This is a genomic window from Leptospira chreensis, assembly GCF_016919165.1.
Classification (GTDB): Bacteria; Spirochaetota; Leptospiria; order Leptospirales; family Leptospiraceae; genus Leptospira_A; species Leptospira_A chreensis.
Map to the genome: position 1 here is coordinate 1 of NZ_JAFFPS010000007.1, position 115,343 is coordinate 115,343.

Here is a 115,343-nt window from a genome sequence, read left to right on the forward strand (position 1 = left end):
ATTTTGCCAAAAGAGAGTTTTCTTTTAACATTCCGTTATCGATTACCCATTGAGGAAAAAAATCTCTCAAAATTAAGAAGGATTTTGCCCCAGATATTTTTTTTATTTTTTTGATTAGATAGGACCAAAAGATAGATGGGGAATAATAAATGACTAAATCGCAACTAGCACTTTTAAACATTTTATTCCCATAAACCCAAGCCCTGTAGGGAAGGAGAATCTCATTAACCAAACGAATTGGTTTACTTACGTTTTTGAGTCTCCCTGACGGGAATCGATATACACCGACTCCTTGATATTGATACAAATGATTAGATTCCGAATCGTAAGCCTGATAACTATCTGGAGTGATTACGAGGACTTGATGACCTTTTCGAATGCATTCGAGAGCTAACTCGTGCATCATTTTTGCAGCGATTTTCCCGCTTTCCGGCAAATAATCATCAACAATTAAGATTAAGTTCATATCCTATCAGTATTTTTTCCAAACAACGCGATTTACATAGTCGGTGTAACTTAAAATAATTTTAACGATTTTTTTGGATACATCGGTTGCACTATAATCAGAAACGATTCGATCTGATTGTATTGTATTTTCAGATAGAAGAACATCGATTGCTTGCAGAATTCTAGTTTTGCTGGTTCCCACCATTGTAACAACAGCTTCCTCCATTGCCTCTGGTCTCTCATGTGCTTCCCGAATATTGAGCGCAGCAAATCCCAAAATAGATGATTCCTCTGAAATAGTCCCGCTATCGGAGATAACAACCTTTGCCTCTAACTGCAGTTTGTTGTAGTCTGTAAATCCTAACGGTTTTAAAAAACGGATTCCCTCATTGATCTTCAAACCGGAAGCGTCAATTTTCTTTTGCGTTCGAGGATGAGTAGAAACAATAATCGGAAGTTTAAACTTTCTATATATTTCTTCAAAACTATCGATTAAATTTTTAAAATTAATATCATTATCTATATTCTCTTCTCGATGAAAACTCACGAGAAAGAATTCCTTAGATTTAATGCTTAATTGATTTAAGACATCAGATTTTTCGATTTTCGGGCGGTAATATTCTAAAACTTCAAACATTGGACTACCGGTTTTGATGACCATATCTGGAGACAAACCTTCCCGAAGCAAATACTCTCTCGCAATAGAACTGTAAGTTAAATTGATATCTGCAGTATGATCTACAATTCGCCTGTTGATCTCTTCTGGAACTCTTAAATCAAAACAACGATTTCCAGCTTCCATATGAAATGTCGGAATTTTTCTTCTTTTGGCAGGGATTACCGCCATACAGCTATTAGTATCTCCTAGAACTAGTAGAGCATCTGGCCTATTTGATTCTAAAAGTTCATCCATCTTTATAATCACATTGCCAATGGTTTCAGAGCCTGACTTTCCAGCTGCATTGAGAAAAAAATCCGGTTTACGAATACTTAAATCTTCGAAAAAAATTTCGTTTAATTCGTAATCATAATTTTGTCCGGTGTGAACAACAATATGGTCACAGTGTTTGTCCAAAGCAGACAATACTCTGGACAACCTGATAATTTCGGGTCGTGTACCTACGACAGTGATTACTTTTAGTTTATTCATGTTGATATTTCAGCGCTAAATGTGTCTGGATTTTTTTGATCGAAAATTTCGTTTGCCCATAACATTACAATTAATTCGTCCGAACCAATATTACTAATATCATGTGTCCAACCAGGAATCGTATCTACAATCGTTGGTTGATTTCCGGAAACAACAAGTTCGTGATATTCATTTGTTATCGTATGTTGAAAACGAAATTTTGCCGTTCCCTGAATGATCAAAAACTTTTCCGTTTTAGTATGATGGTAATGTCGACCTCGAGTAGCACCCGGTGGAGCTGTAAAATAGGAAAATTGGCCACTGGTCGGTGTTTTTAGCATTTCCACAAACCTTCCCCGAGGATCTGCGTTTTGAGTAATGGGATAATGACAATCTTTAATGTCGAGAAAACTAATATAGGTTGAATACAAAGCACGACCAAGCCCATCTCCAACACTCCCCACTCTTAAAAGTTTTCTTGTATCGTTGAACTCGGTTAATATTTTTTGCAACTCACCAACTGTAATTGTATATACAGGCCTTACTTCTTGAAAAATAATTCCGGGTTGATTTACAATTTTATCAAAAAATGAACTAACTACATCATCAATGTAATTTAGATGTAAAACTCGCGTTGGGTCATGTATTTCGAGAGGAATCCCATGGATTAAATTATAAGCAAATGTTGCCACAACCGAATTATAATTAGGTTTCGAAAACTTTCCGAATAAATTAGGCAACTGATAAATGTAAACGGAAGCTCCAGTTTCTGCATTGTATTGCAACAAACTCTTCTCTGCAGATTTTTTTGAAATCCCATAGGGGTTCTGTAAATTCGCTTGGATGGAAGAAGAAAATAGTATCGGAGTTTTTTTATCCAACTTCCTTAAAATAGATATGATTTGATTGGTTAGGTTTTCATTTCCTTCTACGAATTCCTGATCGTTTTTAGGTCGGTTGACACCTGCTAAATGAACAATAAAATCAGAATGTTCTAAAAAAGACTCCAATTCAGTCAAAGATGTAGACTTAGTGAAACGAAATATCTCAACTTCACTTTTTTTGGATAAAAACAAACAAAGGTTTTTTCCAACAAATCCATCAGCACCAGTAACAAGAACTTTCATTTTTTAATCCAAAGGTTCAACATTTTTTCCTGCTAGTTGATCTCTGATAAAATCAATCTTCAAAAGTAATCCCTTCATCCCTTCCACATCTAACCGAGTTGTATTATGCGAATTATAATCTTCAGAAATAGAAATATTTTTTTCACCGGAATCTATATACTTCTCATAATTCAAATCTCTTAAATCTGGAGGTATACGGAAGTAATCTCCTTCATCAACGGCGGAAGCTCTTTCTTCACGGCTAAGCAGGGTTTCGTATAATTTTTCTCCATGCCGAGTCCCGATAATATTCACTTTATGATCCTTTTTATTAAAAAGATCTAAAATACTTTTGGCTAAAGTATCAATTGTGGCAGCTGGCGATTTTTGTACGAAGATATCTCCATTACGACCTTCATTAAAAGCATATAAGACGAGTTCAACAGCATCTTCCAAGGTCATCATAAACCGGGTCATTTCTGGATCCGTAATTGTAAATGGATGTCCAACTTTCAACTGTTCTAAAAATAAAGGAATCACAGACCCTCGAGAAGCCATTACGTTTCCATATCTCGTACCACAAACAATCAATCCTTTCTCATCTAGATTTCTAGATTTAGCAACCATTACCTTTTCCATCATGGCTTTGGAAATCCCCATAGCATTAATGGGATAAACGGCTTTGTCAGTGCTCAGGCAAATTACTTTTTTCACCCCATTACTTTCGGCGGCTTGAATTACATTTTCCGTACCCACAACATTGGTTTTAAATGCTTCCATCGGGAAGAATTCACAAGATGGAACTTGTTTTAAAGCTGCTGCATGAAAAACAAAATCAACACCAACAAATGCACTATTTAACGAATGAATGTCTCGAACATCTCCCAAAAAAAACTTAATTTTGGGATCATTATATTTCTTTCTTAAATCATCCTGTTTCTTTTCATCGCGACTAAAAATTCTGATTTCTTTTATATCCGATTTCAAAAAACGATTTAGAACTGCTTTCCCGAAAGATCCAGTTCCGCCTGTGATCAATAATGTTTTATGATTAAACAACTTTAAGCCTCTTACAAAAACTATATTTACAAACTTTTCCGAGAATCTACCAGAGAATCTTTAAATTCAACTGAAGGATAATTGATTAATACTGCTTTTAATTTTCCCTTAAAAACAAAGAGACTCCCAGCTGCTACGCCAATAATGCCAAACTTATCGACAACAGCCTTTATATCGTCCAATGAACCTGCACCACCCAAAACGGTAAGCGGAACATTTACTGAATTATAAATCTCATTTACTAAATCTAGGTTAAATCCCTTCATCATCCCATCATTTTCAATGGAATTGATTACAATTTCGCCAACACCAAACTCTTCCAATTGTTTACTAAACTCTAATGGAGATATCTTTGTATTTTTTTTTCCATTATAAGTCCATACTTCATAGGAAGATGAAAATGATTTCTTTTTTACATCGAGGACAACGACTACGCTTTGATTTCCAATAGCATTTGCTATATCTGATACTAATCTAGGATTTTCAATGGCAGCAGAACTAATCGCAATCTTTTCAATGCCCAAGGAAATGATATCCTTCGCCTGCTCCACTGTTTTGATACCACCGCCATAACACATCGGCATTCTACACTCAAGAGCTAATTGCTCTAATAGTTTCATGTCCGGTCGCCTGTTTTTAGAAGAACAATCGATATCAAGGATTACAATTTCGTCAGCTTCTTTCTCATTGAATATTTTTACAGCATTTAGCGGATCACCTACATAAACAGGATCACTGAATTTTGTAGTTTTAACTAATCCTTTATCATGGATTAGGAGACAGGGTATGATTCTAGGTCTTAACATTTATAACTTAGCGAAATTTTCCAAAAGTTGCAATCCATAGTGATGACTTTTTTCAGGGTGAAACTGTGCGCCGTAAATATTCTGAGAATTAACAGCGCTGCTAAAATTTACACCATATTCAGTATTTGCTATAGAGTGTGCTATGTCCTTACATTCAAAATAATAAGAATGAAGAAAATAAAAACGACAATCACCTTTGAAATTTCGAAACAAAGGATTTTCATCTTCTTTTGGAATTACGTCGTTCCAACCCATATGTGGCAAGATCAGTTTTTTACCATGATCCAAAATGGCAAATTTTTTAACGAAACCGGGTATCCATCCAAGTCCAGGCAAACTCCCCTCTTCGCTCCCATTGGAGAGAAACTGCATCCCGACACAAATTCCAAGGATCGGAATTTTCTTCTGAAATACTAGATTTTCGATTTCGGGACGCATACCAGATTCATTTAGGAGCTCCATAGCGTGATCAAAAGAACCAACCCCTGGCAAAATTAATTTTGTAGCACCTTCTAAATCCGATGATGTACGTGCGACATTTAGTTTTATGTTTATCTTTTTATATAAATTATAAAAAGATAAAATATTTCCTAGTCCATAATCGATAATTGTAATCATCGGATAATTGCTTTTTGAACTCCTAAAAACCGAAGAACGTTAGTTCCTAAATCCATAATGCCTTTTTGATTATTATAGTCATGATAGGTTTTGTTAGAGCCGTTGAATAATTCTTTTAAATAATCTATAGAAATATCCAATTTATTAGCGATGTATTCAAAGTCTTGTTTTACAGTTTCTTCGTCATAAGCTTTTTTAGAAATTTTTTCCAAAGCATCTGTTCGACTTAACTGACCGGTTAAAATTAAACTGGAGAAATGTGCTCTCCTCTTATCGTAACCAAATTTTTCCGGCAACCAATAACCCTCATAAAATCTGGTAAATCTTGACTCGTAATGTTTATGAGCGTATTTTTGCCATCCAAATAGGTTTACAAGTTCATTCATTGCATCTTCTTTGATAAAGCGAAAGTGATTTAATGGTTTTACTACTTTAATTCCCTTAACAAAACGGTAATATAACTTATACGTTAAAATATTTGCCATTGGAAACGTCTTAAGCGGAATTGTTCCAAATTTCTTATGAATATCTTTTAGTTGAACTAAATCAGAAGCATGGTAATGCCACTCTAGTGGTTCTCGTACACATTCAGTTGAATAATTGGCACCCGTAAGAATATACTTAAACTTATGTTTGGCGGCAAAATTATATAGGGCAGCAAAAAATGCATGGTCTTGCGGTGTATCAATATGTGGAACTTGGGCTTTAAAAAAGGCCAATTGTAAATCTCTCATCTCCAACCAATTAATTACTTCGGTATATAGATCTAACTTCAATCCATCTACAAGTTTCTCAATATTATTTACGGCTTGTTGAGAGTTCCATCCGGCATCGACGTGAAATAACAATGGACGTAGGCCCAGTTTTTCTTTTGCCAAATAAGCAACATAGGAACTGTCGACACCCCCACTAAGACCAATCAAACAATCATGATCTTTTCCTTTTCCTTCTTTTCTGATCACGTCAGCCGCTTTCAGTATTGGCTCACTATCTTCTATACCAGGTTTCCAATAAGGAGATATATTCGAATGGTAATTATTACAATAATCACACCAACCTTTGGAATCGAAAACGATATTCGAATCTGAGGTGTCCATAATACAATTGGTACATATTTGATATTTTGAAGTCATAAATATTTCAGCTTTCTCCGTTCACCATGTTTTTCTTTAAATCTGTTACCAATTCATATTGTTTAAGGTAGGCATTTATCATTCTTTGAACGCTAAAGTTCTCTTTTGCATACTTTAAAATTGATTCCTTTTCCTTAAAATCGATTTTCTTATGAATCAAATCTAAAATTAGGTCTCTAAGAGAATTCAATTCACCATATGGAACAAATTTACCATACCCATTTGGAGCAATTTCAGATGGTGCTCCACATTCGAATCCAACAATAGGCACTCCACAGGCTAAACTTTCTGCTGTAACAAGGGAAAATGTTTCTTCTTCGCTTGTGATCAAAAAACAATCGCCTAAAGAATAGAATTCCGCCAATCGGTTCTGGTCTTTTATTTTTGGAAATAAAATCACCTTATCTTTTACAACCGGTGAATCAATTTCATTCACTCCGACAATCACGAATGTGATGTCTTCTGATTTTAACAATTCGGATAACTTTAGAACCCATTCTCCACCTTTAGAAGGTGACATGATGTCTGCACCAATAGATACAATTACATATTTTGAAGAAATCCCGAGTTCTTCCCTTAATACACTTTTGTCTCTGGAATAAAAAACGTTGTCGGTTTCAACACCGTTGTAGACTACTGATACCGTTTTATTTGATAAAAATGATTCTTTAACCCGATGCAAAAGCCAAGAAGAAGGTGTAACAATATGAAGTAAATGAAAGTCGGAAAAAACTTTTTTCTTTTGATGATACATCCACTTTGTAAAATCTAGAAAAAAACTTTTGGGATAAACCTTCAATTTAGGACATTGATTACATTCCGTTTTCCACTTATTACATTCCGTTGGACTCCCACATTTTCCTGTATACATATAACTACAGTGAAATGTCCAGACTACGGGAATTTGTTTTCGTTTTAGATATTCTAAAACCGCAACCCAATTTACATAATATCCATGTAACTCATGTAAGTGCACCACATCGGGCTTAAAATCTTCTAAATATCTTATCAACTTATGCGTTGAGAAAAAAGAGAAGTATCCGTTTAATCCGGAAATTCTAGCAAGTAAGACGTGAAACAGAAACTCAACTCGTGATTCGATTTTGTATACTTCGGGAATTTGTTTTGCATTCCCTCTACCATAAAAACTTTTTACCTGGTGACCGAGTGATGTCAGTCCCGTATGGAGCTCCTCCATAATTTTACCAGAACTAGAGTGTGAAAAGTTAACATCAACTAAAGCTATTTTCAAAAACAGAACTCACTTAAAAAAGAAAACCAATTAAGATCACAATTGACGATAATAACGAATCAAACGGATTAGATGTAAAAGAATTTGCAGAAACTTTGATTTTTCAGTTTTGATTTGAACTGAAAAAAACTGGGTCAGAAAATCGATAAGGTTAGAGGAACTATATCCTTCGTTGCCCATCCGACCAACAATGGTATTTCCTCGGTAAACACTAGCTCCACCATAAATCGCTTGTTTAATAAAGAATTGGTCGGCTACAATTGAATATTTATTGGAATAATATCCAAACTGATTGTGGAGAGACTTCCGAATCATACTTCCAACAGAATGACTGGAGGCAATTCCATTCATCCCTCTAAGCCAGCCCAAACCTTTCGCTGGATAAACAATCTCTGATCCAAAATCTAATGCTTGGAGCACAAAATCTGCTTTAGACTCTAAATAAGAATTCCAAAATGAATCCAAAGCATTTGGATAAAAGATATCATCGGATCCTACAACAATGTAGTATTCAAACTTGGAATGTTGGATTGCAAAATTGAGTGCATCATAAATTCCAAAGTCATCTCTTACCAGTAAATTTACCTTTAAATCATCTATCGATTTGAGATATTCGATGGTTCCATCAGTTGAATTTCCATCAGCAACCACCCATTCGAAATTACGGAAACTTTGATTTCTCAAACTATTCGCAAGATTTTCAATTAATTTCTTTGAGTTCTTAGTAGCAGTGATGATTGAAATCATAATTAAATTTTCTTAAAAACTATCGTCTAGAGTTAAGCTATTCTCGCCTTTAAATTCAAACTAACAGGGAAGTGCATCAAACCGATACTGATCTCATTTGATGACCAATCGTTTACTTTTTTCCCAAAATCAACTTCAGGAGTCCAATCTTCGATATTTATAAAACCTGCAGATGATAACATCTCCGATAATAGTTTTTTATTAAAAACAATTTTGTGGTAGTTGTATTCGTAATCTTGCCCACCGAGCAATGAAGCAGTAATTAAATCTAGGTTTTGATTCGACTTTTGGTATGCATCAAGGATTAGATCAAACGAAGGGACGGCAATCCGAATGATTCCACCTTTTTTCAATTTTTTAGAGTAAACTTTAAGTAAGTCTAACCCCTCTTCCTTTTTGAAATGTTCCAATACATGGCACATATAGATCTCGCCGACAGATCCATCAGCAAATTCGTCCAAAGAAACCTTGGTAGAAACTATATGGACATGATCAAAACCACGGGCATCCACATTGATCCAACCAGCCAGATTTACTGGACCACAGCCCACATGAACGCGCGGAGTGATCTCAGATGGTAAAACTGTATGGTTAAAATTATCTCTTGTGATTCGATAATAAATTCGTTTATAGATGTTTGTTAAAAAATTCATTATTTACCTTCTATTTTTTTATTCAATTTGGGTTAGCCAAAAAGATTAATCCCAAATACTTTTTGGAATACAAAGATACCATAACCAAACCACTTTCCCTTATTCGTAGTTTTGATAACTTCTCCGTGACGAACAATAAAACCATTTTCTTCCATCTCTTTTAAACGATCAGAAATAATCTGATCAGTAGAATACAGTTCTTGTAACTTGGAGTGTTTTACAAATCCTTCGGTAGTTTTCGACAACTCTCGCAGAATTCGGAAAGAGATAGAATTTTGCAAATTGATTAGGAAAATCAAATATGCATTTGTGATTCCTATAAAAAAGATCTGGATACAAATTATAGAAGTAACCGAATGCGAGCTATATCGAAAAAACAAAACGACAGAAAGAACCAGAAGTAAAACCAAACTTTTGGCCATAAAGAACTTTGGGCCCGTCGTTCGGAGCAAAACCCAATGGACAGATAAATAGATTAGAAACAGAACAATGGATTGGAAAAACAATTGAATCATTTATTTGACCCCAATTTGTTTCAGTCCCCAAAGCTTCAGAATAAAATTCACAAAGTTTAGGACCAAAACTCCCTTTGAAGAAATTTTTACATTTTCTTTTTCAGAAACAACCCATCCCAAATTCTGCAAATCTGATAGACGACTATTCTGGATATGAACAAAACCTTTTCCGGATGCATAGATTTTGTCCAAATCATTGATTGATAGATTTTGGTTTTGATATAATAATTTCAAAATTGCCGATGAAATACTTCTTTGGGCTAATGCAAAGAAATTCAAAAAAATAGAATAATGTACCAAAAAAAAGGTTATATAACCAATTAAAATTTTTATCAGAAGAATCTCGTCAAAATGACCTTTGTAAAAGGACACAATCACACTGAGAATTAGATAAACGATAGAAAACTTTAAATGTAGAGAGTTGAAACTTGCCATCGGAGACTGAGATCTTCCAACTCTTACCAATACGGATACAGAAATAAAGAGAATGTAGGTTAAGACAGCTAGATAAAAATAAAGAAATTCTATTTCCAATTGATTCTCTCACTTTCTACTACTAATGGGCGATTGAGTATTTGTGTGTGTATGGATCCGATATATTCACCTAGTATGCCGATAAAAAACAACTGAACCGAAGCAAAGAAAAACAAACCCACAACCAATGTTGAGATTCCAATGGAATACGTATCCCAAAAGAAAAATTTCAATAGAATTTGAATGAGCGCTACCGAAAAACTCAAAGCCGAAAGGATAAACCCGCCGAATGCAGCCAAACGCAAAGGAATTTTTGAATGATTGGTAATCCCTAACATTGCGATATCATAAAGGGTATAAAAATTGTTTTTGGTAAACCCACGTTTTCTAATTGGTTGGACATACGGAATCTCTTTTACCTTAAACCCTATATCACAAATCAAACCTCTCAAGTAGGGATACGGATCGTTAATCCCTTTAAGAGTATTGATTACTTGCCGATCATAAAGACCAAACCCAGTAAAATTCTTAATCAAAGGAATATCTGACAATCTTCCAATTATACTATAATAAAGTTTTCTAATCGCGAAAAATAGTGGCGATTCTAAACTTTCATTTTTGACTCCAACAACAATCTTATAACCTTTTTTCCATTCTTCTAAAAAATCAAAAATCATCGTTATTGGATCCTGTAAATCAGAAACGATTAAAATGACTGCCTCACCGTTTGCTTGTAACAAACCATAATAAGGAGAACGAATATGTCCAAAATTTCGAGCATTGATAATTATTTTTACGTTTTTATCTTTAGAAGCAATTTTTCTTAAAATTGTCTGGGTGTTATCGATGGATGCGTTATCAATAAATATATGTTCATACCGGAATTCTTTTTTCAACTTTGAAAAAACTTCTTTAACCTGACTATAAACTTCAAATACGTTTTCTTCCTCGTTATAACACGGGGTCACAATAGATATAAACTTCATCTGTTTTCCTTATAATAACTTAAAGTCTTTTGAATCGATTCTCGTAATGAATATTTGATGTCTAAAGTTAACATAGATTTAATCTTCGCTGTCGATGGCACATACCAATTAATTCTTTGGTTTGGTAAAGGATTACTGTCGACTTGGATCGAAGTTTTTTCTCCGCTTAACTCTAAAACTAACTCTGCCAAATCCCGAATCGAAATTGGCAAATCGGAACCAATATTGAAAATATCTGTTTTTTTAGTCTTTAACAAAGAATGAAGTAACCAGACAACTAAATCAGTAGGATACATATAAGACCTTACTGGTGTGCCGTCACCTTTGATATGAATGGATTCTCCATCCAAAACATTTTTGATAAAGTTTCCAATCGCGTAATTAGAATCCAAAGGTAAACCCGGCCCAACAAATGCAAAACATCTAACGATAGATACATGTATGAAACTGTTTTCACCATAAATTTGACAAAGTAATTCTGCTGCCCTCTTCGATTCTCCGTATGTATTTTTTGATTCTATACGAGGTGCACCATTAAACTCTTCATCAATATTATCCGTTGCAGAATTTCCGTAAACAGCGCCAGAGGATAAAAAAAGAAAGTTTTTTGTGCCAATTTCTGCCGCATATTCCAATACATTTTTTGTTCCAAGCACGATAGTATCAAATGTCTTTTTTGCAATGGATTCACGGTTTCTAGAATCAGATTCTGTTGCCGCATGAATTATATAGGTGTATTTTTTGGTTTTATCGAGTTCAGACTGGATATCTCCAACCAAAAGTGAAAAGTGCTGAAGATCATAAGAATTTTTATATTTAGGATAAGTATTTAAAAACCGGTTTTCATCCCGAGTTAAAATAGAAATGGAGAGATCTAAACCGTGGTTGAGTTTCGCATAGAGAAAGGTTTCTAAAAGCCAGCGACCAATGAATCCTGTGCCACCAGTAATGAGAAGACTCTCTCCAAAAAATGGCGTAAAATCCATGCGAGAATAGATATCCTCCAAATCCTCAATGGGAAAATAGAATGTAGTTTGATTCAGAGACACTTCAGTTCGAGTAACTTCTTATGAATGGTATCATAATCCAGGCCATGTTCCCGGATGGCATAGTCATAACTCCCACAATACTTGGTAAACCTGTTGGATATACCGAACCGTAAAACTCTTATCTTTTTTGTATCAGCTGATTCAGAAACAATTTCAGAAAGGATCGATCCAAGTCCGCCATGAATCGAATGTTCTTCTAAAGATATGATTGTGTTGAATCTTTGGATTTGTTTTAATACAGCGTCTTTATTTAGCGGATGGATAAATGGTGCAGAATACAAACTAAGCCCACAGTTGAGAGAAAGTTGATTCCCTAATTCAAGCAGAGAACCTGTCGCAACAATACAAACATCACTCGAAACCCTTCTTACTTCTAACAATTCAGGTTTTAGTTTTAATTCGGCGAAATCATGTCTAAAACCTTTGTCTGCTTTTCCAATGCGAATGTAAGCAGGTAAATTTTGTTCGTAAGCATACTCCAAACAAGCCAACATTTCAATTTCATCCGCAGGAGAGAAAATTGAAATATTGGGTAACGTCCTTAACACGGCAATATCTTCTGCACACTGATGACTAGGACCAAGAGTAGCATAAACTAAACCTGCACCATCACCGAGTAAAATCACAGGCAGCGCCTCGTAACATATGTCCATCTTTATGAATTCCAGAACACGAACGGGAATGAAAGCAGAAAGGCCATATACAAAAGGTTTCATTCCTTCCTTTGCCATACCTGCAGCATAACCAATCATTGCTTGTTCCGAAACCCCAGCATTGATAAACTGAGTTGGATTCGTTTTTCTCAATTCATCGAATAATGCATAGCCATGGTCTCCTGAAAACACATACATGTTTTCATTTTCCTGAGCCTTTCTTTTCAGAAATTTTGAAAGTATTTCTCTCATTTAATTTCCTTTAATTCAGCAAGGGATTTTTGGTAGGTATCTTCATTCAACCTGGTGTAATGCCAAATGTTGTCGTCTTCCATAAAAGACACACCCTTCCCCTTTACGGTTCTGGCTACAATCGCCTTCGGTTTGGGTACAGTGCTTTCGGTAGCAAAAGTTAAAGTTTTCTCAATCTCTTTACGTGAATGACCATCACATTCCCAAGTTTCGAAGTTAAAGGCTGTTAATTTTTCTTTTAATGATTCACAATTTAAAACTTCGGACGACCTACCCATAGCCTGAAAATCATTGGCATCAACAATCAGAATAAAGTTCTTTAGTTTCCAATGGGCAGCAAACAATAAAGACTCCCAAATACTACCTTCATTCATTTCCCCATCACCCACAAAACAATATACTCTTCTGTTCTCTTGTTTTAAATGTATCGCAAGGGAATATCCCGTTGCTACTGTAATGCCATGACCAAGACTTCCACCACTGACTTCGACTCCAGGAATATGAGAATCAGAAAGTCCTTTGAGTAGGCTACCATCTGCAAAATAATTATGTAGGTGTTCCTCTGCAAGAACTCCCAATTCATAAAGACAAGAGTAAATTGCCATCACCCCATGCCCTTTACTCAAACAAACCAAATCCCTTTGGGGATTTGACAGATCGTTTAAGTCCATTGCGACAAATTTCTCATATAGAACTGCAAAAAGTTCAATCATAGAAAAAGCACAACCGATATGTACCGAGTTCCCTCGTTTGGCCATATCGAGAACATTTTTTCTTAAGTTGATCGATGACAAAAATTGATTGGTAATTGACGGCACCAACTATCTACCTACAAACGCTCGAATTTTAGTAATCATATAGTCCAACATTTCTTCAGACATGCCCGGATACACTCCTAACCAGAATGTATCGTTCATAACTTTATCTGTATTTTCTAAATTACCGATCACACGATAAGAAGTATTATCCTTTCGCATTTCATTAAAGGCAGGGTGTCTTAAAAAATTTCCAGCGAACAACATTCTAGTTTGGATTCCGGCTGTTTCTAAATAATCCACAATTTCCCTACGACTAAAAGTCACTCCATCTTTAATGGTTAATAAAAATCCAAACCAAGACGGAATCGAATTTTCCGTTGGCTCAGGTAAAATAAAAACATCAGAAAGATCATCCAAACCTTTTCTTAAGACTTGCCAATGTTTAGATCTTTTGGCGATGAATTCTGGCACCTTCTTTAGTTGAGCACAACCAATAGCAGCTTGCATATCAGTGACTTTCAAATTATAACCAAAATGCGAATAAATATATTTATGATCATAGCCTGCCGGAAGTTCACCGAGTTCCCATTGAAAACGTTTCCCACAAGTATTGTCTTTTCCTGAAGGACACCAACAATCTCGCCCCCAATCACGGATCGATTCAGCAATTTTTTTCAATCGATTGCTTTGCATATACACGGCCCCACCTTCCCCCATCGTCATATGATGAGGTGGATAAAAACTTGAGGTTCCTATATCGCCAATCGTTCCCGTATAAAGCCATTCATCGTTATACTTGTATTTACTGCCCAATGCATCGCAGTTATCTTCGATTAACCATAAGTTATGTTTCAGACAAAAGTCCTTCACTGCCTGAAGATCAAATGGATTTCCAAGAGTATGTGCAACCATTACGGCTTTTGTTTTGGGACTCAGTGCCTCTTCTAACCTGGAGACATCAATATTATAAGTGGGGAATGTTATGTCTAAAAAAACAGGAATAGCTCCATATTGGATAGCCGGAACCACTGTCGTTGGGAAACCACATGCTACAGTGATCAACTCATCCCCTTTTTTAAACTGCCTTTCCTTTAATAAGGGAGATGTAATTGTATTAAAAGCGACTAAGTTGGCTGAAGAACCTGAATTCACAAGAATTGAATTTTTGACATTCAATAACTTAGCAAACGATCTTTCAAACTCATCCGCATATCGACCGGTGGTTAACCAAAATTCCAAAGAAGAATCAATTAAATTGGAAATTTCCTCTTCATCAAAAACTCTACCGGCGTAGGTTACTTTAGATTTGCCCGGCTCAAACTTTGCATTTTTTTTGGGTAGATGGGCAACAGTATAATGTTTCTTCGAATAATTGATTGTGATCGTCCTAAATACAGAAATTAAAAATTCATTTTTTACTCTACCAATTTCAGAGAAACTAGAGTTGGCTTCTATATAATAAGTTTTATTAATATTTAGAAACAGGCCTTCAGGAAGCGTACCTAACTCTAAATCAATTTCACCAATCGAAATAGAATCTTTATTTTTTTGATGACCAAGAGAATATACCTCAACCTCATTTTCCTCATTCGGATCCGCTACCACTAAAAAGTAAGAATCATTACCCATCAATTGTTGTGGGGCAGAATATATATTATACTTTATTAACATTTAAATTTCCTAACAGATTTAAATATACACTTCTACTATTAAGAAGTGTATTCTTTGATTTGATTCAAACAAACGGTTTCTATGGACTCTCCGCTCAAATACGAATTTGTCCATTCAACAATTTTGATAAGTGCTGTTTCCAGTGACCAACGCGGATTCCAACCTAAAGACGACTTCGCCTTAGATATATCTAACTTTAGGAAGTTTGCCTCATGAGGATGATCTCCTGTATCCAATACAAATTCCGGAACCGTAAGTTTGGACAAGGTTTCAGCTTTATATTGTCTGGAGATAATCAAACGAAGCATCTCTACAATCTCTAGAACAGACTTTGCATCGCTCTCATTGGGACCAAAATTCCAGGAACCATTGTAAGATGCCGATGAGAGGAACATCCTTTCCACCAAACGCAAATATCCTCCAATCGGTTCCAACACATGTTGCCATGGGCGAATTGCATTTGGATTTCGAATCCTTACGGTTTCTTTTTCGGAAATCGAACGAATGATATCAGGAATGAGACGATCGGTGGCAAAATCCCCACCTCCAATCACATTCCCAGCACGAACTGTCGCAATATTCAAATTATGTTTGCCATATTGTTCTGGATGAAAGAAAGAATTCACATATGCTGATGTAACCAACTCAGAACAACTTTTACTATTGGAATAAGGATCATACCCACCCAATCTTTCGTTCTCCCGATAAGCCCAAACCCATTCTTTATTTTCATACACTTTGTCAGTGGTGATATTTAACAAAACTCGAACCGACTGACCCACCAAACGTACCGCTTCCAAAACATTCACTGTTCCCATAACATTCGTTGAATATGTATCCACTGGATTCTTATAGGAATCACGAACGAGAGGTTGGGCTGCCATATGAATTAAAATCTCAGGCTGTATCTTTCCAATTTGTTTTGTCAGGTTATCTAGATCACGAACATCACCCAAAACTGATCCATGTAACTTTTCTTCTAAATTAAGAATTTTAAAGAGGGATGGATTGGTTGGAGGTTCCAACGAATATCCAAAAACTTTGGCACCCAAGGAAGAGAGCCATAAACTCATCCATGAACCCTTAAAACCAGTATGACCTGTTATAAAAACAGTTTTGCCATTCCAAAACTTTGGATCTAAGACCATAGTTTCCAAGGAGCCTTTCCTGTTTGCCAAAGGTTTTCTAAATACATTTTATCTCTTAATGTATCCATAGGTTGCCAAAAATCATCATGTTTATAAGTGTATAAATTCCCAGATAACGCTAGTTTTTCGAGAGGTTCTTTTTCTAAAACAGTCGAATCACCTTCGATCAAATCAAAAATACCAGGTTCCATTACCATAAAACCACCATTCACCCACCCTGTTTCCCCTTTAGGTTTTTCTTTAAAACCAACAACAGAATGATCCTCTCGAATTTCGAGAGCTCCAAACCTTCCGCTGGGTTGAATCGCCGTTAGAGTCGCAAGTTTCCCATGACTTTTATGAAACTCGATAAGGTTTGGCAAATTGACATTGGAGATTCCATCTCCATAGGTTAACAAAAAAGTTTCATCTTTTACGTAATCCTGAATCCTACGAACTCGCCCACCAGTCATTGTATCCAATCCCGTATTCACCAAAGTAACCTTCCAGGGTTCCGCCTTATGAATGTGAGTTGTCATCAAATTTTGATTTCGGAAGTCAAAAGTTACATCAGACTCATGAAGAAAATAATTTGCAAAATATTCTTTAATCACATAGGCCTTATAACCTAAACAAATTATAAAATCGTTAAAACCATAATGAGAATAAATTTTCATTATATGCCAAAGAATTGGTTTTTCACCTATTTCAATCATAGGTTTTGGCTTCAAATGAGACTCTTCGCTAATTCTCGTACCGTAACCACCCGCAAGGATCACTACTTTCATATATTTTCCATTAATTAGAATTTCGAATGAAACAAATCATATTTAGTTATTTTACCAAGAGAACATAGCTTGAGATTCTCAAAGTTGCGAATTTAGGCAGCATCACTCTTTCGTTTTATATACCCAAGTTGAAATCCCAAAACAATCAATGCTGAGATTTGAGTTATTAAGGTTACGACTTGCGGAGCAGTGAAGACACAATACCTATGGTGGTAGGTGTAAAGTAATAGAATCAAAGCGAAGATCACTTTAGAAAAAGTGTTCGGTACCAAATTTACAAAATTGCTATTTTTAATAACAAATACTAAAAAACCTAACAAGGCAAGAGATGTGTACCGACTTTGATTTCCCATTTGGATGACAGGCCCCGGTAAAAATGCATACGCCACTGGCCCCAAAAACATCAATAGGTAGCCGACGTTTTCTAAAGTTAACAATTGCCGGAATTCAAATTTTTTATGCAAAAAGAAGTAGAAGAGCAAAAACGGAAGAGCGGGCAAAAAAATCCGGAACAAATGTTCCAAAAAAAGTCTCAGCTCAAACTTCTCCAAAAACCAAGGAACAATAGCAAATAAAACTTTAGGAGTGATACTATTGATGAGAGCAAATTCTCTCGATTCATAGTTCAAAAAAGAATACAAAACAAGTGTTACTACGAGAAACAGAACATTGATTAGAATGGTTCTCCACATTCCATATTTACCGATAAATACGGAATAAGATACTAAAACCAATCCAGGTAGAACTAGCAGAACCATCTGTTTACTAATCGTCGCCAATATCAATCCGATGAAAATGAAAGGAACTCCTTTGGAAACTAAACCATAAATGATTAAAACAATTCCCAGAGTGTGGATGGTATCGGCAATCAATCCAGGCATAAACATGTTCATTCTAAAGACAAATGGAGATAATGCAAATAACCCAAATAGATAAATTGTAAGATTGGTGTCTTTTGTTAGATCCCAAATTACCTTTGCCGCAAAACACAAACCAATCGCTGAAAATATATGGTTTAAAAGATAATATACCCACGTAATGGAAAACCCACTAAAATGCGAAACCCATCCAACTAAGTAATGGGGAATGAATCTATAAGCAAAATGGTAAGCAATTTTTTCTTTAGGAAATTCAGGTGCTGCATTTGCAATTTTCAGATACGAATACACATCAGTCGCAGTAACCCATTCAATAGACTCATAAAAATCCATTGGCAAATTTGTGAGAAACAAAATGAGGAATGCAAACAACCCAAAACAGATTACATAGATATTATTTTTCATTTTTCTTTTTTTTTATCTTTTCTGGATCCGATAAGCTTTGCTGGAATCCCACCAATAATAGAATATTCAGGAAAACTTTTTGTCACAACAGCGTTAGCACCTACCACAACACCTTCTCCGAGTTTGACGCCTGGTAATATGACCGCATTGGATCCAAGCCAACAATCATCTCCAATCTCAACCGGTAGATCAGGAACTTTTCCCAATTCACTAACAATTGCCCTATCGTTTTCACGAATTCGACCCTTTCCATAAATTTGGTGTGTACTCGTGAGTATGGATATATTCTTTGCAAATAAACAATCTTCCCCTACTTTGATTGTCCCTGACAACAGACAATCTGAGAAAAAGGTAGTTCCATTTCCAATCTCCAATTTTCCATCGTTAATATACAAGATGGATCTCGGTCCAATGGAAACCTGGTTACCGATAATTAAGTTACCTTGGTTTGTGCTACCCACTTGAGAAGAAGAATCTAAGGCAAAGCCATCACCAATGTTTAATGTGCTTTTCAAGATTTTCAGTTTCCCTAAGACATCGTGACCTTTTCCTAATTTAAAAGAAGATAAGGATTCGATATCACCAGCGATAGAAGCTCGATATAAGGAAAATTTGATCTTATATAAGATTGAAATGTAAATAGAAATTAACTTATTAAAAATTCGATTCATAACTTTAACCGGTGGTTTATTAAAATGATTTGATGAGCGCAATCACCTGAGTTTCGAAATTTTCGCGATTGGTTTGTTTTGCAGCGATACTAATACCAGGATTCAATATTGATCCCGAAAAATGGTCAATTAAATATTTCCTAATTTTAGGAACGGACTGGCCTTGTTTTTTGATTCGTAACTTTAACGAATGTACATCTATTGATTTTGGGATTTCCGATATATGAATACAACCAGGAAGTGTATTACCATAAAATGGAAATCCATACAATATCGTTTGAAAAGAAAGAAGGCTATTTTCAATCGCAACCCGTCCCGTTTTTGTTGCAAACAAACAGCCTTTTTCTCGAATCTTAAGAATATGTTCGGATGGTGGAATGAATCCGATCCCATTCAACTCCAAAAACTGATAAAAACTTTTATTCTTATACAATCCTTGGAGATGGATATGGCCAAATTCGCTATAGATATTAATCGCAGGATGTTCCCTATAAAATACTTTCGATTTGGGAAATCTAAATTTTAAGTCTAGGAGAACGTCGATTTCATCCGGATAATAAACCGATTCAGGAAAACTAGTCGCTTCCGGAACCATGTGACCTACATAAACAATATCTTCCGACGAAATCCTATCGGACACATCCTTTTCAGTATTAGCTAATAATTTGCGATAGTAAGATTGTTTTTTCAACATCGCATATAGTTCTCTTAAACCAATTTTAGGCCATTGCAGGGAAACCGGTTGCAGTGTAGGCTTCTGAGTTGCAAATCCGCGAATTTTGATTAAAAAACTTTTTAGTAATTCTATTGAGTGTAAAATCAAAGGATAAAATAAACTTCGATGGCGGTAAGGTGCTAGAGAATTGATGCTATCTTTGGGAATGAAATTCTTATTTTTTAAAACCTTATCTATGTATTCATCTACCGCCGGCGTAGAATCATAATCGGTAATTTTATGCAGTTTGGTTTTATTTTTTTCCTCAAAAACCAAACATCTCTCATCTAAGGAATTTCCATATAGGTAAATGGTTTTGACTTTGGTATATTCTAAAGCAACATCCAAACAATATGTGAAAAGATGGTGTGGTGCACCTGTCTCTAAAAGTGCCAGTTTTGGTTTTTCTTTTAAAAATAACCAAATCAATTTGCAAGTATAGTCGAGCATGGAACCAATTGTGGTGGAAAAGGATTGGTCATGACTAATCCACCTGTCAATCAACGGATAGGCAGTAAGTAGAGCTGCCCTTACCTTCGGAATGTCAATCGCGGGTTCCTCTGAACCAAACAACTGCATTCCTTGGACAACTTCCACTTGGCTGCAAAGATAAAGATTATCTTCATTAACACAAATTACTTTGCTTGTCTGATTTTTCAACAGACTCTGGACTAAAGAAGAATTTGGTTTTGATAATACGACTAAATTCAAATTTTATCCTTTTAACTCTTTGAATAATAAATTAGCATCTTCACCGATATTGGTATATTTTGGGAAAAAAGCGATGCTAAACATATCACGATGATTACCAAACTTGGGAATCCCTGCTCGATGAGGGATAGAACCAGTGGCAAAAAGGAGAGCATCACCCCTATTTCCTGTTAACTTCTCAACCTCTCCGGAATATTCAACATCCCTTTGGCGATTTTCCACCCCGGCATATTGTGATTTTTCATCGGAATATTTAAAAAATTCGAAGGGACCATGTTCCTCTGTTGTATCTGATAAGATGATAAACAACTGTGCATTTTTATAATCAAATACATGATCGTAATGCCAAACTTGACTATAGATATCAAGAGAGGAAAACTCAGTTGGGATTCCAATATTTCGCCAAATGTTGCCAATATGGATCAGAAAATCACCACCGAAGTATAACCTCAAAACACTTTCGAATTTGAAGATTTCTTTTTGAACTGATAGAGGTAAAGCGCTCCATGTGATCTCATGAGTAAAACTATAATGATTTCCATCAGGAGCCTGCCTACCCCTTGGGATCGCAATCTTTTCATCAAAAGCAAAACTATCGGGAATCGAAACAGAAGTTTTAATAATCAAACGAGGAAATTTAATTTTATAAACATTAAAAGCATGTAAAATGCGATATCGCTCATCAAAGAACCAACTTCTAATTTTTCTAATGAGTTGTAACATATTCAGTCATGACCCTTTCCAATAAGAATGTATTCATTACCGCAATCAGCAGATACTCGTGTTTTTCGAAAGTTCAGTTTCTTTTCCACTATATCGGAATCTAAAAGAAGGTCTTCAACCAATTTCAGTTCACCTAAAATGGGATGATTGAATTCCCAGTCCCAATTCTCATTTCGATGCCAGTATTTTTTGTTGCGATGTTGATCTAAAATAAAATGAAGACCACTCTCAGTCATTCCAATCCATTCTAAAAATTTCTTTAGATGAACAGGTGCTTTTTGAAAGTATTTTTTTACAAGAACAAGGCCTTCTTCACGGCTCAATCGTCCATACCGAATCTCGCGACAAACATGATCCGTAACTTTACCAAATCCATGTTTTAAAAATTTTGTATAATCATGAATATCTGAATAATTAAAACAATCAACGTCACTGTATGTATCAAATGTACGATTTTGTTCTACTGTTCCGTATTGGTAGGTCTCCAACATCTCTTCATGTTGGGCCTTTAGATCCCAGCGAATGAAATTCCCCAAGTAGATTCCTCTCACTCCGATCCTTTCAATTTCTTTATCATCTGGGTATCGATAAGGAAAAATATCAGATTCATCGATTCCATCAAATGAATCAATCAAATCCTCTGCTTCAAATCCCATAAGGTCATGTTCTTTTCTATACTTTCTAGTCATCTCTACATTATTTAAATGTGAGAACATACCCACTTGTTCGAGACCTTGATGAGCTCCCCAAACAATCAAAGGGATTTTAAATTTTACTGCAATTTGAACTGGGTAAACAGTTTGACCCGCCAAACAATGCCAATAGAGACTACCGAATCTTCTTAATGTAGCTCTTGTAATTTTTTTAACAACTTCCGGGTTGACCGTTAGAGTCATGATATCGCAGTTTAACTCGATACGTAGTTTTGCTAAGTTACGAATCCCAATTTCCGTATTGTATTGTTTATTATAGGTAACCAACAAAGGATTCATTCCATACTTTTTTTTCAGAGTATGGACGATAAAAAAAGATTCCTTGGCTCCACTGACAGGTACGATACAATCGTAATTGTTTCCAGACTGGTTCTTATACTCCGAAAGTATTTCTTTCAGTTGTAACTCCCGTTTTTTCCAATCAAGAGTTTCTTTTTCTTCGTGAACTTTACATCCACTACAAAGTCCATCATTACCGATAGTTAACAAAAGAGGATGTTCTTCGGAATAAAGGCAACGTTTACAAAATTTCATATAACTTCTTTTTGAATTCGTTCATAAAGCATACTTTCTAATACAAGATCATCCTTCTTTTTCAGTCGGCTGTACTCATCGAAACGAGAATCTTCGTAAGTTGCAAAGGTTTCTAATCGAATCTGGGTGTGTTCTTTTAAAAGTGCTTTAGTGGTAATGACACTATGTTCAGAAAAATGGAAAAAATTTCCTGCAGCGGCTGCGGAAACACTGGTTTTATCGAATACTTCGATAAAATCTTTTGCACTGCCTGCGCCACCCGAACAAATGACAGGGATGGGAACTGTCTTACAAACCTGATCCACAAGGGAAATATCGAAACCAAGATAAGAACCATCTCGATTGACGGAACCGATTAAAATTTCACCGGCTCCATGATCACTTGCCATCTTTACAAAATCTGTCACAAGAAGATCGGTTGGTTTCTTTTTTAGATGGTCAAAAACAAAATAACCTTCTCCGACTTTCATAGAGTCGACGGAAGCCACCAAACACTGGTCACCATACTTTTTTGCACCCGATTCTAATAATTCAAATCCGTTCAAAAGGATGGAATTGAGACTGACCTTATCTGCACCAGAATGGATTAACCGATCAATGTCTTCAATTCTCTGGATTCCTCCACCAACATTTAAGGGAACATGACAAAACTTTGAAACCTGTCGAACTACAGACGGATCAATTAACTTTCCGTGACTACTAGCAGAAAGATCCAGGAGTGTTATTTCATCAATCCCCCATTGATTTAAAAATTCAATGGCAATATGAGGTTTGCCGATAGGAAGAAACCGTTCAAATTGAAAACTTTGAACAACGATTCCATCTTTCACCAGAACAAGTGCAATGATTCTTTTCTTTAACATTAAACCACCGAATTAAAGAAACTTCTAAATAACTTCAAACCAACGTTCTGGCTTTTTTCTGGATGAAACTGAACACCAAATATATTATCTTTTTGAACCGAAGCCGTTACTTCTATTCCATAATTACAATAAGCAGATACATATTGTTTTTCGCATTCATAATGAAAGCTATGATCAAAGTAGAAATTACTTCCGGAATCTAATTTATCGTATAACGGAGTTTTCTGATTAATTTCGATACTATTCCAACCAACATGGGGGACAAGATATCCTTCTGGTAGATTCAACTTTTTAACTTTTCCAGGGATCCAATTGAACCCGGAATGGAGTCCATTTTCTTCTGAACTGGTTGCGAGTAGTTGCATCCCCAAACAAATTCCTAAAATAGGTTTTTTCTTAACCAAAACAAATTCATTTAAGATCTCAAATAGGTTCCTTGCATCTAAGTTCTTTTTAGCCTCACCAAAGGCTCCGACACCAGGGAGTATCAACACATCTGCCTTTTCTATCTCGGAAGGTTTGTCACTCAAAACAAGTTTCTTGTATCCTAAATACTGAAGGGCGTTGGATACAGACTCAGTATTACCAACTCCGTAGTCGATGATACAAATTCGGGGTCCTTGGTTCACAATCCGATCCCTACTTCAAACTTAGGTTTATAATTTCCTAACGCATTCTTTTCAAACAATTTTAGATTAACTGATTTATCTACTTGTACCCAAAATTCCGAAACTGAAATTTCTATATAATCACAAAAACTTTGAATGTATTTCTCAGAACACTTTCCATCATACTTTTGAACTAAAGAAATTCCATCTTCTCTTGTCATTCTACCATTCCGGATGTCTTCATTCACGTAGTCTGAAATCCGACCAAATCCAAATTTTAAATATTTAATCATTTGGTTTAAAGTCACCCAATCTTCATCGAGAGAGGTAATACCGACTGGATCACCAATTTCCCAAGGTTTCTCTTCGCGAATATCGAGACCCCTCAGTGTGGAAAATATACCATTATCAATCAGAGACCAATCCTTCCAAAAATATCCAAGAAAGGTAATCCGTAAATTTGCATCCTCCATTTCTTTTTCAGAAGGATAACAATATTGTAAGATGTCTTTTTTCTCAACACCTTCACCGAGTAACCACGAATAGTCGCCACCACCCAAAGTATTCATTTTGCGGAGATTATTGCCATCACTCCCGGCTTTACCCATAACATTTAAATCACCTAATTGTAAGGCAGCATTCTCCCCCCACCAAATCAGAGGGATTTGGTAAGCAATCGCCAAACGAGGAACGCTACTAAAAAGAGCAAGTTCTGTAGACTTACACCAATTGGTGTATTGCATAAAACCTTTTTTCATTAGCGATCTCCATGTAGCTGGAGCAGGATTTACGACAATACAATCAAAACCATGTTTGATCATATTTGAAACGTTAGCGGCACCCCGGTCGGTTACTTGTTCCGGAGGATAACTCAAACAAACAAGCAGTGGGTTCATTTTCAGAACATCTTTAACAAAAAAAGCCTGACGAGTGCTATCCTTTCCTCCACTAACACCAATAATACAATCGTAACCGGAATGGTTATTTACTTTTCCAAAGGACACAATATCCTTTAGCTCTTCCCTTCTCTCTTCCCAATCAACTGACTGAAGGCTTTCATGATAATTGCAGGCAGGGCAAACACCCCTGGAATCAAATTTGATTCCAGGTCTCGTGTCCGTTTGTAAACATATTTTACAATATTTCATTAGGATTGATCATTCCATATTCAAAGATGTCAAAATATTTCCCCATTTTAAAAATGGCTTCTTTTCTGATACCTTCCTCTTTCATTCCCAATTTTAATGCAAGTTTCTGCATTCCTTGATTTTCCGAAGAAGTACCGCAATGGATTCTATGTAAGTTCAAAGTCTTAAAGCCATGCTCAATCAGCAACTGACCCGCCTCTTCCATAATTCCCTTTCCCCAATAGTTTTTTTCACCTAATAAAAATGCAATCTCCGCATTGCGGTCGATCCAATTGATAGCATTCAAACTAATATTTCCAACATGCGTGTCCGAATCTTTAGCGACTACAGCAAGAACAAGTGTTGTGTTAGAAATGATCGATGATGTAATATAGGACTTCAGTTGGTCCAAAGAATAAGTAAAACGACCATGCGAGTTGTATCTTACAATTTCTTCGTCATTTAACCAAAATTGATAATTACCACCAAGGTCACTCTCCGCAAGCGCTCGTAGGTAAATAGAATTTCCTTGTAAAAAAATATTCTTTCGCAATTCGTTCATACAAACTCCGACAATATTTGTTCTAAGGAATCCGAGCCCACTACTTTTCCAATGTTTAAATGGGATAATGGATCTTGTTTTGCTACAAGAGGATGGAAACGCAAAACTCTTTTCCCCATAATTTCTGCTTCAATCAACATATTAGAAAAAAAACCGATGACCATTTCAGAATGATAAAGTAAATCATTTGGGTTTGTGGTTTGATCTATTAGAACTAAGTTTTTTGGAAAAAAATCTTTTAGAACTTCAAGATTTTGATTTGGATGCGGCTTATAACCAAACTGAAACGTAAAATTGAATCCATTTAGAATCGTTTTTAGCTCTTTCATTGCAAATATTTCATCAAAACCAAACGTTTCGTTTCCGTTCACATTGGAAAGAGGTTCTGGTGCAAATAAAATCAACTTACGATTGGGATCTAAACCAAGGGATTTAAAAAAAGACTCTTTCTCTCGAGTGGGAACCCAAGTTTTTAAATACTGATAATATGGATTTCCAAATATTTGAATTTTATTTTCAGGAATCCCTTCGCCGATAGCTTTCTCTTTAGCGACAGAATCAATCACAAGAATATGATCCGGAAAAATGAGTTCACCTCCAACAGAAAATCGTTTCAAAAACGAAGTCCAATGATCCACAAAAGAATAACTAGGAATTTGGAATCGTTTTGCTAATTGAATGTATTTTAATTCAATTTGGGAGGTATAGGAGGTTCCTGTAAAAAGAAATGTCGGTTTTGATTCATTAAATTTAACTATTGGATCGGATGGAGGAACGGAAACGGTAATCAAAAAATCTTTTACAAAATCATATTGTCTATCAGAAACAACTGCAAAGGATTCTAAACTACTTCTCGAATCATAGGCCTGTGAAAGTACAGCCTTGGCCCCGCCTGGATCGGAATAAACAAAGAGACCTCGACCCAAATAAAGATCTGCTAGTTTATTGTAATTCGTTTCTATTCTCGAAAACCTTATGGAATGCAGAGACAACATCATCCAAATCCTTTTTCGAAAGGCCTGGACGCATGTATTCGTGAGTAAACAGTTCAGTAAAATGTAACCTTTCCGCTGTAGGGCAGATACCTTTTTCATAACTGACTTCGCCTTTATATTTTTCACAATTAAAGGAACAATGAGTGGCGCGTTTTTGATACAGAGGCTGAAGATACAATGGTTTCACATACCCTGCGCCAATTAATGGAGTGTCTTCCCGAAGAAGGGATGAAGGAATTTCTGCTTTTACTGCATTGATAAAAACATCACGATGAAATCCAAAACTCTCTGCCAAAAACCGAATCGGATGAAGGTAATAAACATGCCGACTCCCTTCTGCAACAGTCGGTAGAACCAAACCTGGAATCTTGCCTAACTCTTGTGAAATGTATTTTACATTAGTTAATCTTTCTTCAATTAACTTTGGCAATTTCTTTAGCTGCTCCATACCAATGGCAGCTTCCATTTCTGTCATACGGAAGTTGAATCCATGAGTATTCCAAACATTCTCTACAGCCTTCGGGCCAACTATGTTTTCACCATGATTTCGGATTAAATAAATTCTTTCTGCTAGATCTTCGCGGTTGGTTGTAAGAACACCACCTTCTCCGGTATGAATATGTTTATGATAGTTCAAACTAAAAACACCAATATCACCGATGGTACCAACATATTTATCTTTGTATGTAGCAAGTGGGCTTTGTGCACAATCCTCGATAACATATAAATTATGTTTTCGAGCAATTCGCATGATTTCATCCATCTTGGCAGGATTCCCAAAGATATGAACTACGATGATGGCTTTCGTTCTAGGTGTAATTTTCTCTTCGATACTCTCCGGATTCAAACCATAGTTTTCTATGTCGATGTCTGCGAACACAGGCACTGCCCCGTAGATGATCGGGGCCAGAGCACTTGCGCTCATCGTATAAGGAGAAACAATGACCTCATCCCCAGCTTGAATCCCACATGCCCCAATCGCAGCAAATAATCCAGATGTATTCGAGTTTACAGAAATTGCATACTTAGACCCAAAAACCTCCGCCCAATTTTTTTCAAAAGACTGAACCGTGGGACCACCGTAAAAATCCTTATGCCAAGCACCCAAAAACTGGGATAAATTTCCGCTATCGAGAACTCGCATGACAGCTTCTTTTTCCTCAGTACCAATGGTATTGTACGCTGGGAATAATTCAGTTCGAACCGGCGAACCTCCCTTAATTGCAAGTTTAGCCATTCAGATATCCTAACATCTTAAGATTTAATAAAGAAGAATTCACGAAATTATCAGCATCCGTTTCCTTTAACAGAAATTGTTTTGCTTTATGAAACACAGGAAGCATATAATTTTCCAAACAATGAGTGATTGTAATGGAATTTTTGCCTGAAAAGATTTCCAATCGTTCGTTCAGAAGGAGAGAAGATAAAACTTCTATATCATTACCAGAATTTTGGATGCGAATTCGGTGGTTACCAAAGTAAAAATCGATTTCAAAAACTGGGTAGTGGATATTTGTTTTTCCACTGACAGAAACGGTGTATCCGTTCCATTTTGCCAAAAGTGAAATGGTTGGGTCTTCGGAGAAAGAATCATAATTTTTCTCGCTAATTTTTATATCATCCAAAGACAATTCAGAGCCAAAAATAAATTCAATCAGATCCAAAGCATGGCTACAATTATTAAGAAAACCGCGGCAGTATCTGATATCAATTCCTACAAGAGTATCCACTTTTAAAATTTCGGCAAGAATCTCTTTTAGTTTCAAAAACCCATGTTGGAATCTTCGAATATAGTTTACGATTACCCGCGAATCACCTTTTGCATATAAACCCAGAATAAAGTTTATCTTTTCTTTATCATATGAAATTGGTTTTTCACAGAGAATGAGTTTTACTTTTTCTTGAAAACAAAGTTCAAGTAGGTTTACATGAGTCTCTGTCGGAGAACAAATACTCACCATATCATAGTCAGAAAATCGGATGTTTTTAAAGTCCGAAATCAAACCGAAACCATACTTTCTTCCGACTTCATCTAAATAATTTGGATTTGTATCATAAGCATCTACAAGAAAATCCGAATCTAAGGAGTATGCTTTCGCATGAGACAAAACAGAATCTAGATTTAGATCGTATCTTGCCCCAATGTTTCCACAACCAAAAAGGAGAGCTTTAAACATCAACCAACAAGATCCCAGCGAAGAGCTGTCCCTTTCGTTAAATTTTGTTTTGCTTTTTTCCCGATTACAATCTCTAAAAATTTAGGAGGAAGCCCATACCCTGGTCGAATACTACGGACATTCTGTTCGGTAAAAAAATCACCTTCTTTTACATCTTGCACCACATACAAAGATCGTCTAAACACCAAAGATTTTTTCTCTGCTTCGATAGGGCCATAGTTAATTTTTCCGAGCGCCAACCAAGCTCGTTCGGATTCAACAACCAAAGACTTCATTTCTTCTGGTTCCATCGAAAATGATGAATCCACTCCCCCGTCGGCTCGCCTAAGGGTGAAATGTTTTTCAATGACGGTAGCACCGAGAGCTACACTAGCTACCGAAACTCCCACCCCCATCGTATGATCGGAAAGCCCTACCTCGCACCTGAATAAATCTCTTAAATGTGGAATAGTGATTATATTAGTATTCTCTGGTGTTGCAGGATAAGTGCTTGTGCACTTCAGTAAAATAATTTGTTCGTTTCCTGTAGAGCGAATGGTATCGACTGCTTCAGCAATTTCCTGAACGGATGCCATTCCGGTAGAAACAATGATTGGTTTCCCCGTTTGCGCGACCCTCTTAATTAAGGGTAAATCAATATTTTCAAAGGACGCGATTTTATAAGAAGGAACATTCAAATCTTCTAAAAAGTCTACCGCAGTAAAATCAAAAGGACTACTGAAACACAACATTCCTTTTTCCTTACAACGATCCATAATGGGTTTATGCCATTCCCAAGGAGTATAAGCTTGTTTATATAAATTGTAAAGAGACTCACCCTTCCATAAACTACTTGGATCCGAAATAAAGAATTCACCATCTTGTTTGTCAATGGTTATGGTATCGGCAGTGTAAGTTTGTAGTTTGAGAGCGTGAGCTCCCGTCTCTGCTGCCACATCCACAATCTCTAGAGCCCTTTCTAATGATTGATTGTGATTCCCTGACATTTCAGCGATGATGAAAGGTTTGTGGTTTTTTGAAATGTTGATATTTCCTATTTTTATCATGGCATCTAAACAATGTCCTTAAAAAATTCCAGTAAAATGATTAATGACATTATACAATCTCCGTTTCTATGAAACTTAAAAAACCATCTTTCGTTTTAGCAATATAATCATTTTCAACTTTGAATAAGTTGCCAATCGATAAATCAGGTGCATCATAATGGTCAATACTGATAGCTTTGTGAACTATTAACTTCCTTCCATCGGAAAGAAAGCAATAGGCTCCGGGATACGGTTTTGCCTGTGCACGTATAAAATTAATCAAAGATTCTTTATCTTTTGTAAAATCTATATAACCCATATCGGGTGTTCTTTTTCCAAAGTAAGTGGCAGAGATATGGTTTTGAGGAATCGGTTCGAGGGATTGACTGATCTTTTGCAAAGTAGTCTTAAGGCAGATCGGATATAGTTCTTCATATTTCTGCAATAAGGTGTATCCAGTATCCTCTTCGGAAATATTAACTTCAATTTGATGGTAAATATCACCAGTATCAACTGACTCTTCCATTTTATGACAAGTAATTCCAGACATAGACTCACCATTGATGATAGCCCAAACATGAGGAGTTCGGCCCCTATACTTCGGCAATAATGAGCCGTGTAGATTTAATGGGTATTTAGAAACTTTAAGTAGGTCCCCAGGAATAATATAACGGTAATTAACGCTTATTAAATATTCAGGTTTATAGGAGCAAAGCTCTTCACGTAATTTTTTATCCTTCCGTAAATCCAAATAAGAATATTCAATCTGATTCTTTACGCATAACGCATCTACAGATTCCAGAGAATGATCCTTATGAGTTAATACAAATTCAATCTTTAGTCCAGACTGAATCAATTGTAACAATGAGAGATACCCTAACCTACCAAATCCTGCAAAAATAGTTTGTTTCAATTTAGATTACCGATTAACAAAAAGAAAATCCGTTTCCAGATTCTTAAATTGAGTCAAGAGTTTACAAACCTCCAAACGTTTTTGAAAATCTGCCAATGTAGTTAAATACTCACGGAGTAAGGTTTCCAATTTTGATAAAGCATCCAATCTTATGATGGAATTAATTCCAAATTCTAAAAAACCAGATACATTGCCTTCTTGGTTTCCAATCGTTTCAATAATCACCATCGGTGTCCCAGATCTAGCTAGTTCATAAGTGGTCTGCCCTCCGGCGGTAATCGCAAGGTCTACACTTTGCATTAAATTTCTCATAGAGATTGCATCCAAACCTTGGTGCAGTTTTGTTTGGTTGTCTGCTGACTTTTGAATCAACTGTATATTATCAAATGCAGGTCCAATCACAATTTCCTTACGGACATTCGGAAAATCTTTGGTAAGGACTTCTAAAATCTGAGGAACTAAATTCAAAGAATCTGTTCCGCCCATAGTCACTAAGATGGATTGAATCTCTTCGTTGACCTTAGGAAATTCAAACTCTTCCCGAAATGGTTTTCTAAGGAGTACATACTCGATACCCGTATAAACAGGATTTCGATCTAAATCGTAATCTAAGAATTTACCACCGAATCCAGGATTTAAAATAATGGATCCCTTCGGGTAAAGAATCCGTTTGTTATCATCAATACATATGAAACGCGGAACCGAGGTGGCAATCATTTCATAAACGGAAGGATCGGCTAAATAAGAATCAACGTAGGCAACATCCATCTTGTGGGATAATAAAAGTGAATTCAATGCATCTGGATCTTTCCAATTGCAAGTAAGGACTTTGGGAATCGCAGATCCCGGGTTTGGAATCGAATCATCTTTATGTAGAACGATAGTTGCCTCTACATCTTGTTCGATTAAAATTTCAGCTAATGCTGTACACCTTCCCAGATGCCCGAGCCCAGTGGTAGATAAGGCCTCGGTAAAGATAAATGCTTTCATTAACTATTGGTTTGAATGACTTTGTAGAGAACCTCTGCCCGAGCCCAGTCTTCGGCAGTATCAATATCCTGAACTCTCCATCTTGGCAATTCCACAATCGTAGACCATGTATCAAAAATTCTTTTCCCTTCTAACCAAGCACCCGGTTTTCCAAAGTAAAATTGTCCTGCATCATGGTAAGCTTCTGGGAGGTCTTGTGACCGTGTCTTAAAGTGTTCTGGGTAAAACATCTCCACACTACTATCGGGATTTTTTTTAATAGAACGAAAGATGGGAAAACCAAAGGATGTAGCGGAAAAAACATACTCCCAACGATTGGTTTGAATCAAAGCATATCCTTTTTTTATATCCTCTGATTGAACAAAGGGAGCCGTTGCATACAAACAACAAACAGCATCAAAACTTTCACCTTGGTCCAAATAAAACTGAATGGAATGTGCGATCACCTCAGTCGTTGCTGCATAATCATTCGACAAGTGTTCTGGTCGAAAAAAAGGCACCTCAACATCATATTCCTTTGCTAACAAAGCAATTTCAGGGTCATCCGTAGAAACAATGATTCGATCAAAAACTCCTGCATCTTTTGCCGCCTGAATCGAATACAGAATCATTGCTTTCCCATTAAAAGCTTTTATGTTCTTTCGCGGAATTCGTTTACTTCCGCCTCTTGCAGGGATCACACAAAGTGTTTTCATTAAAAAATTGTTTGGTGACCAATCGGTTTCACCAAAGACTCCCTTACATATTCCAGCTGCGAATCCGTCAAATCCGGATACATCGGTAAACTAATCGCTTCCGAGTAATAAGCCTCGGCTTCGGGATATTGATTCGAATCATATCCAAATTTTGTATAGTATGGTTGTGAATAAATAGGAATGTAATGTACGTTTACGATTACATTATGCAAACGTAGTCTTTCAAATAATTCCTTACGATTGGCCTTTAAGGCACCTCCGTTTGGCACACGGATCACATACAAGTGTAATGCTGAATGAGCATAGTCTACCAGCGTCGGTAGCTTAAGATCAAGATCACCTAACAAACGCTTGTAGGATTGAAAAATTTCATGGCGTCTTTTCACAAATTCATCTAATCTTGTCATTTGACTAAAACCGAGTGCAGCCTGAATATCAGTCATTCGATAATTATAACCCAATTCAATCTGTTGGTAATACCAAGGACCATCCGCAGGTTTTGTCATCTCTTGTGGATTTCGAGTGATTCCATGACTTCGCATACGGTAGATATGTTCAGAAATATGATCATCATTGGTTGTCACCATTCCGCCCTCACCCGACGTAATGATTTTTACAGGATGAAAACTAAAAACAGTAATGTCGGAATAAAGACATGAACCTACTTTTGTTGCTTTATAACTTCCACCGATGGCATGAGATGCATCTTCAATGATACGAAATCCGAATCGTTTGCCTAACAAGCTGATTCTTTCCATATCACAACTTTGGCCAGCAAGGTGAACCGGAATCACAACCTTTGGTAAAAGCCCATTTTTTTCCGCTGCAATCAATTTCTCTTCCAATCGGTCTACGGAGAGATTGTATGTTATCGGATCTATATCTACAAAATCAACACTGGCACCACAGTAAAGAGCACAGTTGGCACTTGCGACAAAAGAGATAGGACTTGTCCAAACGCGATCTCCCGGACCAACTCCTAAAGCAATACATGCCAGGTGAAGGCCCGATGTTGCGCTATTTACAGCATATGCATACTTACTTCCAACATAATCAGAAACTGATTTTTCAAAACTAGGAACTGCGGGCCCTTGCGTTAAAAAATCAGATTTTAAAACTGAAATTACAGACTCGATGTCTTCTTGTGAGATGTTTTGTCTTCCGTATGGTATCACTTCCAATCACTCCTTCTGGCTATGCTATTCGCATATGTTCGAAAAGTTCAGACAGATTCTTCGGGTAAAAAATAAGATTATCAGGATCTACCGAATTAAAATGTTTTTTGAGGAGATTTCGATTCTCCTCCGTTATGTTTTGAAGCATATCAAGAATGCTAATGGCATTGTTTCCAAAATTCAAAAGGCTCGTAGATGAAGTGCCGATCACCCAACGATACGAATTAGGTAACAATTCAGATGCGAGTAAAGGATCGATTTCCACTGAACGATCATTTGTAAAATCCAGTCGAAAGTATGGATTGGGATGATTTTTTATATGGCATTCCAAACCGGAAGAAAAGAATTTTAAAATCAATTCGTTGAGGATTTTGATTTGCGATGAATCATCAACTTTGGACTTTCCGATGATAAACAAAACTTTAGTGGAAACGGAAGACAGATCCTGAGAAGTCTGGCGAATCAAATCCCTCGAATGACCAACTGGATACACCTTTACAGAATTAGGATATTTTAATATCGACAAATTGAATTCACCAGGATTCTCACCGACTGGTGCCGAATAATAAACCTGGAACAATGTCTGAAGCCCTAAAACCTGAATCAGAAATCTAAATTTTTTATTAGGAAGTGCATTAAAATCTAATAACTGCGACCCACTCATTGAGACTTGAGGGTAATATTCAGCAACCGGTCTTAGATAGTGGATAAGTATGTCTAAAATGGGCATACAACATTCGTGAAAAAAAACAATTCGTTTCTTTAGTAACTTGGCCTTTAATAATAATGTTAAAAATAGAAACGTAGTTCCTAAATTTGTTTTGGGAAGTAATTCAATTTTTAAATTAGGATATTGATTCTTTAGATAACTATATGATTGAAATAAACTTTCCGATACCACATAGATTTTTTTTATCGCTAAAACATCTGCTTGGCTTTTGATAAAAGCTACGGGCAAAGTGGAGGCGACAATACACCAAGATTCTTTTACTTTCATGAGGATCAAAAAACCGAATCTGGTTTTTTAGAATTTTGTTCGCAAAGAAATTCAGCATACTGCCAGTCTTCCATCGTATCGATATCTAATGTTTCCTTTTGAGAATCTATAACTATCGGTAAATTCCTTTCAGAAAGAATTGCCCTCTTCTCATACAATGTCTTAACAGGAATCAAATAAATGGCTCCATTGATCGAATACATCTCAGGCAAATCTTGGGAACGTAACAAAAAACCCTCTCCATTAAAAAGCGGTTTTAAAAAAATTCCATTCTTTTCAAAACACCACATGGGATGAGGATCCGCCTTGGAAACTCCGACGACGGTGTGAAGGCCATCATTTTCAAGAAACAAATCAATTGCCCTTAAGATAGATTCTTTTGTACGAAAAGGACTTGTTGGTTGGAGGAGTAAAACAGCATCAATAGTTTCCCCAATCGATTGATAATAATCAAGTGCATGGATTAGAACATTCAGAGTTGTAGATTCATCAGTGGATAATTCTTGTGGCCTTAACCAAGGTGCAACAAATCCATTTTGTATCACCAATTCTTGAATTGTTGGATCGTCGGTGGATACAAGTGCTGTTTTTGTAGGAAGTCCTTTGCACTGATCAAGAGTCCAAACAATCAGTGGTTTCCCACCTAGAACTTTCATGTTCTTATTCGGAATTCGTTTGGAACCCTTCCTTGCAGGAACAATCGGAAGGATTTGCAATCCTTTAGTCTCTTCTTTCAAATTTAGAAGCCTTTTCGAAATCTTCAGGTCGACCAACATCTAACCATTTTTCGTGCATTGGAAAAACTATTACCTTTTTACCTGTTTCCAACATTTGAAAGAAGAAGGTAGGCATGTCCGTTACATCAACTTTAGAAATATTCTGTAAATATTCGTGATTAACAACATAAATCCCAGCATTCACATAAGATCTGTAAAACGGTTTCTCCTCGAATCCCACTAATTTCAAACCATCCATTTGAACCACTCCAAAAGGATGTTGCCATTCATGTAACCTAACTGCCATTGTAGCATCCGAATGTTGGAGTTTATGAAACCCTAATAAATCAGAATATGATATATCAGTTAACACATCGCCATTGGTAACAACAATCGATGAGTATCTATCTTTTGTTGGGAGAAGAGACAATGCTCCTGCTGTTCCTAGAGGTAATTCCTCTTTTAGATATTCAATTTCGACACCAAATTTTGATCCGTCTTCAAAATACTCTTCAATCATATGACCTAAATATTGAATCGCAATTCTGAACTTATAAAAGCCCTCTTTTTTAGCCTTTATGATGATATGCTCAAGCATAGGTTTGCCATTTACAGGAAGGAGCGGCTTAGGGCAGTTTTCTGTATGGGGCCTTAATCGAATCCCCTTCCCACCAGCCATAATTAAAAATATATTTTCTTTTTTATCGCTACCATTATCAATTAAATCATCCCAAACATGCAGACCGATGATTTTACGATTTACATCCACCACAGGAAGTTGATGGATACGATTAGCCTTCATCAAATCTTTAACTGATTCTTTTCCAAGTTCCGGTGGGACAACAATCGCAGAAGTTTTTATTACACTTTCAATCGAACTTTCAAAGTTTAGTCCCTGTAATAACCCTCTACGTATATCACCATCAGTAATGGTTCCAAAAAATTCTTCTCCCCGAACCACGAGGACAATTTGTAATGCAGAACTTTCTAAAGAAAGGATGGCATCTTTAATTGTAGAATTTAAAGGAAGGATTGCTTTTTCCCAAAGTTTCACTGGTTTTCCACTTTTATATCAAAGAATTCTTTTTTAATTTCCATACCGGTAAAATCGAACGATGAAATTGTTTTGAATATGAATTCAGACGCGCCACCGTTCCCATAAGGATTCTTTACATTCTCAAGGGACCTGGAAAACTCTTCGGAGTATGCCCTATTGATTGCTTCCCCAACCGATTTTGATGTTGGTTCTGCTTGAATCACACTCGCAGCTTGCAATCGACCCTTTTGCCGATCTCCGACATTGATAGAAGTTTTTCCGAAGGTTGGCACTTCCAAAAGACCGCTAGACGAGTTTCCTAAAACAAGATCTACAAATTGTAATGCTGAAAAATAATTCAGCTGTCCCATAGAAGTGAAAGAAACTGAACGAGAATTTTTTGAGACAAACTCATCAATCATTCGATTGATGACCCTACCATTCGTATCTGAATTTGCTTTTGTAAAAATAACACCAGCATCATTGTTTTCTAAAAATTGAGACACTGCTAAAAGTATCTCTTTAAATTGTAACTCAGATGAATTGAGCTCCAAAGTCACAGGATGAAATGTTACTAGAATATTTTTCGAATGAAACTTATATTGAATTCTATTTTCTAGTTCTTCTTTTCCAAAAAGAGTCAGTGACTTGATTAAATCCACACCCAACCCACCAGAAACAAAAACTCGTCCCGGATTTTCACCCAGTTGAATCACCCGATTTTTATATTCTTCCGTAGCAACAAAATGATAAAGAGACATTTTAGTAATAGAATGTCGAATTGCCTCATCGATCACTCCTTCCGTTTTTTCTCCACCGTGAATATGTACAATGGGAATTTGAAAGGGTAACGCCGCTGATACAGCCGCTAGGATTTCATATCTGTCCCCAAGAACGATGAGTAAATCTGGTTTCAAATCAACCAGAGCATCGGCAAACCCAATGGTGGCAAGCCCCATGGATTTAGCAATAGCGGAAGGAGTATCAGAACTCAGTAACATCTCCACTTTCTTATCAATGGTAAGCCCATCAGCCTCGATTTCTTTGTAAGTTAATCCAAATTCAGGAGATAAATGCATCCCTGTGGCAATGATTTGTAAATGAAACCTTTCTGAATCTTTAAAAAGAAAAAATAAATTCTTTAAAAGACCATACTCAGCCCTTGTTCCAGTGACAATACAAATCTTCTCTCTATTAGGATTCATAGTTTATTAAAAATTTTACAGTCAACGAATCAAATCGTCAGGTTGAAAGGTTTCAGTTGCAACTTTGCCAATTACCGATTCCCATTTCATCGGAGAAATTCCAATGGCAGGTCGTTTGGTTGTACAATTCTCATCAGTAAAAACTTCGCCTTTTTGAATGAGTTTACTTGCAACAATTGATTTCCGAGCAACTTCTATGTTTTTCATTTCTGAAAGTGAAGGTTTTTTGATTCCATCACCTAATGCCTGCTCTATATTTCTAATGGACTTTATTAAATTCTTTAGTTCGCCGGGCTCAAGACTCGCCTTATGATCAGGGCCTTCCATATTTTTATCCAAAGTAAAATGTTTTTCAATGACCGACGCTCCAAGGGCAACTGCAGCCACAGCCACTTCGATTCCTGCTGTATGGTCTGAGTATCCGACAGAAACATTAAAGGCCTTCTGAATCGAATTCATTGCCAATAAATTTACATCAGACATTGGAGTTGGATATTCTGTATTACAATGAAGGACAGTGATTCCGTTTCTTTTAATACCATACTGTTCTAATACACGAATCGCATCTTCAATTTCGCCCAAACTAGACATACCAGTAGATAGAATGATTGGTTTTTTCCATTGAGCCACTTTTCTCAAATAAGGAAAATTTGTAATTTCCCCTGAAGGTATTTTAAATAAATCGATATTTAAACTTTGCAAAAAATCCAAACTTTCTAAATCAAATGCGGTAGAGAGGAATTTTATATTTTTAGAATTTGCATATTTGATTAGTTCATAATGAACTTCATGGCTTAATTCTAGCTTCTTAAGCATAGCCAATTGGCTCTCATCTGAGTTTGTGGTTTTGGTTTGATAATCTGCTTTTTTTGCAGAACGACTTGCTAAATTCTCGGAAATGAATGTTTGGAACTTAACATAATCGGCCCCTGCCTCACTTGCAACATCAATCATTTGTTTCGCAATTTCAATACTGCCGTTGTGATTTACACCGGCCTCTGCAATGATCAAAGTATTATGTTTTTTTAGTTCCATTTCTTTTTACAACTGTCTCATCTTCAATATCAGAAGTAACTGCATTTGACATTCCAATAAAAACATCAGAACCAATATGAATTCCCTCTCGAATCACCGTTCCACTACCGATAAAAGTTCCATTCCCTACGCGCACTCCACCATTCAAAATGGTCCCTGTAGAAATATGGTTATGGTTTCCAATGACTACATCATGTTCAATGATACTTCCGGTATTAATAATACAATTCTCACCAACAACCGACCGACTATTTAAAATTGCAGAATGACAAATGATAGTACCTTTTCCGATTTTTGCAGACCTAGAAACAATCGCAGTCGGAGATATCACGGTTACCAGCTCGAATCCCAATTGATTCAATTCATTAAATGCAGATAACCTTGCTTTATAAGATTCTATTTGCCCAATACAAACGAAACTATGTTTACATTTCTTATTTAAAGAGTTTAAGTCCTTGTCAGAGCCAATCACTGGGTATCCAAGAACTTCCTTACCGACTTCTGCCGGCATTCCAATGAAACCAAGGATTCGGTATCGATTCTCAGCTTCGATCACTTCAACGCAGGAAGCAGCATGTCCACCGGCACCGACCAAAATTAAATCTTTTTTTTCATTCATCTTTTGGTAACAGATGAGCACTGCTCGGGATATTGATCAGGGAAGCTTCTAATTTTTTGGCTACAACCATTGGCATACTTGGACATAACTCAAATGGCTTTAGGCTATGAAGTAACCGCCAAACCGGTCTTGTCATAACTCCACTATCGTTTGTTAGTTCTAAAACTCGATTCCGAACATCTAACAAATTTTTTTGTTCCCAGCTTAACTTTATCGTTTGTAACCAATAATTACTCTTACAATGGCGGGGTTCAGAAATCAATTCTACGTTTTTCAAATTTTCAAAACCGCGTCGGTAAGATTCATAAAGATCTCTTTTCGATTTAAGAAAACTTGGTAAACTTTCCAATTGTGCGCACCCTAATGCTGCATTAATGTTTGGCATTCGGTAGTTATAACCAATTTGATCATGAACATACTCCCAACGGTGAGGAAGTTTTGCCGTTGTAGTAATATGTTTTGCTAATTTAGCAAGATTCTCATCCTGAGTGAGGAGAGCCCCACCTCCACCAGTGGTAATGGTTTTGTTTCCATTAAAACTTAAAGTTCCAAATTTCCCAAAAGTACCAGTATGTTTGCCATAATAATAACTACCGAGAGACTCCGCGGCATCTTCAATCAATTCTAAATTAAAATCTTTAGCTAAAGCAAGTAATTCATCCAACTTGCTAGGATGACCAAAGGTATGCATGGGAACGATTGCTCTAATGACTCGTCCAGTTTGTGTATTAATACATTTTCCATCACGAAACTCAGTCATTGACTTTAGATATTCTCTTAACGCAATCGGATCTATACCTAAATGAGATTCTTCTGAATCTACAAAATGAGGAATGGCACCGCAATAACTGACGGCATTCGCTGTGGCAATGAAGGTTAACGAAGGAATGATTACTTCGTCATCATTTTCCACACCAGAAAGTTTTAAGGCGATATGTAAAGCGGCTGTTCCATTAACAACGGCAATTGCATATTTCGAACCAGTGTATTCTGCTAATTGTTTTTCGAATTGGTCTACAAATTTTCCAACAGAAGATACAAAGCGAGTATCTAAACATTCTTTTAAATACAACCACTCGTTTCCAACAAAATAGGGTTCATGTAATAACAAAGGGGATTCTCCGAGGATTCCCCTGATTGTTTTAACAATATCCTGTTCTATAGAAATTTCATTCACCATCTAAATATTGTATATGTTAGCTTTATATTTTTGTAGATTTTCTTTCTTGGAAAACCAATCGATAGTTTCCTTGAGCCCGCGCTCAAACCCGTCCAAACCACCATACTTAGGTTCCCAACCCAGTAGTTCCTTTGCCTTGGAATTAGAGGCCCAAAGTCGTTCGACTTCGCTTTTCTCTGGTCGCAACCTTTCATCATCTGAAAAAATTTCCATGTTTGCCTTCATTAGTTTGGCAATCGTTTTGGCAGTATCCCCTACTGAAATTTCATAATTACTTCCCAAGTTGATCACTTGACCGACTGCCAAATCAGATTTTAAAGCCGCAATAAAACCAGATACTGTATCAGAAACATAATTAAAATCTCTAGTGGGATGAACGGCTCCTAATTTAATTTTATTAATTCCGTTGGCAATTTGAGTGATGATTGTTGGAATCACTGCTCTTGCTGATTGCCTAGGCCCATAGGTGTTAAATGGTCTAATTACAGAAACAGGTGTTTCAAATGATGTATAAAAGGATAATGCGATTTGGTCGGCCCCAATTTTACTTGCTGAATATGGAGACTGGCCTTGCAAAGGGTGTTCTTCTGTGATAGGAACAAATCGGGCCGTTCCATAAACTTCTGAAGTAGAAGTATGAATGACTTTTCCTATCCCTAAATCTCTTGCTGCTTGGACAATATTCAAAGTTCCTTTTACATTGGTATCAACATAAGTATCTGGAGAATGATAGGAAAAAGGGATCGCAATTAGAGCAGCTAAATGTAATACAGAATCACAACCTTTCATTGCAGATCGAACTCCATTCGGATCTCTCACATCTCCAGAAAAAACTTCAAACTTTCCGCGCACATCCTCAGAACAGGAATCTAACCAACCCCAAGTATTAAATGAGTTGTACAATACAAATGCTTTAACATCATATCCCTGCCTAACTAAAGTCTCAGTTAAGTGTGATCCAATAAAACCATCGGCTCCGGTGACTAAGATCTTTTTCATAATTATCTCTTTATTTTACCCGATTCTAATTCAATGATTTGTTCACACTTTTCGACAGTTGATAGACGATGGGCAATCATAAGGATAGTCAATTCTCTGCCTAAACCTTCAATCGCACCCATCACTGCTTTTTCAGTTTCCACATCAAGTGCACTTGTCGCTTCATCAAAAACAATAACAGAAGCTTCTTTATACAAAGCTCGCGCAATTCCGATTCTTTGACGTTGGCCTCCAGAAAGCCGAACACCCCTTTCACCAACTTGTTCATCATACTTTAGTGGCAACGATTCGATATAATTAGCAATCTGAGCTTTCTCAGCTGCCCTTCTGACTCTAGCTAAATCAATATTTTCTTTTGTTACACCTAAGGCGATGTTTTCAGCGATGGAGTTATCTGATAAATAGATAAACTGAGGAACATGGGCAATATTTCTCTGCCATGATCTCAAATTATCTGCATTCAATTCGATTCCATCAATGAACAATTTACCTTCAGTGGGATCAATGAGTCCCATGATTAAATCCAATAATGTACTTTTACCACTTCCAGTTTTTCCAACAATTCCAACCCGCCCACCTTTCGGAATTGTAATAGAAAGATGGTCCAAAACAATTTTCGAATTTGAATTATAGTGATAACTCACCGATTCCAAACGTATCTCTTTTTGAAACGGCATAGCAGGTGGATCCGGTTCCGTTGCAAATCTTGGCAAAGGTTGGTCGAGCAAATCTAAAACATCACCGAGAGTAGAAGTTCCGATTTTTAGATTGGACCAAGCCGTATAAGCTTGTTGTAAAACGGGCAACATTCTTTGGGCACCCATGGCAAGAGCACCGAGTAACGGAATAATTGAAATCAATGAACCCGTTGTTTCACTCAATCGATAGGCAAAAACCGCCATGATTGCCATTCCTAAAGATTCCATCGTATAACGAGGACTAGTGCTAATATAGATATTGTCCCCTAAGGACTTTCGATAAGGGATGTCGGCTCGTTGATAGATATTTACATAAAAACGTTGGCTACCATCAATCAATACATCGCGAATCCCACCCAAACCTTCCTGTAAAGCTCGTTGTAAAAGTGCAATGTTATCATTGGCCACTTTACCATTTCTCTGAAGTCTAGTTTTAGAACGAAGGGCAACAAAAAGATAAAAACTACCAAATATACAAAACACCACTAAACTGATCATCGGGTTAAACATAATTAACGTGGCCATAATGACCGTTAGAATGATCAGTGAAGTAGCAAGAGTCATCAAAGGTGAAATTGTATAATAGACAACTCCATTCGACTTACCCATGATGCTTGAAATTACATCTGCACTATTTCTTGCTATATGCACAGAATATGGTTGGTATAATGTCCTTCTGTAGATTTCTAAACTAATATCGGCACTCATAGCAAATGTAAGCCGTGTACTTACGTAAAGTAACAACAATCGCATACCACCAGCAACTAAAGCCCCGACAGCAAAAAGAACAGTAATTGGGAGTAACAATTGATTCGGTGAGGTTAGATCGAACAAAACCCAAATATCTTTCAAAAAGGATATTTCGAAGATTTTTTCAGGAGCAATCAATACCCCCAGAAAAGGCAAAAGAGCACCCAAACTAATCACCTCAGATAAAGATGTTAGAACGATTAGAATGAGTAGTAGATAAAATTGAATTTTCCTTCTATGACTTAAAAAGTTCCAAAGACGTAAATAGTTATGAAAATTTCGTTCTTTTTCCAATGGTTTAAACCAACATTGCCTTATATAATAATTCTAAACTATTTTGCACTATCGAATATCACCTGTACAACTAAAGTCTTCTGTCCAACCAAAGAGTTTCATAATATCCGTATTCTTCATTACCTGAATACTGAAAGTCAGAAACCAAACCCAGTTTCTGAATACTAGATAACATCTCCTCAGGTTCCACCCCTGCTTTTTTCATACCATAAGGCCAAAACTCACAGCATAACTTAATATTCGAACTAACTTGAATTGTCTTTTCCATACCGCGAAAGGCAATGGCATCAAAACCTTGGAGATCCATCTTAACAAAGGAAACATCCTTGATTCCATTCTTTTCACAATAGTCATCCAAAGAAAAACAACTAATCTTGATTTTTTCCCTGGACTCTCCACTATCATATGTTTGATGATCCACATTTAAATCTTCAGAAATATATAAATCCAATGTTCCCGATTTGTCGGATAAAGCAGCATTTACGATTACAACATTACTTAATTTTTTAGTTCGTCTGCTTAAAATTTCAAAATTTTTAAGGTTAGGCTCAAAAGCGATCACCAAACCAGACTCCCCCACAAACTGGGAAAACAATCTAGTATAAAACCCAACGTTCGCACCAGCATCGATCACCACAGCCCCTTTTGTAATATTTCTCTTTAATCTCTTAATGTCTATAAAATCAGATACATATTTATACTTATCATAAAAAAACAAATAGGTTCGAATGAGACCTAGCGAATAGAGTTTATTAAATAAACGAAAAACAATTAGAATGATTCTGGTAAACATAGAATATCAATTCCGCCGTATTTTGGAACATTTCTTTCGATATTATCAAGTGTAAGCAAAACTTTTGTTTTTGAATCAAAAAGTTTATACTTTTTCTTTTCGAATAATTCAAAATACTTTTTGAATTCACTTTTGGTTGAATCGCCAGTATGACCCATAAACTCAAAAACAATCGTTGGGCGAAACCGATCAATGACATGATTTGCCCCACGAAGGATATCCAACTCAAAGCCATCTACATCAATTTTCATAAGATCAACTGTTTGTATATTTTCTTCTTTTACATAAGAATCTAAAGTGATTTGTTTATTGGTTGCTTTCTGTAAGATTCCACCGTGAATCGGATGATCTTGTTTTGAGCCATCAACCTTCCAGGAAGAGTAAACAGCATTGTCATTTATCTCTTTGTTTTCATCAGAAAGAAATACTTGAACAGGTACGATTCTTTTTTTCAAATCAGGATTCAAATTCAAATTTTCATTCAACTTCTCAAACGCGTAATATGTTGGCTCAAATGCATGAACAATACTATTAGTAAATTGTTTTGCAAATGGCAAAGCAATAGAGCCTATATTTGCGCCAATATCAAAAATAACCTTGGGTTCTCTTTCTAATTTGGACAATTTCCAAACATGACTTTGAAAACTACCAAACAAAAAAATAGAAAGATCGATACCCTCTGAAAGGTCTACCTTATAGAAAATACCATTTCTATTAATCAGCCTATGTTTAGAAAATCCCAAAAGAGAGATGATTCCATACAAAACTCTTGCAATAAATAATTTAATTTTTGTACTCATAACGTTTATATAAACTTTGTTTTCCGTGCAGCAAAGAGCAGCATAGTCAATAGAATAACACCATGTTTCCATCTAGAAATATTGGTTTCCCCGTAAGTACGTTCTTTATAAGAAATAGGAACTTCTATAATCTTTAGCCCCATCCGTGATGCACCAAAAATCAAATCAAAATCACCAAACGGATCAAACTCTCCAAAATATCCTCTATTTTTAGCTAACATTGCGTAATTAGATTTGGAAATGACTTTTGTTCCGCATAACGTATCTTTAAATCTCTGCCCAAGAACAAAAGAAAACGAAACGGCAAAAAATTTATTTCCAACTCGATTGAAAAAACGCATTGCTTTCTTTTCCATTGGATAAACCAAACGAGATCCGTTTATGAACTCACCCTTACCCGAAGCAATCGAAGTATAAAACTTTGGTAAGTCTTCTGGTGGGACTGTTAAATCCGCATCAAGAATCATGAGGATTTCATTTTTTGCCATTGCGAATCCTTTTCTAACAGCATCACCCTTACCTTTTCCATCTTGCTGGGCTGTTTGAATTTTTAAATGTCCTTTATATACTTTCTTGAGCTCTAAAATTGTAGCCCAAGTATTATCAGTGGAATTTCCTTCTACCAAAATTAGTTCGTCATTCGGGCCCATTTTCGGGATTCTTCTAGGAATATCAAAAATATTTCCTTCTTCATTTCTCGCAGCAACAACAATAGAAACGGAAGGTTGTTTTTGTTTTTTCTCTTTGATTCCGATAGGCCTTGCTATAGCAATATTTAATACAGTAAAATTACGAATAATTGGAAGTGGAGCAAGATATCGATTCACAAAATTACTAACTAAAGGAATATATAAAGGAAGAAGAATTCTCTGCTCAACACGTATAAGTTCAAAATCTTCTAATATTAAAAAATTAGCAATGTCTTCATGGGAAATCCAATTTTGTTCTGGAGTTGTAGATCGCACCCCCAAGATATCAGCCAATTTAAAAATGGGCCACCATAAAGAACTGTAATACACAATGGCAACTCGAGTATGATCACTTAGTTTAGAGTGAATGGTATGGAAAAGATTTTGTATATCTCCCTCATAATGTAAATTCCCATTAATGAGTATAAAATCAGAATCAATCCTTTCGATTTCTTTTATATCAGAAACTTTACGATATTTACCTTTAAATAAAGATTCGATAGAATCATTTTTTGGAGCATACTCCAAAAGTGAATTCTCGGAGGTACAATAGTGCGAAATGTACCGAAATAATTTTTCGTAAAAATATTTTTTAAGCATTTTGGCCTTTAATAGTTTAATTTGAATTTAATTTATAAAATAGAGACAATTAGAAACAATTATTCCTAACAAACAAGTTCGACCTGTTTTCCTAAGAAAAAGTTAGTTACGTTTTCCGCTGCTTCCCTTTCCATCTCTTCCCTGCAGTCGTTAGAACAAGATCCCATATGTTGGGTTAAAATCATATTTTCTAATTCGCATAGTGGTCCTGAGTAGGGTTCTTCATCAAATACATCCAGAGCGGCGCAAGCCTTGGATGTATTTTTTAAATAATGAAATAAATCCTCTTCATTGATGATCCCACCCCTAGCAGTATTTACAAGAACTGCATTTGGCTTTAACATAGATAATTTAGAATGATCTAACAAGTTTTTTGTATCCTCAGTAAGAGGCACATGAATTGTGATTGCGTCTGAATTTTTTAGAAGTGTATCCAAACTGACCTGTTTGATGGTTGTTGGATTCCAGTTCTTTCCCAAAGATTCGTTTACTTTTTGTATATGATGGGCTACTTCCTGTAGCAAGGAAATGGATTCTGTTTGATCGATTAAATCACAAACTAGAATTTCTTTGGGTAAATAACCGAGTAAATGCGAGGCCACTCGTTTTCCAATACGTCCAAAACCAAGAATCCCAATGCTGGCCCCACCAATTCTTTCCCCGTATGGTCTTGTCCACTTCTTCGCACGAATTTCCCTATCAGAATAACTGACTTTCCTCATCCCATCAACAATCAGACAAACGGCAAACTCAGAAACTGCTGGAGAAACAGCATCGGGAGTGTATGCGACAGCGATCCCCTTTTCTTTGCAAAGATCCAATGGCACACTATCAAGACCCACTCCCACTCGGGAAATGAGTTTCAATTGGCTATTATTCACTACAAGTTCGGTTAAATCTTCCGTTCCAGCGATGAGGACATCGAAATCTTTTGCGTATTTAGCAACCTCAGTCGGTTTCATCTTTCGTCCCAGTGGATTGATCGTCACCTGATGTCCGCTAGATTCGAGTAAACTCAATGCATAGGGACTGGTTCTGCAAAACGGAAATGTGGAGACAAAAACATTTGCCAAACTTAACCTCTTCGATTCTCCACAAAATCTTTGTAAGCTGCTTCTACACCGTTTTTTAATTCCACTTCATGTTTCCAACCCATTCGGTGGAGCTTCGATACATCCAGAAGTTTTCTCGGAGTTCCATCTGGTTTGGTCAAATCGAAAGTAAGATTACCAGTATAACCCACTACAGCCTTAACTGTTTCGGCCAATTCTTTAATACTCACTTCAATTCCAGAGCCAACATTGACATGATCGCCACCTTTTGGATCTTCTGACACATCATAATTTTGCATTAAAAATAAACAGGCCCTTGCCATATCTTCGGAGTATAAAAACTCCCGTAACGGTTTTCCTGTTCCCCAAATTACCACTTCGGGAAGATTCTGGTGTTTTGCTTCATGGAACCGACGAATGAGTGCTGGTAAAACATGTGAGTTTTCAGGGTGGTAATTATCGCCAGGTCCATATAAATTCGTAGGCATGACGGAAATATAATTAGTACCGTATTGGCGATTGTATGATTGGCACATCACAATTCCCGCAATTTTTGCAACAGCATAAGGCTCGTTTGTTGGTTCCAGTTTTCCATCCAGAAGTTGCCCTTCATCCATAGGTTGCTTGGCAAATTTCGGATAAATGCAAGAGGATCCCAAAAAACAAAGTTTTTTCACTCCATAACGGTAAGATGCATCAATGATATTATTTTGAATTTGTAAGTTGGAAAAGATGAACTCTGCAGGGTAAGTATTGTTTGCATGAATTCCGCCAACTCTTGCTGCTGCAAGGAAAACATATTCTGGTTTCTCCGTTTCAAAAAAATGAAATACATCCTTTTGATTCGCTAAATCCATTTCCGCATGACTACGCCCTATCACATTTTCAAAGCCAGCTTGGTTTAAAATTTTAACCAATGCCGATCCAACAAGTCCTTTGTGCCCAGCTACATAAATTTTAGAGTTTTTATTCATACTGTTTGAAATCCAATTTAAATTTACTAATACTTAAAAAAAATCAACATATAAAAGCTATCATAAGCTTTGTAAACTATCACCTAACTTTTCAACTTCGGTTCGCAATGCTTCATATTCTCTTTTTTTAATTTCATAAAAATGAAGAGTCATCCTAGCTTTCTCTTCAATACCCGTAGGTGTGAGTAAATATGTATAAGAAAGTTTATTTTTATTATTGCGAAAGTTATTCATTTTGATTAGTCCCTTATCCAGAAAGGCTTTCAAAATATAATTCACCTTACCGAGACTCAAACCCAAAACATCCGATGCATCCCGTTGGGATAAATGTGGGTTCTCTTCTAAGAGTTGTAGAAGCTTCAGATGGTGGTCATTGTATTGGTAGCTTTCTTTCATGAGGAAAAGTTTCTGAAGGGAGACGGACAAAAGGACCGGGCATAGCTTCGCCCCCTGAGTCCCATTCTTTTTACAAAATGTGTTCAGTCTTTGAACGAAGTAAAGATATTTTTGTTCAACTTTTGAACAAAAATATACCCTAGCCCAATGGCTTGGATCTGCGAAATTTTCCGATCCAATGACCTAACAACGAAAAAGACAAAACAAAAGTCCACACCATAGGAAAAGCAAAAATTACCATATGAATCAATCCCAATTCTGATTCGATAAAATCTGTTTCCAATTGACTTGGAACCTGCAAAAAGGGATACCATTCGCAATGAAACCAAAAAAACGTACGGTTCCCTATGACTTCCTCATCAAATTAGTGAGTTTGGCCAAGGGACTGGTTTTCCATTCCATCGAAGAGAATTTTACCGATACAGACGAACATTTAGAAACACCTTACCCTTCCGCCCTACTTTGTAACCATGTTTCCGAAGCTGACATTGTTTCCCTTTCCATGGTTTATCCCAGACTGAAACCAAAAATCAAAATGATCATTCCTGCGAGGGAAGACATACTACAATCAGGATTCCTACAAAAAGAATTCCGAGCCAAAGGAATCATCAAATGGATCTTCCGATTCATCGATGCCACAAAAATCATCCCTGTTTTATTGCGTTATATTGGAGCCGTCCCCATCAAACGACCGTTTCGTGATAATGCAAGGGAACTGATCAAAAAAGGAGAACTTAGAGACAAGGTAGATAGTGAATGGACTGAACTTGTGGCAAGTATCAAAAAGGGTCGCAACTTATTTATGTTTCCCGAAGGAACCTATAACCACGATGGTTTTTTAAACCAAATCAAACGGGGTGCTTATTATATCAAATCTAAGATAGGTAGCCTTCATTTTAATAGTTTTACTTTAACCTACGACCATCTTTCCTACCAAAAAACAAAACTATATATCAAATACGGAAAACCATTTCAATTTGATTCCGATCTCACCGCAGATCAAGTAGTTCGCCTTGTCGGAGAAAAATTAGGACAAAACTATACGGTAACATTAGGAAACCTGACTTCCTATGTATTATTAAAATTCGGGAAAGAAACAAAAATTAAAAAACACCAAGTAGCCGATCTTGTTTTGAAATTCAAAAAACAAATCGAATTGGTATTCCCTGAAATCACCATTGCTTCTGAACTACGAAAAGAAAATATCCATACCCAACTAGAATCCATTTTTTCCAAACTAAAAACTTGCAAACTAATCGATTGGGAAGATCAAACCATTCAAACCAAAGAAATCCTCTACCACATTCCGAAGTCTCTACACAACCTAAAAAAATCAAATATAGTTCTATATCACAGAAACCAACTCACAGCCCACTTGAACCATTTAGAAGAAATTTGGAATGGAATATTGACTAACCAAGGAGTCGTAAATGAAACCAATTAAACCCATCCGTATTGTTTTGTTCTTTAGTTTATTTTTTGTAGGTTGCGGAACCATCTCGCGAGGGTGTGCGAAATATTTTGGATATGATGAAGTTTGTGTAGACGGGGTAAGATACATCCAATTTACATCAGGAGCCAGTGTAAAATACAATCCAGATGGAACGATAGCCACCTGTCGTTAAACAAAGGTTTAGTGGGACTCTGTTGTGAGATTTTTTGCCACTTCCCAAAGCAAAATAGAACCAGCACAGGAAACATTTAAAGAATTCACAACGCCGAACATAGGAATGTTGACAATGGAATCACAAAGGGATTGTAAGTGAACACTCATCCCTTTGGCCTCATTACCCAAGATAATCAAAATCGGAGCATGAAGGCTTTGATCATTTAAGGAATGAGGGCCATGGGAATCGGTTCCCACTACCTTTAACCCACACCGGTCTTTTTCCGATTTTAAAAAAGCTTCTAAATGAGAAAGGGATTCCACAAAAATTAATTTTGTATGGAATACACTCCCGAGACTTGCCCGGATCACTTTCGGATCATAAACATCAATGGAATGTCCTAAAACAAAAACAGCATCCACTTGAAAAGCATCTGCCGAACGTAACAAGGATCCGAAATTTCCCAAATCACTCGGCCGATCAAAAAGTAGATAAAATGGTTTTTTTAGTGATGGGATTTTTTTTAAATCCTCAAAACTTGTGGTGAGTATTTTTGCTGTTACGATTAACTCAGAGGGGTTTTCTTTTTCCGAAAGTTCTGCATACAAATCGGGAGAGACTTCGATTTGTTTTGCAGAAGGATACTTTTTTAGAACCGATTCTCCCCAATGAGATAAGGCAACACCATCCCGGTATAGAATGCGTGTTACCTCCCAACGAGCCTCTATCAGTTGTTTGATCCCTTCCGTTCCTTCCACAAACACTTCTTTTTCCTGACTGCGTTTGGAACGGTTGGTTCGTAAAGCGAAGAGAACTTGAAATTCTGCATTCTTTACACTGATTTTAAGAGGTCGTTTGGATCCCATAACAAAGGCTAAATGGTTACAGCAAGCCTTGTTCCTTGATCAATCGCTCTTTTGGCATCGAGTTCCGATGCTAAGTCTGCTCCCCCAATCAAATGTACAGGAATCTTTGCTTCTTGTAAAGGTTCGAGGAGAGAACGATTGGGATCTTGGCCAGCACAAACCACGACCGTATCACAAGGAATTTTTCTCGTTTCCCCTTTCACTTCGATGAGAATCCCATCAGCTTCAATGGCTTTGTATGTCACACCAGAGATTTGAGTGACCTTCCTGTCTTCTAACGAGGTTTTATGAATCCAACCCGTTGTTTTTCCCAGTGTGTTACCAAATTTACTATTGGAACGTTTGAGCATGGTCACTTCCCTGTCTGAGCGCGGAGTGTCTTTGGTTCCGAGTCCCCCATCCTTGGAAATTGTTTGGTTGATTCCCCATTCTTTGAGATAGTTTTCTTTCGTGAAAGAATGTCCTGCATCGGTGAGGAGTAAACTCACATCATATCCGATTCCACCAGCACCCATGACAACGGCACGTTTTCCCACAGGTTTTCCTTTGAGAACTACATCCACATAACTCAAAACATTTTCACCGTGAATCCCAGGAATCTCGGGAGTTCTTGGTGTGACACCAGTGGCAAGCACTACTTCATCAAACCCTTGTTTGATGAGATCCTCTGCGGAAACAAAGGTATTGAGTTTCAAATCCACCCCATGTTTTTTCACCATTTCGCCAAAGTAACGAATGGTTTCTTTGAATTCTTCTTTTCCTGGGATCCGACGGGCAATATTGAGTTGTCCCCCAAGTTCTGCCCCCGCATCAAACAAAGTTACAGAATGTCCGCGTTCCGCAAGGGTTGTGGAACAAGCCATCCCACCGGGACCCGCACCGACAACGGCTACCTTTTTGGGCTTATTTGTTTTTTCGATAATCAAATCGGTTTCATGGCAAGCTCTTGGGTTGACCAAACAACTACAGATTTTGCCTTGAAAGATATGATCCAAACAAGCTTGGTTGCAAGCGATACAAGTATTGATCTCTTGTGATTTACCCGCAGCTGCTTTATTGACAAAAGCGGAATCTGCAAGGAAGGGCCTTGCCATAGAAACCAAATCCGCATCACCAGCGGCGAGAACAGATTCCGCAATTTCGGGAGTGTTGATTCGATTGGAAGTGACAAGAGGAATGTTTACATGCCCTTTGACTTTAGCCGTGACCCAAGTAAAGGCTGCTCTCGGAACCATCATGGCAATGGTCGGGATCCGTGCTTCATGCCAACCAATTCCTGTATTAATAATTGTGGCCCCTGCTTTTTCTATTTCTTTCGCAAGGATAAGCACCTCGTCTATGTTTCCGCCGTCTTCCACAAGATCTAACATGGACAGGCGATAGATGATAATAAAATCAGTTCCTACTCGTTTCCGAACGGCTTTGATGATTTCGATGGGAAACTTAATCCGATTTTCAAAACTTCCACCCCAATCATCCGTTCGGTTATTGGTTCGTTTGGCAATGAATTGGTTGATGAGATAACCTTCACTCCCCATAATTTCTACACCGTCATAACCTGCTAACTTCGCGAGTTCCGAACAGCGCGCAAAATCTTCGATGGTTTTTAAAATCTCCTCTTCTGTTAAGGGATGAGGTTTGAACATATTGATAGGAGCTCGAAGGTTGGATGCCCCCACAATTTTATCATGATATCCATACCTTCCTGTATGGAGGATCTGCAAGGCAATTTTTCCACCCTCTTTGTGTACAGCATCGGTCACCACACGGTGGTGGTGGGCTTCCTCTTCGGTGTCCATAACACCCCCGCCTCTCGATACCCGGCCGGCTTCATTCGGAGCAATGCCTCCCGTGACAATCAGAGCCACTCCCCCTTTGGCTCTTTCTCCGTAAAAGGCAGCCATTCGTTCATATCCATTGGGTGCTTCTTCCAGGCCTGTGTGCATGGATCCCATAATGGTTCTATTTCTGAGTGTAGTGAATCCTAAAGATAAAGGAGACAAAAGATTTGGATAGGGTGTCATATGCTACAAGAAAAGAAAATAGAAGATTTTGGCAAGATTTACTTGCAATCCATTAGCGAACATGTATAACAATCTCCTGTGGGAATTGTGACTGAGAATAAGAATACGAAGAATGCAATTCTTTTTGTAGATGATGAATCCATTATATTAATGAGTATGAAATCGCAAGTAAGACAGCACTTCGGAGAACAATACAAATACTTAACTGCAGAGAATGCAAGAGAGGCTTGGGATTTACTTTTAGAATTAGAAGAAGAAGGAAGTTCTGTTTCCATCATCATCTCGGATTGGTCCATGCCTGGAATGAATGGAGATGAGTTTTTTAGAAAGGTACACCATTCCTATCCCAATATCGAAAAGGTAATTGTTACTGGTTTTGCGGATCAAAAATCCATCGAAGATCTCAATTCAGAAATCGGACCCATTGTTTTTTTAAAAAAACCTTGGGACGAAAAAGAACTTATCTCCACTATTTCTCATGCTATGTTGGATTAATTGTTTTTAGGAAGATAAATAAAAAAGGTCGTTTCCCCAGGAACGGATGAGAGTTCAATTCGTCCCCCATGTCGCTTCACAATTTTATTTACGATATCGAGTCCAAGCCCACTCCCTTCTCCTGGAGCTTTGGTGGTAAAGAATGGTTCAAAGATTTTGGATTGGATCTCTTTTGGAATGCCAGGGCCAGAATCTTTTAAAGACACAAGAATTTCCTCAGCACAATCTTTTACCGCAATTTCTAATTCCCCAACAAAGGACATCGCTTGTAAAGAGTTATAGATTAAATTGGTCCATACATGCAACAAATCATCCGGATAACATTCAATTGGTGCTACAGGATCAAACTTTTTGATTAGATTGATTCCACGTTTCAATTGGTTTTGGTAGATGGTGAGGACTGTTTCAATGGTATCAGGAATGGAGGCCCTACTTTTTTTACCATCGACATCAAAGCGAGAGAAGTTCTTCAGTGCATACATGATTTTAGAAATTCGATCTACGGCGAGTTGGATGGAACGAGTGTTCCTTCGGAATTGAATTTCCAAAGAAAAATAATCTAAAAAAACTTTTATATAATGGGATTGGAATAAGGGTAGATAACTCGGATCAATTTCTCCAATCCCAAGGTCGACCCAATTCTCAGCAAATTCTTCTGCCAAACTGGGCGAAAATCCATAACTCACAAACACTTCTTTATTTCGTTTTTTACGAAGCCGTTCTTCTTTCCCAGTATAAAACTCAATGGGTTGGTCTAAGTTACCAAGGATGGTTTTGACAATCTTCTGTTCTGGACCTGCCACAGCAAGAATTGCTTCCCGATACAATTGAGAGGCAAGGCCGTATCGTTTTTGCCAATCCAACATATTTTGATTCGATGCTTTGACGGCTCCAATGGGATTATTGATTTCATGCGCAATACCTGCAATTAACTGACCTAAGGCGGCTAATTTTTCTGATTGGATCAATTGGTCTTGGGTTCGTTTTAAATTTTCGAACGCCATCTCTAATTCCAATTTTTGCCTTTCAATCAGCCTGTTTTTATCTCGGATTTCTGAATTGATAAGACGGAGTTCCTCCACTTCTTTTAAGGGACTCAAATCAAAAATACTATAAGCAATGGAATTGGTTTCTTTATATAAAAAACGTTTAATCGAAACAAGGGCTGGAAAGAGGTCCCCGTTTTTCTTTTTACAAACGATCTCAAGAGAACCAGTCAAATGATTCCCAATTTTCTCGCGAATCTTTCGAAGAGATCCCGTAGTGAGAAGGTTTCTAATTTTTAACTTTGGTGTGTCTTCTAACTCAAACCCAAATAACCTTTGGAAAGCAAAATTGGAATCCTTTGCTGTGAGCCCATTGGCATCAAAAATCAAAAAGGCTTCGGTAGAGAATTGATAAAATGTTTCAAATCGTTCATCGGACTTTCGAAGGGCCTCTTCACTTAACTTGATTTCAGTGATATCTAAAACCGTTCCTAATAATTTTATTGGTTTTCCCGAAGTGTCCCGAATGATATTTCCTCTTGATTCAATCCAATGGATTTTTTTATCTGAATGGTGGATTCGATTTTGTAATCGATATGCAGAACGTGTGGGATCCTCCATAAGGGTCCGTATTTCTTTTCCGATTAACTCTAAATCTTCCTTATAGGTTAACTCGATGAATTTTTCCTCAGAGATTTCAAAATCTTCACTGGAATACCCATAAATATTGTAAGTCTGCGGAGACCAATATATCTTTCTTGTTTGAATATCCCAACTCCAAATCCCCATCTTCACGGCATCCAGTGCCATAACGAGTCGTGACTCCGATTCCTTAAGAGCAAAACCAGCTTCCATTTGTTTGGTTCGATTGATCATGGCACCAAACATCCGATAACTTCTATTATTCTCGTCGTATAAAAAAATTCCGTTATCTTCTATATAAACATAATTACCTGATTTTGTTTGATATCGGTATTCTGCAGAAAACTTTTTATGATTCTCTGAAGATTCCAGAAACAATTTTGCCGCTGTTTCTCTATCATCGGGATGGATGGCACAAAGCCATTCTTCATAACCAATTTTTTGGAATTCTTCGGCAGTGTATCCCGTGATTTCCTGAATGGCCCCACCCCAAATATTTTCACCAGTTTTGATGTCCATATCATACACCATACTTAACGAAAGTTCGGTGATCGTGCGGTATTTAGATTCATTGTATTCTAAGGCTTTTTGTTTAAGTACATTTTCCGAAATGTCCGTGATGAGAAATACAAGGAAGGATAATTCTCCTTGTTTGTTAAATACAGGAGACCCATTGACTGATAGGTATTTTTTATTTCCCGAAGAATCTTCTATGGCATGACGAATGTCTGTGACAGGTTTTTTTGTTTCTAAAACAATATTGAATGGTTGGTCCTCTGCTTTCCAAGGACCTCCATCCAGTGAAGTGTTTTTCCATTCCGGTGCATTGTATGTTCGGGAAAGGATATCGTTTAGTTTGATCCCAAGAACCGATTCCGAAGCTGGGTTTGCATAAAGAATTTGTCCCGCGGGATTTAGGACTGTCATGGCTGTGGAGCTGACATTCATTATGGTTGTCAAAAGCTCCGCCTCGACAAACTTTTCATCGGCGGAAAGACGTCCTTCTGGATTTTCTCCTTTCGATTCCTCTCCCTGTCTCACTTTAGAATCCACTTCTATGTAGACTTACTTTTTCAAAGATTCCAATTTCGTAGCTTCTATTTTTTGGTAAACCGGTAGGATGAAAAACAAAAACCGGTCAAGAACTTGGATGAAACGAAATAGAAAGGAAGGGTAGACTTCTTTGGCACCGGACTGGATTCCCTTCACGACTTTTTTTGCCACGGTCTCCGGAGATTGGCTTGGGAAAGGAACAGGAACCTTTTTCCCAGCAGCATCAAAGAACTTCGTTCTTGTTGCAATCGGGTACACCACCATCACTTGGTTTCCTGGTTTCAATTCATACCTGTAGGCATCGATAAACGAACGTACAGCGGCTTTTGTCGAAGAATACTGAGCGTACCCAGGAAGGGCCAAATGGCTCATGGCTGATGCGGTTACGATGAATAAAAATGGATCTTTTCGAGTTTGGTTCAGAGCAATCAAACAATACAAAGGCGAAAATACATTGGTTTTATAAATTCGATCAATTCTGTCCCAATCCGCGTTCGGAATCACTTCATAATAAGCAAAACCAGCATTGGCATAAAATATATCGATTCCACCCAATTTTTTATCCGCATCTTTCAATAATTTATCCAAATTTTCCTTTTTGGATACGTCGCATTTGTAAGGAATCACATTGGGATGGACAAGAATGTTTTTTTCATTCAAATCGCAGGCGAGAACCTTTACACCTTCGTGCTTTAACACTTGCAATACGGTCTCTTTGCCGATTCCAGAACCTGCTCCGGTAATCACGATTCTTTTGTTTTTTAGTTCCATATGGCAGAAACCTAAACGGGAGAGATTCGGAATAAAGTTCTTTTTAATAAGACATCTAACTTTTTTAGAACAATTCTATAAAAAATCTTTACTAAGTGTTTTTTATCTCTAACTTTTGTTTTCCTTGAGGAATCCGTATGAGCATCTTTTTTGATCGTATTTTCAAATTCTTCTATAAATACATTTCCTATAGCTTCGCCATCGTCTTTTTCTCTCTTTTGGGTGCGTTTTTCGGTGCCTTTTATGCTTATTTTTTCGGATCGGCCCTAATCCCCGATTTCACTGCCGTAAACCACCCAGAAGTGGTTTTGGTTTTTGTCATTGCCACTTTATTTGCGGCTCTTGGCCATAGTGTTGAGTTTGGAATCCTTGCTCCTTTGGGTTACCAAGGTTTTCGGTCTGATACCAAAAAACTAAACAGAACTCTAAGACCCAATGAAACCATCCGCCACAAAGATATTTTGGAATTAGAAAGTATTTTAAACTCCATCATTGATTTTCCAAAAGAGAACATGTATGCCGCTCTGCGTTATGCCTCTCTAGTTTTTATTTCTGTATCCATCACTCATATCATTTACAAACACCCGTTCTATGAATTGGCATTGATTTTCATCGGTTGGCTTGCGGCCGTTTTTGTTTACGGAGGGTTTTCTTATATCATCTCCGATTATTTTACAGGAGCCAAACGGGTGGAGATCAAAAAGATCTTGGCCTACAAGGATGTGGCGATTCATAAAAACCACGGGATTATGAGCCTCAAGGGTAAGTTCATATTTTTACTCATCCTAATATTGTTATCACTCAGTGTTCTTGCCGTATTTATCTCCTTTGAAAATGCAAGCCTTGTTAAAATTTCGGCCTTCATTACCATGACCTTTTTTGAAGCGGTCATTTTGATTTTTATGTTTTTCCAATCCATTAATTTAACGTTGGAACAAATCAACGAATCAGCAAATAGTTTGGCAACAGGGGGACGCGGTGCCCTCCCCATTCTTTCGATAGATAAAGAATTCATCCAATTTGCAGAAAATTTTGAAAAAGCAACTAGAGAAGTGGGAAGGATTAGAGAAAACTTACAAGAATTAGTCGAAGCAAAAACCTCGGAACTTCGAAACAGTTTAGAGACAGTCGAATATCTCAAAAAACAACAAGATGGGGATTATTTTCTCACCTCACTTCTCATCAAACCCCTCAGTTTGAACAAAACACTTGGAACCAATGTAAAAACAGATTTTTTTATCAAACAAAAGAAAACCTTTACCTTCCATGGAAGAGAAAATGAAATCGGAGGAGATATTTGTATCACAAGAACGGTTTCTTTACGTGGTAAAGAATATACTTTCTTTCTCAATGCCGACGCGATGGGGAAATCTTTACAAGGTGCTGGAGGGGTTCTCGTTCTCGGTGCGGCCGTTCAGTCCATTTTGGAACGTTCTCTCGCAGTCCAGTCGGTCAAACTTCTTTATGCAGAAAGGTGGATCAAAAACGCCTACCAAGAACTCCATCATATTTTCGAAAGCTTCGACTGTTCTATGTTAGTTTCTATGGTTATGGGTCTGATTGATGATGAAACAGGACTTGTTTATTATGTAAATGCCGAACACCCATGGTCTGTACTACTTCGAAATGAGAAGGCCGAATTCATCAAAACCAATTCGGAACTGCGAAAGTTAGGAACACCAGTCAAAGAAAATGCTTTGGAGATTTCCACCTTACAGTTGCAACCTGGTGATATTTTAATTTTAGGTTCAGACGGTCGGGATGATATCGAATTTGTGACAGAGGCCGATTTAAGAAAAATCAACCATGATGAAGAATTATTTTTACACCATGTGGAATCGGGGAAAGGGGAATTAAAATCCATTTACCATTCCATTTTGGAAACAGGGGAACTCACCGACGATTTGAGTTTGATGCGGATCTCCTTCAAAGAACACCTGTCCCTTCCTCCGAGATCCATCAGAAAAGAATCCTACGAGTTGATGCGTAAAGCAAGATCGAATATCAAGGAAAATCTATTGGAAAAAGCAAAGGAGAATCTGCTCGAAGCCAATAAAATCAATCCAGAAAACCAAGAAATATTAAGAGCCCTCCTTCGCCTTTTAGTTCGTACGAAAGAATACACACTCGCTTCCGAAAAATTCAATTCTTATATAGAAGAATTTCCAGGGGACACCGACCTCATCTACCTTGCCTCCTTCACCTACAAACAAACTAAAGAATACGGTAAAGCTATCGATATGGGCGAAAGGATTCGACTGAGAAACCCGGGCCACCTAGCAAACCTATTACGGCTTGTACAACTTTATCTATTAGTAGGCAATTTGCCTAAGGCAGAAAAAACTTTGGGACTGGCTTCCTTTCTCACTGCTGATTCCAAACGAGTGGAAAGTTTTCGCATGCAAATTGAAGACTTTAAAAAGAAAGTTCTTGATTAAATCCCTAAGAAATTGGAGGAAGGATCATCCTTCTTTAGCGAGTTTCGATGGTATCACGAACCAAGAGAATATTCTGTACTTTTCTGGTTCTTTCTATGTCATTTTTTTGTCAGAGGGCAAAACCCAAAAACCTTTGTGATCCCAAATCTGATGATTACTTGGAAAGCCTTCTAGTTCGATTGATCAACTTTGATGAAACCGCACACTGCGGAGTGGTTCTCAAGGTGGATCCACCCACATACTTGATTTGTCCTCCTCTGGTTCCGCAAGTGAATGGAAATTTCTTCGTAGAAAGTTTTGCTACAGATGGAACGCGTGTGAGTTTTTCTTCCTCACCACCTCTACCCGCAGGGATATCATTTTCCCCGTTTTCGAATTCTCTCCAAGGAAGTTTTACGGGCTGGAAAGCCAACAGGCAAAATTTTACCATCACTGCCAGTAATCCCAAAGGTTCCGCCAGTTGCACCTACCAACCCGCGTGGATGAGAAAACTACCGACTAAAACCAACCAAACCACTTGTTATGACGGGGCTAACAACCTAGCGAGTTGTTCCAGTCTTCCCGGACAAGATGGAAATCTTCAGAAAGGAACACCGCAAAGTTTTATTGGCCCCACCCTTGTTGCCGGTGTGGAAATCACAACGGACCCAAACACTGGACTTGTTTGGACGAGTTGCCAAAGGGGAAAAACCGGGATTGGATGTACAACTCCTGGTACAACAATCTTTCAATATTCGCCTGCGCTAGCAGAATGCGCGAGTCTCAACGTTGGATCGGGATTTGCCAATCGGACTGACTGGCGGGTACCAGAACTTGACGAATATTTAACTACTTATAATTATGCTTTGGAAAATCCATCGATTGATCAGACTTTTTTTCCTGTCACCGATAGTTTTAATTTTAAAACCAATACGATCAGTACTCTAGGATCACGTACATTTAACGCTACCTTCATACAATCTTCGATTGGATCAGGCGATTTCACTGACAGTCACCATTTGCGTTGTGTTCTAATTCATTACCTATTAAAAACAAACGATTGTTAAACAATAATGATGGAACGATTCTAGACCTGGACACATCTCTTGTTTGGCAAAGATGCACTGCAGGACAAACCAACCTAACCACTTGTGCAGGGGGAACGAATCTAATTACTAATTGGTCTGGGGCGATTAGCTACTGCCAAGGATTGAATCTCGCCGGAAAAACATGGCGACTCCCCAATGCCAGTGAGCTGAGAAGTTTACTAGATTTTTATCTCACTTACGGTAGCCCTGGATTTGATCCTATTTACCTTCCAAACACTGCCTCCTCAAACTATTGGACATCTACATCCCTACTTTCCACTCCAGCAGATGCTTTTGTAGTTTTTTTCGGTTCTTCTAGCGGAGGTGGTGATGCAAAAGCAAATAACTCAACCAACCTTACTCGCTGTGTAACCGATTTTTAATGTTTGGCGAAAAAAACATAGGATCGAAAATTGAAATCTCCATTTAAAATGTTAAAACTTTTTCCTTATCTACTTCTATTATTCATTTTCCAATGCACGACGATTGGATTTCATGAAACCAAAGTTCGCGAAGGAATTTCTTTTGGAGAAAATGCAAATTTTCGAGTTTGTATTTTACACGAACCAAACATTACCGGGGAAGAAATCCAAAATTTATTTTTGGCTTGGAACGAAGAACTATCTCTCTACAACCTAAAGGCCGAGCCAATCGTATTGGAAGAAATGGAAAGGCCGGGATTTTGGGGAACAGATATTTTAAGTTATTTAATGACCCTCCCCCTAACAAAAAATTGTGATCGTCTCGTTTATTTGAAAGGACGAACCTGGGGAGACATTGCTTTTGAAGTTTTGACCCTAGGTATCTTTGCGGGTGTGGGTGTGAAACTGGAAGTCCAAGGAGCCGTGGAAGGTAGATCCAACACTAGAGGGTATATCAAAGCCAAATATATATCCACCATTCAAATTTTATTTACGAGTCCCAAATCCACTCTCATCCATGAAGGATACCATCTACTCGGATGTGGGCACCAACTCTTTATGAAAGAATGTTACGAAAAAATTCGTGATGTAAAACTTTTACTTACCAATCCCGACCGTGACCCTAACTTTTTTCCCAACATCACGACAACAGGTAGAAAAATACTGAACCGAACACAAGTTCCTATATTCCCGAGCAAAGATTAATCTTTATTCATAAGGTTTCGAACAAGTTTTTGACTGATAAAAACAATGGACTCTTTTTTTGTTTGGGAAAATGATTTGCCGGTCTCCCGACTTCTGCCAATTGACGATACGAACCCCATCTTTCTCCCACTGTTCTTCATCCTCACCAATTGTCCAAGATTTTCCCTCGGATTGAATTTTGTAGGCACCCGACTTCCATAGAAAAATAGATTCCATCTGACTATTGTTAGAGATTCCAGAAAATTCACCTTCATACAAACCCTGAAGGTCGACAAAGTCATATACTTGGTTTCTCATAATACAAGGGATATGCTGAAACTCTAAAATTTCGTTAGGATTTTTAGGAACAGGCACCGAAGTTTTGTTACAATGCTCCGGAATCTCTCTTGTTTTTTTGGATAGTTTTGGTTTTTCATTCAGTCGCCAAACTAAAAATTGATTTTCAAAATTCGATCGATTCTTTTGAAAATAATCATACATGTCAGCCGTTGCTTTTTCTATGGAAATATCAAACTCCGTTACAAAGGAAGTTTCCACTGGTTTTCCAAAACAAGTCTCTTCATAAAATTTACTTATCTTTTGGTTTCCATAGAGATTGGAAAGGTATTCCAAAAACATCGTTCCCACCAAACGGTAATCCGGAAGTTTCGGATCATTTCCATCTTTTAATGTGGTTCGTTTATGGAGAAACTTTTGAAAGAACCTTTCGTATGTATTTGCTTTGTGTTCTGAATCCGTTTGGATCACACTTAGTTCTGCAATTCCTTCTAAAAACCAAGGCTCTGCGAGCCCTCCCGAATCTAAGCCCAATTGTCCACATCTTTGGGACTGAATATAATGCAGAGTATCATGTTTCCAAGCACGCAGGTCATAATTCTGTTTGGCAAATGCATCCAGACTTTGTTTTCCAGTTGCTTCCAAAATGATTCCTGGTAACGGACAGAGAGTAAAAAAACTTCCATTCGAAAACCCAGTACAATCATCCTTAGTTCGAGGATCTTTTCCTGCATAAATCCAAAATTTTTCTTTTGATTCGTGAAGAACCACTTTGATCCTTTCCGCCCGAAACCCAAACTGCTCTTTGCTGTACTCTAAAAAATCCTTCATTCGATTGGTTTCTCGCAAAGAATCGACAACCAAACTCCATTTAGGTGAATAAGTGATATCAAAAACACCAATACTTACTTTTCCTTCTCCCCAATAATTTGGATGTACAATATCATAATATAGAAAGGAACCTCTGTTTCTTTTTTTGTAGGTGTATTGATTGATATTTGTTTTTGGGATTTTGTGTTTTGTGAGACTCGATCCATCCGGAAACTGGATCGAATAGAAAGATTCCCATAAGGCATGGGATCCTTTCGCCAAACGAACTATATGGGTATCATTTTTCCAATCCCAATTCCCCTCTTTTCCTTTCGGAACATCCATAGATTCTAATGTTTGAAAGTCTAGAGGAGGAACATCCGGTAAACGAATCTCGGATAAAGACGGATCTTTAGAATTTGATATTTGTGCCTCATTCGCTTCGACAAAAGCAAGGAAGAATAGAAAGACCAAAAAAATATTACGGTACATTCAAGAACCTTCTTTCAGACCGTTCATTGGCTACCCATGATTGTCCGGGTCAATATAGAAACATTGAATTGGGTTCAAAAAATAGTACAAATTGAACGCAGTTCAACCAAAAAAACCCAAAGGGATATCCCTAAACGAACAGAAGTTATAGAAAGAAATCTTTACCGCATAACAAATTCTATCGACAAAACCATCGCAAAATTTGAAATTTGCGAATATTAAAAAACTGGGTAACATTGAAAGTGAAAAAAATAATAAGCATTCTAATCGTAAGCCAATTCATGTTTTCATGTATTGCTCTTTTGGATTTCTCCAAAGAAGCAGATAAAAAACTAGAAACATTGGGTATCGTTGCGGGATCCGTAGCGAATGTAGGGGGTGGCACTGCCGGTCCTTCTGGAAAAACAATCGCATCTGATGACGGTCAGTTTGAAGTCCTGATTCCTCCAGGAGCTATGGAAGAAGAAAAATCTTTTACCATCAAAAGATACACTCTAGCACCTACGAGTTTACCAAACGGATACATTCCGACTACTGATGCTTATGAAATCACTCCGTCTTATCGATTTAAAAAAGATGTTGTCATTTCGATCACACAAGATACGGGAAAAATTGAAGCACTCAACCTATCCAAACAAAGGTCACAAGGTTTTATTTATTCCACCACTTCCGATGCTGACAATTCAGGACGTCTCAGCGGCGGTTGGGACGGTAGTCGAACTACCAGTACTTCCGACAAACTACAATTCCAATCTAGAACCTTTTCTATTTTTGGTGGTGGAACCCCGCCTCCCGGAAACGGAGCACCGAATATTGTAGGTGCTTTTTATGATTTTAAACCAAGTTCCTCTTTTTTACCCTTCCGCGTCCGAGCACAAGTGATCGATCCAGATGGGGATAGTATGAGTGTTTATCTCGTCACAGGTCCTGTTGGCCAAGGAACTGTTGCCATTCGGATGACCCCAGAGCCAGGCAATTGGTTTTCTGCCCTCATCCCTTATGAATCAATGGCACAAGCTGGGATTCAAATCCAAGTTTTGGCAGTTGATATCTATGGTAATAATACCACTAGACCAAGTTCGGATATTTTCCTTTATCCGGCAAGTTCTGGAAACCCAGCTTATATCAGTAATTATGATAGAGATAAAGATAACGATGGTTATTTGGATGCATGGGAAATTGACAATGGATTCAATCCAAACAATGCATCTTCTCCGAACCCCGCGTCTTTTCCTGACTCGGATTCTGATGGAATCCCGAATGTTTCGGATTATACTCCCAATGGAGAAGCCAATCCACAAATCGATGCCATTTCCGTAATCCCCAATCAAGCAAGGATGTACTTGGACGAAAAAATCACTTTCTCCATTTTGGCAACCTACCTTGGATCTCCGCGTTATGTGCAGTCAAATTTTGTCACTACCGGAAATGGGCTCAGTGGATCGCCAGTTGGAGAATTTTCTGACTCTGTATTCCAAGCCATTGCTCCGGGAATTGCAGGTGTACAAGTAACAGTCGGTTCCTTTCAAGCAACATCCACAGTGACTGTCCTCGACACAGTTCCACCGAACAATATCACAACCTTAACAGCGACAGCAATGTCTACAACCCGTGTTCGTTTGCGTTGGCAAGCTCCCGGTAACGATGGTCCTTTTGGAAAGGTAAGTGCTTACGAAATCAGAAGGTCTAGTTCCAACATCGATACAGATGCAAAATGTTCAGCTGCAAGTACGATCTTTCATACCTTAACTCCGAAAAATGCGGGTTCGGTGGAAATTTGGGATGCCAATGGACATTCACCAAATACAACATATTACTATTGTATTCGTGCCTATGACCATAATGGAAATCGAAATGAATGGGTTTCCTCAAACGTTTCGGCAACAACGTATGCGGTAAGCGACACGGTGCGACCAGCCGATGTAACCACTCTTACCGCAACAGCAATGACAAATGAAACGGTCCAACTTTCTTGGACTGCTGTTGGTGATGACGGAAATACGGGAAACGCATCTTCTTATGAAATTAGAAGATCAGCCAGCGTGATCAACACTGATGTAGATTGCGATAATAGCCATGAAGTGACAAACTCAATTAGTTCAGTTACCGTGGGAACCAATGTCAACTTCCTAGTAACACAACTCAGTGCCGATACAAGGTATTACTTTTGTGTAAGAGGATATGATGAAGTTGGAAACAAAGGTAAATGGAATGGTATCGTATCTGCGACTACAATGCTTGGTAACTTACCACCTATTGTTAACGCGGGCCAAGACCAATTGAACGCAATGGCATCAACACCAGTGACACTCAATGGTTCGCAATCCTATGACCCGGACTCCGGTGTTTGTTCCGCAAACCCTGCAAGTTATGTTTACCATTGGAACTTCATCTCAAAACCACTAACTTCTAATTTAACCAATGCACAAATTACGAATGGAAACCAATTGAATGCTTCCTTTATTCCAGATGTAGCGGGAATGTATACACTCGAATTGACTTTCACTGACTCCAGTTCCACTTGTTATGGTGGACCTAGAATGGGAACAGACTTTGTCCAAATTATGGCATATGAAGCTGATCTCATTGCTCCCGCCCAAGTCACCTCGTTCCTAGGGACAGGAATTTCACAAGACCAGATCCAATTGACATGGTTGAATGTTGGGGATGATGGAATGATAGGAAATATCAATCGTTATGAAATTGGCATTTCCATAACTCCTATGACAACCAATTCAGAATGCCAAAACGCACCATGGAAACATTCACCTAATATTAGTAACTTTGTTCCCAATGCTCACGTGGCAACGGTGATTGGTGGTTTATTCCAAAACACTACCTATTATGTTTGTATTGTCGGGTTGGATGAAGTGGGAAATCGCGGACAGGCAAATTTAGGAATTACAGTGACGACCCTTGCAGGAACCTCTGGATGGGGAACCTGGACGGCATGGAGTGATTGTAGTGCAAATTGTGGTTTTGGTACACATTCAAGATCTCGAATTTGCCTCGATCCAATAGCGGGATGCGGCGGCACAGGTGTAGAAACTGCCTCTTGTCAAGTCAGACCTTGCATGGTAAATCGTTACTTTTTCGAGCCAGCGGCGAATGGAACCAGCGCTACTGTAAGTTGTCCGGCTGGTTATACTCGAGGGCCGCATATGGGCACCAATCATTATCCAGGATCTTATACTGCACATGTTTGGGGAGATTATTGGGGAGAAGGTTGGGCTTGCGGAGCCATCTTTCGAGGATCTTTCGTTAACCAGAATCCAACGGCTCACTCCGTTTCGAATGGAACGAATAGTGCGACCTTCTATTTTTCAGACACAAACCCACCACCGCCACCAAATTATTGTGTGACACACGAATTGAAAGCCAATCGACAAGTAGGAATCTACTGTTCTGAAGACCAACATTAATTCTTAAGTCTCGGCTGTTCCTTTCCCAAGGAATGGCTGAGCCCATTGATAGTTTTTCGTAAGTTTGCTGTAGGGAGTGGTTCTGCCTACAGCAGTCTTTGGATTCCTCGAAATCCCTAATTTTTCCTTTCCTACTTGCTTGGTGGAACAGAGTTCCAATACCATGCTTTCAGAAACAATTTATGAATCGCATCTTTCTGCCGTTTCTTGTCCTTTCCTTTCTATTCGCTTGTGCCAAACCTAAGGCTGAAAACCTTTGTGATGCTGATGATTCCCTTTTTCTTCCAAATATTCTCTATCGACTGATCCTAGAAGACAAAAGTAGCCAATGCGGCTATAGAATATTTCCCAAGTTTCCTGCATGCCAATTGGAATACGAAGAAACACATTTGGCAGAAAATTGGCCCGCTGTGAAAGCGGAGATGGAAACACAATTTGCACTTGGATCAAGCGGTATCGAATCTCTCTTCCAGTATAGACCGGAAACAGTAGGTTCTGTCACTGGCAATGGTTCGACTGACTTTCAAGGTGCCCTCAATGCACCGAATGGAGAAATCTATTTTCTACCATATGATTCCACAATGTTTTTATCTGTTAATCCCATAGCAAAAACATTTGTAAATGCTGGTGTTGCCCCAGGTGGTGTTGCCTCTATTGGAGGATCTCTTGGACCAGCAGGAAAAATTTTTCTTTCTCCGCACCTCTCCAGCGATTTTCTTACCATTGATACCACAAATGGGAACCAACAGAAAGTAGTTGCTACTCAGACTATGGGTTCGGCAGCATATAACGGAGCAATATACGCACCTAACGGTAAAATTTATTTTGTACCAAGTAGCCAAACCATCATTCGTTATTATGATACAATCAAGGATACAATAGGAACGGTAGCGACACCGACTTCGGGTGGTTTTTCCTCTGCTGTCCTAACCCCTCAAGGTAAAATCTATTTCATTCCTTTCACATCGACCACAATGTACATTCTGGATACGAAAGATGATTCTGTGACAACACATCCTCATGTGTTTGTTCTCGCAGGAGGTCTTGGCTACATCGCTAGCGTTCTCACTCCGAATGGCAGAATTTACATGATCCCATTTAATAACCTACCCGTGATTTATCTAGACACAGCCACAGGAAATATAGAAACGGCTGGCAATATACCAACCGTTGGAGGAAACAATAGTATGTTCAATGGTGCTGTATTGGCACCCAATGGAAAAATCTATCCAGTTCCTTTTGAATATCCTAACTTCATCTCCATTGATACCAAAGACAATTCCATCACGACTCTTTTTGCAAATCCTGGTGGCACTACTGCCTACCGAGGCGGGGCTGTTGGACCTGATGGAAATATCTACTTGGCACCGCACGGGGCCGATCGATTTGACCTCATCGATACCAAATCCATCGGAAGGTTTTGTCCATCGCTTCGACTTTCTCCCTATTGGAATAAATTATAATCCAATCCAACTGACATAATTTGTAATTTCCTTTCGTCGGATGAGAGGTGGGAGTCTTATCCCCGACAAGACAAACCTTTAATGGATTCCTTAAAACCAACCCTTCCCACAACCTTTGTTCTATTTGCGAACAACTTGCCATTTGCGGTTTTTGTCTTCCAGTCCCCTACCAAAGAACTCATCCCTGAAAGTAAACTGGTCTATGCAAACTCACTGGCAGAGTCCTTTCTGGATCGAAAAATCCAAATGGAAAATCCTCCGAGTTGGGAAGACCTATTTCCTAGTTTCCAAAAAGAAGGAATCTTTAATCAGATCATATCCTCATTACAAGAAGAGAAACCATCTCGCATTGTAATCCACTCAGGGATTCTCTCTCAAGAAGAATCGGATCATAAAAAAATCTTTTCCTTACGTGCATCCATTCTTACAGAAAACCAATTTTCTTTCTTCTTAGAAGATATTACAGAAGAAGTAGAAGCTTTAGAAAACACAGATAAGATGTTACACTTTACGGGAATTCAAAACAACCGATTGCAAAATTTCGCCTATATCATCTCGCACAATATGCGTCAACATTCCACAAACTTCAAATCCCTCATTGGTTTATTAGAAGAGAATCCATCTGAGGAAGAAAGAAAAAATATTATTCATATGTTACATACTTCTGCGGACAATCTGAACGAAACCATTATCCATTTGAATGATATTGTTTCCATAGGTCAGATGTTAAACAAACCGATGGAAGTTTGTTGTTTAGAAGTGGAAGTTCAAAAAACTTTAAACATTCTCGACGGGTTTATCAAATCTAGAAACATCCAAGTATTTTTGGAAATCGAAAATAACTTACACCTAACCATCATTCCCGCATATTTAGAAAGTATCCTCCTCAACCTAATCTCCAACGCGGTTAAGTATGTACGTTTAAAAACAGGTGCCTTTCTTCGTATCTCTGCTAAAAAAACAGAAAACCAGGTGCAACTCTGTGTGGAGGACAACGGTCTCGGAATCAACTTAGAAAAACATGGGGAAAAAATCTTTGGTATGTTTAAAACCTTTCATAAAAACGAAGATGCCCGGGGGATTGGGCTATTCATCACCAAATCGCAAGTGGAAGTTCTCGGTGGCACCATTACTGTCCAAAGTACGGAAGGAAAGGGCTCCACGTTCACAGTGTTAGTCCCTGACAACACCGGAGACAACTTCTATATCTAAATCCGAATTGTTCTATTTCTGTACAAGCTAGAAAGTCTCCTGCCGCCAGACTTTGTAACGTTAGAACCTTCCATTCGGTCTTGACAATCTCCCCCAACCCCAGAGGCTTACCCTAGTGATCCGTCGGCATGCCCAACGGACGTACCAATGACATAAGGAAATCCATGAAAGTCCACGAATACCAGGCCAAAGAAATCCTACGTAGACACAATGCCAACGTTCCCTTCGGAAAGGTCATCGACACAGTCGGTGATTTCGAAAAGGCATATAGCGAAGTTGTCCAAAAATCACCCGTAGTGGTGGTGAAAGCCCAAATCCACGCTGGTGGACGAGGAAAAGGTGGCGGGGTCAAAGTCGCCAAAACCAAAGAAGACGCCAAAGCTGCAGCAGAGAGAATTCTCGGAATGCAACTCATCACCCCTCAAACCGGTGAAGAAGGAAAAAAAGTTCTCAAAGTTTATTTGGAACAAGGTCTTGAAATCGCAAAGGAATACTACCTTTCCATCCTACTCGATCGCGCTTTCCGCAAAACCATCATTATGGCTTCTACCGAAGGTGGAATGGAAATCGAAGAAGTTGCAGAGACTCATCCAGAAAAAATCATCAAAATTCAAATTGATCCAGGTATCGGAATCCAAGGTTCGCAAGTGCGTGAACTCGCATTCGCTTTAGGAATCCCTGCAGAAGCACAAAAGTCCTTCACAGCTCTTGTAAACTCAGTTTACAACGCGTATATCAAAGAAGATGCAGCTCTCCTCGAGATCAACCCCCTCATCCTCACAAAACAAAACGAAATCATCGCAGGTGACTGCAAGATGGACTTGGATGAAAACGCTCTTTACCGCCACCCTGAAAACGAAGCACTTCGTGATATCACTGAAGAAGATCCGTATGAAGTAAAAGCAAAAGAATACAACCTCAACTACGTAAAGTTAGATGGTAACATTGGTTGTATGGTAAATGGTGCCGGTCTTGCGATGGCAACTATGGACATCGTTAAACTTGCTGGTGCAGAACCTGCAAACTTTTTGGATGTCGGAGGTGGAGCGAACCCTACTACAGTAGAAAACGGTTTCCGTCTCATCCTTTCTGATCCAAACGTAAAAGGTATCTTTGTAAACGTATTCGGTGGTATCGTTCGTTGTGACCGAGTGGCTGTCGGAATTATCGAAGCTACGAAAAAGGTTAACGTATCGGTTCCGGTAGTGGTTCGATTGAAAGGAACCAATGCAGAAGAAGGGAAAAAAATCCTAAACGAATCCGGAATGAACATTGTTGGAGTGGAAGGACTCCGTGACGCGGCAGACAAAATTGTCTCCCTAATCAAAAAATAGGAACTATAAAACATGACTGTATTAGTTGACGCAAACACAAGAGTAGTCGTCCAAGGGATCACCGGTAAGGAAGGTTCCTTTCATGCGACTCAAATGTTAGAATATGGTACAAAAGTAGTTGCTGGAGTCACTCCAGGCAAAGGTGGACAAATCTGGACTTCCGAGTTTGGAAAAACAGCACCAGTTCGCAACACCATCAAAGATGCAATGATCCAAGATGGTGCTAACGCTGCTGTAATCTTCGTTCCACCTCCATTCGCAGCGGATGCGATTTTGGAAGGAATCTTTGCTGAGATCCCACTCGTGGTTTGTATCACAGAAGGAATTCCTACTCACGATATGCTAAAGGTATATAGTGTTCTTCGTAATTCCAAAACAAAACTGGTAGGACCAAACTGCCCAGGTGTCATCAACCCACTCCACAAAGTAAAGATGGGAATTATGCCAGGTTTCATCCACACTCCAGGAAAGATCGGAATCGTTTCTCGTTCTGGAACTTTGACTTATGAATCCGTAGCTTCCTTAACGGCAGCAGGACTTGGTCAATCGACTTGTATCGGAATCGGGGGAGACCCTGTGCCTGGAATGAACCACGTAGAAGCGGTTCGTCTTTTGAATGAAGATCCAGATACAGAAGGAATCGTAATGATTGGTGAAATCGGTGGAACTTCGGAAGAAGAAGCTGCTGCTTACATCAAAGCCCATGTAAAAAAACCAGTCGTTGGTTTCATTGCAGGCCAAACAGCTCCTCCAGGAAAACGTATGGGCCATGCCGGTGCGATCATTTCTGGCGGAATGGGAACTGCCACTTCTAAAATTGCGGCAATGCAAGACGCTGGCGTCAGCATCTGCGCGCATATTGGTGAAGTTGGTGATAAAATGAAGGCTGCTCTTAAAAAATAAGAGCAGGACTTTAAAAAAAAACAGCTATTCAAAGGGAATGGGGAGTCTGAATTAAGAGTATGGAACAACGTTCATGGGTTTCAAGTACATTGATTCTCCTCGTTTCCGTTGGCCTTTTGGCTGCGGAATCTGGAGATAAGGGATTTACACTTAGCTTACAAGACGCAGTCAAGTACGCCATTGAAAACAACCGCGAGGTCATGCAGGCCCGCTTAGAGTTAGCCAAAGCAGACTCCTCTCTTATGAAGTATGAGGGAAAGTATTCTTGGCGTGCCCTTTCCAAAGCGGAATTGGATCAAAAACAATTTCCTTTCAATCAAAACAATATCTTTACGGGAACTAAAACCCAAACAACCACCTATAGTGCTGGGTTAGAAAAACTCTTCACAACAGGAACTTACTTCAAACTAGAAGCGAAGTCGCAACGTTTTGACTCGAACGCTTTTGAAGATCCAAACAAAACTCCTGCGGGATTTACTGCCCTCGGACTTCCTCCATTATATACAGATACTCTTTCCGTAACCATTGCCCAAGATTTACTAAAAAATGCCTTTGGTGCCAATGAAAGAAATATGGAAAAAATCCTCGAGAACCAAACAGAAATTTTGCGAGAGCAAATGGAAGACCAAGTCGCAAGCAAAGTGGTAGCCACTCTTGTTGACTATTGGAACTACTCTGTGAAGGAATCTGGATACCAAACCTTCGAACAACTTTTAAAAAACACAAAGAATGTTCGCGACCTAACCATTCGCAAACAAGGACTTGGGCTTTCGGAAAGTTTTGAAGTCAACCAGTGGAATGCCCTCCTCTCCCAAGTGGAAGGACAAATGGCACAAGCTAGCGCCGAAAGAGAAGAAGCACGTCGTAAACTCATTCGTTCTCTTAACTTGCCAGAAGATACAATCTTCCAAAAGACAACTCCTCTTTCGGAAACACTTCCCACTAGGTTAGATTACCAAGCAGATATCGACTACGCATACAAACATAGAGCAGACTTTAGAGCCATTGTTCGTAAAAAAGAAAATGCAGAACTCTCTATGAGAACGGCGAAAAACGAAGCCCTCCCTTCTTTGAAAGCAGCAGGAACTTACGGATACCAAGCGCAAAATACGGTGAGTCCTCAGAACAATTATGCAGACAAAGGTGCGGGAGTTTTTTCTTACCAATACCCAGTGATGCAAGGTTCCTTAGATCTTAGTTATCCGATTATGGATAAAGGTGTGAAGGCCGGAATTCGCGATGCGGAAATCCAAAAACGCCAAGTATCTCTAGAAGAAGCCGACCTAACCAAAGCCGTTTCCGATGACGTGAAAACACGAATTGATATCCTAAAAGCATCCTTCCAAGTTTTGGAAAATGCAAAACATACGGAAGAAGAATCGAAAAAGTATTACAACGGAGTGTTACGTTCTTTCCAACAAGGAAGGTTCAATGCACTGGCAGTGAAAAATGCTTTGGACACTCATGTGCAAGACCAGTTGTCTCTGGTTCGGGCGAAAGTAGATTACAATATCAACTTACACAGATACTATGTTGCTAAGAATGCTTTATTTGAAGAATACGGAGTGGATCGGTCCAAACTCCTACCTGAAAATCTCTAAACCAAAAGCGGGAGAATCTTTTTGATACGCTCCCGTGTATTTCTAGTCCTCGGTCTCACTTTTCTTTTTATCACCCTGATTACCTACGCCTTTGTGGACTTTCGAGAGAGAGAAGACAAAGCCTATGATCTCTACCAATCCGAATCTTATCTCAAAGTCCTTGGTCTTTATGCGGAGAAAGAAATTCCTACTGGGGAATTGGAGCTCACCATCCTTTCCCAAACCATCTCCCAACTAGAAAAAAAACTGAATGCAAAGGAAACTTCGAAAGATCTAATTTCCTTTTTCCAAAAACGTTCCGGAACCAAACTCATTGAATGGGAAACCACAAGGGGAACTTACTACCATATTGAAGATCCTTACCTCGCCCATTTGAAGACCCATGGAGATGGATACAAAAGAGCTCTCATTTCAAAAATTGGAACTTTAAACAAACCTATTCCCAAAGCGGAAGTTACAAACCTACTCCTAAAACTCATCTTGGAAGATCCGCGCGGTATGGAAGATAGTTTTAGCCGGGCTTTGTCAAACATCCTCAGTTTTCCCTTTGAGCCCATTGGAGAAATTGAATCTGAATTTTTATTACAAAGTTTACACTTTTTAGCCAATACTTCAAACACGAGCCTATTCCACCAAACAGCGATTATTCGTGGAAAAAATGTAAATCTTCGCAGTGGCCCGGGGCGTGAGAACTCGGAAGTGGGAAAAATCAGTGAACCAGAAGAAACCATTTGCCTAGAGGAAGATGCAGGTACGGAAACCATTGCGGGAAGTTCCGGGCATTGGAAGCGGTGTTTTTTCCCAAACTTACAAAAGTCTGCATGGATCTTTTCTGGTTTTTTAACCGAAGTTTCACCAAATCCCAACCTCATTGCCGAATTTGAAAAACGATTTAAGGCCGTAGACAATGAAATTCGGATCGATTTTGAAGGTTGGAATGGGAACCAAATCCCGACCACTTTCTTTGGAACCTATATTCCTAGAGACTCGGTTCGTGTATCTGGCGAAACAGGATTTCCCATTTACGGACTTTCCAAAGAATCAAAAACCGTTCAGAGAATTTGTAAAAAACTTTCGGGCGACAAAAACTACTTCGAGTTTTCCTTCCAACCCACAGACTCGGACCTTCCCATTTCCTTTTTAGAACTCCATTTGAACTACGACAATCGGGAACATTTGGCCTATACGATTGCCCTGGACAAAGAATCCATTTGGGTAAATAAAAATCGATATGTCCTCGACGGAGAAAAAAGAAGAGAAAACCTGTCCTTACACATTGGATCCCGCGAAGGGGACAAATGGAACGCAAGCCTTTGGAGGCGAAATACGGGACTCATCCAGTCCATCCGTTCCTTATCCTTAGATGAATCGACCCTCCAGTCCGGAAGGTATTCCTGGGAAATCTGTCTCCCTTTAGCAAAAGAACCAAATCGGGAACAAGTGTTACTCTTTGAAATTAGAACAGGAATCCATTAGAGGGACACCATGGCTACATACGATTACCATTGTAATACATGCGAAAAAGACTTTGAACATGTTCAGTCGATGAAAGAGGATGCACTCACCCATTGCCTCTGTGGAAAAAACGGATCTGTCGAACGTAGGATTTCTGCCAGTGCCGGAATCATCTTTAAAGGAACTGGATTTTACGTAACAGATTATAAAAAATCCGGCTCTGACTCAACTCCTCCGCCTTCCACTGGCATTACTGATTCAGGATCTTAAGGTCTCTCTTTGGCACCCAAAGGCCGATTAGCCATTATTGCTGGTGGTGGGGAACTACCTCACATTGGAATGAAGGAAGCCCTTCTCGCAGGTGAGGATCCTATATTTCTTGGACTCATCGAATCCGACTTCACACCAAGAGAACACAGTGTACGCACCATTCCTGTGCATATCACCCAGGTTGGTAAAATTTTAAAACTCATCCAAAAAGAAAAGATCACTCGGATTTTGATGCTTGGGAAGGTTCGTAAAGACCTGCTCTTCCAAAAACTAAAATTTGATCTGAAAGCTCTCGCCATCCTTGCCCGCACCATCAACCGAAACGACTACCCCATCTTCCTTGCGATCGCAGACGAATTTGAATCAATGGGTGTTAAAGTCATTTCCCAAAAGATCTACTTACAATCCTTACTCCTTCCCGAAGGTCGTTACACTCCAAAAAAATTTAGTTCCCAAGAACTTAAGGATGTCGACTTCGGAATGTTCTACGCAGAAAAGATGGCCGATTTAGATATCGGACAAATGGTTGTGGTCTGTGACGAATCCGTCATCGCCGTAGAAGCAGTGGAAGGAACCGATGAAACCATCAAACGAGGTGGATTGTATACCAAAAAGAAGGGAGATGCTGTTGTTTGCAAAAGCCCCAAAGCCAAACAAGACAATCGTTTTGACCTCCCCACGATTGGAATTCATACCTTTCAAATGATGCTCGAAAGTGGTTGCAAAACACTTTGTATTCGAGAAGGAGAAACCTTAGTGGTGGATCCAAAGGCAGCAATTGAATTTGCCACAAAACATAAATTAAACTTTTGTGTTGTCGGAAAAAGCGGAAGTAAGGTTCTCAATGGTAACCAAAAAAAAATCCCATCAATATGAGTCTGACAAAAATATCTTAGTCATCGCCGGCGAACATTCTGGTGATTTACTGGGAGCCGATCTTTTACAGGAGCTAGCCATCTTAGAACCAGAATATAAGTTCTATGGAATTGGTGGAGAGGGAATGATTGGCCACGGACTCGAATCCATGGAAGAAATCGAACAACTCAGTGTGATTGGATTTTCGGAAGCCTTAAAAAAATACAGTTTCTTAAAAAAGATATTTTACCGAGTTTTAGACGAAACGGCACGTAGGCCAACCAAACTCGCCATTTTAATTGATTACCCAGGATTTAACCTTCGTTTGGCGAAAGAATTAAAACTGCGAGGGATCCCTACCGTTTTCTATGTATCCCCACAAATCTGGGCTTGGAAGTTCAACCGTATCTATTTTATCAAAGAACAAATTGCTTTGATGCTCACCCTATTCCGATTCGAAGAAGAAATTTATACGGAATATGGTGTGAATGCCAAATTTGTAGGCCATCCCATCACCAAACGGATTCCTGAAAAATTGAAAAAGGAACCGGTCATCGCAGAAAAACTTCCGGATTCCCACCACGGTTATACAGTAGGACTTCTCCCTGGTTCCAGAAAAGGCGAGATTCGTAGGCTCATTGATCCCATTCTCGGGACAGCGGCCCTCCTCCATGAACAATGTAAGTTGGAGAAAAAGAAAATTGTTTTCCTTCTCCCGAATATCAATGCCAAAGAAGAATCCTTTCTTTTGGAAAAAATTGAAGCCTTAAAAGAAATCCATCCTGACATCCAAATCCATTACCTTTGGAATGCGTCTTTACGTGTGATGGAAACAAGCGATCTCCTCCTCATTGCTTCAGGGACGGCTACTTTGGAAGGATTGTATTTTGAAACACCGATGGTGATTTTGTATAAGGTGAGTTTGTTTACTTACTTCCTTGGATCATTACTGATGAGGTCCAAATTCATTGGCCTTGCGAATATTTTGTCAGGTGAGGAAGTCTGCCGGGAAATTACTCAAAACGAATGCCAACCGAAGTATATCTTCCAAGAAGCTTGGAAGATTCTTTCCAATACAAAACTCCGGAACAAAATGAAGGGAATCCTTAGGGATGCGAAAGAAAGGGAACTCGGAACGACTAATGCGTCGAAAAAGGCCGCAAAGGAAATCCAGTCACTCCTGCGAACCTTTTCGAATTAAACGAACCACCCGGTTCTCCCAGGTCCCAATCCAGGACTTGGGTTTTAAATCTGAATATAAAAAATAACCTTTGATGGTTTCTTCATCACTGGGTCGGAGTCGTATCCCTACAGAATCCAACTCCAAGCTGAGATCCCCTGCCCCATTCCAAAGGACTTTGTTTTCTTCCGGTTGGATGTTTAGGGAATGAGTTTTGTTTTCCCACTCTAAGATCCATTCTCCACCAAACGCCGGTAATTTGGACACTTCCGGGGCAAGGTCTGCGGGGTTTTTCTTTTCTGTACAAAAGCCAAAGAAAAAAAGAAGAGAAATCAAACTGAAACTAACTATTTGAGAACGCATTTATTTTCCTCTTCGGTAAGACTAAAACTCCCTCTGGATTCCCCAACGAGTCCGTAAGTAGTGAAGGCATAGTTTCCATTTTTATTATTTCCATATCCCTTTAAATCCAAGGATTCGCTTGAGACCACTAAATTAGAAATATAATCCATATCTGAATACCGACTCAAATCAAATTCCATCTGAAATGGTTTTTTCAAGGGACTTAAATCCATAACCAATTTAGAAACCAAATCAGCATCCTTAAGGCTCACCCCAAAAAGTTTCAAGAAATAAGAAGTCCGGGCATCTTTATGAAGGGTATAATAATCACTTCCCATACTATTAAAACTATAATCCAAACTGACATGAGTGGGTTTTAATTCGGCACCACATAAATGCATCCAAGGATCCGACCAAGGGTATTCATTTAAGACCAAACTAAAACCAAAGTTGGGAGTTTTACTCGCGTAGTAAGAAACCATAGAAATCTTTGAATTGGAATTTCCCAAATTCAATCCCAGATTCATCCTTCCGTCCTTCACTTGTAAGTTTCCTTTGGATTCACCAAGGGAATTTGCCCCACCAAACGGATAGTAGTTGGCAATTTGGATTCCGAAATCCAAATTCATGGATTCCAAAAAGTATTTATAAACTTTGGTTTGGTAAAAATACTCTTCTGGAATTAACTTTTCTTGTCTTTCCCTGATTTCTTCTAAGGTTTCCCGATTCCAATCCTCATACAAAGGTTTCCAGTCGCTACCAGTAAGGTCCGGTGTTTGGAAACCCAGTTTGGTTTTGGAATTGAGTGGATAATAATAAGAACCGTCGGTTTTTTTGGAACGACCCCATTCATTCGATCCCCCACCGCCCAGGTGAGACGGTTTTCCAAAAAGCAAAGAATCAAATTTTAAATTCCACTCATTGCCTTCGGTGAGGTTTAAAGATAAATTTCCTTTTTCTAACTGCAGAAGTTTTGAATCCCATTCCATCTCAGATCCACTCAAGTTCCCACGGAGTTGGAACCATTTGTTTTTATCTCCTGTCTCCAAAAGATCAATATTACCCGATAATGATCCGGACAAGGGAAGTGTGAAGTTTCCAGAAAGATCGGAGATCCTTTCTGCAATCCCTTCTAAAGATTCAATTTGGAATTCAAAATGCCGATCGAGAAGTGGTTCTTTGATCGTTTCTGTTTTCACAGAAGTTTTGATTCGAAAGTCTGTTCCTAAAAATTCTCTTTCTTCTTTATTGGGTGTGAATAGAAACAACTCGCGAAACCGAAATCCATCCAGGATATAATTTTCAAAAAAAGGAATGGGAATGAGTGAATTCTCAAACTCCACATCACCACTGGCCGTAAACCCGGAAGCCGCGTCACGGACCACCTTCCCTTCTCCGGAAAGGACTGCCGAATGAACATTGGAGCCAAAGAGATAATTGGTAAGAATGATGGCTTCTTCGGAAGGGTAATTCTTCCATTGGAATTCAAATTGGTATTCGTCCAAATTATGATCCGAAAACTCACCTTCCCCTTTAATCCGAGTGGAATTCGGAATCCAGAACCAACCATTGTTATACGAGAGATACAAACGTTTATTCTTTCGTTTCATCACAATGTCCCAACCCTCTTTCCAATCGACTAAGGTAGAGTCGTTTTGTTTGACGGTGAGTTTGGCATCGTGAAAACGAATGTCTTTCAACTTACTCGTTTGTGCGTATTGGATGAGTTGGTTTCGTAAACTCGCATTTTCGTTCAAAACCAAATGCGGACTATAAAAATCAATTTGTTCCACTGTGGGGGAATCTTTGAAATAACTGGATAAGCGAAAGGTAACTTTTTTTACCTTCAACATATGGTCGTTAAAGGAAAAGTCTTCTTCATTGGAAACCACCAAGTCTTCAATGATGAGTCCCTCACGAAGAGAGAAATCAAGGACACCAATGTCCACTGCTTTGCCGAGCTCCCGGTTGATGGTAAAGGTGACTACTTTCCTGAGTTGGACTAAGGGGATCCGATAGTTTCGAAGATAGAATTCCAAACCATAATAGCAGAGGATAAAACAGAAAAAAATGAGACCCAGTGCTAAAAATGAAAATAGAACCCGCTTGTTTTCACGGATTCTATTAAAGAGGTTCGAAAAGGATTGCCTATAGGAAAATAGGCGCTTTAGAGAAAAGATCCGTTCCAAAAGAACTTAGAGTTTGCCCTCCGGCTGCAACACTTCCAAACACTCTTTCTGAATGGACTTCAGAGTTTCGTTATTTGGAAATTCTTCCAATCCTAAATTGGCAACTTGCAAACCTTTTTGGTAAAAACCTGTATTCTTATATTCGAAACCCATTTTTAAATAGGTTTTCGCAGCAGTTTCATAATAGAATTCGTCTTTCTTTTGGTTCCCTTTGGTATAGGTCTTCGTGAGAGTCGCAAGAGCTGGGTAATATTCCCGTTCTGCTACAAGGGACTGCACCACTAGTTTTTTCCGTTCCATCAGGTTTGTGTTTTTGTCCAATCTTTCGGATTGGTTTAGGAATTGAATGGCTTTGGAGTATTCGTTTTTTCCCACATAGGCTTTGCCCATAGTGAGATTCCACTCAGAAAGTTGCACCGGGTTGGACTTTGCCTGGTTCACAAGGTTTAGAGTGGAAATGGTCTCGTCATATTTTCCAAGATCGAGCAAAAGTTTTCCTTTTCGGATGACTAATTTGTCTCGGGATTCGTCAGATAGAGAAGAGGATTTGAGATCAGCATCGATGGATTCGATTTGGGCCAAATGAGACCCTGTATTGATTTTGGAAGCTCCTGTATTCAGGACTCCTTGATTTGATGCGCAATTTTCAAATGCCACAACCATCGCTAGAATGAGGGTTAGTGGGAGAATCGATTTCATTAGCCTACCTTTAGTTTGTCTAATTCCTCTAAGAAATTCTTAGTTTCTGTGTCTCTATCCTTCGTTTCCATAGGGAAAAAAAGAACAGCGTCCTGAGACAGCTCGTTTAAAAACCGAGAGGGGGCACTCTCGATTTGCTCCCCAAATTTGCGTCTTGTACGAGCCGAAGTCAAGTACAATTTTCGTCTTGGGCGAGTCATACCCACGTAGAGAAGCCGTCTTTCTTCATCGACCACTTCCCCTTCTTCTTCTATAACACGTGAGTTCGGTAAAATTCCCTCTTCTAGGCCCACTAAAAAAACTAAATCGTATTCCAGACCCTTGGACTGGTGCATGGTGAGGAGTTGGACCCGGCGGTCTTCCTCATCCTCTTTCGGTTCGTCTTCCATCAGGAGAACGAGTCTCTGCAAAAAGTCAAAAATGGTGGCTTTGCCCTCACGGCCCTCTTCTTCTTCAAAAAAGGACATCATATTCACTAGTTCACTCAAATTGTAAATCCGGGCCTTAACCACCTTCTCCTCGGTTTCTTCCATGGAGATTTCCCGCTCAAAACCGATTTGGGTGATCATTTCCCGAAGCACCGGCGCCATCTTCGGCGACATTGCAAACTTCTTTTTGAAGGCATCCACAAGTTCTACAAATTGGTAGATTTCTTGTCTGACCTTAGCTTTAACTTCGGGCAAATAGTCAGGACTCTCAATCATTTTATGGAAGACTTCGTATAAAGATAGTTTGTGGGTGAAGGCTTCCTCTTGGAGTTTTTGCATGGTGCCGGGGCCTATCCCTCGTTTCGGGTAGTTGATGATGCGAAGAAGAGAATAATCATCCTTAGGATTTGCCACATAACGAAGGTAAGAGATACAATCCCTAATTTCTTTCCGATCAAAGAAATTATAACCACCCACTACTTTGTAGGGAATACTCCGGTTCCGAAGTTCCTCTTCAAAGGGACGGGATTGGAAGTTGGTTCGAAATAGGATGGCGATTTCTTTTCCCTTGAATTCATTTTTAATGAGTAAGGTTTGGATCCTTCCCGCGACAAAAATGGCCTCTTCTCTTTCATCTGCGGTTTCATAGTATTCCACTCGTTCCGCTGATGGGATACGACTATAGAGAGTTTTTTCCTTTCGGCCTTTGTTGTTTTGGATGAGAGAGTTTGCCGCTTGGATGATGAGGGAAGTCGAACGATAGTTTTCAAGGAGCCGTACGACTTTGGCTTGAGCGAATTCTCTTTCGAAGTTGAGAATGAGTTGTACATTCGAACCACGAAAGGCATAGATACTTTGGTCGTCGTCCCCTACCACACAAAGATTGTCACTTTTCCCACGAAATAAGGATAAAAACTCATATTGGAGTTGGTTGGTATCTTGGAATTCATCCACAAGATAATATTCGTGTTTTCTTTGGTAATAGGCAGCAATTTCAGGAAATTCAGCTAACAGACGTTTGGGAAGTAAAATCAAATCATCAAAGTCGATGGCATTTTTTTCTTTTAGACCCTCTTCATACATAGAGAAAACTTCGGCCGCTACTAAATCCAATTCTCCAGTAAGACCATTGTCTCTTGGATGGACTTGGGTATTTTTTGCATAAGAGACCCGCCTTAGAATTTCCTTGGGGGGAACTTTTTTAGGATCCAATCGTTTGGACTTTAAAAGGTCAGAGACAAAGGCTTCTTGGTCGGTTCCATTAAATAGTAAAAAAGTTTCGTTATAACCGAGTTTGGTAATATGTTCTTTTAGGATCTTCAAACCTAACGAGTGAAAGGTGGAAAGAGTGATTCCTTTGAGTTTTTCTCTTGGAACCATCTTACGAAGCCTTTCGGCCATCTCTTTGGCACTTTTGTTAGTGAAGGAAAGAGCGACGATTTTCCCTGCAGGGATCTTAACCCCTTCGATCATATGCGCGATACGGTTGGTGATGACCCGAGTTTTTCCTGACCCCGCGCCCGCGAAGACAAGAAGGGGTCCTTGGATGGTGGAAACTGCTTCCATTTGCGCCGCATTTAATTTCATAGAGAGACCGGTAAGGGACATAATCTTGGTAAATCCGATCCGGTCGAGTGAAAAACGGCTGTTCTTTATTACTTAGGAACGGTTTCCTTCCAAGATTTGTTTTGGCCATGGAAGTTTAAAAAACTCTCGAAAACGGGGTCCTCTTCCACAGGCAAAACCGATCGAAACCGAATCCAATCGAGAGCGGTATACAACGCCATTTCAGAAAGTCCGGTTTTTCCATCAGTAAAGAAAAAGTGACCGTTTAACTCGCGTTTGATATAATCCAAAATAGAACTAATTCTTAAGGCATTTTTAGTAAGGTATGGCGCTGCATCCGGTTTAATCCCCTCTTTGTTTAAGTAGAAGATGAGAATCGCATTGTCCAAAGCCTGGTCGATAGCGTTTTGTATATTTGCTTCTCTGTAACGATGGGGCCCTGATTTGGGGCGAAAATTACCAGATCCCTTGGTTTCAAAAAGATAGTCCATGATGGTGTGGCTATCCCAAATTTTGAGATCGTCAATCTCGGCGTAAGGAACTTTCCAAAGAGGATTCTTTTCCCTGAGTTCCTTTTGGCCGGCTTCCGTCAATGTGTCCACGAGAGTGAAGGGAATCCCCATTTCTAAACAGAGAAAACGAATTCGTCTTACATAAGGGGAAGTGATGCTACCATATAATTTCATATGTAGATAGTTTTCTGATCGCGTCCATCCGCAAGAGTAAGATTTTTAGAAATCTAAAAAAGAAGGAAAATCTCTATACAATTCCTGGAATTCAAAATTCCCTTGTTCGAAGGAAACCAAAGTGAAAGAACGAAAAAACTGGAAAGACATCTACGCCACCCCCATTTATACATTGGCAAGTTTTGATATCAAACTCCCTCGTTCTGTGGAAGAAAAAACATACTATGTGTTAAAATCCAAAAATTGGGTGAATGTGGTTCCTGTAACTAAGTCGGGCGAGATCCTCCTCATCAAACAATACCGACATGGAATTGGAGAAGAAAGTTTGGAAATTCCCGGTGGGATTGTGGACGAGGAAGGCCCTGGTTCCGAATTAGAATCCGCGATTCGTGAACTTAGGGAAGAAACAGGATATGCTACAGATCCAACAAAATACAAACTTCTTTCTAAGTTTTCGGGTAACCCTGCCATGTTTACAAATTGGTCCTATTCCTATTTAGCGCATGATGTGGAGTTAATTCACGACGTGGAGTTTGATGAAGGCGAAGATATTGAAATCATTTTAAAGAAACCAGAGGAAGTAAAACAATTGTTACTTGATGGGGTCATCCACCACCCTCATATGGCAGCGGCACTTGGAATCTACTTCTTACAATCTAAGTAAGATAACCGAAGCGATGTAGAGTTATTTGCTAGGGATCATTCGAAGAATTAGATTCCTATTTTAATGAATTCTAAAAAAGGGAACTATCTTCGTTTAGAAAAATCCCCAAGATTTTCGAAATTGCTGGAAAATTAAACATTAGTTTGAGACTGTATATTTATGAGAAAGTCCATCGCACATTCAATCTTAGTACTTATCATAATATTCAGTCAGTTTCCGCTCTTTGCGGAAGGTGAAGAAACATTAGAACCCATTACCATCACAGTCCAAAAGGGAGAAACACTCTCCCTCATTTCAGAAAGGCATCTTTCTGATCCCAAACGCTGGCCAGAACTTCTCAAACATAACAAAATCCCCAATCCAGATCTTATCAAACCAGGTTTGTCTCTAGTCGTTCCTGTTTTTCTTCGTAAAGCCGTAGTGGGAGTTACTGAATTTGTATTGGGACAGGTAGAATGGAATGGGACTGGTGGTAAGGGTCCTTGGGTTCCTTTAAAATTAGGACAAGAACTCCATCCGAATGACCAAATCAAAACTGCAGGCAAAGGGAAAACCGATGTTCATATTAATAACGTGGGTATGGTGCGAATTTTAACAAACAGTCATTTCGAAGTGAAAGGGGCAGAGAAGAAAGGTGGGGCCATCACCGTCGCTCTTTTTAAAGGAAGTCTGGATGCAAAGGTCACAAAATCCAATCCACCGACCACCGAACATAAATTCAATATCGTTAGCCCATCTTCGACTGCGGGAGTTCGCGGAACCGAATTCCGAGTGGAGTTAGATGAAAAACTAAGTTCGACTATTTCTTGTTTTGAAGGTGTGGTGGATGTAGGGGCACAGGGAAAAACTGTGGAACTCACACAAGGGATGGCTACTTTTGTTGAAAAGGGAAAGTCACCTGTACAACCTTATAAAATTCCTGAAGCGCCACGCATTAAAGAAGAATAGAAGGATTATGAATCAAAAATTTTTACTGATCATTGGGATTGTTTTCTTAAGTTATAGTTCTCTAGTTTCTAAACCCAAGAGGGAACTCCGAGTTGTGATTGATGCAGAACCAGAAGCCAGTTTTGAATTGGAACTTTGGCAAGAGAAACCAAACGAAAACGGCGACAGCATTGCGCCGAAACCTCCTGAATCCATTCAGTTTAAGGGAAACCGAATCACAGTAACACCGAAAGATGATTTTGAATATTTTCGTGTTCGTAGGTTAGGTGAATATGGGGCCAAGGGATTTTGGACCCAAGTTTATTCCACCAACGTGGATCCAGGTTCTCCCCTTTCTGTTCCCAGAGAATATGTGGCTAAAAAAACTTTTGTTCCCAAAGGGGAACCAAAGAAAGTCAGTTCCGTCATCTCCACAGATAGTTTTGTCATTGTGAAATCAAAGGACGAATCCATTCGGTATTTGACAAAGGATCAGTTGACTTTGCATCCAAGTGATGATGCTTCCGGTGTTGCTGAAGTTCGATTCCGCATCAACGGTGGTCATTGGAATTCTAGTAAGGCCATGACATCCATCCCTATCCAAGAAGAAGGGAGCTATAAATTTTTATACTTCTCTCTAGACCAAGCAGGAAATAAAGAACCTATACAAGTTTTGGACTTTATTAAGGATGTAACGGCTCCCGAAACCAAAATCGATTGGGTGGGACCAAATTCTGTTGGCAAAGGAAGAACTCAATTTCTTTCCCCAGAAACAAAAATCAAACTCACTGCAAATGATAAATTAAGTGGACCAAAAGACATTCTCACCGCTTACACTTGTCAGTCGGGAACACAAACAGAGTTTAAACCTTATACAACGGAGATTTCCATTACAGACTTAAAGTCTGTTTGTAAGGGATCCTTCCAACTTTTCTATTACGCCGTAGATCAGGTAGGGAATGAAGAGGCAGTCAAAACTTTGAATTTTCAATTGGGCAGTGAAGCCAATTGATAAATCGGACTAGATTGTCGATTGCTCTCCATTTTCGACAATAAACATTGGTCAAAGAGATGAAGAAAAACCTTTCTTTGGCCATTTTCAAACACCGCGACTTCCGATTCTTTATTGTAGCAAGGTTCTTTATGGTCCTTGCCATTAACATCCAAGCAACCATCGTAGGTTGGCAGGTCTATGAACTCACCGGTAGTGTCTTAGACTTGGGACTTGTGGGGCTTTTTGAAGCCGTTCCTTCCATTGTGGTTTCCCTCTATGCCGGACATTTAGCAGATTTAAGAGATCGTCGTAATATCATTGTTATTTGTTTATTCTTCTTACTCCTTTGTTCCCTTACTTTATTTGCATTCACGGGCCCTCTTTCTTTTTTACTCGATACTTACAAAGCCTATCCTATATTTTTAGTGATTTTGGTTTCGGGGATTGCTCGCGGTTTTATCTCCCCTGCTATCTTTAGTTTTGTCACACAACTTGTTCCGAGAGAACACTATGCACATTCGGCTGCCTGGATGGGAACTTCCTTCCAAGCAGGTGCCGTAATTGGACCTGCCATTGGAGGGATTGTATATGCAAGTTTTGGAATGCAGGTGGCTTATGGTTTTGACTCCGTTTGTATCGGACTCCCCTTTTTACTTTTCTTTTGGATTAATAAACGTAGCCTTCCCGAACGAAAAGAAAAAGAAGCACTGAAGGATAGCCTTTTGAAAGGACTTCGGTTTGTTTTGAAAAATGAAATTATGTTAGGTGCTATGGCCCTGGATATGTTTGCCGTTCTTTTCGGAGGGGCCGTGGCTCTTCTTCCTGTTTATGCCAAGGACATTCTCTTCGTTGGTTCTGAAGGACTGGGATACTTGCGCGCGGCCCCATCTCTTGGTGCTTTACTTATGGCTTATTACCTGACATACAAACCACCGCTTGAAAAATCAGGACGGGTTTTGTTATTCTGTGTTTTTGGATTTGGGGTCTGTATGCTTGTTTTTGGTCTTTCACATTCCTTTCTATTATCCCTTGTAGCCTTATTTTTATCTGGTGTTTTTGATAGCGTTTCCGTTGTGGTTCGTTCCACCATTATGCAAACCATGACTCCCGAAGAAATGCGGGGCCGTGTCAGTGCCATCAATAAAGTTTTTATTGGCTCTTCCAATGAAATTGGTGCCTTTGAATCAGGGGTTTCCGCAAAATTTCTCGGGCCCGTCGGTTCCGTTGTTTTTGGAGCCACGATGACCATACTCATTGTCTTCTTTACTTTCCGTTTATCCCCTAAGCTGAAAGAGTTAGAACTGAAAAACTGGGTCTAAAAGTGCTTGGAAAATCTCTTTTCTAGGGAATACTGGACAGGCCATGTCAGATTTGATCCATGATTCCAAACTTCCAGCAGATAAAAAGCACACCCTTGTTCTTCTCATACAAACAATGTTAAACGATGTGAACAAACAGATCACTCATTTAGGAATCAATAACTACGTGAAACTCCAAGATGATATTGCAAAGCTCCTTGTTCCCATCATTGAAGACAAACTGGAATGACTAGTCGCTCGAACAAACTGGTGTTACCTTCCCTTTAACTTCGAAACGATTCAGTATAAAGACCATCCATTCCGGTGGTTTCTTTTTTTCCTTGGTATGACAGAAAGATAGAACTCGCGATTCTGTCTGAACCCAAAACCAAAAGTTCTTTCCCTTCCAAAAATCCGTCTCACCTAAAATGGTAGAATTCGGATCCAAAACAAAACTCACTTTTGGATGAGACCCGTCCCAAAAAGAAAGGGAGATCACCTTTTCCCCATTCGAAAGCCCCACCCTTGTTCCTAAAAAATAATTTTGTAAATGTAACTGCAAATCTACCGCTTCGCTTTCTTCCCAGATCGGGTCTTTTACAAGGGTCGTAAAAAGAAACCGCTCCCCTTCTTTGGGTCTTTGCAATCCCGTTAAACCTAAGGTTTGGCGGTAGGCACTGGCAAGAGCATTGGAATTCGAGTCAAAACCTCCCTCGCTATAGAATAGAACATTGGTTTGGAAAAGGGAATTTTGGAACCGGTAGACAGAGAACATCCGCAGTTGGTTTTCCGAATTCGTGTTGGTTCCCGCTGAACTTTGTGTATTGGTTAGAGGAAGGGCCAACCAAAGAATCCGTTTCCATTCCCAAAGGAATTCCTTTGCAATTTTCTCATGATCTATTTTGACAAAGATCTCTTTGTTTTTATCCCGAGCTGAAACCGAATAATTATAAGAGCCCGTATATACAATGCGATCATCAACGAGCATGGTTTTGTGATGTAACAAACCACCTAGATAACGATCATTTTTATAAACAAAATCCACATTCCCATCTTCGTAAATTTGCGAAGGGAAGTCCAGGTTTTGGCTGAGGTAGATTCCTTCTGGATTTGTATTCATAGGAGCATTATAAATTCCTTCGACACGAACTCCCCTTCTACTGGCTTCAATCAGTTTCAAACTGAGTACCGGATCATAGTGAGAATAAATTAGGTATTTGATGGAATGTTTGGCAGAGTCCACGGCATCGAGTAACTGCTGCTGGATCTCAAGTCCCGCTTCGGGAGAAGTCAGGTAAAGAAGTGGCCCAACCCGAAAGAATCCACGAGGATTTTTTCCTTCGAGAGTGGATGTGATTGCATTTAGTTCTTCAGGAGAAATGTTCTGCATCCAAAAGACATTATTGTCTGTATCCAGTCCATGTGTGGTAAAGTTACCAGTGCCCGTAAAAAAACGAACTCCATCAAAAATCCAAATCTTTGTATGATGGATGCCTGATCCTGACCATCTTTGGATTTCCAGACCGAGCGATTCAAGTTCCGCATAATCTTCTTCCTTATCGCCAAACAATTGGATGGAAACACCCATTCTCTTTTTTAAGTACAGTTCGGTAAGGATTTCAGAATCATCGATGGAATACAAATCAGCACGAATGGAGACTTTTGCTTTCCGAATCTCTGCGAGTATTACCTCCTTGACGATTCTCTTTTTCTCTATCGCAATATCCCGGCCGGGATAGGAAAAGTATAGTTCAGAAACCGGATAATTGGGAAATAGAAAAGAAGAAAGATCGGTTTGTGATTTTGGTTTTTGGCAAAATAGAAGGAAAGGCAAAACAGAGATCAAAACGAAAAGGCGAAGTTTTTTCATATTTGTATTCTCCCAAATACATAACCAAAGTTTGATTTGATGCCGATCGATTCCGGTAGGAAGAGCTGAGAGATCCCGACCCCTAACTCAAAAACAGAATCCTCTTTGATCGAAAGTTCCAAAAGCCCTTCTCCAATAAAAAATGTATCAAAATCTCTTTTCTGAAAACTAATCCTCCCATCCGTTGGACCGCTAAGATGGTAAGGTAAAAAATAAGAACCGACTACTTTTGCAGCGAACTGATGGTAGGTGAATTGAAGCACGAGTTCACTCAAATATCCGAAACACCTCCCTTCTCGGAGCGCAAAATTTTTTTCATATCCAGACTCAGTCACTGCCGCCGAGGGAAAGATCCGAAAGATTTGTGATATATAAGGTGTCTGTGCGGGGTGTGTTCCAAAAGAAACATAACCGTCTCGAATGATTTGGTTCTTTCCATTCCTTTCCTCCCGATCAGAAAGGAAATGGGAGGTTCGGAATAAAAAATCACCTAACCTAAGTTCGGCTCCAATTTGGATCGCCTCCCCTGAAATCGGAATCGAACCGGTGTTACTTGCCATTTTGGAACTCGTTCGATCGTTTCCCTTGGCCCATAAAAAATCAAATTGGACTTCATAAATCTCGCCATCGAATCCAAAACCTAAATTTCCATTCAAAAGAGAATCCCCATCGGCTCCGGAAACCTTTGTTTCTCTCGGACTATCCTTGACATGCCGGCCCCAAGTCCCAAGCTCCAAATACTGCAAACCCATTCTCAGTTTGAGATAGTCTCCATATAGGATCCCAAAAGCATGCCTTCTATGATGGTGGGTTCTCTTTTCATTTGGGTCTGCTCCTTCCGGTAAACCTTGTCTAGGTGGTTCAAGGCTTAGAAGTATCGAACGAAACCGGTCTTTTTCGAATAAAAGAGATCCTGAATGATGGTCCCAAAGAAAAAACTGTAAGGTTAGATTGGGCAAGGGCAGAAATTCTAAAAAAAGTCCATCCCCTCCATCAAAACTTGTCTGAAAACTTTTGGGTCGAAACAAATGTTCCCGTCGGCCCACTCCAATGATAAACCGGGAAGCCTCATAACCAATATAATGGTTTTTTCCTAAATAAAAGGGCCTTAGTCCGGTTTCTTTTCCTGTGGTGAGTTTGATATCTAGATCCCAAACCATCCTTTCTTTTTTGTCTTTATCTTTTATACCAACAAACATCGATTCGCCGGACACTCTGTCCAAATAAGTTGTTTTCTGAAAGTCCTGGCCTAATTGGCTGATTTGTAAATCCCAACCGGGAGGTGGCGGGTCTTTTTTCGCATTTGTTTCTTTTAAGAATAATTCATACCCCAAAATCCCTACCTCCACTCCCACAGCAAACAAAGAAGAAGTTCCGAAATATAGAGGGATCACAAGAAGGAAATAAACCTGGAAACGATTCAAAATCCCTCACGAAAGATCTCAAAATCAGAAGCCATCATTCCAGAGCTTCCCGATTTCAACCAAAGAAATTCTCCTGTAGCCACAGGAAGGCGAAAAGAGGAATGGCTTTCTTTTTGTCCAAAGGAAGAGATGAGAAAAGAACTCTGTCCTTGTTTTTTACGGAGTTGGATGGATTCCCCAGAAGAGATTCCATTCCCAATGGTTTGGGTGGATCGTATGGTAAGGAGTAAATCCGATTCCGATTGGAAGATGGGAAAAAACCAATCCTTTCCATCGGGATCCACAATCCATGCACAAGCACCGGGAAGAAGAAGTGTTGTATTGTATTGGAATCTTTGGCCTGCTTTGCCCAAAGGGGAAAGATTCGGAAAACGAGTATGGTAAGAAACAAGATCATCAGTGTTTGCTTCATCTTCCACTAAATACGAACTCAAATCCTCTTCTCTTTCCGAACGATTACAAACATAGATCCATTCATTTTGTGATTCCTGCGGGTTCGGATAGATGGCTTCGATTTGGATGGGGCCTCTTCGTTCCAAAAAACTTTTGGATTGGATGAGGGAAGGATCAGAAAAATAGGAATAGAGTTGTTCTTCCGGAAAAAAGGGGAGCGGGTTTCCTAGATTGGCTGTATAAACATTATCACCTAATGTTTGCAAAACGATAGGAACAGAACCACTTCCATTTCCTAGTTTTACCTCGGTTTGGTTTCCCAAAGGAAGGTTTGTGAGATAAGTATATACCGAATTCAATCTCTCGATTTCCAAACTGCGGTGTTTAGAAATTCCGGGACTTCGAAAGTCTCCCAAACAAAGCGAGGAAGGATGGATCGAACGGGAAAAAAGAATGGGATGAGGTTCTGGATGGAGAGAACGCAATCCATTCATACTCCGCTCTTCTACCAGGTTCGGATCGAAAGAGAGAAGAACGGGTTCCCCTCTTTGTTTTCCCTGGTAACGAAGAGAGAACAAAGACTTCGAAAAGAATCCTTCTGGCAATTGGTAGAAATTCTCTCCATTACAAAGAGAAGGAGAGCTGGCCAATGTCTGAATTTCTATATCCCGCGGTTTCCAGAACAAATACCGATTTCCATTTTCCCTTTCGAAAGAAACAACACCCTCTTCCTCCCTAGAAAATCCAAAGTCCAAAAACGGAGACTGCTTCGGGTTGTATTCCCAAAGATCCGTCGGAAGAGTTTCCACCGAACTCGTGTTTACTGATCCTGGACTGATCTGAAATCCATACTCTAGAAGATAAGGTGAGCTTCCAGTGCGGCCATGCGGGTGTTCGTTTCCAGAGTCCACGACAATCGAATACCGATTTTCTTCCTTTAAGCGAAGCAGATGATGGAGTAAGGGACTTGCTTGGAAGGGAGTTCTTTGTTTACTTTTTCTTTCTTCCCAAAAGAAATTGGGAATTTGGAAAACAACTTTTGGAATCGAAAAAGGTTTTTCCTTTTCTAAAAGATCCCAACCCGACCAAGGTTTCCTTGTGACAAGAAATGTTGCTCCCGAAGGCAAAATCCATTCGTCAGCTGACAAGGGATAGATGGTATTTTCAAAAATCCAATTGAGAGAGGAGCCGTCACAAATCTCTCCTGTATTTTGAAATTCAAAGTAAGCCGGAAGGGGCATCGAAGAATCAAAATGATTTCCTGGATAAAATTCCGTGATTTGGATTTGGTGGGACCGGCAACTAGGAATGTCCTCTTCTTTTTCTTTTCTTACCAACTGGTTTGGTAGGCCAGGATTTCCACAAAATAGGTTTCCTGATTTCCTATGGTTGAATTGGTCCCGACAAGAAACCGAACGAATTTGGTTAGAGAAAAATTCATTCCCTTGGCGAAAGGAAAACTCAAAATCTCGGTATTCGGAACTGCCCCACCTAACAAAGGATTCTTTTCCTAAAGGAGAAAGGAATTCTTTGGGAATGGGAATTCCCTTATATCCGAGATCATCAGAAAAAAGTACAATCCCTCTTGGTAAGATTACCTTGGTTCGTTTCGAAAACAAATCAGAATGGAAGGTCGTTTTCTTTCCGTCAACTTCCCAATCTAGGCTTTGTGTGTGTGGACAAATCACTGAGTCTTTCGGATTCTCCCATTCCAGAAACCTTTGGTAAGAAGATTCGGAATGACGAAAGACTTCGGAAACCACGGGTTCTGCCGGTTCACACTGTGTTAGCCATACATCGTTTTGTGTTACGATCCTTTCCGTAATCTCTTCCAGATCAGGACAAGGTAACTCTAAGGAAATGATCGGGCGTTTGTTTTCGGATCCATCCAAACTCTCGGAAGGAAATACGACCTCACAACTCTCTTTAGTTCTTTGTAAGAAGATGGGATGCGGGATAACAAAGCTTTGGTACGTGACAAGGCCACTTGAGAAAACCTGCGAGTCCCATTGTAAAAGAAAACCAAGCTTGTCGGATTCCTTTTTCCACTTTCCCCATTCAGTCAGAGAGGCGGCCCAACCCTTTCCCTTCAAACGCCAAGAAGAATACTCGCTCGGTTCTCTTTCTAAAAATGAAAAACCCAATTTCCATTTTTCAAAAACGGATTCATCGGCTTTCCAACAAATTCTAAATTTTCCACCTAACTCAAGTCTGTATAGAGAAATCGGAAGGGAATGAAGACAAAGAACACCGGAATCAAAACTTGTATAATTCGTGTTTTCAATGGACTCTCCCAAATCCTCATGGATTCCATACTGGAATTCGAATCGGGGAGTATCGGAAAACCCATCACCAAACAACAAAAAGGGGGCTTCGTCTTTATTTTGGCAAGAGCCAAAGAGAAATAAAAGAAAGACAATGGTTTGTTTTCGCATCTCCCACCTCAAAGGCTTTAGGTGGGATGTTTGAATTTACGGTTCTATTTTTTTTAATTTTTGGATGTTTGCATAGATTTTTTCGGCAAGTATCGGTCCAATCCCTGAGACTTCCTTTAATTCTTCTACCGTGGCATCGGTTACCTTTTTTTTCGTATGGAAATACGATAAGATACTCTTTCGCCTGCTGGCACCAATGTCTTCGATATCATCCAGAATCGTCTTCAGTGCTTTTTTCTTTCTTTGGACACGTTGGAAAGTGACACCGAACCTGTGGGCTTCATCTCGCAAATTACGAAGGAGGCGCATCATGGGCGAATGGATATCAAAACTATAAGGATGTTTTTCCCCTGGGAAATAAATTTCCTCTCTTTTTTTGGCAAGACCCACCATCGGAATATGACCAAGCTCTAAAGCATTAGCAGCTTCGGCAGCGCGTGAAAGTTGAGTCAAACCACCATCAATCACAATAAGATCCGGAAGAGGTTCTTCTTCGTTGATTAAATGACTCAGCCTTCTTGCAATCACCTCGTGAATCATCCCCGGGTCATTGATCCCTTCATACCCACGCATTTTATAATGTCTATAACCCGCCTTATACGGCTTTCCATCCACAAACATCACACCACTGGCTACGGGAGAAGATCCCTGGAAGTGAGAAATATCATAACATTCGATGGTTCTTGGCAATACAGGCAAATTCAGTTTTTCTTGGAGTTCCTTCATGGCCACCGATTGGTCCCGAAGTTTAGTCGCAAGGATTCGCTCGGTTAAACTCAAGTCGGCATTTTTTTCTGCCAAACGAAGGAGCGATTTCTTTGGTCCCATCTCCGGGAATTTGAGTTTGATCGAAGTTCCAAATTTTTCTGTCATGGCTTCGACAAAAACATCATAATTTCCTTTTGCCGAAGGAGGTAAAAAAACAATACTCGGAAGGACTGTGACATTTAGATAGTAGTCACGAAGAAAGGAAGTAAACACTTCTTCATCATCCGAGAAAGAAAGTCCCGTCAGTGGAAAGGATTTTTTACCTTCCAGTCTACCACCTCGCACTTCCAGAATGATCATCTGCCCTTCATCTTCTCGTTTGCTAATGCCAAGAATGTCTTCATCTCCACCGTCCATACTGACAACGGTTTGTTTTTCTCGCACTTGGTTGATTTTTTCAATCCTTGCTTTTAAAAATCCCGCTCTCTCATACTCCAACTTTTCAGAAGCCTTCACCATAGCGGTTTTTAATCCAGAAACCAATCGTTCTTTTTTTCCTTCTAAAAAGTTTAAAATTTCATCCACTAACTCGGCATAGGTTTCTTTGGTAATATTTCCCTGGCATGGGCCAAGGCAACGTCCCATATGAAAGTTGAGACAAGGCCTCTGTGGTTTTGCCAGCGGGAGTTTGAGTTTGGTTTTACGAATTGGAAAGATTCTATGTATCAATTCCAAAGTATCTCGGGCAGCTTTGACATCGGTAAAGGGACCAAAGTAGCGATCTCCATTGTCTTTTACCTTTCTTGTGAGAAATACCATGGGGAAATCCTCACTTGTGGAAACACAAAGGAAGGGATATTTTTTATCATCCTTAAGTCTTACATTGAACTTAGGATTGTATTTTTTAATCAGAGTGGCTTCGAGAAGTAAGGCTTCCTTTTCTGTGCTTGTAGCAATCCAATCTAGATCATACAATTCTACATAAAGGGCACGTGTTTTGCGATCTTTTTGATTGGGATTTAAATAAGAGCGAACACGAGACTGTAACTTGAGTGCTTTGCCTACATAGATCACTTGTCCATCTTCATTTTTCCAAAGATAACATCCTGGTAGACTTCCTAAATTTTTAATCTTTTCTTGGATGGTTTTTAGAACGAGTGAATCTTTCATTATAGATACTTATAGGAATTTTACGTTTACAATTCTTAGACAGTCTGTATCCCTAGGGTATGGATATGCGTAAAATGATCAAATTCATAATTTTTGGTCTAGAAGGTTTTAATTACGGAATCGGTGTCCCCACTCTCCTCGGATATATTTACTTTTTTACAGAATGGTCGGGAGAAGAATTTCAAATCATTCTAATTTCTACTTCTATCGCCGTTTTTTTCATTCTTGGGTTTTGTATTAGTTTTTATTGGATTCGGTTTGCCCCGGTATCCCGGATTGGAACACCGGAAGCCACCAAACGAGATCACAAGTTGGCTTATTTCTGGTTGGATCATTTAGGAAAAGTAGCGATCATCGATATGATCATCCGTTATGCCATTGGATTTTTATTTGTTCTTTTTGCCCTTCTCTTCTATTTAAAATCCAAAAACTTTGTACTCATGAGTGAAATGGCCATTGGCCTTTTTCTCACACTCGCTGTGACGGTGATCTTCCAATCCATCTTTGTTGATTATGTAGAAAACAAATTCAATATCAAAGGAATCCTTCTCCACATTCGAAACGATCCTACCAAACGAATCAACACAAGGAAACTTTCTAGAGACTTAGGTTTCCAAACAGTCCTTGCTTTTTTTGCTGCCATCCTCATTTTATTCATCGTCAATTACCGACTCAATTTCAAACAAGAATTGGATCTCGTCAATACCAGTATGGAACAATCGGTAATGGACTCAGAGACACTCATGCGTGTGACTCTTGTTGATTTCCGAGACAGGCTCACTCTTTCTATCTTTGCCGAGAATAAATTAAAAGACCAAATTGTTAAAAAAGACATCCAAGGGATCCGCGCAGTTCTAAACGACATCCAATTAAAAAGCACAAACCATGCAGTGGAAGCTCTCTTCTATTACAAACCAGAGGAAGGAATTTTTGTTTCGACCAATGAATATGATCGATCCAAAACAGGATCCATCTTTTTTATAGAAGATGTGGAGCTTGCCAAACAAGGCCCACTCCGCCATACAAGCATTCGTTCCAAAATCTCTGGAGATATCATCTCCCCTTACACTCTCCCCGTTTACCAAAACGATCAGTTTCTAGGATACGTGGGAGGATTTTTAAACATAGGAAAACTCTCTAGTTTTATCTTAGGAAATATCAAAATTGGAGTTTCTGGAAAGGTCGGTTTTTTTGATGGAGACGGAGCCGTTATCTACTACACTAACAAAAAAGAAATCGGAACTAACGCCAAAGCAAAGTTAGTTTTTGATATTCCTTTCCAAAAAGAAGAAGCTCTTGGATTTGCTGATTCCACGGAAGACGGAACCCTAAAAAGAATTTTCTATGTTAAAAATCCGGAATTCAACTATGTCATCTTTTGTATCTTTGAAAATGCCGAATTGTATGAAAAAACACTGACAAGCCTATTCACTACACTCGGAATTTCGATCATCGTTGTTTTCATCATTGGAGTCATTACAGTTCTTGTGATCGAATCCAAACTAAAACCACTCGAGCGAATCAAAGCAAGAATCACAGAAATGGTAAAAGGAAATTTACAATCCGATTTTTATGACTCGAGTCGGGATGAAATTGGAAGTATGGCAAACGCCATGTTTGATTTCCAAACCAAATTACGCCAAATCGTCAACCAAACCCAAACCGTTTCGAATGAACTCACAAATACGAGCTCCGACATTTATGGGTCGATGTTGTCCTTATCAGATGCGGCACAAAACCAAGCAGCCAGTAGCGAAGAAATTTCGGCTTCCGTAGAAGAAATCACAGCCGGAATTGAAAGTGTGGCCCAAAGAACAGAAACCCAATCTTTTACACTGGTTTCTCTCATGAAAAAGATGACGGAACTAAACCAGGCCGTTTCTGAAATTGATAAAAAATTCCAAATTGCCGATGTACGGGTGGAAGAGATCACAAACGATGCTAAGTTAGGTGAAAAATCTTTGAGTGAGATGAAACTCTCCATGGATAAAATCTACGAGTCTTCTTCCGAGATGACAAATGTTGTCGAAATCATTCACAATATCTCAGAACAGATCAATTTGCTCGCACTGAATGCCGCCATCGAAGCGGCAAGGGCCGGGGTGAGTGGTCGAGGATTTGCCGTCGTTGCCGACGAAATTTCCAAACTTGCAGATAAAACTGCCAAATCCATTGATGATATTGAAGAGCTCATCAAACAAAACGAAGGTGAGATCAAACAAGGTCAGGAAAAAATTGACCAATCCATTGTCATTTTAAGTGAAACCATTTCGGGAGTGAATTCCATCAACCAAATGACAAAAGAAATTCGGACTGTGGTTCAAAAACAGATTGAAACCAATGATGAAGTGAACGAAGGTGTCACTCAAATTCGTGAACTCTCCGAAATGATCAAAGAAGCTACCGACGAACAAAAGATGGCGATGTTAGAAATTTCCAGATCCATGGCGGAGATCAATAACCATGCACAAACCACAGCTATGTCTAGCGAAGGAACCAAATCCAGTTCTCAAAATATGAACCAGTTATCAGAAACTCTAAGAAGAGAGATCAATTATTTCCATGTCTAAATCCAAAAACAAAGTACCTTTCAAAACAAGACTATATGCTTTCCTCATCCCTCTGTTTCTCGGACTTGTTTCGGCGGTTCTAGTCAAATACTACGTCTTCACACCGGTTCATGTTCCGAATCAATTTATGGAGCCCACTTTAAAGAATGGATCCACTGCTTACTTCAATCGCCTGTTTCGATCCAAACAATTAGGAATCGGAGATATAGTCCTCGTTCGTTCTCCTCTGGATTCTGAATCCGTTTTTATCGCAAGGATTGTGGGGAAACCAGGAGATACCATCCATGTACAAAAGCGGATGGTCTTTCGCAACGGCTCCCTCCTAGATCCGTCAAGTTTTCCCGAATCTGCCTCGAGTGATATTCCCCTCATCCCCCAAGGGAAAACAGAAACCGATGATATGCCAAAACTCACGGTTCCTGAAAAATCCTTTTTCTTACTCGCAGACAACAGAGAACTCGGAGTGGATTCAAGAACCTTGGGCGTGGTACAAGAAAGCCATGTGATTGCCACCTTATGGTAAAACGGAGTTTCGATGATTGGATTCAGTTTTTTGAATCCACTTTACTCATCATAGGATCGGCCCTCCTACTTTCTGGAATCTTTTTTTTAGTTGCCTTTAACTGGAATCAGTTGGATGGATTCACCAAACTGGGGATCGTTGGTTCACTCAACCTCATTGCCTATTTTTTAACCATTTTCTTTCGGAAAACAACATTCTATTTTGAAATTGGTCTTACCATCATCTTTTTTCTCACAGCCTCTGCCTTATTTACCTTTGGCCAAATCTACCAAACAGGGGCCGATGTTTATGATCTTTTTTTGGGATGGGCCGGACTCACTTTCCTCCTCCTCCTTGTTTCTCGCTCCGGTGTAGTGACTGGTTTTTGGTTTGTTTTGGTTGCGGCAACAGTATATCTCTATTCCGACCAGGTATCTAACGAGACCGAATCCTATCACTTATTCACGATCACTTCCGTTTTATTCGGTGGTGCTGTGGTCGCATTAGATTGGATCAAAACAAATATTTATTCTGATAAATCAAAAGTTTTTCTTTCTGGGCTTGGTCTTTTCATCACGCTCTCTTTTCTTCATTCAGTGGCATCAGGATTACTTTGGACTGGGGAAGAAATAAAATCCCTCCCCGAATATAGCTTCTACCAAATCCTAGTTCCCTTGCTTTTCTTTGGTTTTTATTATTCGTACTACCGCTTTGTCAGGTTTCGGCTCCTGAACCTAACCATCATTTTACTATTTGGGCTCGGACAGGTCTTTCTATTGGCAGTGGATCTATTCAAAATCTGGGCTTATAGTTCTGGGGTTAGTTTTTTACTCTTTGCCCTTTGGATCACAGGTTATACTCTTTGGGCCGTAACTCATCTCAACCACCTAAGAAAGACGAAACTGAACACAGGAGACTTGCCGTGAATGTAGTTTGGTATATAGAAATTTTAAGTTTTTTTGGATCTCTCCTTGCGGGAGGATTTTTTTTACTTTGTCTCGTGGTTCTTGGACTTTTGAACTATGAACATCTAAATTTACTTCTCGGCCTTCTTGTGATGATTCTTGTATCCATCCTTTCTTTTTATCCTAAAGAGAAACAGAAAGTAAGTTTAGGACCTGTCCTCTTTTCTTTTCTAAACCAAGGTTTTGTTTTATTTTTATTTGGAGTGCATAAAGTTTTTAAACCATCCGATACATCCTTTCTCTGGATCATTCTCGGCTTTCAGATGGCCTTCTTTTTTTTCGTATCAAATCCCATCCAAAGATTCCTCTCTCCGATTCTATTTTTTCTATTTTCGATGGTCTTACTTTTGGAATACAATAGTCTATTTGTGGTTCCACTACTCACCGTTGTTTGTTTGGCTCTATTCTTTCGCTTTATAGAATCAGAAAAAATACCAAAAAACTTTGAAAGTTTACCGTATTCTCTTGGTATCTCTTTACTCTGTTTGGCTAGTTCTTCGTTTTTTCCAGAACTGAAACAAAATCCCGAAATTGCAGAAGTCCAATCCGTAATTTTTTATCTGGCTGGATCTGTATTCTTCTACAAAGAACTCATTCATAAAACCGATCCTATCAAACTCGGAGCGATTCTCTTATTTTTTGGTCTTATTTTTTTTCCCACTCTGGAAACACCCGGTGTCATCGCCTCCTTCTTTCTCCTCCTCATCGGATTTGCAAAAGGTTTTCCATTTTTATCTTATTTGGCCTGGGCCTCTCTGGTTTTGTTTTATTTTGGTTTCTATTATGACCTAGACACAACCCTTTTAGAAAAGTCGCAAATGATGCTTGGTTCCTCCTTTCTATTTTTTCTTTCTTACTTTTGTTTGCGACTCTCTCCACTTGGTAAAAAAAGATGAAAGAAAAAAGTATACTCATCCTCCTCGTCAACTTACTTTTGTTATTTGGAATTCTTACTTATTCTGTCTCTAAAAAAGAATCCATCCGACGGGAAGGCCGATTAATTTTTTTACCTCTGGTTCCTAAAGACCCAAGATCCCTATTCCAAGGGGATTATATGATTTTATCCTACGACTGGGGTGTGCTGGAATCGGAAAAAAATGCGAAAGCTCCCAAACGTGGCTGTCTAGTGTTTCAAATTGAGAATGATTTCATCCGCCCCATCCGATTACAATCTTCCTTCACTGACATACAAACTTCAGAGCATTGCCTTCAGTATTATAGAAGTGAATTTGAAATTAAAGTGGGAGCCGAATCTTTCTTCTTTCAAGAAGGTGATGCCGATATTTTTAGCGAAGCTAAATACGCGGGCCTTCGTTTTATCGAAGGGAATACCGACGGAGATAAGTTACTAGTTGGATTGTATGACAAAAACAAACAACGATTAGGCAGTAAGAACTAAAGGTAAGTCCACAAAAAATTTGGTTTTTCCTGGTTTGGAATCAAAATGAATCCGACCTTGATGCCTTTCGACAATCTTTCTACAAATATCAAGACCAAGACCGCTCCCTTCCCCTGAAGGTTTGGTGGTGAAAAAAGGTTCAAAGATTCTCTCTTGGACCTCCATTGGAATTCCGCACCCACTATCTTCTACTGTCACGCGAACCAGGTCCCCAAAAACTTCTGTCCGAATTCTCATCTCCCCTGCGAAAGTCATCGCCTGTAGCCCGTTATAGATTAGATTCGTCCAAAGGTGCAATAACTCCTCGGGATATCCTTCCACAAGAGGAATAGGATTGTATTCTTTAATGAGAGCCACTTTTCTTTTGAATTGGTTCTGGTAGAGAGTGATGACAGTTTCTATATTTTCCTGAATATTTGTTTTTGCAGGGCTAGAAGATACTTCAAACCGAGCAAAGTTTTTTAAAGCAAAAGTCATTTTACTCGCACGTTCCACAGCAAGTTGCATAATACTCAAAGATTGGAATACTGTTATCTCCTCCGCTAACAAAGAAATGACGGCAAAGACATCAGAGTCTTGGAATAGAATTTCAAACTCTTCCAGGATATTTAAATCAAATCCCGAATCGATTAAATTATAAGAAAAGGATTCGGGGATCTGTTTTGACGCAAGCCAAGTTTCAATTTCTTTTCTCCGCCGCATCCTCTCCTTACCCGATACCATCTCCACTCGAGTTTTTAAAACATCCAAACAACTAAGAAATAATTTCTGCTTTTCGAGACTAGGAATAAGGTCTCTTAGTTCCTTTTGGAATAAAGAAATCTCGGAATCAAAGAGAGCTTCTTTTAGATTTTGTGCGGAAGCATGGATGGCAGCGATGGGGTTATTGATTTCGTGAGCAATTCCCGCAACCAGTTGGCCAAGGCTTGCCATCTTTTCAGAGAGGATGAGTTGGGCCTGGGTTTTTTTAAGACTTGTGATGGTCACTTCCAGTTCCGCATTGGAGTTTTTTAAATTCCTTGTCCTCTCTTCCACTTGGCGTTCCAAACTTTCATTCAGTTCTCGTAATTCCTTTTCTCTGGATTTTAATGCTTCGTTGATTTCATTTTTTCGTAAATTGCTGATGGTGAGGGCAATTTGGTCTCCGAGTTGGCTGCAAAATATAATTTCATCTTCTTCCCAAGTATGTGAGTTTCCTACATGTTCAAAACAAAGCGTGCCAATGAGCTCTTCTCCCATACGAATGACACCGTCTAACATGGCAGTGATGCCATTTGGTTTTAAATAGGATTCAATAAATCCTTTGGTTCTTGGATCTGTATAAGGGTCACTGGCATCCACATACTTTTCAGTAACAAGATATTGGAACTCTTCTCGAAATTCGATTTCTTTTAGAATGGCCCCAGAGGAATGAAGGTTTTGACTTAGAAAAAAAGTGTCTACATTGTGTAGTTCATTTTTGGATTCATTAAAAAGCCAGACTCCCACCCGTTCGATTCCAAGAAGCTTAGACACCGATTCCGTGATGAACTTGGCAAACACAAGGATCTCTCCAGAACGTACTGCTGGATGGGAGGAGACCTGGGCTAAAATCTTTTGTTCGGCGCGCGCCCGGTTGAGCTCTTTTTCTAAGCCTTTCATGGGTAATTTAGATTCCTATTGGACGGATTCTGTTGGCAATTATTGGCAAGACGGGTAGAAATTCTCAATTTCTTAAGGCTTCTACGCACCTTCAGGTCTTAAAATGAGTGACAGAGACCCCGAACCCGAAATTCTGTAATTAAAAAATCGTTTCATCTCTAGATACGAGCCTTTTAGGAGAAACTCATGGTAAAAATCGCAATCAATGGTTTTGGTCGCATCGGACGACTGGTGCTTCGTTCCGGAATCAAAGATCCCAATTTAGAATTCGTTGCAATCAACGATCTAGTCACACCGGACAACCTTTCTTATTTATTCAAATATGACTCCACTCACGGTCGTTTTGACGGTGAAGTATCCCACACAGACAACGAAATCATTATCGATGGCAAAAAAGTAAAAACCTTCTCCGAAAGAGACCCAGAAAAACTCCCGTGGAAAGAACTCGGAGTGGACTTTGTGATTGAATCTACTGGTCTTTTTACGGACCGAGTGGGTGCTGAAAAACACATCAAAGCAGGTGCTAGAAAAGTGGTGATCTCTGCTCCCGCAAAAGACAAAGACATCCCTACTTTTGTAATGGGTGTGAACCATGAAAAATATGATTCTGCAAAAGACAATGTAGTATCGAATGCATCTTGTACGACAAACTGCCTTGCTCCAATCACAAAAGTCGTTCTCGACAACTTTGGAATCGTAGAAGGTCTTATGACTACCATCCATGCGATGACAGCAACCCAACCGACTGTAGACGGACCTTCTAAAAAAGACTTCCGTGGTGGACGTGGTGCTGCTCAAAACATCATCCCAGCATCCACTGGGGCTGCAAAAGCAGTAGGACTTTGTATTCCAGAAGTGAACGGAAAACTCACTGGTATGAGTTTCCGAGTTCCGACTCCAGACGTATCTGTTGTGGACTTAACGGTTCGCACAGAAAAACCAACATCACTCGCAGAAATCAAAAAGAAAATGAAAGAAGCGAGCGAAGGTTCTATGAAAGGAATCCTTGGTTACACAGAAGATATGGTGGTTTCTAACGACTTCCTAGGAGACATTCGTTCTTCTATCTTTGATGCCGATGCTTGTATTGAACTTAGCTCAACTTTTTTCAAACTCGTATCTTGGTATGACAATGAAATGGGTTACTCAAACCGAGTGCTCGATCTAGTTCGTTACATGGCAAAAAAAGGCTAAGATGAAATTACCTCTTCTAGAAGAACAAAATCTAAAAGGAAAACGAGTCTTTGTTCGTGTGGACTTCAATGTCCCTGTCGAAAACGGCAAGGCCACGGACCAAACTCGGATTGAAAAAACCCTTCCCACTTTGGAGTTACTGATTTCCAAAGGGGCAAAGATCATTCTCGGAAGTCACTTAGGTCGCCCCAAAGGCGGCCCTGAGCCCAAGTATTCCATGAAACCTGTGTTTGATGTTCTCTCGACACTCGTCAAAACCAAAGTCAGTTTCTCAGAATCTGTGATTGGCCCCGATGTCGTGAAGATGACGAATGCACTGGGTGAAGGGGAAATCTTACTTTTAGAAAACCTTCGTTTCCATAAAGAAGAAGAGGAAAATGCTGCTGGTTTCTGTAAAGAACTGGCGAAGCTTGCTGATGTCTATGTGAACGATGCCTTCGGAACCGCTCACCGTGCCCATGCCTCCACAGAAGGTGTGGCGCATTTACTTCCGGCATTTGCGGGACTACTCATGCGTAAAGAAATTGAAGTTTTGAGTAGCCTTCTTGCTCGTCCCGAACGCCCTTTTGTGGCGATTGTTGGCGGCTCCAAAGTCAGTTCTAAATTTGCTATTTTAAAAAACCTACTCGAGAAGGTAGACCACCTGCTCATTGGCGGGGGAATGGCTTATACCTTCCTCAAATCCAGAGCCGTTCCCGTGGGTAAATCCCTTGTGGAACCGGACTTTGAATCCCAAGCTTTCCAACTCATTGACAGGGCAGGAATCCAAGGAGTTGACCTCCAAATTCCTGTAGACCATATCATTGCTGATGCCTTCGATCCCAATGCCAAAACCAAGTCCGTGGACAAAATGGGAATTTTGGATGGTTGGATGGGAATGGATATTGGTTCCAAAACCATCGACAATTATGTAAAGGCAATTAAAGAAGCCAAAACCATCCTTTGGAACGGGCCTATGGGTGTGTTTGAAATGGATAAGTTTTCCAAAGGGACCATCGAAATTGCAAAAGCCATCAGTAAATCCAAAGCCAAAACGGTTGTGGGTGGTGGGGATTCCATTGCCGCTGTGAATAAAGCGGGAGTAGCCGACAAAATCACTCATATTTCTACAGGTGGTGGTGCTTCCTTAGAATTTTTGGAAGGACGAACCCTACCTGGTGTACAATGTTTACTCCCTAAGGAAGAAAAATAAGATGAGAAAGAAGATCATTGCTGGAAATTGGAAGATGAACCTGACATTGGCGGAAGCCATTACCATAACTAAAGGTTTGGTATCTGCAAGTGACGCATCGACTCATGAAGTGATGGTTTTCCCAAGTGCTCTGCACTTGGAGTCTGTTGCTGGATTGGCAAAAGGATCGAAACTCATCGTGGGAGCACAAAATGCTTACCAATCCGGACTCACAGCGATGACAGGAGAGATCTCCCCTACGCAACTAGCGGAGCTCGGGATTACTACTGTTCTTGTGGGCCATTCCGAAAGACGCCAATTCCTCGGAGAGACTTCTGAGTTTGATAACGCTAAGATCACTTACTTTTTAAAAGCAGGACTTCGCGTGGTGTACTGTGTGGGAGAAACCTGGGCAGAACGAGAAAAAGGAAACACCTTTACTGTGTTAGAAGACCAAATTAAAAAAGGTCTCAAAGACATTACAAGTGACCTATTCGCGAATCTTGTCATTGCCTATGAACCCGTTTGGGCCATAGGAACCGGAAAAGTTGCCACTCCGGTAGAAGCAGAAGAAGCACATGCCTTTATCCGTAAGGAAATTGGTAATTTATTTGTAGGTGCAGGTGCGATCGCAGAGAAAATTCAAATTCTCTATGGTGGTTCGGTAAAACCGGACAATATCAAAGATTTACTCACCAAACCAAATATAGACGGTGGCCTCGTAGGAGGAGCCAGTCAAAAATTAGATTCATTTTTAGGACTTTTGAAATAAGGAAACATTATGGGATTTTTTGCAGGAACCATCCTCACACTTTTTATTCTACTTTCACTCTTTCTCATCCTTCTCGTCATGATCCAAACTGGAAAAGGCGGAAGTGCAGGAATGTTAGGTGGATCAACCGCGAGCCAATCGGTATTTGGAGCATCCACTGCTGACGTGATGACAAAAACCACAAGAGTGGCTGCGATTCTATTCATCGTCCTCTCTTTGGCTCTTTCCTTTGTTTTCGCAAAAAAAGACGAAGTTTTGGTTCCGGATTTGGAACCAAGTTTAGAAGCTCCGGTAGAAACTGATGGAACACCTTCCGAAGTACCGGCTCCTACTACTCCTTAATTTATTCTTCTTTAGTGTCGGTCTCTATCCAGAGACTGGCATTTCCGAAAAAGAAAATAGATTAGATAAGGAAATCCTTAGCCTTTACCGAGAGATCGCTAAAGCTAGGGAGCTTCTAACCTACGAACAAGTTACATCTTTACCTGCCAACACCACCATTAGTTTTATTGGAACCTATCCCAATCGAACTGGGATTCGCATTCGTAAATACAAAGTAGATCCAGACCCACAGAACAAAAACCGAATCAAACATTCTGAAGAAAAATCCATCCTTTTGGAATTCAATGGTTCCGTTCTTTCTAAAGTGGAATTACTTGTGGTCACAGAAGATACGGAAATCGAACAAAAAACAAAAACTAAAATTTCGGATACTTCTCCTTTGGATGAATCTCTGAATGATATGGAGATTAGTTTTTCTGGCATTGATGGAAGTGATAGTTTTCCCCTCTCTTCTCTTCGTAATGATGAAATCAAACAGGAACGTAACGATTTCAAAAAAGATTTTTATATCAAATTCCTTTTGGATTTCCATAGCCAACTGGCAGCCATCACCGCCTTACAAAAAACTGGTGGTAATAAAAATCAAAAGTCTATGTTCAAACAATTGAACCAGTCTTTAGGGTATTAATTTGCCTGAGAATTCGCAAAATCCTGACTCGTCATCCGTAGAAAAAGTTGCGGAGAAAGCACGAGAACTAGAAGCAATTTATGACGTAGTCCAAGACCCACTAGTACTCATTGACTCCGATTTTAATATCCAAAGAGCTAACCTAGCTACTATCCTATTTGCAAAAAATAATAAATACGATGAACTCTTAGATCGTAAGTGTTACGAAGTATTGTACCAACGAACGGATATTTGTCCCTATTGTCCCAAACTCAACGTCAAAACAAAAGACAAAAATCAAAACTATTCCACACCGATCACACGAGAGATATTCTTTCGATCGGAAGATAAAAAACAAACCCTACTACTCGAATTTTACCCTTACCCCAAACAAGAAGATCTATTTTGGATGGTGGAAAAAATCTCCGATGTAACCAAACAAAGAGATAAAGAAGAAGAATCCTTTCGAATGCGTAACCTTGCCTCTCTTGGAATTTTAATTTCAGGAATTGCGCACGAATTAAACAACCCGCTAACCGGAATTAGCTTAACATTACAGAACCTAAAGGCAAACTGGCAAAACCAACCTCCCGAACTCATTGAAAAACGTTTGGATATGATTAAAAACGATATATCCAGAGCTGCCATCATTGTATCGGATATCATTTCCTTTGCCAAAACCGACAAAGTAAAAGTAACTCTCGGAGATATTGTAGAGACCATCAACCGAGCCAAAGATACTGTGATCCGCCTTTACCCGCATTTGAGTAAAAACATTGTTTGGCGAATCTCTTGCGATTATGATTACCAGTTCCCTTTCCATCCCGGAAAAATGGAACGTTTGTTTATGAACTTATTTCGCAACTCATTGCAAGCATTTGACTACAGGCCCGGCGAAATCTCCATTGAACTGAGAAAAACAAAAAACTGGCTCCATATCATCATTGAAGACAATGCGGGAGGAATCCCCGATGCCATCATCCAAAAGATTTTCGATCCATTTTTTACGAGTAATAAATCCGGAACAGGAACGGGCCTCGGACTTTCCATTTGTCACTCCATTGTCAAAGAACATGACGGCAATATTTCAGTAAAGTCAGTAGAACAAAAAACCAGGTTCACCATCTCCTTTCCTCTTACCAATGATATCACGGAGCAAAATCCATGAAGAAGTCGATTCTAATTGTTGAAGACATCCATTCCATCCGCGAAGCGATTATGGACTTACTCAGTACGAAGTTCAATGTGTTCGGTGCCGAACATTTTGAAGAAGCCGTTTGGTATCTCACCAACGAAAAAATTGATTTAACCATCACGGACATTCGTCTTCCCGGTAAGTCGGGGATTGATCTAGTCACTCTCATCCAAAGAGAATTTCCTCATATATTGTATGCGTTAATGACCGCTTACAATATCAACGAATACATTAAATATGCCAAAGACCTTCATATTTGGAATATCATTCCTAAATACAGCTTTTTAGACATCCACCTCATCGAAGTGATGGTAGAAAAACTGCTTTCCAATGATATCTTTGGAATTGAAAAGTATTTCACAAATGATTTCAAAGTGTATTCGCAAAACATCAACAGCGAATTTGAAGATGCACCGTATAACGGAATCATATACAAACAAATCAAATCCGACCAAGACCGCTCCATCCTTTGTGGCAAAATTTCCAAAAACCTAATTCAATTAGGAGCACCGAAAGCCATCCAACAAGTCTTAGAAGAACTCACGTCGAACGCCATGATTCGTGCTCCCCGCACCCATGAAGGGGAATACAAATACCAATTTGAAATTCCAAGCCATGATATGGTGGTTCCTCTAGACAATATCCAACTGATGCCAGATGATTATTTTTTAATTGGATACGGGGCTACAGAAAGCACAATATTTATCGTAGTGCGAGACCAATTCGGATCCCTCAGGAAAGAAGAAATTTTACACAGACTGGATCGCCATATCAGTATCGACGATTCGACAGGATTTCCAAAAGGGCTTGAAGACAGTCATGGACGAGGACTTTATATTTGCCGCGAGATTTCAGACCAACTCATCTTCAATATTGAAGCAGGAGTTTGCACAGAAACCATTGCGATGATCAATAGAGAAGGAAGGACTGGATTCAAATCTCTTTCTATCTATGAAGTGGATCCAAAACCAAAACCCAGCCCCTAAGCGGTAAACAAAATAGCTTTAGTTCCCGTGAACCAAAGCCTTAAGGAACCTATAAATCTAGAAAATGAATGGTTTAAAAGATTTGAAATTGCATCAAATCGGATTTGGATTGCATATAAAAAGCCGAGTTCGATTTTCCCGGAAAAAATCGCACTGGTAACTCTGATGGAGGAATTCGTTTGGAACGAATCAAACTCCCTTTTGGATTGTAAAATTGGATTTCTGATTCGGATAAAACTACATACACTGGATCCGTTGCAAAGATAGATTGGTACACCCCACCTGACTTTTGTTTGTTTTTTTCCCAAACCAACTTCCCATCCTGATAGAAAGCCAAAGAATCCGGTAAATTGAATAAGATAGACCCGTCATTTCCCGTAACAAAATAGAGTTTGTGAGGATAGAATTTAGGAAGGGAAAATTCTTCGACCTCTTCTCCTTTTTCATCCAAAACCAAGGTAAAATCTTTATCGAGTAAAGAATAATGAATAGAGGAATATTTTCCATCGGGAGAGAGCGAGACCGATTTAAAGAATGAATCTTTTTTGTCCTTGGAGAGTTCTCTTTCAAACAAAACATTTCCCTTTTCATCCAAACGGTACAATTCACCACCAGAAAAAAGAACGATGACCCCTTTGTTTTTAGAATCGAATTGGTAATCGGTTAAGAATCTTCCGTTTAACTCTGATTTGCCGACCCGGTTTCCACTTTCATCCATTAAAAATACAGTATTGTTATCACCCGATAAATACAAAACGGGAGAGGCAAAGTATCCACTCCTTGGATAGGAGTTGATTGGTTTTTTCCAGAAGAGTTCTCCCGCATCCGAGAAAAAATTCACCTCGTCCCCAATCTTTTCGTACAAAAGGTACCCATTGGAAAGTAAAGGGAAGTCGACTAAAAACTTAGGATCTGCATCCAAAAATTTTCCTGTTCGAAACGAATAGTATTTCCCACCGATTTTATACCCGTTGATGGTTTTCACAGGATCTTCCCCTACTTTGGGAGAGCTCGTTCCAAACCGTCCTTCACTGTTCCAAATCCAAGTTTCGCGGATACTGGGAACCAGATTTAAATCCACATCCCAACTAAAAAAGAATAATAGAAAAAAACCAAATGAATAAATGATCGTCTGCCACATACTAAACGTTCCTTTGTTTTAATGACTGGTATAATAAAAATAGAGCGGTATTACTCGCATTCTCTCGAATGCTTTCCCTGTTCCCTGGAAAAATATAGGAATGGGTTTGGACCTGACCATCTGGGTTCTTTAGTCCAATCCAAACAGTGCCCACGGGTTTGGAATCCGATCCCCCGTCAGGCCCTGCAATCCCTGTGATGGAGATACAATAATCGGCTTTTGTTTTTTCGAAAATTCCTTTTGCCATGGCTTCCGCAGTCTCCCGACTAACAGCCCCAAACTCTTCCAATACATCGCGAGGAACACCTAATAACGATTCTTTCATCTCATTGGAATAGGTTAAAAATCCCCCCACAAAGTAGGAACTAGATCCCGGAGAGTCTGTCAGTTTTTTTCCAAGTAGCCCTCCCGTACAACTTTCTCCCACAGCGATGGTTAGTTTTTCTGAGAGTAAAGTTTCATGGTCATAAGTAAATACATCATCCGAAATAATCTTTGGATATTCTTTTTCTAGTCTTTGGATGGTTCTATCTAATGATTGAGAATCCGTTGATTGGAAAATACATTTGATATAACCACGGTTTGCGGTCACACCCCACTCTACATTCTGGAATAGTTCTTCTCTATTGGCTTCCACAAAATCCTTTTGGTATAAGGACTCTCCGATATTCCACAACCACTTGGTTTGTTGGACTAAGTTTTCTCGGGGATAAATTCGTTTGAGTTCCGGGACAAGCCTACGTGTAAACATCTCCTTCATCTCCGAAGGAACCCCTGGCATACAAACCAAATAGGAATCTGTTCCAATGGGTTCGACAAACCCAACGGCAATTCCCACTGTATTGTCTAAGGTTTTACAATCTTCAGGAACATGTGTTTGGCGAATCACAGTCGGCAAAATATCGCTATATTGTTTTCCTCTCGATTCATAAAATCGCGTCAAACGGATCTTAGCTTTTTCTACGGAATAAGATTTTTTTCCACTCAGTTTCAAAACGGTTTCCAATGTATAATCATCTTCTGTCGGACCAAGCCCACCTGTCATCAGTGCAAGCACAGGTCTTGTTTCTGCGAGTTGTTTAAGCGCCTTTAGTTCGGAAAGAATGAGATCTGGATCGTCAGGAAGGCCGATGAATTTTTTAACCTTCCAACCAAGTTCAAAGAGTTGGTTTGCCATCCAACCCGAGTTTGTATCCAAACTGCGGCCGGCAGTGATCTCAGAACCAGTCGCAATGATAACGATATATGGGGCTTCCACGATCGTTCCTTAAGCCTCTTCTTTCGACATCTTTTCGGGAGAGGAAATTCCAAGAAGGGTGAGTCCACTATCCAAAGCATACTTGGTATACAAAACAAGCGCAAGAAGTGTATCTCTTTCTTTGCCGGCCTTGTCTTTGATTCGGTTGTCTTTTTGCGAATAGAACTTAGTGAACGACTTACTTAAGGATTGAAGATAATTTGTAAGCCTATGTGGTTCAAAACTAGTTGCTGTATCATAGACTTCTTCTTGGAGTCTTGCCACCCAGAAAAGAAGTCGAGTTCTCTCTTCTTGTTTTAAAAATTCGACGGAAATTCCTGACTGCAAGGGTTTTAATTCCATAGGAACTTGTAATTCTCGAAAGATGGAACAGATCCTCGCATGCGCATATTGAATATAGAATACAGGATTTTTATCGGATTCATCTTTGGCTAAGTCCAAATCAAAATCGAGAGGAGCATCGGAGCTTCTCATTAAGAAAAAATACCGACCCACATCCCTTCCTTGTTTTCCTAAATAAGAAAGTAAATCTCTCATGGTTTGGAAAATTCCCAAACGTTTGCTCATTTTGACTTTTTCTTTGTTCTCGATCAAATTCACTTGTTGGGCAATTAGCACTCGGAAACTCTCATCAGTCTTTCCAAAGGATTTCACAGCCCCTTTGAGCCTTGCAATGTATCCGTAGTGATCCGGTCCCCAAATATCAATGAGTGTATCAAATCCTCGTGTGAATTTATTATAATGATAAGCAATATCAGCCATTAAATAAGTGGGACGACCATCTTCTCTTCGGATCACACGGTCTTTATCATCTCCATACAAAGTGGAAAGGAAATGAAGTTTTCCATCAATCGTTGTTACATCTTCTTTTTTTAAGATAGACGGAACTTTTTCTACATCCCCTGCTTCATGGAGACTACGTTCACTAAAGAACAAATCAAAATTCACACCAAAGAGGGCCAAATCTTCCTTTTGACGACCTAAATTGTATTCCACCGCATAACGAGAAAGAAAATCGATGACCTCATCCCAGTTCTCTTTGGCTACAGAATCAAATACAAATTTCGTTCTTCCCTCATCTTCCAAACATTGGAGGGCAATGTCTTTGATGTATTCACCACGATAACTTTCCTTAGGTAAAATCCGTTTTTTGATGAGGGAGATTACAGGTTCCTCAGACTCTTCTTCCTGGAAACTAATACTCTCACCCTTTGATTCAAAAATGCGAAGTAATACCGCCACACCAAGCAAATACACTTGGTTTCCATAATCGTTCACGTAAAACTCTCGTTTGACGGTATGACCAAGACTTGTTAGTAAATTGGCAAGGGCATCCCCATAAGCCGCAGACCTTGCCGAAACAATATTCATCGGGCCTGTGGGATTGGCGGAAACAAACTCGAGGAGGATTTTTTCTTTTTTAGGGGATTCTGCAAATTGAACAGGCGACATGACAGATCCCACATACTGGTTCAAATAATCAGAATGGATTCGAAAATTGATAAAACCAGGGGGAGAAAAAGTAACAAACTCAAACATTGAATCATTTTTGATTTCCGAAAGGACAGCTTCTGCGATTTCTTTTGGGTTTTTGTTTAGTAAATTTTTGTTTTCTAAAGCAAAGGGTGAGGAATAATCTCCAAACTTTTCATCGCGAGAGTATTCGATTCGAATTTTTAAGTTATCTTTAACGGAGCTTAGGTTGTTTTTTTCTAGATAGACATTGACCGCTTTCTCCAATTCAGAAAGCACTTGTTGTTTTAATAATTGATTTACATTCATTTTTAATATTTAATTTCCATCTTTAGTTTGTCCGAATTGTGCCAAAGTTCAAAACTTCTCTGTTTGAACCTCGCCACAAAATGAGGGATTGATTCAGTTTCTTCCCGAAGGGTGGTCTGGAAAGTTTCAGACTGTTCCTTTCCCGATTTTACTTTCTCGTTCCTTCGTAAATTCTCACCCTTCAGTAAAAGCTGGAACAAAGCAAAAAAAACAGAAAGAGTCATACAAAGTAAAATTGTCTTCGTAATGGAATTCATAGATACCCTAGTGTTTTATAAAACTCGAAGTATGATTTTAATTCTTTTCCGAAGAGAGATCGTAAAAATTGATTCAAAATCAGATCCCCGTCCCTGTATTCGGTTTCCTTCGGAAATATTCCGAGCACATTCGAAAATTTCTTTGATAACATAGTATGAAATAGTTTCAAAACAGGCAAATGATCTTTGGGGATAGGATGGCAGTCAGAACATAAAAATTCACGTTCGGCCACAGAAAAATGAGCTGCCGGTTTCAAAAGCACCTCTTCCCCACAGGTATGGCAATAGAACTCTGTCGGGAAATGGCCCATATGGGAGAGAGCACGCAATTTAAAAAAAGGGAGGATTTGTTTTTGAAAACCCTTTTCGTTTGATGTCTCCAAACTCCCGGATAGAAGTTGGAAGAGGAAGGGATGGCTTTCTGCTTCTAGATAAATCATGGAGGTAAGTTCCGTTAGATACAATACAAACAAAGTGCCTAAGTAGTCGGACTTCAATTCATCATACCGATTCACAAGATGAACTTCCTTAATCGACTTCCAGTCTTTCTCCGCCTGATCATAATAATCCAACTCCACAAGAGAACCAAGCTCTGTCGTGATGATGGCACGGCGTTTGGACTTACGAATCCCTTTACTTAAAAAATTCATCCGCACTTGCGATTCGCCAGCAAGACTGATCAGCCTGTCACTATCTCCAATATCACGGCTCTGGATGACAATCCCCCTCTCTTTTCGGATGGCCATCTATCTTTCAAACACCAATTCTAAACATTCATCTTCTTTTTTACGCATCAAGATGGCGTCTTCTTCGTTTGTTTCATGATCATAACCAAACAAATGTAAGATTCCATGAACCAGCAGACGATAGAATTCATCAATGAGGCTATGTCCAATTTCTTTTGCCTGAAGTAGGCAAGTATCCATAGAGATTACCACTTCCCCTAAAATCTGAAAGGGAATAGGAGGAGATTCTGAATACAGTGGAAAAGATAGAACATCGGTGGTTTTGTCCTTCCCCCTTCTCTCCCTGTTAATTTCCCTCATCAGTGCATCATCCACAACCAGGATGGAAAGTTCTAAAGATTGTAAAAACTGAGGGCTTACATATTTAAGAATCCGTTCGCAGTTCTCCACTACTAATTCCGGTTGGATTTCCGAGTCTCCCCACTGGTCATTCCAATGGGTCGCAACCATAAGAGTGGAATTCATTTTTTTGTTTTTTTGGAACCGGCAGCTTCCAAAGCTTTAGTATCTTCTGGTTTCGGGTATTTCGGCCTTTGGTGCAAACTAGAAAGTAAAACTTCTTTGAAGCTGGCTTTGATGATTTCCAAATCTCCAATAGTTAAACCACTTTCATCCAACTGGTTTTCTGCTAGTTTGGAATTGATGATTTTACGAATTAGTTCATCTAAACTTTCAGGAGACACTTCATCGAGCGAACGAGAGGCGGCTTCCAAAGAGTCGGCAATCATCACAATCCCTGTTTCTTTACTTTGCGGTTTGGGACCTGGGTATTGGAAATCTCGTTTGTTAATATTCTTTCTAGCAGATGCAGAAATACTTTGTAAGGCTTTGTGATAGAAGAATGCCATGGTGGAGGTTCCATGGTGTTCCGGAATAAAACTGATGATTTCTCTCGGAAGCCGTGCTTTTTTTGCCATCTCAATCCCATCTAACACGTGATCAATGACAGTTTTTGCAGCAAGGGCTGGATTGTTTTTATCGATATGTTCTGGTTTGGGAATCAAATGTTGGTTTTCGACAAAAAAGCCAGCATTCGGAATCTTTCCTATATCGTGAAAGTAAACACCCACACGAACAAGAAGCCTGTCCAAGTTTAGATTTTGAGCCGCACGTTCCGATAAAGCCGCTACCATAAAGGTATGGGTATAAGTAGAAGGTGCTTTGGTCAAAAGTTGTTGTAATAGTGGATGGCCCGTGTCGGCAAGTTCAATCAGTTTGAACCTTGTCGGAATATTAAATACATATTCATACATAGGAAGTAAGAACTGAACCGCCGTCGCACTTGCAAATCCATTGATAAAACACATCACCGTGATTCGAAATAAATTCGAATTGCTTAAGTCCCGAAAAAATCCAGAACCAGTTGATACAAAAAATTCTCTTCCATCAAACAAATAACCAGCGGTGGTAATGAGAATTTGTACAAAGCTAAGTAAAAATCCTGCCTTTAAAAAATCAATTCGCTTGAGAAGTCGCCTTCCGTAAATGGAACTCATTACTGCAACAGTAAAGGCCAACATAAAAGAAGTGGGATTGTATCTGGAGGCAAAAAACACAGCAAAGGCTAGAAAGAAACCAATCGCAATCGAAAGTTGTTCGTCGTAAACAAAACCAAGAAGTAAACACAACATCCCTACTGGAACAAACATCCCAAAATAGTATACTCCCGACAAATCACTGTCAGTGGCATAAAAGACCTTGGACAAAAGGTAAATGGAGGCGATCACAATCCAAAGTGTAAAAAAGATAATTAGATTGCTGGAAAGGTCATTCAAACGGTTCGGCCGATAACGTATGAGATAAAATCCAACAATCACAATCAGAACACATTGGGTCATAAAAATAGAAACAATGGATGCTAAATTGGCCCTGGTCGCATATAAGTTCATCATATCCAATTTCAGTTTGACTTCGGGAGTGATCACATCTCCCGAACGTACCACCACTTCATTGGCTTGGATTCGACTTTTCTGAACAGGAATGGAGTTCGTTGCCCGCGTGCGCGCATTTTCTGTTTCCTCTGGATTGTAATTACAAGCCGGATAGGAATACACATAATAAAGTCCAATACGAGACACAGCTTTGAGTAAAGACTCCGATACATTCGGTAATTTTTCAGAAGCTAACTTAGACAATA

General features: G+C 39.1%; 107 protein-coding genes (1 of these 107 running past the window's edge). 34 read left to right on the plus strand and 73 right to left on the minus strand.

Features of this window, described 5'->3' with window-relative positions:
• The 51 genes from JWG41_RS01160 to JWG41_RS01410 all read right to left on the minus strand — a co-directional run.
• Nucleotides 1-466 (minus strand): glycosyltransferase family protein (locus JWG41_RS01160; RefSeq protein WP_476737617.1); only part of this gene is annotated, 466 nt, incomplete at its 3' end.
• Between the two features lie 6 nt (nt 467-472).
• Nucleotides 473-1,597: a non-hydrolyzing UDP-N-acetylglucosamine 2-epimerase gene (gene wecB / locus JWG41_RS01165; RefSeq protein WP_205268156.1), complete on the minus strand. Its 1,125-nt coding sequence runs from the start codon at nt 1,595-1,597 to the stop codon at nt 473-475.
• Nucleotides 1,594-2,703, minus strand: coding sequence for a UDP-2-acetamido-2,6-beta-L-arabino-hexul-4-ose reductase (wbjC, locus tag JWG41_RS01170; protein ID WP_205268157.1), 1,110 nt, complete (start codon nt 2,701-2,703; stop codon nt 1,594-1,596). Before wbjC ends, wecB begins: the two co-directional genes overlap by 4 nt.
• A gap of 3 nt (nt 2,704-2,706) precedes the next feature.
• Nucleotides 2,707-3,741, minus strand: coding sequence for a polysaccharide biosynthesis protein (locus JWG41_RS01175; RefSeq protein WP_205268158.1), 1,035 nt, complete (start codon nt 3,739-3,741; stop codon nt 2,707-2,709).
• 26 nt (nt 3,742-3,767) lie between these two features.
• Nucleotides 3,768-4,547 (minus strand): AglZ/HisF2 family acetamidino modification protein, encoded by a 780-nt coding sequence (locus JWG41_RS01180; RefSeq protein WP_205268159.1) that lies wholly within the window; start codon nt 4,545-4,547, stop codon nt 3,768-3,770.
• Nucleotides 4,548-5,165: an imidazole glycerol phosphate synthase subunit HisH gene (hisH, locus tag JWG41_RS01185; protein WP_205268160.1), complete on the minus strand. Its 618-nt coding sequence runs from the start codon at nt 5,163-5,165 to the stop codon at nt 4,548-4,550.
• The gene (locus JWG41_RS01190; protein WP_269750415.1) at nt 5,162-6,298 is read right to left on the minus strand and encodes an N-acetyl sugar amidotransferase; all 1,137 of its coding nucleotides are present in this window, start codon (nt 6,296-6,298) and stop codon (nt 5,162-5,164) included. Before JWG41_RS01190 ends, hisH (JWG41_RS01185) begins: the two co-directional genes overlap by 4 nt.
• 7 nt (nt 6,299-6,305) lie before the next feature.
• Entirely contained in the window at nt 6,306-7,550 is a 1,245-nt protein-coding gene (locus tag JWG41_RS01195; protein ID WP_205268161.1) for a glycosyltransferase, read from the minus strand.
• 36 nt (nt 7,551-7,586) lie between these two features.
• Nucleotides 7,587-8,297: a glycosyltransferase gene (locus JWG41_RS01200; RefSeq protein ID WP_205268162.1), complete on the minus strand. Its 711-nt coding sequence runs from the start codon at nt 8,295-8,297 to the stop codon at nt 7,587-7,589.
• A 32-nt stretch (nt 8,298-8,329) separates the two neighbouring features.
• On the minus strand, nt 8,330-8,950 hold the full coding sequence (locus tag JWG41_RS01205; protein WP_205268163.1) for a class I SAM-dependent methyltransferase: 621 nt from the start codon (nt 8,948-8,950) through the stop codon (nt 8,330-8,332).
• Between the two features lie 32 nt (nt 8,951-8,982).
• The gene (locus tag JWG41_RS01210; RefSeq protein ID WP_205268164.1) at nt 8,983-9,465 is read right to left on the minus strand and encodes a hypothetical protein; all 483 of its coding nucleotides are present in this window, start codon (nt 9,463-9,465) and stop codon (nt 8,983-8,985) included.
• Nucleotides 9,466-9,999, minus strand: a complete 534-nt coding sequence (locus JWG41_RS01215) for a hypothetical protein (RefSeq protein ID WP_205268165.1) — start codon at nt 9,997-9,999, stop codon at nt 9,466-9,468.
• Nucleotides 9,990-10,925 (minus strand): glycosyltransferase family 2 protein, encoded by a 936-nt coding sequence (locus tag JWG41_RS01220; RefSeq protein ID WP_205268166.1) that lies wholly within the window; start codon nt 10,923-10,925, stop codon nt 9,990-9,992. The genes JWG41_RS01215 and JWG41_RS01220 overlap by 10 nt, the downstream gene beginning before the upstream one ends.
• Complete coding sequence (locus JWG41_RS01225) at nt 10,922-11,911, minus strand: NAD-dependent epimerase/dehydratase family protein (protein WP_205268167.1); 990 nt, start codon at nt 11,909-11,911, stop codon at nt 10,922-10,924. Before JWG41_RS01225 ends, JWG41_RS01220 begins: the two co-directional genes overlap by 4 nt.
• Nucleotides 11,912-11,964: 53 nt before the next feature.
• Nucleotides 11,965-12,879 (minus strand): transketolase family protein, encoded by a 915-nt coding sequence (locus JWG41_RS01230; RefSeq protein WP_205268168.1) that lies wholly within the window; start codon nt 12,877-12,879, stop codon nt 11,965-11,967.
• Nucleotides 12,876-13,697 (minus strand): transketolase, encoded by an 822-nt coding sequence (locus JWG41_RS01235; protein ID WP_205268169.1) that lies wholly within the window; start codon nt 13,695-13,697, stop codon nt 12,876-12,878. The genes JWG41_RS01230 and JWG41_RS01235 overlap by 4 nt, the downstream gene beginning before the upstream one ends.
• 3 nt (nt 13,698-13,700) lie before the next feature.
• Nucleotides 13,701-15,308 (minus strand): lipopolysaccharide biosynthesis protein RfbH, encoded by a 1,608-nt coding sequence (gene rfbH, locus JWG41_RS01240; RefSeq protein ID WP_205268170.1) that lies wholly within the window; start codon nt 15,306-15,308, stop codon nt 13,701-13,703.
• Nucleotides 15,309-15,346: 38 nt separating this feature from the next.
• Nucleotides 15,347-16,456 (minus strand): CDP-glucose 4,6-dehydratase, encoded by a 1,110-nt coding sequence (rfbG, locus tag JWG41_RS01245; protein ID WP_205268171.1) that lies wholly within the window; start codon nt 16,454-16,456, stop codon nt 15,347-15,349.
• Entirely contained in the window at nt 16,447-17,223 is a 777-nt protein-coding gene (gene rfbF, locus JWG41_RS01250) for a glucose-1-phosphate cytidylyltransferase (RefSeq protein ID WP_205268172.1), read from the minus strand. Before rfbF ends, rfbG begins: the two co-directional genes overlap by 10 nt.
• Nucleotides 17,224-17,315: 92 nt before the next feature.
• A complete protein-coding gene (locus JWG41_RS01255; protein ID WP_205268173.1) occupies nt 17,316-18,506 on the minus strand; it encodes a hypothetical protein in 1,191 nt (396 codons plus the stop codon).
• The gene (locus JWG41_RS21110; RefSeq protein WP_269750416.1) at nt 18,503-19,021 is read right to left on the minus strand and encodes an acyltransferase; all 519 of its coding nucleotides are present in this window, start codon (nt 19,019-19,021) and stop codon (nt 18,503-18,505) included. Before JWG41_RS21110 ends, JWG41_RS01255 begins: the two co-directional genes overlap by 4 nt.
• Nucleotides 19,022-19,196: 175 nt before the next feature.
• Complete coding sequence (locus tag JWG41_RS01265; RefSeq protein WP_205268175.1) at nt 19,197-20,603, minus strand: hypothetical protein; 1,407 nt, start codon at nt 20,601-20,603, stop codon at nt 19,197-19,199.
• A 3-nt stretch (nt 20,604-20,606) separates the two neighbouring features.
• The gene (locus JWG41_RS01270; protein ID WP_205268176.1) at nt 20,607-21,326 is read right to left on the minus strand and encodes a phytanoyl-CoA dioxygenase family protein; all 720 of its coding nucleotides are present in this window, start codon (nt 21,324-21,326) and stop codon (nt 20,607-20,609) included.
• Between the two features lie 2 nt (nt 21,327-21,328).
• Nucleotides 21,329-22,573 carry an N-acetyl sugar amidotransferase gene (locus JWG41_RS01275; RefSeq protein WP_205268177.1) on the minus strand — a complete coding sequence of 415 codons (1,245 nt, stop codon included), beginning with the start codon at nt 22,571-22,573 and terminating at the stop codon, nt 21,329-21,331.
• Complete coding sequence (gene hisF, locus JWG41_RS01280; RefSeq protein WP_205268178.1) at nt 22,570-23,436, minus strand: imidazole glycerol phosphate synthase subunit HisF; 867 nt, start codon at nt 23,434-23,436, stop codon at nt 22,570-22,572. Before hisF ends, JWG41_RS01275 begins: the two co-directional genes overlap by 4 nt.
• Nucleotides 23,436-24,065 carry an imidazole glycerol phosphate synthase subunit HisH gene (hisH, locus tag JWG41_RS01285; RefSeq protein WP_332461271.1) on the minus strand — a complete coding sequence of 210 codons (630 nt, stop codon included), beginning with the start codon at nt 24,063-24,065 and terminating at the stop codon, nt 23,436-23,438. Before hisH (JWG41_RS01285) ends, hisF begins: the two co-directional genes overlap by 1 nt.
• Entirely contained in the window at nt 24,062-25,192 is a 1,131-nt protein-coding gene (locus tag JWG41_RS01290; RefSeq protein ID WP_205268179.1) for an N-acetyl sugar amidotransferase, read from the minus strand. The genes hisH (JWG41_RS01285) and JWG41_RS01290 overlap by 4 nt, the downstream gene beginning before the upstream one ends.
• Nucleotides 25,179-25,733, minus strand: a complete 555-nt coding sequence (locus JWG41_RS01295; protein WP_205268180.1) for a GNAT family N-acetyltransferase — start codon at nt 25,731-25,733, stop codon at nt 25,179-25,181. The genes JWG41_RS01290 and JWG41_RS01295 overlap by 14 nt, the downstream gene beginning before the upstream one ends.
• A complete protein-coding gene (locus JWG41_RS01300; protein ID WP_205268181.1) occupies nt 25,730-26,659 on the minus strand; it encodes a glycosyltransferase family protein in 930 nt (309 codons plus the stop codon). Before JWG41_RS01300 ends, JWG41_RS01295 begins: the two co-directional genes overlap by 4 nt.
• Nucleotides 26,660-26,675: 16 nt before the next feature.
• Nucleotides 26,676-27,965: a DegT/DnrJ/EryC1/StrS family aminotransferase gene (locus JWG41_RS01305; protein WP_205268182.1), complete on the minus strand. Its 1,290-nt coding sequence runs from the start codon at nt 27,963-27,965 to the stop codon at nt 26,676-26,678.
• Nucleotides 27,958-28,905 carry a Gfo/Idh/MocA family protein gene (locus tag JWG41_RS01310; protein ID WP_205268183.1) on the minus strand — a complete coding sequence of 316 codons (948 nt, stop codon included), beginning with the start codon at nt 28,903-28,905 and terminating at the stop codon, nt 27,958-27,960. Before JWG41_RS01310 ends, JWG41_RS01305 begins: the two co-directional genes overlap by 8 nt.
• Nucleotides 28,905-29,951: a pseudaminic acid synthase gene (gene pseI / locus JWG41_RS01315; RefSeq protein ID WP_205268184.1), complete on the minus strand. Its 1,047-nt coding sequence runs from the start codon at nt 29,949-29,951 to the stop codon at nt 28,905-28,907. The genes JWG41_RS01310 and pseI overlap by 1 nt, the downstream gene beginning before the upstream one ends.
• A gap of 49 nt (nt 29,952-30,000) precedes the next feature.
• A complete protein-coding gene (locus JWG41_RS01320) occupies nt 30,001-30,843 on the minus strand; it encodes a methionyl-tRNA formyltransferase (RefSeq protein WP_232373606.1) in 843 nt (280 codons plus the stop codon).
• Nucleotides 30,844-30,849: 6 nt separating this feature from the next.
• A complete protein-coding gene (locus JWG41_RS01325) occupies nt 30,850-31,833 on the minus strand; it encodes a PseG/SpsG family protein (protein WP_205268185.1) in 984 nt (327 codons plus the stop codon).
• A complete protein-coding gene (gene pseF / locus JWG41_RS01330) occupies nt 31,833-32,528 on the minus strand; it encodes a pseudaminic acid cytidylyltransferase (RefSeq protein ID WP_205268186.1) in 696 nt (231 codons plus the stop codon). Before pseF ends, JWG41_RS01325 begins: the two co-directional genes overlap by 1 nt.
• Nucleotides 32,528-33,709: a UDP-4-amino-4,6-dideoxy-N-acetyl-beta-L-altrosamine transaminase gene (pseC, locus tag JWG41_RS01335; protein ID WP_205268187.1), complete on the minus strand. Its 1,182-nt coding sequence runs from the start codon at nt 33,707-33,709 to the stop codon at nt 32,528-32,530. Before pseC ends, pseF begins: the two co-directional genes overlap by 1 nt.
• Nucleotides 33,710-33,722: 13 nt before the next feature.
• Nucleotides 33,723-34,700 carry a hypothetical protein gene (locus tag JWG41_RS01340; protein ID WP_205268188.1) on the minus strand — a complete coding sequence of 326 codons (978 nt, stop codon included), beginning with the start codon at nt 34,698-34,700 and terminating at the stop codon, nt 33,723-33,725.
• A 5-nt stretch (nt 34,701-34,705) separates the two neighbouring features.
• A complete protein-coding gene (locus JWG41_RS01345; RefSeq protein WP_232373607.1) occupies nt 34,706-35,437 on the minus strand; it encodes an acylneuraminate cytidylyltransferase family protein in 732 nt (243 codons plus the stop codon).
• The gene (locus tag JWG41_RS21205) at nt 35,421-36,470 is read right to left on the minus strand and encodes a nucleotidyltransferase family protein (protein ID WP_205268189.1); all 1,050 of its coding nucleotides are present in this window, start codon (nt 36,468-36,470) and stop codon (nt 35,421-35,423) included. The genes JWG41_RS01345 and JWG41_RS21205 overlap by 17 nt, the downstream gene beginning before the upstream one ends.
• On the minus strand, nt 36,467-37,657 hold the full coding sequence (gene neuC, locus JWG41_RS01355) for a UDP-N-acetylglucosamine 2-epimerase (protein ID WP_205268190.1): 1,191 nt from the start codon (nt 37,655-37,657) through the stop codon (nt 36,467-36,469). The genes JWG41_RS21205 and neuC overlap by 4 nt, the downstream gene beginning before the upstream one ends.
• 21 nt (nt 37,658-37,678) lie before the next feature.
• Nucleotides 37,679-38,692, minus strand: coding sequence for an N-acetylneuraminate synthase (gene neuB / locus JWG41_RS01360; protein WP_205268191.1), 1,014 nt, complete (start codon nt 38,690-38,692; stop codon nt 37,679-37,681).
• The gene (locus JWG41_RS01365) at nt 38,673-39,311 is read right to left on the minus strand and encodes an acetyltransferase (protein ID WP_205268192.1); all 639 of its coding nucleotides are present in this window, start codon (nt 39,309-39,311) and stop codon (nt 38,673-38,675) included. Before JWG41_RS01365 ends, neuB begins: the two co-directional genes overlap by 20 nt.
• Entirely contained in the window at nt 39,304-40,491 is a 1,188-nt protein-coding gene (locus JWG41_RS01370; protein ID WP_205268193.1) for a LegC family aminotransferase, read from the minus strand. The genes JWG41_RS01365 and JWG41_RS01370 overlap by 8 nt, the downstream gene beginning before the upstream one ends.
• Entirely contained in the window at nt 40,492-41,490 is a 999-nt protein-coding gene (locus JWG41_RS01375; RefSeq protein WP_205268194.1) for an NAD-dependent 4,6-dehydratase LegB, read from the minus strand. It abuts the gene before it with no gap.
• Nucleotides 41,491-41,492: 2 nt separating this feature from the next.
• Nucleotides 41,493-43,232: an ABC transporter ATP-binding protein gene (locus JWG41_RS01380; protein ID WP_205268195.1), complete on the minus strand. Its 1,740-nt coding sequence runs from the start codon at nt 43,230-43,232 to the stop codon at nt 41,493-41,495.
• A 70-nt stretch (nt 43,233-43,302) separates the two neighbouring features.
• Nucleotides 43,303-44,025, minus strand: coding sequence for an FkbM family methyltransferase (locus JWG41_RS01385; protein WP_205268196.1), 723 nt, complete (start codon nt 44,023-44,025; stop codon nt 43,303-43,305).
• Nucleotides 44,004-44,825, minus strand: a complete 822-nt coding sequence (locus JWG41_RS01390) for an FkbM family methyltransferase (RefSeq protein ID WP_205268197.1) — start codon at nt 44,823-44,825, stop codon at nt 44,004-44,006. The genes JWG41_RS01385 and JWG41_RS01390 overlap by 22 nt, the downstream gene beginning before the upstream one ends.
• A gap of 5 nt (nt 44,826-44,830) precedes the next feature.
• Nucleotides 44,831-46,042, minus strand: a complete 1,212-nt coding sequence (locus JWG41_RS01395) for a glycosyltransferase family 2 protein (RefSeq protein ID WP_205268198.1) — start codon at nt 46,040-46,042, stop codon at nt 44,831-44,833.
• Nucleotides 46,043-46,179: 137 nt separating this feature from the next.
• Nucleotides 46,180-47,187 carry an NAD(P)-dependent oxidoreductase gene (locus JWG41_RS01400; protein WP_205268199.1) on the minus strand — a complete coding sequence of 336 codons (1,008 nt, stop codon included), beginning with the start codon at nt 47,185-47,187 and terminating at the stop codon, nt 46,180-46,182.
• A 2-nt stretch (nt 47,188-47,189) separates the two neighbouring features.
• Nucleotides 47,190-48,140 (minus strand): GDP-L-fucose synthase family protein, encoded by a 951-nt coding sequence (locus JWG41_RS01405; RefSeq protein ID WP_205268200.1) that lies wholly within the window; start codon nt 48,138-48,140, stop codon nt 47,190-47,192.
• A 60-nt stretch (nt 48,141-48,200) separates the two neighbouring features.
• Complete coding sequence (locus tag JWG41_RS01410) at nt 48,201-48,536, minus strand: MarR family EPS-associated transcriptional regulator (protein WP_205268201.1); 336 nt, start codon at nt 48,534-48,536, stop codon at nt 48,201-48,203.
• Between the two features lie 319 nt (nt 48,537-48,855).
• Here JWG41_RS01410 and JWG41_RS01415 point away from each other — a divergent pair, with 319 nt between their 5' ends.
• Nucleotides 48,856-49,980 carry a lysophospholipid acyltransferase family protein gene (locus JWG41_RS01415; protein ID WP_205268202.1) on the plus strand — a complete coding sequence of 375 codons (1,125 nt, stop codon included), beginning with the start codon at nt 48,856-48,858 and terminating at the stop codon, nt 49,978-49,980.
• On the plus strand, nt 49,967-50,161 hold the full coding sequence (locus JWG41_RS01420; protein ID WP_205268203.1) for a hypothetical protein: 195 nt from the start codon (nt 49,967-49,969) through the stop codon (nt 50,159-50,161). The genes JWG41_RS01415 and JWG41_RS01420 overlap by 14 nt, the downstream gene beginning before the upstream one ends.
• A gap of 8 nt (nt 50,162-50,169) precedes the next feature.
• On the opposite strand, the gene JWG41_RS01425 is transcribed toward JWG41_RS01420, so the two are convergent.
• Both JWG41_RS01425 and JWG41_RS01430 read right to left on the minus strand, forming a co-directional pair.
• A complete protein-coding gene (locus JWG41_RS01425) occupies nt 50,170-51,009 on the minus strand; it encodes a TrmH family RNA methyltransferase (RefSeq protein ID WP_205268204.1) in 840 nt (279 codons plus the stop codon).
• A gap of 8 nt (nt 51,010-51,017) precedes the next feature.
• Nucleotides 51,018-53,033, minus strand: a complete 2,016-nt coding sequence (locus JWG41_RS01430; RefSeq protein WP_205268205.1) for an oxidoreductase — start codon at nt 53,031-53,033, stop codon at nt 51,018-51,020.
• Between the two features lie 78 nt (nt 53,034-53,111).
• Between JWG41_RS01430 and JWG41_RS01435 the strand changes: the two genes are divergently transcribed.
• Nucleotides 53,112-53,528 carry a response regulator gene (locus tag JWG41_RS01435; protein WP_205268206.1) on the plus strand — a complete coding sequence of 139 codons (417 nt, stop codon included), beginning with the start codon at nt 53,112-53,114 and terminating at the stop codon, nt 53,526-53,528.
• Here JWG41_RS01435 and JWG41_RS01440 read toward each other — a convergent pair.
• Nucleotides 53,525-56,104, minus strand: a complete 2,580-nt coding sequence (locus JWG41_RS01440; RefSeq protein ID WP_232373617.1) for a PAS domain-containing protein — start codon at nt 56,102-56,104, stop codon at nt 53,525-53,527. The genes JWG41_RS01435 and JWG41_RS01440 overlap by 4 nt on opposite strands.
• A 117-nt stretch (nt 56,105-56,221) precedes the next feature.
• Nucleotides 56,222-56,980, minus strand: a complete 759-nt coding sequence (locus JWG41_RS01445) for an SDR family NAD(P)-dependent oxidoreductase (protein WP_205268207.1) — start codon at nt 56,978-56,980, stop codon at nt 56,222-56,224.
• A 137-nt stretch (nt 56,981-57,117) separates the two neighbouring features.
• Here JWG41_RS01445 and JWG41_RS01450 point away from each other — a divergent pair, with 137 nt between their 5' ends.
• The 4 genes from JWG41_RS01450 (at nt 57,118) to JWG41_RS01460 (ending at nt 61,612) form a co-directional block, all read left to right on the plus strand.
• Nucleotides 57,118-59,418 carry a PP2C family protein-serine/threonine phosphatase gene (locus JWG41_RS01450; RefSeq protein WP_205268208.1) on the plus strand — a complete coding sequence of 767 codons (2,301 nt, stop codon included), beginning with the start codon at nt 57,118-57,120 and terminating at the stop codon, nt 59,416-59,418.
• A 95-nt stretch (nt 59,419-59,513) separates the two neighbouring features.
• On the plus strand, nt 59,514-60,464 hold the full coding sequence (locus JWG41_RS01455) for an Lcl C-terminal domain-containing protein (protein WP_232373608.1): 951 nt from the start codon (nt 59,514-59,516) through the stop codon (nt 60,462-60,464).
• Nucleotides 60,458-60,868, plus strand: a complete 411-nt coding sequence (locus JWG41_RS20890) for an Lcl C-terminal domain-containing protein (RefSeq protein WP_232373609.1) — start codon at nt 60,458-60,460, stop codon at nt 60,866-60,868. Before JWG41_RS01455 ends, JWG41_RS20890 begins: the two co-directional genes overlap by 7 nt.
• A 48-nt stretch (nt 60,869-60,916) precedes the next feature.
• Nucleotides 60,917-61,612 (plus strand): hypothetical protein, encoded by a 696-nt coding sequence (locus JWG41_RS01460; RefSeq protein WP_205268255.1) that lies wholly within the window; start codon nt 60,917-60,919, stop codon nt 61,610-61,612.
• Between the two features lie 3 nt (nt 61,613-61,615).
• Here JWG41_RS01460 and JWG41_RS01465 read toward each other — a convergent pair whose 3' ends face one another.
• The gene (locus tag JWG41_RS01465; protein ID WP_205268209.1) at nt 61,616-63,190 is read right to left on the minus strand and encodes a hypothetical protein; all 1,575 of its coding nucleotides are present in this window, start codon (nt 63,188-63,190) and stop codon (nt 61,616-61,618) included.
• A 242-nt stretch (nt 63,191-63,432) separates the two neighbouring features.
• On the opposite strand from JWG41_RS01465, the gene JWG41_RS01470 reads away from it, so the two are divergent.
• The 10 genes from JWG41_RS01470 (at nt 63,433) to lpxB (ending at nt 76,906) form a co-directional block, all read left to right on the plus strand.
• Nucleotides 63,433-66,612: a fibronectin type III domain-containing protein gene (locus tag JWG41_RS01470; protein WP_205268210.1), complete on the plus strand. Its 3,180-nt coding sequence runs from the start codon at nt 63,433-63,435 to the stop codon at nt 66,610-66,612.
• A 182-nt stretch (nt 66,613-66,794) separates the two neighbouring features.
• The gene (locus JWG41_RS01475) at nt 66,795-68,075 is read left to right on the plus strand and encodes a YncE family protein (protein WP_205268211.1); all 1,281 of its coding nucleotides are present in this window, start codon (nt 66,795-66,797) and stop codon (nt 68,073-68,075) included.
• Between the two features lie 81 nt (nt 68,076-68,156).
• Nucleotides 68,157-69,287, plus strand: a complete 1,131-nt coding sequence (locus tag JWG41_RS01480) for a sensor histidine kinase (RefSeq protein ID WP_205268212.1) — start codon at nt 68,157-68,159, stop codon at nt 69,285-69,287.
• 164 nt (nt 69,288-69,451) lie between these two features.
• On the plus strand, nt 69,452-70,621 hold the full coding sequence (gene sucC, locus JWG41_RS01485) for an ADP-forming succinate--CoA ligase subunit beta (RefSeq protein ID WP_205268213.1): 1,170 nt from the start codon (nt 69,452-69,454) through the stop codon (nt 70,619-70,621).
• Between the two features lie 12 nt (nt 70,622-70,633).
• Complete coding sequence (gene sucD, locus JWG41_RS01490; protein ID WP_135575202.1) at nt 70,634-71,524, plus strand: succinate--CoA ligase subunit alpha; 891 nt, start codon at nt 70,634-70,636, stop codon at nt 71,522-71,524.
• Nucleotides 71,525-71,583: 59 nt separating this feature from the next.
• Nucleotides 71,584-73,125, plus strand: coding sequence for a TolC family protein (locus JWG41_RS01495; protein WP_205268214.1), 1,542 nt, complete (start codon nt 71,584-71,586; stop codon nt 73,123-73,125).
• Between the two features lie 21 nt (nt 73,126-73,146).
• Entirely contained in the window at nt 73,147-74,601 is a 1,455-nt protein-coding gene (locus JWG41_RS01500; protein WP_205268215.1) for an SH3 domain-containing protein, read from the plus strand.
• A 9-nt stretch (nt 74,602-74,610) separates the two neighbouring features.
• Nucleotides 74,611-74,850 carry an FmdB family zinc ribbon protein gene (locus tag JWG41_RS01505; protein ID WP_205268216.1) on the plus strand — a complete coding sequence of 80 codons (240 nt, stop codon included), beginning with the start codon at nt 74,611-74,613 and terminating at the stop codon, nt 74,848-74,850.
• Nucleotides 74,851-74,859: 9 nt separating this feature from the next.
• Complete coding sequence (locus JWG41_RS01510; RefSeq protein WP_205268217.1) at nt 74,860-75,726, plus strand: LpxI family protein; 867 nt, start codon at nt 74,860-74,862, stop codon at nt 75,724-75,726.
• Nucleotides 75,695-76,906: a lipid-A-disaccharide synthase gene (gene lpxB / locus JWG41_RS01515; RefSeq protein ID WP_205268218.1), complete on the plus strand. Its 1,212-nt coding sequence runs from the start codon at nt 75,695-75,697 to the stop codon at nt 76,904-76,906. The genes JWG41_RS01510 and lpxB overlap by 32 nt, the downstream gene beginning before the upstream one ends.
• Here lpxB and JWG41_RS01520 read toward each other — a convergent pair.
• The 5 genes from JWG41_RS01520 to JWG41_RS01540 all read right to left on the minus strand — a co-directional run bounded on the left by JWG41_RS01520 (nt 76,880) and on the right by JWG41_RS01540 (nt 82,795).
• Complete coding sequence (locus JWG41_RS01520; RefSeq protein WP_205268219.1) at nt 76,880-77,248, minus strand: hypothetical protein; 369 nt, start codon at nt 77,246-77,248, stop codon at nt 76,880-76,882. The genes lpxB and JWG41_RS01520 overlap by 27 nt on opposite strands.
• Complete coding sequence (locus tag JWG41_RS01525) at nt 77,233-79,416, minus strand: LIC_12586 family protein (protein WP_408611696.1); 2,184 nt, start codon at nt 79,414-79,416, stop codon at nt 77,233-77,235. Before JWG41_RS01525 ends, JWG41_RS01520 begins: the two co-directional genes overlap by 16 nt.
• A gap of 6 nt (nt 79,417-79,422) precedes the next feature.
• Nucleotides 79,423-80,115: an LIC12587 family lipoprotein gene (locus JWG41_RS01530; RefSeq protein ID WP_205268220.1), complete on the minus strand. Its 693-nt coding sequence runs from the start codon at nt 80,113-80,115 to the stop codon at nt 79,423-79,425.
• Nucleotides 80,115-82,130 carry an ATP-dependent helicase gene (locus JWG41_RS01535; protein WP_205268257.1) on the minus strand — a complete coding sequence of 672 codons (2,016 nt, stop codon included), beginning with the start codon at nt 82,128-82,130 and terminating at the stop codon, nt 80,115-80,117. Before JWG41_RS01535 ends, JWG41_RS01530 begins: the two co-directional genes overlap by 1 nt.
• Nucleotides 82,131-82,198: 68 nt before the next feature.
• Nucleotides 82,199-82,795 carry a glutathione S-transferase family protein gene (locus tag JWG41_RS01540; protein ID WP_205268221.1) on the minus strand — a complete coding sequence of 199 codons (597 nt, stop codon included), beginning with the start codon at nt 82,793-82,795 and terminating at the stop codon, nt 82,199-82,201.
• A 121-nt stretch (nt 82,796-82,916) separates the two neighbouring features.
• Between JWG41_RS01540 and JWG41_RS01545 the strand changes: the two genes are divergently transcribed.
• The 5 genes from JWG41_RS01545 (at nt 82,917) to JWG41_RS01565 (ending at nt 86,928) form a co-directional block, all read left to right on the plus strand.
• The gene (locus JWG41_RS01545; RefSeq protein WP_205268222.1) at nt 82,917-83,459 is read left to right on the plus strand and encodes an NUDIX hydrolase; all 543 of its coding nucleotides are present in this window, start codon (nt 82,917-82,919) and stop codon (nt 83,457-83,459) included.
• 159 nt (nt 83,460-83,618) lie between these two features.
• Complete coding sequence (locus tag JWG41_RS01550) at nt 83,619-84,407, plus strand: FecR family protein (protein ID WP_205268223.1); 789 nt, start codon at nt 83,619-83,621, stop codon at nt 84,405-84,407.
• Between the two features lie 7 nt (nt 84,408-84,414).
• A complete protein-coding gene (locus JWG41_RS01555; protein WP_205268224.1) occupies nt 84,415-85,398 on the plus strand; it encodes an LBF_2017 N-terminal domain-containing protein in 984 nt (327 codons plus the stop codon).
• Between the two features lie 59 nt (nt 85,399-85,457).
• Nucleotides 85,458-86,699, plus strand: coding sequence for an MFS transporter (locus tag JWG41_RS01560; RefSeq protein WP_205268225.1), 1,242 nt, complete (start codon nt 85,458-85,460; stop codon nt 86,697-86,699).
• A gap of 43 nt (nt 86,700-86,742) precedes the next feature.
• Complete coding sequence (locus JWG41_RS01565) at nt 86,743-86,928, plus strand: hypothetical protein (protein WP_205268226.1); 186 nt, start codon at nt 86,743-86,745, stop codon at nt 86,926-86,928.
• Here JWG41_RS01565 and JWG41_RS01570 read toward each other — a convergent pair whose 3' ends face one another.
• Genes JWG41_RS01570 through uvrC form a run of 4 tightly spaced genes read right to left on the minus strand, consistent with a single transcriptional unit; the run spans nt 86,929 to nt 94,678 of the window.
• A complete protein-coding gene (locus JWG41_RS01570) occupies nt 86,929-88,548 on the minus strand; it encodes a phospholipase D-like domain-containing protein (RefSeq protein ID WP_205268227.1) in 1,620 nt (539 codons plus the stop codon). It lies immediately after the preceding gene.
• On the minus strand, nt 88,545-89,972 hold the full coding sequence (locus tag JWG41_RS01575; RefSeq protein ID WP_205268228.1) for an LA_2168 family protein: 1,428 nt from the start codon (nt 89,970-89,972) through the stop codon (nt 88,545-88,547). The genes JWG41_RS01570 and JWG41_RS01575 overlap by 4 nt, the downstream gene beginning before the upstream one ends.
• The gene (locus tag JWG41_RS01580) at nt 89,969-92,800 is read right to left on the minus strand and encodes an LIC11755 family lipoprotein (protein WP_205268229.1); all 2,832 of its coding nucleotides are present in this window, start codon (nt 92,798-92,800) and stop codon (nt 89,969-89,971) included. The genes JWG41_RS01575 and JWG41_RS01580 overlap by 4 nt, the downstream gene beginning before the upstream one ends.
• A gap of 36 nt (nt 92,801-92,836) precedes the next feature.
• A complete protein-coding gene (gene uvrC, locus JWG41_RS01585; RefSeq protein WP_205268230.1) occupies nt 92,837-94,678 on the minus strand; it encodes an excinuclease ABC subunit UvrC in 1,842 nt (613 codons plus the stop codon).
• A 74-nt stretch (nt 94,679-94,752) separates the two neighbouring features.
• Between uvrC and JWG41_RS01590 the strand changes: the two genes are divergently transcribed.
• Genes JWG41_RS01590 through JWG41_RS01610 form a run of 5 tightly spaced genes read left to right on the plus strand, consistent with a single transcriptional unit; the run spans nt 94,753 to nt 100,114 of the window.
• Nucleotides 94,753-97,248: a methyl-accepting chemotaxis protein gene (locus tag JWG41_RS01590; RefSeq protein WP_205268231.1), complete on the plus strand. Its 2,496-nt coding sequence runs from the start codon at nt 94,753-94,755 to the stop codon at nt 97,246-97,248.
• Entirely contained in the window at nt 97,241-97,771 is a 531-nt protein-coding gene (gene lepB, locus JWG41_RS01595; protein ID WP_205268232.1) for a signal peptidase I, read from the plus strand. Before JWG41_RS01590 ends, lepB begins: the two co-directional genes overlap by 8 nt.
• Complete coding sequence (locus JWG41_RS01600; RefSeq protein WP_205268233.1) at nt 97,765-98,676, plus strand: DUF2157 domain-containing protein; 912 nt, start codon at nt 97,765-97,767, stop codon at nt 98,674-98,676. The genes lepB and JWG41_RS01600 overlap by 7 nt, the downstream gene beginning before the upstream one ends.
• Nucleotides 98,673-99,611, plus strand: a complete 939-nt coding sequence (locus tag JWG41_RS01605; RefSeq protein ID WP_205268234.1) for a DUF4401 domain-containing protein — start codon at nt 98,673-98,675, stop codon at nt 99,609-99,611. Before JWG41_RS01600 ends, JWG41_RS01605 begins: the two co-directional genes overlap by 4 nt.
• Nucleotides 99,608-100,114 (plus strand): GDYXXLXY domain-containing protein, encoded by a 507-nt coding sequence (locus JWG41_RS01610; RefSeq protein WP_205268235.1) that lies wholly within the window; start codon nt 99,608-99,610, stop codon nt 100,112-100,114. Before JWG41_RS01605 ends, JWG41_RS01610 begins: the two co-directional genes overlap by 4 nt.
• On the opposite strand, the gene JWG41_RS01615 is transcribed toward JWG41_RS01610, so the two are convergent.
• Nucleotides 100,097-101,755: a GAF domain-containing sensor histidine kinase gene (locus JWG41_RS01615; protein WP_205268236.1), complete on the minus strand. Its 1,659-nt coding sequence runs from the start codon at nt 101,753-101,755 to the stop codon at nt 100,097-100,099. The genes JWG41_RS01610 and JWG41_RS01615 overlap by 18 nt on opposite strands.
• Before the next feature lie 186 nt (nt 101,756-101,941).
• Here JWG41_RS01615 and gap point away from each other — a divergent pair, with 186 nt between their 5' ends.
• Genes gap through JWG41_RS01650 form a run of 7 tightly spaced genes read left to right on the plus strand, consistent with a single transcriptional unit; the run spans nt 101,942 to nt 108,022 of the window.
• Nucleotides 101,942-102,949 (plus strand): type I glyceraldehyde-3-phosphate dehydrogenase, encoded by a 1,008-nt coding sequence (gene gap / locus JWG41_RS01620; protein ID WP_205268237.1) that lies wholly within the window; start codon nt 101,942-101,944, stop codon nt 102,947-102,949.
• 1 nt (nt 102,950) lies between these two features.
• Entirely contained in the window at nt 102,951-104,141 is a 1,191-nt protein-coding gene (locus JWG41_RS01625) for a phosphoglycerate kinase (RefSeq protein WP_205268238.1), read from the plus strand.
• Nucleotide 104,142: 1 nt separating this feature from the next.
• Complete coding sequence (gene tpiA / locus JWG41_RS01630; RefSeq protein ID WP_205268239.1) at nt 104,143-104,892, plus strand: triose-phosphate isomerase; 750 nt, start codon at nt 104,143-104,145, stop codon at nt 104,890-104,892.
• A 9-nt stretch (nt 104,893-104,901) separates the two neighbouring features.
• Entirely contained in the window at nt 104,902-105,234 is a 333-nt protein-coding gene (gene secG / locus JWG41_RS01635; RefSeq protein WP_015679931.1) for a preprotein translocase subunit SecG, read from the plus strand.
• Nucleotides 105,194-105,862, plus strand: coding sequence for an LIC_12096 family protein (locus tag JWG41_RS01640; RefSeq protein ID WP_205268240.1), 669 nt, complete (start codon nt 105,194-105,196; stop codon nt 105,860-105,862). The genes secG and JWG41_RS01640 overlap by 41 nt, the downstream gene beginning before the upstream one ends.
• 1 nt (nt 105,863) lies before the next feature.
• Entirely contained in the window at nt 105,864-107,009 is a 1,146-nt protein-coding gene (locus tag JWG41_RS01645; RefSeq protein ID WP_205268241.1) for an LIC_12097 family sensor histidine kinase, read from the plus strand.
• Entirely contained in the window at nt 107,006-108,022 is a 1,017-nt protein-coding gene (locus JWG41_RS01650; protein WP_205268242.1) for a response regulator transcription factor, read from the plus strand. Before JWG41_RS01645 ends, JWG41_RS01650 begins: the two co-directional genes overlap by 4 nt.
• Before the next feature lie 73 nt (nt 108,023-108,095).
• On the opposite strand, the gene JWG41_RS01655 is transcribed toward JWG41_RS01650, so the two are convergent.
• The 7 genes from JWG41_RS01655 to JWG41_RS01685 form a co-directional block, all read right to left on the minus strand.
• Nucleotides 108,096-109,163, minus strand: coding sequence for a hypothetical protein (locus JWG41_RS01655; protein ID WP_205268243.1), 1,068 nt, complete (start codon nt 109,161-109,163; stop codon nt 108,096-108,098).
• Nucleotide 109,164: 1 nt separating this feature from the next.
• Nucleotides 109,165-110,421: a nicotinamide-nucleotide amidohydrolase family protein gene (locus JWG41_RS01660; RefSeq protein WP_205268244.1), complete on the minus strand. Its 1,257-nt coding sequence runs from the start codon at nt 110,419-110,421 to the stop codon at nt 109,165-109,167.
• Between the two features lie 9 nt (nt 110,422-110,430).
• Nucleotides 110,431-112,203: an arginine--tRNA ligase gene (argS, locus tag JWG41_RS01665; protein ID WP_205268245.1), complete on the minus strand. Its 1,773-nt coding sequence runs from the start codon at nt 112,201-112,203 to the stop codon at nt 110,431-110,433.
• Nucleotides 112,204-112,205: 2 nt separating this feature from the next.
• Nucleotides 112,206-112,460, minus strand: coding sequence for a hypothetical protein (locus JWG41_RS01670; protein ID WP_205268246.1), 255 nt, complete (start codon nt 112,458-112,460; stop codon nt 112,206-112,208).
• A complete protein-coding gene (recO, locus tag JWG41_RS01675) occupies nt 112,457-113,206 on the minus strand; it encodes a DNA repair protein RecO (RefSeq protein WP_205268247.1) in 750 nt (249 codons plus the stop codon). The genes JWG41_RS01670 and recO overlap by 4 nt, the downstream gene beginning before the upstream one ends.
• Nucleotides 113,207-113,671, minus strand: coding sequence for an rRNA maturation RNase YbeY (gene ybeY / locus JWG41_RS01680; RefSeq protein ID WP_205268248.1), 465 nt, complete (start codon nt 113,669-113,671; stop codon nt 113,207-113,209).
• The coding region annotated (locus JWG41_RS01685; protein WP_205268249.1) for an HD family phosphohydrolase crosses the window boundary (this coding region is incomplete at its 5' end): on the minus strand, nt 113,668-115,343 show 1,676 of its 2,226 nt. Its footprint extends 550 nt past the window's final position. The genes JWG41_RS01685 and ybeY, both read right to left, overlap by 4 nt.

Bases quoted from the DNA above. Each gene is read 5' to 3' on its own strand.
- recO (WP_205268247.1), bottom strand. From the start codon at position 113,206: ATGGCCATCCGAAAAGAGAGGGGGATTGTCATCCAGAGCCGTGATATT.
- JWG41_RS01560 (WP_205268225.1), top strand. From the start codon at position 85,458: ATGAAGAAAAACCTTTCTTTGGCCATTTTCAAACACCGCGACTTCCGA.
- tpiA (WP_205268239.1), top strand. From the start codon at position 104,143: ATGAGAAAGAAGATCATTGCTGGAAATTGGAAGATGAACCTGACATTG.
- JWG41_RS01495 (WP_205268214.1), top strand. From the start codon at position 71,584: ATGGAACAACGTTCATGGGTTTCAAGTACATTGATTCTCCTCGTTTCC.
- JWG41_RS01295 (WP_205268180.1), bottom strand. From the start codon at position 25,733: ATGAACGAATTGCGAAAGAATATTTTTTTACAAGGAAATTCTATTTAC.
- JWG41_RS01550 (WP_205268223.1), top strand. From the start codon at position 83,619: ATGAGAAAGTCCATCGCACATTCAATCTTAGTACTTATCATAATATTC.
- JWG41_RS01465 (WP_205268209.1), bottom strand. From the start codon at position 63,190: ATGTACCGTAATATTTTTTTGGTCTTTCTATTCTTCCTTGCTTTTGTC.
- JWG41_RS01455 (WP_232373608.1), top strand. From the start codon at position 59,514: ATGTCATTTTTTTGTCAGAGGGCAAAACCCAAAAACCTTTGTGATCCC.
- rfbF (WP_205268172.1), bottom strand. From the start codon at position 17,223: ATGAAAGTAGTGATCCTTGCGGGTGGTTACGGTACGAGAATTAGCGAA.
- sucD (WP_135575202.1), top strand. From the start codon at position 70,634: ATGACTGTATTAGTTGACGCAAACACAAGAGTAGTCGTCCAAGGGATC.
- JWG41_RS01405 (WP_205268200.1), bottom strand. From the start codon at position 48,140: ATGAATAAAAACTCTAAAATTTATGTAGCTGGGCACAAAGGACTTGTT.
- JWG41_RS01255 (WP_205268173.1), bottom strand. From the start codon at position 18,506: ATGAAAAATAATATCTATGTAATCTGTTTTGGGTTGTTTGCATTCCTC.
- JWG41_RS01625 (WP_205268238.1), top strand. From the start codon at position 102,951: ATGAAATTACCTCTTCTAGAAGAACAAAATCTAAAAGGAAAACGAGTC.
- JWG41_RS01325 (WP_205268185.1), bottom strand. From the start codon at position 31,833: ATGAAAGCATTTATCTTTACCGAGGCCTTATCTACCACTGGGCTCGGG.
- JWG41_RS01230 (WP_205268168.1), bottom strand. From the start codon at position 12,879: ATGAGAGAAATACTTTCAAAATTTCTGAAAAGAAAGGCTCAGGAAAAT.
- JWG41_RS01650 (WP_205268242.1), top strand. From the start codon at position 107,006: ATGAAGAAGTCGATTCTAATTGTTGAAGACATCCATTCCATCCGCGAA.
- rfbH (WP_205268170.1), bottom strand. From the start codon at position 15,308: ATGTTAATAAAGTATAATATATATTCTGCCCCACAACAATTGATGGGT.
- JWG41_RS01570 (WP_205268227.1), bottom strand. From the start codon at position 88,548: ATGAAAAAACTTCGCCTTTTCGTTTTGATCTCTGTTTTGCCTTTCCTT.
- JWG41_RS01505 (WP_205268216.1), top strand. From the start codon at position 74,611: ATGGCTACATACGATTACCATTGTAATACATGCGAAAAAGACTTTGAA.
- pseI (WP_205268184.1), bottom strand. From the start codon at position 29,951: ATGATAAAAATAGGAAATATCAACATTTCAAAAAACCACAAACCTTTC.
- JWG41_RS01420 (WP_205268203.1), top strand. From the start codon at position 49,967: ATGAAACCAATTAAACCCATCCGTATTGTTTTGTTCTTTAGTTTATTT.
- JWG41_RS01290 (WP_205268179.1), bottom strand. From the start codon at position 25,192: ATGAAATATTGTAAAATATGTTTACAAACGGACACGAGACCTGGAATC.
- JWG41_RS01385 (WP_205268196.1), bottom strand. From the start codon at position 44,025: ATGTTTACCAGAATCATTCTAATTGTTTTTCGTTTATTTAATAAACTC.
- JWG41_RS01365 (WP_205268192.1), bottom strand. From the start codon at position 39,311: ATGAATGAAAAAAAAGATTTAATTTTGGTCGGTGCCGGTGGACATGCT.
- neuC (WP_205268190.1), bottom strand. From the start codon at position 37,657: ATGAATCCTAATAGAGAGAAGATTTGTATTGTCACTGGAACAAGGGCT.
- lepB (WP_205268232.1), top strand. From the start codon at position 97,241: ATGTCTAAATCCAAAAACAAAGTACCTTTCAAAACAAGACTATATGCT.
- JWG41_RS01430 (WP_205268205.1), bottom strand. From the start codon at position 53,033: ATGACACCCTATCCAAATCTTTTGTCTCCTTTATCTTTAGGATTCACT.
- pseF (WP_205268186.1), bottom strand. From the start codon at position 32,528: ATGAAAACACTTTGTGTGATCCCTGCAAGAGGCGGAAGTAAACGAATT.
- JWG41_RS01555 (WP_205268224.1), top strand. From the start codon at position 84,415: ATGAATCAAAAATTTTTACTGATCATTGGGATTGTTTTCTTAAGTTAT.
- uvrC (WP_205268230.1), bottom strand. From the start codon at position 94,678: ATGAAAGATTCACTCGTTCTAAAAACCATCCAAGAAAAGATTAAAAAT.
- JWG41_RS01480 (WP_205268212.1), top strand. From the start codon at position 68,157: ATGGATTCCTTAAAACCAACCCTTCCCACAACCTTTGTTCTATTTGCG.
- JWG41_RS01540 (WP_205268221.1), bottom strand. From the start codon at position 82,795: ATGAAATTATATGGTAGCATCACTTCCCCTTATGTAAGACGAATTCGT.
- lpxB (WP_205268218.1), top strand. From the start codon at position 75,695: ATGGTAACCAAAAAAAAATCCCATCAATATGAGTCTGACAAAAATATC.
- JWG41_RS01600 (WP_205268233.1), top strand. From the start codon at position 97,765: ATGGTAAAACGGAGTTTCGATGATTGGATTCAGTTTTTTGAATCCACT.
- neuB (WP_205268191.1), bottom strand. From the start codon at position 38,692: ATGGAACTAAAAAAACATAATACTTTGATCATTGCAGAGGCCGGTGTA.
- JWG41_RS01375 (WP_205268194.1), bottom strand. From the start codon at position 41,490: ATGAAAAAGATCTTAGTCACCGGAGCCGATGGTTTTATTGGATCACAC.
- JWG41_RS01310 (WP_205268183.1), bottom strand. From the start codon at position 28,905: ATGTTTAAAGCTCTCCTTTTTGGTTGTGGAAACATTGGGGCAAGATAC.
- JWG41_RS01275 (WP_205268177.1), bottom strand. From the start codon at position 22,573: ATGAAATTTTGTAAACGTTGCCTTTATTCCGAAGAACATCCTCTTTTG.
- secG (WP_015679931.1), top strand. From the start codon at position 104,902: ATGGGATTTTTTGCAGGAACCATCCTCACACTTTTTATTCTACTTTCA.
- JWG41_RS01305 (WP_205268182.1), bottom strand. From the start codon at position 27,965: ATGGCTAAACTTGCAATTAAGGGAGGTTCGCCGGTTCGAACTGAATTA.
- JWG41_RS01205 (WP_205268163.1), bottom strand. From the start codon at position 8,950: ATGAATTTTTTAACAAACATCTATAAACGAATTTATTATCGAATCACA.
- JWG41_RS01225 (WP_205268167.1), bottom strand. From the start codon at position 11,911: ATGGATTTTACGCCATTTTTTGGAGAGAGTCTTCTCATTACTGGTGGC.
- rfbG (WP_205268171.1), bottom strand. From the start codon at position 16,456: ATGGTCTTAGATCCAAAGTTTTGGAATGGCAAAACTGTTTTTATAACA.
- JWG41_RS01520 (WP_205268219.1), bottom strand. From the start codon at position 77,248: ATGCGTTCTCAAATAGTTAGTTTCAGTTTGATTTCTCTTCTTTTTTTC.
- JWG41_RS01445 (WP_205268207.1), bottom strand. From the start codon at position 56,980: ATGGAACTAAAAAACAAAAGAATCGTGATTACCGGAGCAGGTTCTGGA.
- JWG41_RS01655 (WP_205268243.1), bottom strand. From the start codon at position 109,163: ATGTGGCAGACGATCATTTATTCATTTGGTTTTTTTCTATTATTCTTT.
- JWG41_RS01670 (WP_205268246.1), bottom strand. From the start codon at position 112,460: ATGAATTCCATTACGAAGACAATTTTACTTTGTATGACTCTTTCTGTT.
- JWG41_RS01370 (WP_205268193.1), bottom strand. From the start codon at position 40,491: ATGGTGAATGAAATTTCTATAGAACAGGATATTGTTAAAACAATCAGG.
- sucC (WP_205268213.1), top strand. From the start codon at position 69,452: ATGAAAGTCCACGAATACCAGGCCAAAGAAATCCTACGTAGACACAAT.
- ybeY (WP_205268248.1), bottom strand. From the start codon at position 113,671: ATGAATTCCACTCTTATGGTTGCGACCCATTGGAATGACCAGTGGGGA.
- JWG41_RS01340 (WP_205268188.1), bottom strand. From the start codon at position 34,700: ATGAAAGTAAAAGAATCTTGGTGTATTGTCGCCTCCACTTTGCCCGTA.
- JWG41_RS01460 (WP_205268255.1), top strand. From the start codon at position 60,917: ATGTTAAAACTTTTTCCTTATCTACTTCTATTATTCATTTTCCAATGC.
- JWG41_RS01210 (WP_205268164.1), bottom strand. From the start codon at position 9,465: ATGATTCAATTGTTTTTCCAATCCATTGTTCTGTTTCTAATCTATTTA.
- JWG41_RS01535 (WP_205268257.1), bottom strand. From the start codon at position 82,130: ATGAAATTAAATGCGGCGCAAATGGAAGCAGTTTCCACCATCCAAGGA.
- hisF (WP_205268178.1), bottom strand. From the start codon at position 23,436: ATGTTAAAGAAAAGAATCATTGCACTTGTTCTGGTGAAAGATGGAATC.
- JWG41_RS01580 (WP_205268229.1), bottom strand. From the start codon at position 92,800: ATGCGAAAACAAACCATTGTCTTTCTTTTATTTCTCTTTGGCTCTTGC.
- wecB (WP_205268156.1), bottom strand. From the start codon at position 1,597: ATGAATAAACTAAAAGTAATCACTGTCGTAGGTACACGACCCGAAATT.
- JWG41_RS01440 (WP_232373617.1), bottom strand. From the start codon at position 56,104: ATGAATGTCAGCTCCACAGCCATGACAGTCCTAAATCCCGCGGGACAA.
- JWG41_RS01425 (WP_205268204.1), bottom strand. From the start codon at position 51,009: ATGGGATCCAAACGACCTCTTAAAATCAGTGTAAAGAATGCAGAATTT.
- JWG41_RS01590 (WP_205268231.1), top strand. From the start codon at position 94,753: ATGATCAAATTCATAATTTTTGGTCTAGAAGGTTTTAATTACGGAATC.
- JWG41_RS01530 (WP_205268220.1), bottom strand. From the start codon at position 80,115: ATGAAATCGATTCTCCCACTAACCCTCATTCTAGCGATGGTTGTGGCA.
- JWG41_RS01390 (WP_205268197.1), bottom strand. From the start codon at position 44,825: ATGAGTACAAAAATTAAATTATTTATTGCAAGAGTTTTGTATGGAATC.
- argS (WP_205268245.1), bottom strand. From the start codon at position 112,203: ATGAATGTAAATCAATTATTAAAACAACAAGTGCTTTCTGAATTGGAG.
- JWG41_RS01415 (WP_205268202.1), top strand. From the start codon at position 48,856: ATGAAACCAAAAAAACGTACGGTTCCCTATGACTTCCTCATCAAATTA.
- JWG41_RS01615 (WP_205268236.1), bottom strand. From the start codon at position 101,755: ATGAAAGGCTTAGAAAAAGAGCTCAACCGGGCGCGCGCCGAACAAAAG.
- JWG41_RS01410 (WP_205268201.1), bottom strand. From the start codon at position 48,536: ATGAAAGAAAGCTACCAATACAATGACCACCATCTGAAGCTTCTACAA.
- JWG41_RS01190 (WP_269750415.1), bottom strand. From the start codon at position 6,298: ATGACTTCAAAATATCAAATATGTACCAATTGTATTATGGACACCTCA.
- hisH (WP_205268160.1), bottom strand. From the start codon at position 5,165: ATGATTACAATTATCGATTATGGACTAGGAAATATTTTATCTTTTTAT.
- JWG41_RS01565 (WP_205268226.1), top strand. From the start codon at position 86,743: ATGTCAGATTTGATCCATGATTCCAAACTTCCAGCAGATAAAAAGCAC.
- JWG41_RS01475 (WP_205268211.1), top strand. From the start codon at position 66,795: ATGAATCGCATCTTTCTGCCGTTTCTTGTCCTTTCCTTTCTATTCGCT.
- JWG41_RS01270 (WP_205268176.1), bottom strand. From the start codon at position 21,326: ATGTTACAACTCATTAGAAAAATTAGAAGTTGGTTCTTTGATGAGCGA.
- JWG41_RS01220 (WP_205268166.1), bottom strand. From the start codon at position 10,925: ATGAAGTTTATATCTATTGTGACCCCGTGTTATAACGAGGAAGAAAAC.
- JWG41_RS01610 (WP_205268235.1), top strand. From the start codon at position 99,608: ATGAAAGAAAAAAGTATACTCATCCTCCTCGTCAACTTACTTTTGTTA.
- wbjC (WP_205268157.1), bottom strand. From the start codon at position 2,703: ATGAAAGTTCTTGTTACTGGTGCTGATGGATTTGTTGGAAAAAACCTT.
- JWG41_RS01450 (WP_205268208.1), top strand. From the start codon at position 57,118: ATGAGCATCTTTTTTGATCGTATTTTCAAATTCTTCTATAAATACATT.
- JWG41_RS01180 (WP_205268159.1), bottom strand. From the start codon at position 4,547: ATGTTAAGACCTAGAATCATACCCTGTCTCCTAATCCATGATAAAGGA.
- JWG41_RS01640 (WP_205268240.1), top strand. From the start codon at position 105,194: ATGGAACACCTTCCGAAGTACCGGCTCCTACTACTCCTTAATTTATTC.
- JWG41_RS01200 (WP_205268162.1), bottom strand. From the start codon at position 8,297: ATGATTTCAATCATCACTGCTACTAAGAACTCAAAGAAATTAATTGAA.
- gap (WP_205268237.1), top strand. From the start codon at position 101,942: ATGGTAAAAATCGCAATCAATGGTTTTGGTCGCATCGGACGACTGGTG.